The following is a 115,343-nucleotide window of genomic DNA, read 5'->3' as shown; positions in this document are numbered from 1 at the left end:
GCGCGTCCAGCGTTCGGTGGGTCGGTCGGTCATCTGGTCGAACTCGTTGCACAGCGACCACCACACGTTCGGGTAGGCGCCGAGCCGTGCCACCAGGTAGCGCAGGTAGGCGGCGTCCTGGGACTCGGTGAGCTCGTTCAGGCCGAACACGCCGCGATCGTAGGCGTCGAAGATCAGTACATCGGCCTCGATGCCGCGGCTACCCAGGTCCGCGACGAGGGAGTCGAGGCGGCGGAAGAACTCGATGTTCGGGCGGCTCACGTCCCAGCCGTCCGCTGTCTCCTCGAACGGCATCAGCTCGGGGACGTGCTCGACGTAGCCGCCGGCCTGCGGGAAGACCATGAAGCGGAGCTTGTTCAGGCCGGCCTCGCTGAGCGAGGCCACCGTCTCGGTGCGCAGCGGCTCGTCCTGATGGATCCAGTTGTAGACGGTGGCCCCCACCGGGCGGAACGGGGTGCCGTCCTCATGGGCGAAGTGGAAACGAGAGTTGACCCGCACGACTCCGTGGGCGGGGCGGGAGTTGTCGGATTCAGCGGGCTCAGCAGGCTCAGCGGTGAACTCGCCGGATCGGTCATCCAGCTCGGCAGCGTCACTGGTGGTGCGCCACGTCCAGGTTCCGGTGAGCGGGGGAGCGATGCGGGCGAGGTAGCGGCGCTCGCCGTCCCAGAAGCCCAGCACGGTCATGGACCGGCCGCCCTCGTGGGTGAACGTGGCCTGGAACGGCACGCGATCGGCGCGGATCGGCTGCTCCGGTCCGGTGAGCTCGATCTCGTGCGGCTGGTTCACGTGCGCTGTCTGCTGCGGCATACCCGACCTCCTCGTCGTCCCGCACATCGACGGGCTCTCGCTTGCCCGGGCGCTGCGTGCCAGGGCATGTGAAACGTGCTCAGTTGCGTCAGACCACCAATCTAGCGTCTACTACGATGAGAGTGAAACGTTTCGAAACGAAGGTGGTTCCCATGAGCGTCATTGTCGACGCCCCCACGATCGAACATCACCGCGAGCCCCTGGGCATCGGCGAGGCGAGCCCGCGGATCTCCTGGCGAGTCCGCTCCGCAGCGCCTGGGTGGCGGCAGGTCGGTTACCGGCTGCTCATGGCCCGCGGTGGCGACGAGCACGCCGTGGAGGTCGACTCGGCCGAGCAGATCCTCGTGCCGTGGCCGCTGGAACCCCTCTCGTCCCGGGAGGTCGCGACAGTCCGCGTGCAGGTCCGCGGTGAGGACGGGCACTGGTCGGACCCGTCTGAGCCGACGGTCCTGGAGGCCGGTCTGCTGGCCCCCGCGGACTGGCAGGCCCGGCCGGTCGGCGCCCGATCGCTGGAACCGCGCGATTCCGATTCCCGCCGCCCCTCGCTGGTGCGCCGGGAGTTCTCTCTCGACGGCGACATCGCCGGCGCCCGCCTGTACGCCAGTGCCCATGGGCTCTACGAGGCCGAGATCAACGGCGCCCGGGTCGGTACCGACACGCTCTCGCCGGGCTGGACCTCTTACAACACCCGGCTGCGGTACTACACCTACGACGTCACCGAGCTGGTGCACCCGGGCCAGAACGCCGTCGGGGCCTGGCTGGCGGACGGTTGGTACCGCGGGCGAATCGGCTGGTACGAGGGGTTCCGGAACGTCTTCGGGGAGGACCTGTCCTTCATCGGCCAGCTCGAGGTGACCTACACCGACGGGCGGGTCGAGACCATCGCGACCGACCGTAGCTGGCGCACCGCGCCGAGTCCGATCCTGCGCTCGGGCATCTACGACGGCGAGGATCACGACGCCCGGCTGGGACGGCCCGGCTGGTCGACGCCCGGGTTCGACGATGGCGCGTGGGAGCAGGTGGCCGTGCGTTACCGCGACCTCGCCACGCTGGTCGCCCCGACGGCGCCCCCGGTGCGCTGCACCGAAGAAATCAGGCCTGTTGAGGTGCTCACCTCCCCGGCCGGGAATCGCATCCTCGACTTCGGGCAGAACCTCGCCGGGCGGGTGCGGATCCGGGTGAGTGGCCCGGAGGGGACGACAGTGCGGCTGCGTACGGCCGAGGTGCTGCAGGAGGGTGAGCTGTACACGCGACCCTTGCGTTCGGCGCGCTCCACCGACCACTACACCCTGGCCGGGCGCGAGACCGAGCAGTGGGAGCCGCGGTTCACTTTTCACGGGTTCCGCTACGTGGAGGTGGACGGGTGGCCCGGCGATCTCGACGCCGATGTGGCCGACGGCGCCCTGGTGGCGCGGGTGCTGCACACCGATGCCGAGCGCACCGGCTGGTTCGAGTGCTCCGACGAGTTCGTGACCAAGCTGCACGAGAACATCGTCTGGGGGATGCGCTCCAACTTCGTCGACGTGCCCACCGACTGCCCCCAGCGCGACGAGCGCGCCGGGTGGACCGGGGACATCCAGGTGTTCGGGCCCACGGCCTCCTACCTGTACGACGTCTCCGGCATGCTCGCCGGCTGGCTGCGCGACGTCGAGGCTGATCAGCTCCCGGACGGCACTGTGCCCTGGTACGTGCCGGTGATCCCGGCGCACCGGATGTGGACCCCGATCCGCCCCGGTGCCGCCTGGGGAGATGTGGCCACGATGCTGCCGTGGACCCTGTACCAGCGCTTCGGCGACGCGGGGGTGCTCGAGACCCAGTACGGCAGCGCCAGCCGGTGGGTGGATCTGGTGGACCGGCTCGCCGGCGACGATCACCTGTGGGACGAGGGCTTCCAACTCGGCGACTGGCTCGACCCGGCCGCCCCACCGGACGATCCGGCCGATGCGCGCACCGACCGCTACCTGGTGGCGACCGCCTACTTCGCGCGGTCCTCGCGTTTGATGGCTCAGACCGCCGAGAGACTGGGCAAGGCGGAGGACGCCGCCCGCTACGGGCGGCTCGCGGACGCCGTCGCCGAGGCCTTCCGGGCCACCTACGTACTGGGCGACGGGCGGATGACCAGCGACGCCGTCACCGCCTATGCCCTGGGGCTGGAGTTCGACCTGCTCACGCCTGAGCAGCGGGAGGTCGCCGGGCGGCGGCTGGCCGAGCTGGTGCGCGAGGCCGGGCATCGGATCGCGACCGGGTTCGTTGGGACGCCGCTGGTGACCGATGCGTTGACCTCGGCCGGGGAGCTGGAGACCGCCTACGGACTGCTGCAGGAGCGGGAGTGCCCCAGCTGGCTGTATCAGGTGGAGCAGGGCGCGACCACGGTGTGGGAGCGGTGGGACTCGATGCTGCCCGACGGCACCGTGAACCCGGGGAAGATGACCTCGTTCAACCACTACGCCCTGGGCGCCGTGGCGGACTGGCTGCACCGGGTGGTGGCCGGGCTCGCTCCGGCTGAGCCTGGATATCGCCGGATCCGATTCGCCCCGCGGCCCGGTGGTGGGCTCACCCACGCCTCGGCGCGGCACCTCACCCCCTACGGCGAGGCCGCGATCTCGTGGCGGATCGCCCGGGGCGAACTCGTGGTCGACGTGACGGTACCCGTGGGTGCCGAGGCGATCCTGGAGCTGCCGGACTCGGAGCCGGAGCTACTCGGGCACGGGCGGCATCGCCGGATGCGGACCTGAACTGAGCGCGGCCCGCCCGGCGAAGGTGGCTTGAGTGTCGAATCTCGCGCTCTGAACGACACCCAGGCCACCGTCGCCGGGGCGAATCCGCAACGAAGACCTGGCGAATCCGCAACGGCGATCCGGCGAATCCGCAACCGTAGCCTGGCGAATCCGCAGAACCAACGCTAGCCTGATGCCTATGGCGCCCCATCTCGTCCATCGGAACGTGAGTGATCTCGCGGAAGAGACGCTTGCTGACACTCCGGTCACGGTGATCAGCGGAGCCCGGCAGGTCGGCAAGAGCACCTTGATGCAGCAACTCATCTCGGACAGAGATGCGCGGACGATCAACCTCGATCTCGCCGTGGACCGCGCAGCCGCTGAGCGGGACCCAGACGGGTTCGCGATGCAGTATCCGGACGGTCTGCTCGCCATCGACGAGATCCAGCGAGTCCCTGCGCTGCTCACGTCATTGAAGGCAGCGGTCGATCAGGACCGACGACCAGGCCGTTTCATCGTCACAGGTTCGGCTGATCTGCTGTCACTGCGAGGAGCGCAGGAATCGCTGGCAGGCCGGGCGCAGACCATTCCGCTCGAGGGCCTCAGTCGGGGGGAGGTGGCAGAGCGGGTCGAGGACTTCGCTGCGTATGCCTGGAGGCTACCGGCCGGGGTGCCCGCAGATCGACCCGCGTACACCCGCCGCGACTACCTGGAGATCGCGGCTGCCCCCGCATTCCCGGAACTCCGCGAGGCGTCCGCCCGTGCGCGCGGCCGCTGGTTGGAGAACTACGCCGATCGTGTGCTCTCGAAGGACACCACCGATGTCTCCGGGATCACGCATCTGGATCGGCTCGGACCGCTGCTCGACGTTCTCGCCGCCCGCAACGGCAGCGAGTTCGTCACAGCGCGAGCCGCGCGAGAGGTCGACATACCGGAACGTTCCGTGCCCGCCTACCTCCGGGCGATGCAATCGGTCTACCTGATCCGCGTAGTCCCGGGCTGGTCGAACAACCGAGCAACTCGCGCGGTGCGGACGCCGAAGGTGTATCTGAGCGACACTGGTCTTGCGGCCCATCTCGCCGGAGTCGACGTCGACGGCCTCGAGCGCGAGGTGTCCTCGACGTTGACCGGTGGATTCGTCGAGGGCTTCGTGGTCGGTGAGCTGGTGAAACAGCGTGCTTGGTCGCAGAAGTCCTACTCGCTGTCCCACTACCGTGACAACCACGGTCGTGAGGTCGACATCGTGCTCGAAGATCGTCGCCGCGAGGTGGTCGGCGTCGAGGTGAAGTCTGCTGCGACGGTCGGAGCGGGTGATTTCCGTGGTCTGGAACTTCTCCGCGACAAGGTGGGTGAGCGGTTCGTCGCCGGGGTGGTCCTGTATACGGGAACACGTGCCGTGCCCTTCGGTGACCGGCTCTGGGCGTTGCCGCTGGCCACCCTCTGGGAGCACTGAGCAGCGATCGCGAGGGTGGTGTGAGTGTCGAATCTCGCGCTCCGAGCGACACTGGGGCCGCCCTCGCCGCTCGGATGGCGCGGTCACTCCGCGGTCGCCAGATCCCGGTCGAGACGGATCTGCTCACCCGGCGCCAGAGCCAGGTCGCGTGTGCGCTCCCCGTAGCGCACCCGGGTGGTCGTGCCCGTGACCGACCGGATGGTGGCGGATTCGAGCGCCCCGCCGCGCCAGCGCAGGTCCACCTCGACGCCGCCGCGCCCGCGCAGGCCGGCAACCGAGCCGTCGGACCACTGGCCCGGCAGTGCCGGCAGCAGGTCGAACTCGTACACGCCGCCCTCATGTACGTGGCTCTGCAGCAGCATCTCGTTCACAGCGCTGGTCTGGCCGAGGTTGCCGTCGATCTGGAACATCGGGTTCGTCGGGGAGTGCCCGATGAACTTCGATCCGAGGTTGGGCTGCACCGCCTTCTGCAGGTGGAGGTCGAACACTCGTAGTGCCGCATCCCCGTCGCCGAGCCGGGCGTAGGCCATCGACTGGAACCCGCCCTCCCAGCTGCCCAGGCACGAGCCCTTGAGCGGATCTTCCTTCTCCTCCCACCAGCGCTCGGTGTCGAAGATCCGCCGCAACGCTGCCGCCAGCTCGGGCGTGCGGCGCGGGTGGATCTGCGCACTACACACCGCGCCCCAGCTGGAGAGTACCTCCGCCTTCATCGTGCGCCCCCAGTCCTCCAGGTACTCCTGCAGCTGCCCGGTGGTCGGGCTGATCTGCATCGGCGCCAGCCGCGGCAGGGCCGCCGCGATCTCCTCGCACACACCCGCTGCCTCGTCCTCCAGCTCTGCCCTCTCCTCCAGCAGCCGGGATGCGGTCAGAACATTCGTGAACAGCTCGCGCACCATCTGCGTCGTCGGCGTGGTGCCCATCGCCAGCGAGCCAGTGGTGCCATCCGGTGCCACCCAGATGTTCTCGAAGTTGATGTCCGGGGCCGTCACCAGCCAGCCGTGCTCCGGTTCCTCGACGAGCAGGTCCAGGTGGAAGGCCGCAGCGTCCCGAAGTGTCGGCCACGCGTGGCGAAGCTGATCGAGATCACCTGAGAACGCGTAGTGCTCCCACAGGTGCTGGCACAGCCAGGCGTTGCTGGCGACGAAGTTCGACCATTGTGGATTGCTGCCCACCGGCTGAGCGTAGCGCCAGACGTCGGTGCCCTGGTGCGAGACCCAGCCGCGGGCGCCGTAGTGGTCGCGCGCCACCCGCGCCCCGTTCTCACTCAACTCGCGCGTCAGTTCCAGTAGCGGCTCATGGCATTCGGCCAGATTCGCCGCCTCCACCGGCCAGTAGTTCATCTGGGCGTTGCAGTTGATTGTCCAATTTGACCCCCACGCCGGGTTGATCGAGGGGTTCCAGATTCCCTGCAGATTCGCCGGCTGACTGCCCGGCCGGGAGGTGGCGATGAGGATGTACCGCCCGAACTGGTAGTACAGCGCCGCCAGCCCCGGATCTTCACCGCTGCCCGCTACATACGCCGCCACGCGCTCGTCGGTCGGCAGCGCCTCCGCTTCCGAGCGTCCCAGGTCCAGCCGGACCCGGCCGAACAGGTTGGCATGATCACTCACGTGCTCGCCGTGCAGGGCTTCGTAGTCCCTCCCGACGGCGTCCCTCACGTCCGCCTCGACCAGCGCCTTCTCGTCCAGGCCGGCCTGGCTCGGACTCGCGTGCGGGCCGGCGTAGCTCGTGCGCGCGGCCACGATGAGTGTCACGGCGTCACACCCGTCGGCGATCACGACGTCAGCGTCCTCGCTGATCGCCACCGTGCCGCCCTCGGCGATGGCTGCGAGTCGCGCTTCCCATCGCATTCCCCGTTGTTCGGGGCCGTCGTCATACTCCGGCTCGCGGGTCTGCCCCGAGTAGTCGAACGCACGCATCGGGGCACGGCCGGACATCCGCAGCACCGGGCCATCCCTGCCGGCCACTGTGCCGGTCTCGTGCCGCAGCTGGCTGGACAGCGACGCCCGGAACGAAACCATCCCCGGGCGGTCCGCACTCAGCCGCACGACCAGCGCACCGGCCGGATGCGACGCGAAGACCTCCCGGCGGTAGGTGACGCCGTCATGGGTGAAGGTGACCTGCGCCGTCGCCGCAGAAAGATCGAGCTGGCGGCGATAGCCGCTCACCTCACCGAAGGGAAGGTCGAGCGTGAGCCGGCCCAGCGGCATGTACAGCCCCGTGCCGCCGATCCCGCCGAGGGCGTCTGCGGCGAGCTCCTGTGCGCGGGCGTACTCGCCGGCAAGCAGCAGTCGGCGCACCTCGGGCAGGGCGCCCGGTGCCTTCGGGTTGGGCTCGTACCCGGGCTCGCCGGTCCAGAGGGTGTCCTCGTTGAGGTCGATCACCTCCTGTTCCACGCCACCCCACACGCTGGCGCCGAGGTGGCCGTTGCCCAGCAGCAACGTCTCCTGCCAGGTTCGGGCAGGGGTGGTGTACCAGAGGGTGAGGTCGTCGTCCGGGGTGGTCACGATGTGCTCCGCTTTCTCACGGGATAGGAAGAGGTTCTCGCCAGGGTTGTCCTGGTGGGGATGGGAGTCGTGGGCCGGTCAGCCGAAGAACTCCCACTGCTGTCCGCCTTGAGCGAGGCGCTGGGCCTGCTCGGCCGAGCGCACCGGGTGCAGCAGGTACTGGGTGGTGGCGGGGTCGCCGAGTGGGATCTCCCACCCGATCTCCAGCCGGCGGGCGTGCAGCGGCTCGCCGATCGGCCGGTCCGAGCCGTCGAGAGGGGTGACCTGGATGTCGATCGGACCCTGCAGGTCGGTCAGCACCAGCCAGCCCGTCACGGGTTCGATCAGCGTCGGGCCCTCGCCCCAGGTCTCCCAGAGTGTGCGGCGGGCGTTCCACTGGGCGCCGGTGTTCTCGATGCGGGAGCACACCGTGAGAAGCAGCCGTTCACTGCGAGGGATCGGTTGATCATCCAGCGCGCTGAGGGTGATCGCGCAGAACTCGTTGACGACGTCGGCGCTCAGGTGGCGCGTGCTGCGCCCGTGGGCCTTCACGTGCCCGACCAGGGCCTGAGTGCGGTCGGTGTCGATCGTCACCAGGCCGCCGCGCTCGTCCTCGACGTACCAGCCGAGCTCGCCGGTGTCGGCGAGGTAGGGGCCGGGTTGCTCCGGTCCGTGGTCGGCGGTGGGCTCGCCGTCGAGGGAGGAGATCCGGAGCCCATGCCGCAACGCCGTCGAGACCGGGAATCCCGGCGTGAAGTAGGGGCGGGCCGATTCCGGCAGCCGCATGCTCTCCAGCACCTGTTCGGCCGAGTAGGAACGGCTGACGGTCTCCCGCGCGGGCTGCACGTCGGCCCGGGAGAAGATCAGCGCCCCGGCCGCCATCTGGATCATCTTCACCGGATCGAGCGTGATGTCGAAATTGTCGGCCACATGGGGCTGGTACTGACCCTGCAGCTTCGGCTCGAAGGTGTAGAAGAAGATGCCGTCCCAGTCCTGGAAGGCGGCATAGGCGGCGAGGACCGGGATCATCTCGGCCGCGGAAGAGTTCGGGTTCGGGTGATTGACCTCGCTCACCGTGAACGGCTTGCCGGCCACCGGGGAGCGGCTGAGCTTGACGATGGTGGAGTCCAGCGGGTCATCGACCATCGGAGTGTTGCGCGCGCCCCAGATCGCCGGGTGTTGCCAGTACACGTGACCGTCGACCACATCGAGCTCGGAGGTGCCGGCGATGATCGGCTGGTTCGGAATCCAGTAGGTGTGATCGGCACAGCCGACGATCACCGACTCGACGCCCAACTCGTCGGTGAGGTAGCGCTTCATGTCGAGGAAGAAGGTGCGTTCGACGGCGCCGTAGAACTCCCCCTCGGCGTGGAACAGCGACGTGGGTGCCTCGGCGAACTGCTCCACGCGCAGCCGCGGGATCACCTCACCTGCCGCGACCCCGGCGAGGTCTCGCAGCTCGGCCAGTTGGGCTTCCGAGCGGTTCTCGGCCAGCCACCCCTGATACATCGCATCGAGCTGGCGGGCGTAGAACGGCGGGAAGTCGAGCTGGATGTCCGGGCTGTCGGTGGTCCGTTCGCCCCGGAGCCAGTTGCGCATCCAGAACTCCTGCAGGGAGTTCTCGTTCACGATCTCCACGATCGCCACCGCGGGCTCGTGCGCGTACTCGTTGCCGGTGTAGGGGTTGTGGTGTGTGAGCAGGTCGCGGGCGTAGTCCTTCTGCAGCTCGATCAGGCGCTCGCCGATGAAGGTCATGCCCTTCCAGATCCTCACCGCCTCACCGTCGGGCACGTGGTCGCCGGCCTTGTAGGTGCGGCCGACGTTGAGGTTGAGGTTGGTGTAGATCCCGCGCTGTTTGAGCTCGGCGACGAAGAAGTCGAGCCGGTCCAGCTGTTCGGGGTCGAAGGACTGGGTGTGATCGGGCCCAGGGTCGATCAGCCCACTGGGCCGGGTGTCGGCCTCGTTCCGCCGGGGCAGATCCAGGAAGTGGAAGCGCACGCAGTTGATGCCGAATCGGGCCAGGGTGTCCGCCCAGACGGGCGCTTCGTCCTTGGGTGGCAGCAGCGTGGAGCCGCTGGTCCAGCCGGTGAGGTTCACACCCCAGATGCGCAGGCGCTCGCCGTCGGGGGTGACCAGGTGCCCGTCCTGGACCCGGATGAAACCGTCCCGCCCGGCCGGGGCGTCCAGCAGGAACGACAGATTGGCTGCGGACGGTTCGCGCTGGTGGTGGTCGATGACGAACGGGGCGAGGGGGATGTCGCTCATGCTCAACTCCGAACGTGAGAAGCGCGGGTGGGCCACCTCCTCAGCCGGCCCGCCCGCTCGTCCGGCCGGTGAGTGTTGCTCATATGACTGTCAGATCGATGCATGATTATGCAGCACTGACAGTGGTTCCACTTCAGGGTAGCTCGTCGGGGCAGTGTCGCAACGCATTTCAGTGATGTGGGCAGCGGACTAAGCGCACATTGCCGGGTGCGCACACCGATTTCAGCCGCGGCTCGGGTAGTGAGGAAGCTATCTCGATGCCGCGCTTGTGCCGGAGTGATTCTGGCCACGTTGAGACGAGCGCGCTCTTGGTCCGCGGCTATGCGGTTTCGTGAAGAAGCCACCGTGTGGACTGCCGGAGAATCTCGAGGTGCTCTTCAGAGTCGTAGGAGCGCACGTCGTGCCCAAGTGCGCTGTAGACCACACGTCCTTGCCGGTGCCCATGCTCTAGGGCCCAGAGCAAGGGATGCTGCACGCCGTCATGAACATGATGCGCGAGTACGTGGACGTCAGGTGAGTAGCGGAGAAAACTGTAGCGCTCATCCCAGACCGTGAAGTCAGGTGTCTCCTCGACGATGGGGTGCGTACCCGTGTGCACCACGACATCCGCCAGACCGTGTGGAGGATGCATGGACTGTCCGGCGACCCATCGTCCGCCCAGGCACTCCTCCCAGGCGTCCATACCGGGAAAGGAAGTGGCTGAGACGTGGACAGCCAACAAGGCGCCGCCCCGCGCGATGTGATCACGGAGCCCCAATGCTGCCGCGTCTCTCGCGCTGCTGGCTTCGGACTCTGCCGGCTTGCCGACATTGACGACGAGAAGGTCGACGCCGCGCAGGTCTGCCAATCCAGTCTCTACCTCCTCAGTGACCTCAACTCGGTGACCCTCCGTGTGGAGCAGCTGCTCCAGTCGCTTCGTGGTGTCCGGAAAGGCGTGGTAAGGGTCCGCGTATCGTCCCGCCCCCGAGAGCACTCGCACATCTGCCATGTCGCCTCCATTTGTTAGTGGGTCTAATAAACGCTACCGTGCTGACGTGCCGAACCGCGAACCATCGACGTCAGAAGGTCTTCGTCGGACCAACCTCGCGAAAGTGCTTCAGTTCATTCATCGCGATGGACCGACGTCTCGGGCGGACCTGACCGTGCGGAGTGGGCTGAGTCGACCCACAGTAGGACTTGTCCTGTCCACCCTCGCGTCGGCGGGGCTGGTGACTGTCGGCAAGGCCCGCCAGGGCTCTGGTGGTGGCCGCCCATCGCCCGTGGTCGAGCCGACAGATCAGCACCTGGTCGCGACCGTCTACGTCGACGTGACCGGTGTTGAGGTCGCGCTTTGTGGGCTTGGGGGACGAATCCTGGCAGTAGCGGCGACGAATTCGTCGGTGCGCGATCCCGAGTGGGTTGTGGGTGAGGCCGCGCGGCTACTCGATCGCCTCCTTGTCCCATTCAATGGGATAAGTCGGGTTCTGCGTGTGGTCGCGGTGGTGCCAGGCCGTGTGAAGAGCGATGAGGGGCTGGTGGTGAACGCCCCGCACCTTCAATGGCAGCGCGTCGCGCTGGCAACGGCGCTCGCCGAGGCAACTGGGCTGCCTTCCGAACTGGCGCACGATGGCCATGCAGGAGCACTCGCCGAGTGGCGCTGGGGCACCGGCCGGGAGACGAACGACCTCATCTACCTGTACGCCGGTCCAGGTGGCGTCGGTGCAGGCATCATCAGCGCGGGAAGCCTGCTGCGAGGTTCACATGAGTTGGCAGGGCGCCTCGCTCACGTTGCTGTCTCCGACGACGGGCCATTGTGCTACTGCGGAGCTCACGGTTGCTTGACGACCCACCTGTCCGCTGCGGCGCTCGATGCAGCCATCGGCGGCAACGGTGTGGAGCGGAGCGCAGCGAGCCTCGCCGAGAGGATGGCTGACCTCGGCGCTGACCATCCAGTGATGCAGCGCCTGGCCGCCCAACTCACGCGTGGCCTACGCACGGTCGTTGCGGTGTTTGACCCGGACGTCATCGTTCTTGCGGGCGCGTTGACCGGATTCCTTAACGTTGCGGGCACTCGAGTTGCTGGAGCGCTGGCCCACACGAACCTAGATGTGGCGCGAGACGCTGTCCGAGTCGTCGAACCGACGCTCGGTAGTCAGCAACTCCACATCGGCGCATCTGACATCGGGTTCGCCTCACTGCTGGAGGACCCTTCGCCAACGATCGCTACGGCGGATGGATCGTGAGTCGGCCACGTCTGTATGTACTGTCGCTCGGACTGCTGCTGACCCTGAGCACGTTGACAATCGATGTCTATCTTCCCGCCTTTCCTGAGATCGCAGCCGATCTGGGTGCAGATCCGGCGCAGGTACAGTTCACCTTCACGTCCGCGATGTGCGGCATGGTCGTCGGACAACTACTCGTCGGGTCGTGGAGCGATCAGGTAGGCAGACGCTTGCCGATCGTGCTGGCGATCGTGCTTCACGCGAGTGCCTCGGTGGTGTGCGCGGTGGCGCCGAACGTGGGCGTTCTCACTCTCGCCCGGTTCGCACAGGGTCTAGCATCGGCGGCTATCGGCACTGTTGCACTCGCGCAAGTCCGCGACCTCCACACGGGTGCACGGATGCTGCGGATGCTTGCAACGATGGCGCTTGTCTCCGGCGCGGCGATCGCAGCGGGGCCACTGCTCGGATCACTACTCCTGCAGGTCCTGAGCTGGCGCGGAGTCTTCGTGGCACTCGCAAGCTACGGATTGCTGCTCGGCACGATCGCCTATCTGGTCGTAGGCGAGACACTCCCGCTCGAGCGTCGCCAGAGGGGAGGTCTGCCGCAGCGTGCGCGACAGTTTCGGTTGTTCCTTCGAGACCGAATATTCGTCGGCCTCATCCTGGTAACGGGGTGTGCGTGGGCTGCGATGTACACCTACCTCGCGTCGTCCTCGTTCGTGTTTCAGAGTGTGTACCAACTGAGTGCCACGCAGTACGGCATCGTCTTTGCAAGCCATGCCCTACTGATGCTCGGTGGGACGCAACTCGGCGCGCGGCTCGTTTCCAGGGTTTCGATTCCTCACGTGGTCGTGATCTCCACCTCCGGTCTCACGCTGAGTACGGCCTCGATGCTCGTGGTGTCGCTCGCAGGCTCCGCGAACCTCATTGGCTTCCTGATCCCTTTGTGGGTGTTCACCTTCTTTCTTGGGCTCAACACTCCATGCATCCAGACACTCGCGTTGAGCCGCCATGCTGACTCCGCTGGTGCCGCCGCCGGATTGCTGAATGCCACGAGGCAGAGTCTGGGTGCGGTGAGTACCCCGCTGCCGGCAGCGCTGGGCTCAGTGGCGGTCAGCACGTTGGCCGTCGTGATGGTGGGTACGCAACTCCTCGGAGTCGCCATCCTGTGGTTGGTGGTCCGGCCGCTGCGGCTGCGGGGATGATCTGGGTAGCACCAGGGTGGCGTCGAGACGCGCTCTCGTGCCACCAGTTCGCCTAGCATTCAGGCGTGAGTTCACAGGACCGGCACCGCGGCTCGCCGACTATGGCCGACGTCGCCACCGCAGTTGGGGTCTCCAAGATGGCGGTGTCGCTGGCGATGAATGGCCGGCCCGGCGTCTCCGAAGCAACCCGCGAGCGGATCCGTCGTGCCGCTGCAGAGATGGGATGGGAGCCAGATCCGGCCGCCCGTGTCCTTGCCGGCGGACGCGCTGATTCGGTCGGCCTAGTACTCAGGCGCACTGTGGCCGACCTGGCGCTTGATACATTCTATATGCAACTTTTTGCCGCAGTCAGCGGCAGGCTCGGCGCGTCCGGCGCATCGTTGGCGCTGCACGTCGCTGCAGACGAAGCGAGTGAGGACTCGACCTATCGGTCGCTTGCGCGTCGCCGGAGTGTCGATGCCGTTCTGGTGACCGATGTCGCACTGGACGATCGCCGCTCCAGCCTGCTCGCCGAGCTCAAGATGCCCACCGTGGCACTCGGCGGGCCCGGAACGGCCTTCGCCACGCTTCATGCAGACGAACTTGGTCCGATCCGCCAGGTGGTCGAGCACCTGAAGGATCGTGGATTCGAGAGATTGATCCGGGTCGCCGGCGACTTCGACTTCAGTTACACCAGCACGCGTACAGAGGCCTTCCTTTCAACCGCGTCCGAATCGGGTGTCGACGCCGGTGTCGTGTCGTCGGCTGCTGGCGCCGAGGCGGGTCGCGGTGTCACGCGCGAGGTGCTTGAGGCGGAGCCGGGTCGGCTGGCCATTGTCTACGAAAACGACTTGCTCGCACTCGGTGGGGTCGAAGCGATCCGGATCGCTGGTCGGCGCATTCCCGACGACGTCGGTGTCGTGTCGTGGGACGGTTCTGCGCTGGCTGACGCGATCCGCCCCCGCCTGACAACCATCCGGCGCGACATCGGCGCACTCGGCTCCCGAGCAGCGGAGGAGTTGCTGCGAACCCCGAGCGCGCCTGGAAGCGGATTCCTGTTGGCTTCAGGGGAGGACTATTCCCGACCACAACTTGTCGTTGGCGAAACGACCTGACCCATCGCGCATTTACCGGTAAAGTTCTCGGCATGACGACTCCACCGGTAGCCAGCGCCTCACATACGACCGTCCTTGACCGCGGATGGGTCCTCGAGCTCACCGACCCCTCCGCCGGCACTGAGGTTCCGGATCGCGTCCGCGACGCGCTGCCGGTCGAGGCGGATACCCCCGGGACCGTGCACACCGATCTCCTACGGCATGGTCTGATCTGCGACCCCTACATCGATCGGAACGAACTCACTCTCGATTGGGTCGGTCGAACCTCGTGGTCGTACACGCGTGTACTGGAAGCGCCGGCCGAGTGGTTCGATGACGACACTCTGACGGCCGGGACCCGTGTGCAACTCGAGTTCGATGGGCTCGACACGGTGGCCACGGTCCTGCTGAACGGTATCGAGCTGGCGAAGACAGCCAACATGCATCGCCGGTGGATCATCGACGTCGCCCCGGCGCTACGTCCTGGTAACAACGAGCTCGTGGTCCGCTTCGACTCGGTTTGGGACTATGCGGCACGGGTTGCTCAGCAGGTCGGCGAACGCCCCAATGCGTACCCCACCCCATTCAACCTCGTCCGCAAGAACGCCTCGAACTTCGGTTGGGACTGGGGTCCGACGCTCGTCACCGCAGGAATCTGGCGCGAAGCTCGCGTGGTCCGGCACCAGCAGGTGTGGATCTCTCAGGTTCGACCCATCGTGAGAGTCAGCGGCGATACGGGTACTGTCGATCTCTCGGTCGACCTCGACTGGATCACATCCGAGCCGAGCCCGGTGCGGCTGGTGGGCGAGATCGCGGGGCAGACTGCCAGTCTCCTCGTGGAGCCCGACGACAAGAGCCGGACAGCGCGGGCGACTGTGCAGCTGACCGTGAAGAATCCGCGCCTGTGGTGGCCCGTCGACCTCGGAGACCAACCACTGTACCGAGCATCACTCACACTCGAAAGCGACGCTGGGCCACTCGACGACTGGTCCAGCGAGCTCGCGTTCCGAACGGTGGAGCTCCTGACGGAGGCCGATGACACAGGCACTGGCTTTGCTGTCGCGGTCAACGGCGTCACGGTGCCGGTGCGTGGCGCGAACTGGATTCCTGACGACTGCTTTCTGCCCAGGGTCACTCCGCAGCGATTGCGCCAGCGCCTGGATCAGGCCGTGGGTGCGAATCTGAACCTTCTGCGAGTCTGGGGTGGTGGCGTGTACGAGAGCGACGCCTTCTACACTGAGTGCGACGCCCGTGGCATCATGGTGTGGCAGGACTTCTTGTTCGCTTGCGCCGCCTACCCCGAGGAAGAGCCGCTGCGCAGCGAGGTGATCGCTGAAGCTGAGGACAACGTCGCCCGACTGATGGCTCACCCGAGCTTGATCCTGTGGAACGGAAACAACGAGAACATCTGGGGCTGGCACGACTGGGGCTGGCAGCCCAAGCTGGAAGACAGGACGTGGGGGCGCGGCTATTACCTGAGGGATCTACCGGCTGTTGTTGCTGAGGTCGACCCGACTCGCCCCTACTGGCCCGGTAGCCCGTACTCCGGGAGCGAAGGCATCCACCCCAATGATCCTGCGCACGGTTGCACGCACATCTGGGATGTCTGGAACAGCGCGAGCTGGCGTCACTACGCTAACTATGATGCACGATTCGTGTCGGAGTTCGGCTGGCAGGGCCCGCCGACCTGGGCGACCATGACCCAGTCCATCCGGGATGAGCCGTTGACTCCCGACTCGCCGGGAATGCTCCACCACCAGAAGGCGGAGGACGGCAACGGCAAACTGGAGCGCGGACTCAGGCCCCACCTCGATGTTCCGACGTCCATCGACGACTGGCACTGGGCCATGCAACTCAATCAGGCACATGCCATCCGATTCGGGATCGAGCATTTCCGATCCCGTCGTCCTCGGAACCAGGGGTACATCGTCTGGCAGTTGAACGACTGTTGGCCGGTCACCTCCTGGGCTGCGGTCGACGGCTATGGTCGTGCGAAGCCGCTATGGTTCGCGCTGCGCGCAGCCGGCGCCCCACGGCTTGTCACCGTGCACCCCCGGGACGCCGGGGCGGGGTACGAAGTGACCTGTGTGAACGACCTGGGATCTACGTGGCGCGAGTCTGTCACCGTGACAAGGCACCGATTCGACGGCACGGAGCTCGCGAGGATGGAAACGCGCTTGGTCGTCGATCGGTTTGGTGCCACGACTCTTCCCATACCCGCAGATGTCGCAGAGGCTGCAGACAAAACTGCGGAGATCCTCGTTGTCGAGACGGCAAGTGGGCTGAGAGCGACGCACCTGTACGCCGAACCGCGAGACCTTGCCTTGCCGCCGGTCGACGTCCTAGCCGCGACGATTCGTGAGAAGGACGATGTGATCGTGAGTGTGACCGCACGATCGCTCATCGTTGATCTGGTGATCTTCCCGGACCGTCTCCATCCTGACGCCACCGCCTCTGAAGCGTTGATCACGCTGCTGCCAGGGGAGCGCACCGAGGTGGTCGTCAGTGGACTACCGTCCGGGCTCGAGGGGTCATTGGGCAGGCGTCCCGTCCTGCGCGCTCTCAACGACCTGGTGTCCCTCAGCTAGCGGTTCGCCGTGAGGGCGGGCGTGCGTGACCTCTCCCGGGTCGATGCCGCCCGCCATCACCGTGGCGACGCGCTGGTGCGCGCCAGATCTCACGCGTCGTGCGTGTTCGAGTGCGAGATGTCTCGCCTCGGCTACCCGGCGGCCGCGAATCGCCTCGAGTAGGTCCCGATGGATTGCTACTGAGCCTGAATCGGGTAGTTCGCCGAGTGACAATTGGCCCCGGTAGGCGGAATTCACTGTTGAACCAAGCGCCGAGTCCATCGCCTCGAGGACGAAGCGAAGCATCTCATTACCTGAGGCCGCTACCAGAGCATGATGGAACTCGACGTTCGCCACGCGGAACCGTTGAAGGTCAGGCGCGGACTCCATCAGTTCGCAAGCGCGTTCTGCCATGCTGAGTGCTGCTTCGCGCGCGGCGGTGCGTGAGTTTGCCGCGAGCTCGGCCACATACACACCGAGATTGTCGTTCACACTCATCAGCTCGAGCAGACGTGCCGGGTCCCGACGGGTCATCGCTGAGAGATGGTCTCCGAGCAACTCGGGAGACGGCCGCTTCACCGTCGCTCGCCTGCCTCGTCCGAGGGAGATCAGGCCGCGACCCGCCAGGACCTTCATCGCCTCTCTGATCGTGGCCCGCGACACCGAGTACTCCGCAGCCAGGTCAGCTTCAGAAGGCAGGCGGTCGTCGAACTGGAGTTCGTCCGCGATTGCCTCGTGCAAGAGACGTACGACCTGATCTACCCGTGGTGGAGCACTCTCGTTCGGCATGTTCGCAGACTAGCAACTGACTGTGAACATCGTGATCATTTCGACAAAAGGTGTCCGACAGGTTGAGGCGGAGTGATTGGGTCGGAGCTGCGACGATCTGGCCCATATGGCCACAACATCCGACATCGCGAACCCCGCAAGGGGCGAAGGCTTGCAAAGAAGTACGACATCTTCTAGGTTGGCTGTCGAAGGTTTGGAGGAGCGATGCGCACCAAGTTGGCTGCGGGTGATGTTGAAGGAGCCGTTCGCGACACCGAGGATGGCAAGGTGCTGGCCCTCTTGGGTGTGCCCTATGGCGCACCCGAGGGTGATGGTCTTCGTTTTCGACGCGCACACCTCCATGAGGGCTGGGCGGGCACCCGGTCCGCCATGTCGCCTGGCGCAGTTTCGCCGCAAGATCCTGCACGCGTGGGTTCGGCGCGTGTTTCAGAGGTGGGCGCGCTGAACCTCAATGTGTGGCGCCCGGTCGGAGCGAGCGGGCCGCTTCCAGTACTGGTGTGGATCCATGGGGGCGCACACATGTACGGATCCAACGCGCATCCCTTGTGTGATGGCGGAAGACTGGCCGCAGCGCACGACATGATCGTGGTCGCACCGAACTACCGATTGGGTGCACTCGGTCATCTGCGACTCGACCATCTGCTCGGGGACGACTTTGCCGACGCCGGAAACTTGGCCCTGCACGACGTCATGCTCGCCCTGTCGTGGATTCACGCAAACGCGACAGCGCTGGGCGCCGACGATCAGCGCGTCACGATCATGGGTCAGTCCTCCGGCGGCGCCGTTGTCGACGCTTTGCTCTCGACCGAGACGGCCGGAAGCCTGTTCCGGGGAGTGATCGCACAGAGCTCTCTCGCTGAACGTGTCCACCTACCGCAAGAAGCCGCCGATGCTACTGCGCAGCTGCTGGATGAGTTGCGGTTGAACGATCGAGATGCCGGAGCTCTTCTCGCCCTGCCGGCAGAGGAGATCATCGCGGCACAGGTAGCCATCACCCACCGACGTCGCACCGAACGCCGACTCCCATGGATCCTCTTTCAGCCCATGGTCGACGGTCGGCTCCTGCCTTCAATTCCGCTCCGGGCGATCGCCGAGGGTGCTGGCTCAGAGGTCGATCTCCTGGCAGGTACCAACCTGAATGAGGGATCTGGAGAGGTCGATCTTCGCAGCACGGATGAGCACCTCGCCGGTCGCGAACTGGAGCGTCTGCTTCAGGAGCGGTACCCGGGCACCGAAGCCGGCACGTACAAGGCCGCGATGGGAGGGGCGGCCTCAGATGTCGTCGCCTTGGAGTCCCTTTACAGTGACTTGCTCTACCGTCAACCCACGAATCGTCTTCTGTCCGCGCGGAGGGCAGCAAGTGGAGCCGGACGAACCTATAGTTACCTGTTCCGCTGGAGTCGCCCCGATACGGACGCCTGGGCTCGTCGCGCGGGCCACTCGCTCGAGTTGCCCTTCATCTTTCGACACGTTGACGACTCCGAGGCTGCCGCGGCCGAGGTCGGGTCGAACCCCCCGCTGACCTTGATGCATTCGATGAGCAAGGCATGGGCCGGCTTTGTTCACGAAGGTCGTCCGACACTGCCGCGCGGCCGGCCGTGGCCAGAGTACGGAGAGGCGCGAAGAACCGCTGTGCTCGACGAAGAGATTGTCACGACCGAAGACCCGTTGGCAGGCCTACGAATCCTCGCGGAAGAGCACGAGCTCGCTCCGGTCGCTACCTAGACGTGTCGTATGTCGCACGTCCACTGAGCCCACCCCATAGAGAATGCAGGACCCTTCAAAGGAGAAGAACAGTGATTAGCAGCAACATCTCGCGCCGCAGCCTTCTCGGTGTCGGCCTGACTGCGGCCGGCGCAACCGCGTTTGGACTCACCGCTTGTGGGAGCAGCTCCGGAAATGGTGGGCCGAGTGGCAATGGTTCCGCCGCTGGGCCGGCCACCGTTCCGACGTACCGGGCCCAGCCGCTGGCGGATGCCGAAGCCATCAACAGTTCCATCCCGGGTATCCGGCCTGTGTACACGACGCGGCCGGCGGAGTACTGGCAGAGTGTTGAGCAGCCCCCGGGGTCCGGTGAGAGCGTGACGACCTTGCAGATGCTGTGGTTCGCCCCGCCGGACGCTCTGCCGGAGAACCCGGTGTGGCAGGAGCTCAACGAGCGCCTCAACGTCGACTTCCAGCCTGGGTACGCGTCGGGCGAGAACTATCAGCAGAAGATCGCCACGACGCTCGCCAGCGGTGACCTCCCGGACATCATGTTTCTGCAGGACGGCGAGCCTGCCGTCCAGCAGGCGATCACCGACGGCGCGTTCGCCGACCTGAGCGAAGTGCTGGGAGGCGACGGGGTCCTCGACTACCCGAACCTGGCCAACATCCCCACGCACTCGTGGAAGAACTCGATGAAGCAAGGGCGAATCCTCGGAGTCCCGAGGACCGACCCGACAATCACGAAGGCGACGGTGATGCGCCGCGATATTGCCGACGCCATCGGCCTGAGCGGGCAGCCAGCTGACGCCGCGGAGTTGCGTGAGGCGTTCTCCGAGGTCACCGCCTACGCCGAGGCGGAGGGCCTCGACCTGTGGCCCGTCGCCGGGCTCGGCACCTACGAGATCGAGTTGGCAGCCAGGTGGATGTTCCGGGTGGGAACCGACTGGCAGTTGGACGGCTCAGGCAAACTGGTCAACTTCGTCGAGACTGATGCTTACGCCGCAGCGATCGAGTGGCTGGCAGGAGTCTGGAGCGACGGGTCGTTCCATCCCGATGGCCTCGCCCTCGGAACTGGCGCGCAACGCAACAACGCCAAGCAACTCTTCATGGACGGCAAGACCTTCTTCGAGGCCGATGACGCCTCCTGGTTGGCCACCCAGGGGATGAACCAGGCTGAACTCACCGTCCAAGGCGCGCAGTGTGAGTTCCTCCTGGTGCCAGGTCACGACGGAGGCGAGATCGTCGTTCCGGCTGGCAACGGCTACTGGGGAATCTGTGGATTCCCGGCGTCGGTCTCCGACGACCCTGATCGGCTGCGGGAACTCCTCGGCGTCCTCGACTTCTGGGCGGCGCCATTCGGGACGAAGGAGAAACTGCTCCTCAGCATGGGTGTTGAAGGCTACAACTGGGAACGGGGAGCGGACGGCGAAATCGTTCCGATCGATGACGCGGCAGCGCAGACCAACCGTCAGGGATTGACGTGGCTCGGTGTCCAGGGACCCTCAGTCATCACCCTCGATGAAGACAACGGCCACCGTGCCGAGGGTTTGATGGCACAGATGGAACACGTGACCTCTGCCGCTGTCGACAGCCCTGTTCTGGGCCTGACGCCTCCGAGCGGCGCCTCGATGGGAGCGAGGCTGACCCAGATCCACGAGGACTGGCGCAACCAGATCGTCTCCGGTCGGTCACCCCTCGACGCGCTTGAGGACTGGCGACAGGAGTGGCGGAACGCCGGCGGCGACCAGATCCGGACCGAACTCGAAGAACTGCTCGCCGCGAATGACTGAGACTGTCACCGAGCGGACACAGACGAAGGTGCCGGAGCCGCAGTCCGACGGTCGCCGGCAGCCGCGTCGGCGGCGTAGGGCCGCGCTCCGCACCCGCATCTGGCGCGAGCGCCAGATGTATGTGTTCATCCTGCCCGGCCTTGCGTTCGTTCTTCTGTTCGCTTATGTTCCGCTCGCAGGTAACGTCGTCGCATTCCAGCAGTTCTCGCCGTTCCTCGGGATCGGCGGCTCGCCTTGGATCGGTCTTGAGAATTTCGCACGCATCTTCACCGACCCTGAGCTGGGCACCGCAATCGTCAACACGTTGCTGATCGCGCTCCTGCAGATCATCTTCACGTTTCCGGCGCCCATCGCGCTCGCCATCTTGCTGAACAGTCTCATCTCCAGCAAAATCAAGCGCTGGGTCCAGTCTGTCGTGTATCTTCCTCACTTCATCTCGTGGGTCATTGTCATTTCGATCTGGCAGCAGATCCTGGGCGGAGCGGGTCCGGTAGCGGCGCTTCTCGCTTCTCTCGGTTTCGAAGGCGTGAACATCATGTCCAATCCGGATACGTTCAAACTGCTCGTCACCGCCCAGGTGATGTGGAAGGATATCGGCTGGGGGACGATCATCTTCTTCGCGGCCATCTCGGCGATCCCGCAAGAACTCTATGAGGCATCTGCGATTGATGGTGCCCGGCCGATGCGGCAGATGTGGCACGTCACGTTGCCCGGGATGCTGCCCGTCATTTCCCTGCTTCTCGTTCTCACAGTCGGCAACGTTCTCACCGTCGGATTCGAGCAGTTGCTACTGCAGCAGCCGATTGTTGGGCGCGACGCCGCACAGGTGATCGACACCTTCGTCTATTTTCGAGGTGTGATCGGAGGCGACTGGGGCTTGGCGAGCGCAGCCGGTCTCGTGAAGGGCGTTCTCGGCACGGCGCTTGTGCTCGCCGCTAACAGACTTGCCAAACGCATGGGTACTGGAGGGGTCTACTGATGGCGGAGCTCGTGGCATCCGCGAGAAGCGAAGCATCCACTCGATCGCGAAGGCTGTCGCGTCGGCCGCTCTGGCTTGGCCGACCGTCCAGAGGAATGCAGGCAGTGAAGGCGGCGGTGATCTGCTCCATCGTCGTCGTGATGCTGTACCCATTCCTCTATATCATCTCGATGAGCTTCGCGTCTCGAAACTCGCAGATGCGTGGCTTCTGGCCAACTGATTTCTCTCTGGAGGCCTATCGCGCGATTCTTAGTGGAGACGTGGTCACCCGGGCAATGATGGTCTCCGTCCTTGTCACTGTGGTCGGCACGCTGCTGTCGCTCTTCCTCACCACCACGCTAGCGTACGGACTCTCCCGGACTCGCGCCGTACCAGGCTCCAAAGCAGTGCTACTGCTGGTGCTGTTCACAATGTTTTTCAGTGCCGGTATCATCCCCAACTACCTTCTGGTTCGGTCTCTTGGTCTACTAGATAGTCTCTGGGCGCTGATTCTGCCAGTAGCTCTGTCCGGCTTCAATATGGTTGTGGTTCGGAACTTCTTTATGGGGATACCGGACAGCTTGCTCGAGTCGGCGAGAATCGACGGAGCGAGCGACTTCAGGATCTTCGCGGGCATCGTGCTGCCTCTTTCGAAGCCCGTACTTGCTGTCATCGGGCTCTTCTACGCCGTGAACTATTGGAACAGTTACTTCACCGCCCTGATATATATCAATGATTCGTCGAAGTGGCCGATCCAGGTGGTATTGAATCAGTATGTGATTCAGGGATCGTCGCTTGCAAATCTCCAGAGCACCGACATTCCCGCGCCTCCGAGTCAGTCGGTGCAAATGGCGGTGGTGGTGTTGGCAACGCTGCCCATTCTGCTTGTGTATCCATTCATCCAGCGGCACTTCGCCAAAGGCATGCTGACCGGCGCCATCAAGGGGTGATCTGACGTAGTGAATGCCGAACGAGAAGTCATGCCTGGTCCTGCGACCCCGAGGGCGTTCGCACTCAGAGAGCTGGGCTCGACGGGCCTGAAGGTCACCGCTGTGACAGCCGGTACTGCTGGTTGGCAGGATCGCGCTGATGGCACGGGCCCCAGCGCCGAGCAGACCGCCGCGTTAGCCAGCTTGATTCTCTCCGGCGGCGGGGTGCGTGTACTGGACACATCCAACAACTACGGCTTCGGCGAGAGCGAGCGGCGCATTGGCGCCGCGCTGCGAACCCATCCCGACACAGAAACTGTGCTGGTACAGACCAAGGCAGATCGCGACTGGGTGAGTGGGACGTTTTCGTACGAGCGCATGCAAGAATCCGTCCGCGAGAGTTGTGAGCGCCTCGGGCTCGACCGAATACCCATGTGCTTTCTCCACGACCCTGAGAACGCGAGCTGGGGCGATATCACGCAACCTCAGGGTCCGCTCGCCGCGCTCCTGGAGATGCGTGATGCCGGCTCGATCGGCCACCTCGGCATCTCCGGCGGGCCCGCAGGTCTGCTCCGCCGGTACCTGGGCACGGGCCACTTCGAGGCGGTGATGACGCACAATCGCTACACGCTGGTGGATCGATCCGCGGATCTGTTGCTCGACGAGGCAGCAGCGGCGGGTGTCGGCGTGTACAACGCTGCGCCCTACGGCGGTGGTCTGCTCGCTGCGTGGCCCAGCCGGCGGAGGCGCTACGCATACGGTGATGCTGCGCCAGCATTGCTGGCGGCGGTCGACATCATTGGACAGCTACTTGAAGAGGCGGATGTTCCGATCGCTGCGGCGTCGCTGCAGTGGTCACTTCGTGACCCGCGAGTCACCTCCACGGTGGTCGGAATGCTCGGCGTCGAAGAGCATGAAAAGACGGTGCAGTTGGCCGACGTCGTGATCGAGGACCGGATCTGGGAAGAATTAGAGCAGGTCGAGTTGGACGACAGCACGTGGCAGGACCCTCCCGAGCGACGGTGACTTTGGTCTGGACAATGCTCGCAGACCCAGACTGATTAGATCTCGGATCCTGCAGGAAAGTGCCGATAAATAACGTGACAAGGACTCCGCATGAATAGCATCTCTGTACAGCTCTACTCTGTGCGCAATGAAATGGCCATCGATATCGCCGCCACGCTCCGCCGAGTTGCCGACATTGGGTATCGCTCGGCAGAGGCATACGGATTTGTGGATAGGGTTCACGAGTACCGCGAGGCGCGGCGGGTGTCAGGATTAAACATCTCCTCGGGCCATGCAAGTCTGTTGGAGGCGAGCGATCCTGTTGCGACTTTCGAAGCGGCCGAAGCCGTCGGTATCACCACTGTGATCGAGCCAGGGCTCGGCGGTGACAAGTGGGAGTCCCGGGAGTCCGTGGAGGGCTTGGCTGCTCGTCTCAATGAGCTTGCCGTGCGGGGAGCGGACTATGGTTTGAGGATCGGCTATCACAACCACTGGTGGGAGCTTGCTGAGATCGAGGGCACTCCCGCGCTGGAGATTTTCGCTGCTGCGCTCGATGAGCGGGTGATTCTCGAGGTCGACACGTACTGGGCCGAGGTGGGTGGCGTCTCCGCTGCGGCGCTGTTGGAGCGGCTCGGGTCGCGGGTCACGCACATTCATGTCAAGGACGGCCCGCTCACGCGTGACAACAAGGCGCAGTTGCCCGCGGGTGCCGGTCAGGCCCCGGTCGAGGCGATCCTGGCCGCAGCTCCGGAGGCGGTCCGCGTGGTGGAGTTCGACGACTACGACGGCGACGTCTTCGAGGGCATCGCTACCAGTCTGGGGTACCTGCAGAAGTGCGCGTGAACGGACTTGCTACCTCGGGTCAGCTGACCCGAGGTAGCCTCAGCCGTGACGCGCGCTGACCCCCGTTTGGGTTGGATACTGACACTCGGCCGTGAGGCTGGTCGCACGCCTTCTGATTCACCACGCGTGAGGGTTCGTTCTGGCCATCGCCAGCTGTTGAGGGCGCTGTCCTCGCGGCGATCTAGCCCGCCTGCACCCGCTCGGCGAGGCGCGAGATCCCCGGCCGCAGGCTCGTCAGCACCGGTACCGTGACCTGCGCCGCCTCGGCTGCCGAGGCCATCGAGGCCTGGGCGAGCACCACCACGTCACTCTCCGGCGCGTGACGCTCGATGGCTTCCGCCACCAGCTGGTCGTGGGTGGCGCGATCCCCGCCCGCGACGGCCTCGAACGCCCCCGGGATGACCTCGCTGGTCAGTTCCGGCTCGGTGCCGGCGATCCCGGCACGCTCGCGCAGCAGCGCGAGGGTCGGGTTGAGCGTCGTCGGGAGGGTCGCGAGCACGGTCACCCGGCCGCCGCCGGCTACGGCCTCATCCGCCATCGCCTCATCGATGCGCAACACCGGGATCCCCGCCTGCTCCGCCGTCGATGTCGCCAGGTGGGAGATCGAGGAGCACGTGAACATCAGCACGTCCGCCCCGGCAGACTTGGCGGCGGCGGCGAGGTCGGCGAGGCGTTCGGGCACGGAGTCCTGGCGGGCTGGATCGGCGAGGTCGGCGACGATCCGGTCGTCGAGGTAGTTGACTGTGCTCAGGCCGGGCAGCTGCTCGCCGACCAGTTCCATGACGGGCGGGATGACGACGGCGCCGGTGTGCAGGAAGGCGACTCGGGTGGCGGGCGTGGGTGTCGATGCGACGGCCGGTGCGTGCGGAGTGGAGGTCATGGTCCGATCTTCTCCTTTGAGTCGGTGAGAAAGCCAGGGCAACCGTTTTACCATGCATAATGATTCACGATTGCGAGAAGTTGCACCCTCAGGCTAGCCTGTCGGCAGAGTCGCAATCCAGTGATGACGCGAAAGGACAGCCAATGACGGCCACATCCCCCACCCGTGCGCATGCGCCCTGGACTCCTCTGGGGGCAGCCGGTGCGCGCTGGCGACGTGGCTTCTGGTCCGGTGTCGCGCGTCGGACCCGAGAGGTCACTGTCCCCAGCATGGAGGCCATGCTGCGCGATCCCGCTGTCAGCCCCGGCGTGCGGAACTTCCAGATCGCTGCGGGGCTGGAGGAGGGGGAGCACCAGGGCCCGCCGTTCATGGACGGTGACACCTACAAGTGGCTCGAGTCCGCCGTCGTGCAACTCGAACTCGCGTGGGACGACGAGCTCGCCACCCGCATCGAGGAGCTCGGCCGCCTCATCGCCTCGGTGCAGCGCGAAGACGGGTACCTGCACACCCCGACCGCCATCGCCGAGCGCCGGCAGCAGCAGGTCCAGGCCCTCGCCGACCGCTTCAACTTCGAGACCTACAACCTCGGCCACCTCATCACCGTGGCCGTCCGCCACCACGCCGTCACCGGCTCGACCACCCTCCTGGACGTCGCCGAGAAGGCCGCGGGCTTCCTGGAGATGCTGGCCACCGACAAGCCCACCGAACTGGCCAAGTCGGCGATCTGCCCCTCGCACTACATGGCCGTCATCGACCTCTACCGCGCTACCTCGAATCCCCGTTACCTGCGCCTCGCCGAGGCGTTCCTGCGGGTGCGCGACGAGTTCGACGAAGGCGGCGACGACAATCAGGACCGCATCCCCGTCCGCGAGCAGACAGTCGTCACCGGCCACGCGGTCCGGGCGAACTACCTCTATGCGGGCCTGAGCGACCTCGTCGCCGAGACCGGGGACGGCGAACTGCAGACGGTGCTGGAACGGCTGTGGAACGACGTGGTCGACACCAAGCTCTACCTGACCGGCGGCTGCGGCGCCCTCTACGACGGCGCCTCCCCGGACGGCTACCCCTGGCAGAAGGAGATCAGCCGGGTCCACCAGGCCTACGGCCGGGCCTATCAACTGCCCAACACGACGGCGCACAACGAGTCGTGCGCGCACATCGGCATGATCTTCTGGTCCGAGCGGATGCTGGCGCTGCGCCCCGAGGCGCGCTACGCCGACGTGATCGAGACCATCGCCTACAACGCCCTGCTCGCCAGCATCGGCCTCGACGGAGCCAGCTACTTCTACACCAACCCGCTGCGCCAGGTCCGCGACCTGCCCTTCCCGCTGCGCCGCGCCGGGGACACCGCGCTGCGTCCGACGCCGGAGCCGCCGCCCTCGGACGAACGACTGCGCCAGCCCTACCTCAGCTGCTTCTGCTGCCCCCCGAACATCGCCCGCACCCTCTCCGAGATGCACGAACGCATCGCCTCGGTCGGCCCGGACGGCCTGTACGTGCACCAATACGGAGGATCGGAGATCCGGGGCGAGCGCGACGCGGCTCGGGTGGTGCTGACCGAGAACTCCCAGTATCCCTGGGACGGCGCCATCACCTTCACCGTCACCGAGGCCGCTGGTGCCTTGCCGGTCCACCTACGCATCCCGGGCTGGGCGCGCGGGGCGAGGGCCGCCGTCAACGGGACCCCGCTCGAGGTGAGCGGACCCTCCAGCTACACGCGCATCGAGCGGGAGTGGCAGGCCGGGGACGAGATCACGCTCGACCTGCCGATGCCGGCCCGGATCGTGCGCGGGCACCGGCTGGCGGAGGAGATCACGAACCAGGTGGCCGTGCAGCGCGGCCCGGTCGTCTACTGCCTGGAGAGCCATGAGCTTCCCGACGGCGTCCGGCTCGAGCAGATCGCGTTGCCGCGCGGCGCCCAGCCCCACCCGGTGCAGATGACCATCGGAGCAGAGCAGGTGACCGCGCTGGAGACGGAGGTGGCGATCCTGCCGCCCGCCACCGACGGGCTCTACGGCGACGTCGACGAGACCCCGTTGCGGCGGGCGAGTGTGCGGCTGGTGCCCTACTACGCCTGGAGCAATCGCGGGCCGTCGGAGATGTCGGTCTGGCTGCCGGTGGTGTGGTGATGGGAGCCGACCATGTCGTGGCCACGTACCACGTCGAGACGTCCCTGCCGCTGGAACAGGCCGCCGAAGTGCTCGCCGGTGAGCAGTCCACCGGCACCTTCGTGCGCGTCGAACGTGAATCGGACTCGGTGCGCGCCCAGTTTGCCGCGCAGGTGGAGAGCCTGGACGAGCTGCCCCTCACCGGTGCCTCGCCCCTGCCCGGGACGGTCGGGGACACCGACGAACGGCGGCGGGCCCGGCTGAAGATCCGGTTCCCGCTGAGCAACTTCGGACCCTCGCTGCCGAACCTGATGGCAGCCGTGGCCGGGAACTTGTTCGAGATCAAGGAGCTCGCGGCGATCAAGCTGATCGACATCGACCTGCCGGATGCCTTCGCTGACCGCTATCCCGGACCGCAGTTCGGTGTGGCGGGCACGCGGCGGCTGATGTCGCGCCCCGAGGGGGCGATGCTCGGGACCATCGTCAAGCCCAGTATCGGCCTCACGCCCGACGAGCTCGCGGAGCTGGTGGGTGACCTCGCCGAGGGCGGGATCGACTTCATCAAGGACGACGAGCTGCAGGGCAACGGCCCGCACGCGCCGCTGGCCGAGCGCATCAAGGCCGTGATGCCGGTACTGAACCGTCACGCCGAGCGCACCGGGGTGAAGCCGATGTACGCCTTCAACATCACCGACGACATCGACCAGCTCGAACGCAACCACGACCTGGTCCTCGAGGCCGGCGGCACCTGCATCATGGTGTGCGTCGCGAACATCGGCCTCGCCGGGCTGGACTACATCCGCCGCCGCTCACAGCTGCCCATCCACGGCCATCGCGCCGGGTTCGGAGCCATCAGTCGCTCCGAGCAGGTCGGCATCGCGTTCCGGGCGTGGCAGAAGCTGGCCCGCATGAGCGGTGTGGACCACCTGCACACCAACGGCATCTCCAACAAGTTCTACGAGTCAGACGCCCAGGTGCTGGCGGCGATCTCCGCCGTCCAGGAGCCCCTGCTGAGCACCACCCCAGCGATTCCTGTGCTCTCCTCCGGGCAGTGGGGCGGGCTCGCGCACGCCACCTATGAAGCCGTGGGCAGCACGGACCTGCTCGTGCTCGCCGGTGGCGGGATTCATGGCCACCCTGACGGCGTCCGAGGCGGTGTGGACAGCATGCGCCAGGCGTGGGCCTCGGCGGCAGCAGGTGAGACCGTAGAGGATGCCTTGCGTAGCTCCGGAGCCCTGCGGCGGGCGGTCGAGCGGTTCGGTCCGGCGCGTGTCTAGCATGCGGCTGGGGTTTTACGGGGACGACTTCACCGGCAGCGTTGACGTGCTGCTGCAGGTGGCCCGGCGCGGGTGGACCGGGCGGTTGTTCACCCGGCTGCCGGACAGGGAGACCTTGCGGGCGGCCGCCCAGGGGTGCGACGCCGTCGGGGTCGCCGGGATTGCCAGGTCACTATCCACCGAGCAGCTCGAGGCCGAGGTGCGGCCGGTGCTGACGGCGCTGGCGAGCCTGGACCCGCAGGTGCTGCAGTACAAGGCCTGCTCGACGGCGGATTCTTCGCCGCACGTGGGGAGCCTGGGCCGGGCGCTGGAGATCGGGCGTGCGGTGGTGGGCCAGCAGACAGCGCGGGGCGAGCAGCCGGTGCCGATGCTCTTCGCCCAGCCCGACTTCGGGCGGTACACCGCGTTCGGGCACCACTTCGCCCGGGAGGGCGAGACCGTCTATCGGCTTGACCGGCAGCCGACGATGTCCAGCCATCCGGTGACGCCGATGGATGAGTCCGACCTGGCCGTTCATCTGGGGCGGCAGACAGAACTCGGTATCGGGTCGCTGCCGTTCACGGCCTACAGCTCCGTGGCGGATGTGACGCAGCAGATCAGGGAGTCCGATGTAGCGGGTCTGGTGCTGGATGCGCTCGGGGAGCAGCACCTGCGCCTGCTCGGCCAGGCCCTGCTGGATCTGGGGGGCTTCGCGATCGGCTCCGGAGGGCTCTCCCACGCACTGGCTGCGGCCGAGCCGGGGCAGGCGGGCCCGGTACCGATGGCCACACCCGCCCGGGGGCCGGTGCTGGCGGTCTCGGGGAGCCGGTCGGCGCAGACGCGACGGCAGATCGACGCCGCTGCCCGGGCGGGGTGGATGACCGCACCGCTGGTCGTGGGCAGATCTGGCAGTGGTGAGCACAGCACGGCGGAACACAGCACGGCTGAGCACAGCGCGAGTGAGCACAGCCTCCGGGAGCGGGTACTCGCGGCGCTCGCGGCCGGGCAGAGCGTCGCGCTGAGCTCCGACGACGCCGATACCTCTGGATTGGCCGCGCAGGAGGTGCTGCCCGCCTTGGCGAGCGCTGCGGCGGGGATGGTCGAGGCTGCGGTGAGGGCCGGCGTCGGGCGGGCGATCGTGTGCGGGGGTGACACCTCCAGCCGGGTGACCACACTCCTGGGAGTGGAGTCACTCTCGATCGCCGCGAACCCGACCGGGAACGTGGTGCTACTGCGCGCGCATGCGGCTGACCCGGCGGTGGACGGGCTCGAGTTGCTGCTCAAGGGCGGCCAGGTCGGGGACGTCGACCTGTTCGAGACGATCCGGGGCCTCGGCGACTGAGGGTGAAGACTGGGTGGTCCGGCCCCGGCTCCGCGGGCCGAATACTCGACCCTTGAGCGGCCAGGGTGTACAACTTTCGGCCCCTTCTCGGTTCCTGGGCGCACAGGTCCGCCCCGGGACCGGCTGGATGATGAGCGCAGCCCGCAGCGAGAGGTCCGGTCGATCAGCTGTGCGCGGTCCCGTACCCCGGGGCACCGGTGATCGCGGCAATGAGGTCGGCCTGCCGCACCGAGGACCCCGCGAAGCTGCCGTTGTTCCGGCCGTGCCGGAGCACCTCGATGCGGTCGCAGGTGGCCCCGATGTCGGTGAGGTTGTGACTGATGAAGACCACGCCGAGCCCGAGATCACGCAGGCGTTCGATGAGCGTCAGGACTTCGGCCGTCTGCGCGACCGACAGGGACGCCGTCGGCTCATCGAGGACGACGAGGCGGGGCTCGCCGATGAGGGTCCGGGCGATCGCCACCGCTTGCCGTTGACCGCCGGAGAGCTGGTGTAAGGGGGTGTGGATCGAGGGGATCTGTGCGCGAAGGTCCCGCAGCACCGAGCGGGTGAGCTGTGCCATCCGGCCCTCATGCAGGAATCCGGTGGCGTTGAGCTCGCGGCCCAGGAAGAGATTCGCACTCACGTCCAGGTTCTCGCACAGGGCGAGATCTTGGAACACCGTCGCGATCCCTAACCGATGCGCGGCCGAGGGGGAGCCGATGGTGACGCCGGCACCGTCGATCTCGATCAGGCCGGCAGTTGGCTGCAACGCACCGGCGATGATCTTCGCGAGCGTGGACTTGCCGGCGGCGTTGTCGCCGATCAGTCCAACCACCTCCCGTGGGCGTACCTCGAAGGTCACATCCACGAGCGCCTCGACGGCGCCGAATCGTTTGGTGATGCCGTGCATGGAGAGCACCGGCCCGGTGGTCGTGTCGCTGGTATCGATCGGAGATGTCATCAGCGTTCTCTCTGCATTCGCACATCGGTGGACTGCAACGCGTGGACCAGCGCGCCCATCACCTCGGCCTCGGTGCCGAGGAGGGCGGGCTGGACTTCCATCGGAGCCACCTGGTTGGGCAGGGTGTGGTCGCGCAGGGTCTCACGCAGCGGGGCCAGGAAGACCTCTCCGCACTCGCTCAGCTCCCCGCCGACGGTGACGATCTGTGGGTTGACGGTCTGGCACACGCCCGAGACCACCAGGCCGACGGCCCGCCCAGCGTCCGCAACGACCCGTGCACACCCCGGATCGCCGTCGATCGCCCGGGCGATCACGTCACGCAATGTCAGCGACCCGTGGCTGACCTGGAGCGAGGCGAGGAGGGCATCGGCTCCGACGACGGTGTCCAGGCACCCCCGGCGACCGCAGCGGCAGATCTGACCGAGTGGATCGACCTGCACGTGCCCGATCTCCCCGGCGGTACCGGCATATCCGCGGTGCAGGCGTCCGCCGAGCATGATGCCCGCACCCGCAGTGAACGAGGATCTCACGTAGAGACTGTCGGCGTAGGGCCGGGCTGCCCCGAGCGTGGCCTCGGCGAGCGCGCCGAGGTTCGCAGCGTTCTCCACGTGCACGGGCCGGCCGAGCCGCTTGGCGAGGACGTTACCCACATGCTCACCGTCCCATCCGCGCATGATCCCGCGTACCGAGATCATCCCGGTGGAGGCCTCCACCGGTGCGGGGAGGCCGACCCCCAGGCCGGCCAGTTCGGTGAGGTCGGTCCCGAGAATCTCGAGCATGTCGACCACGAGGAGCGCGATCCGGTCGAGCACGGTGTCCAACGGGTGGTCCGGCGGCAGCGGCATGGTGCGTTCTGCCAGCACCTCGTGGGCGAAGTCGCCGAGCAGAACCTGCAGCCCGCGGTGACCGACGACGATCCCCGCGGCGATCCCGGTGCTGCGGGCGAGCGTCACCATGGTCGCGCGCCGCCCACTGCGGGCGGTGGGCCGGGTATCGACCACCCCGGTCTGGGTGAGCTCCTTGACGATGGTCGAGACCGTAGCCGCGGACAGGCCCGTGGCATCGGCGAGCTCGACCTGGGTCAGCCCGCCGAACTGCTTGACGGCGTCCACGATGAGGGCAGTGTTGGCCTCGCGCAGCGCCGATTGCGATCCCGCCGGCCATCGGCTCACGGCGCGAGTCTATCGATGATGACAGCGCACCCCGCCGCACCGGTTGTGGCCGGTGCGGCGGGGCGCCGTGCACGTTGCGGATGGGCGGACGGCATCAGCGAGCCGTGCTTGCCCGCTTCTTGTTGTAGACGTCGAAGGCGACCGCCAACAGCAGTACGAGGCCCTTGACCACCTGCTGTACCGATTGGTCGACGCCCATCAGCTGCATCCCGTTGCTCATCACGGCCATGATCAGGCCACCGACGATCGCGCCCGTGACGCGGCCGACACCGCCGGTGACCGCTGCGCCGCCGATGAAGCATGCGGCGATCGCGTCGAGTTCGAACATCTCTCCCGCCGAGGGTTGAGCACCGTTCATCCGGGCTGAGTACACCACACCGGCGACGGCGGCCAGGAAGCCCATGTTGACGAAGATCCAGAAGTTGACCTTCTTCACCTTCACACCGGACAGCTGGGCAGCATGGAGGTTGCCACCGATGGCGTACACGTGCCGTCCGAAGACGGAGCGTTGGGTGATGAGGCTGTAGGCAATGATGAGGATCGCGAGCAGGATCAGTACGTTCGGCAGTCCCCGGCTGTGCGCCAGCTGCCAGGCGAACCACATCACGACCGCTGCCACCAGCACGATCTTCGCGACGAAGAACGGCAGTGCCTCCACTGCTTGCTGGTAGCGCAGCTTCGCCAGGCGGGAACGCCACTGCAGCACGGCGAATCCGACGACGCCGAACGCGAAGATCAACAACGTGAAGACGTCGAATCCCATCCCGCCGAGCAATCCGTTCTGGAACCCGTTGGCTATCTGATAGTACGGCCCGCCGAACGGCGAGAGGGAGATACTCTCCAGCACGATCCAGGTCAAGCCGCGGAACAGCAGCATCCCGGCGAGTGTGACGATGAAAGCGGGAATCCCGACGTAGGCGACCCAGAACCCCTGCCAGACTCCGGCGAGCAGACCGACGACGAGGGCGGCGATCACTCCCACCCACCAGGGCTGTCCACCTTTGATGACCAGCACGGCCGCCACCGACCCGGTCAGTGCCACCAACGACCCGACCGACAGGTCGATGTGACCGCCGATGATCACGATCACCATCCCGATTGCCAGGATGAGGATGTAGGAGTACTGCAACACGATGTTCGTGATGTTCCCGGGGGAGAGGAACGTCGGATTGAGTAGGCTGAACAGCGCGACGATGGCCACGAACGCCACCACGATGCCGCTCTGGCGCATGTTCCGGGACGCGAGCTCCCAGATGTTGGCGATCCCGGTCATGAGACCAGCTCCTTCTCCGTGGTCATCAGGTGCATGAGGTTCTCCTGGGTGGCCTCGGCGATCGGTACCTCACCGGTGATCCGGCCGAAGGCGAGGGTATAGATGCGGTCGCAGATGCCCAGCAGTTCGGGCAGCTCGGAGGAGATGACGATGACCGCCTTCCCCGCTGCGACCATCCGGTTGATGATGGTGTAGATCTCGTACTTGGCGCCGACGTCGATCCCCCGGGTGGGTTCGTCGAGGATCAGCACATCCGGATCGGTGTAGATCCATTTGCTGAGGACGACCTTCTGCTGGTTCCCGCCGGAGAGCTGCCCGACGACGGAGAGCACGCTGGGCGCCTTGATGTTCAGGTCCGCGCGGTACTTCTCAGCCACCTCGAGTTCCTCATTGCCGTTCACCCACCCTCGGGAGGACAACTGGCGCAGGCCGGCGGCAGAGATGTTCTTGCGGACGTCCTGGATCAGGTTGAGCCCGTACACCTTGCGATCTTCCGTCGCATACGCGATACCGTGCCGGATCGCCTCGGGGACGCTCGCCGTCGAGACGGGCCTGCCGTGCATGTACGCCTGCCCGCTGACGTCCCGCCCGTACGAGCGGCCGAAGATGCTCATGGCAAGCTCGGTGCGTCCGGCACCCATGAGGCCCGCGATACCGACCACCTCTCCGGCCCGGACGCTGAGGCTGGCGTCGTCGACGACGATCCGGCCGGTCTGGGTGGGGTGGTGGACTGTCCAGTTCTCCACACGGAACACCTCATCACCGATGGCGTGGTCACGCTCGGGGAAGCGATGGGAGAGGTCGCGGCCGACCATCCCGCGGATGATGCGTTCCTGGGTGGCGCCGGTTTCAGACATGTCGATCGTCTCGATCGTGCGACCGTCCCGGATGATCGTGGTGCGTTCGGCGATCTCCTCCACCTCGTTCAGCTTGTGGGAGATGATGATCGAGGTGATGCCGCGCTCCTGGAGGGTGCGCAGCAGGTGCAGCAGGTGTTCGGAATCATTGTCGTTGAGTGCGGCGGTGGGTTCGTCGAGGATGAGGATCCGCACGTTCTTCGACAACGCTTTGGCGATCTCGATCAACTGCTGCTTCCCGACGCCGAGGGCCGAGATCGGCGTGGTCGGATTCTCGTGCAGACCGACCTGCGCGAGAAGTTCCGCTGCCTCGGAGTTCGCACGGTTCCAGTCCACCAGGCCGAGTGGCCCACGCCGTTCGTTGCCGAGGAAGATGTTCTCGGCCACGCTCAGGTGGGGGATCAGCGCGAGCTCCTGGTGGATGATGACGATGCCACGGGCCTCGCTGTCGTTGATCGAGCCGAAGGCGACTGATTCGCCGTCGAGGACGATCTCGCCGTCGTAGCTGCCATGGGGGTAGACACCGGAGAGAACCTTCATCAGGGTCGACTTGCCCGCGCCGTTCTCACCGCAGATGGCGTGGATCTCTCCGGCCGCGACGGTCAAGGAGACCTGTTGCAACGCCTTGACGCCGGGAAAGGCCTTGGTGATCTCCCGCATCTCGAGGATGGGTTGAGTCATGGGATGCTCCTGCTCGCATGCCCGGGGTGCGCCGCGAGGGCGACGCACCCCGGGGAGTGGATTACTCGGCGACGCCTGCGGCGACCTCGTCGGCCGTCCAGTAGCCGGAGTCGACCAGGAGCGAGGTGATGTTGCCCGCGTAGACGATGTCCGACTCGAGCAGGTACGAGGGCACGACGAGGACCCCGTTGTCGTAGGTCTCGGTGTCGTTGGCCTCCGGCTCCTCACCCGCGAGGTAGGCCTCGGCGGCCGTCACAGCCTGGTCGGCCAGCTTGCGTGTGTCCTTGAAGATGGTCGCGAACTGCACGCCCTGGTCGATCAGCGCCACGGAGGCGATCTCGGCGTCCTGGCCGGAGACCACGGGTAGTCCCTCCTCGAGGGTCGGCCCCATGCCTGCGTTCTGCAGGGCCGTGATGATGCCCCGCGAGAGGCCGTCGTAGGGGGACAGGACGCCGTGCAGCTCGGTGCCGTCGGAGTAGGTGGAGGTCAGCAGGTCCTCCATCCGCCGCTGTGCGGTCTCCTGCTGCCAGCGCAGTGTGGCAGCCTGCTCGATGTCTGTCTGGCCCGAGGGAACGGTCAGAGTGCCGTCGTCGATGTAGGGCTGGAGCGTCTCGATCGCACCTTCCCAGAAGAAGTGCGCGTTGTTGTCGTCGAGGGAGCCGGCGAAGAGCTCGATGTTGAACGGGCCGGTGGCCTCGCCTTCGCTGCCGTCCTCGGTCAGCAAGCCCAGCCCGACGAGCAGGGACGTCGCTTGCTGGACGCCCACCTGGTAGTTGTCGAAGGTCACGTAGAAGTCGACGTTCTCGCTGTCGCGGATCAGCCGGTCGTAGGAGACGACCGGGATGTTCGCAGCGGCCGCGGCCTCGAGCTGACTGGTCAGGGCGGTGCCGTCGATGGCGGCGATCACGAGCAGGTCTGCCCCGCTGGTGATCATCTGATCGATCTGCTGCGCCTGGGTGGGGATGTCGTCGTTCCCGAACTGGAGATCGACGTCGTATCCGAGGTCGGTCAGACCCGCCTCGACGGCTTCGCCGTCGGCGATCCACCGCTCTGACGTCTGGGTGGGCATGGCGACCCCGACCAGGACCTCTTCGGGCGCCTCGGTGTCGCCACCGCCGCCACCGCCGCCGTCGTCTTCTCCGCTGCCGGCTCCTCCTCCGGCACAGGCTGAGAGGGCGAGTAGCCCCGCCGTGCCGAGTGCCGCGAGTCCGTACTTGCGCATGTGGGCTCCTTCGCTCCATGAACTGCAGTGCTTGGCCGGTCAACGAGCTGGCTGGCTCGCCCGGCGTGGGTGGCTCGGATTCCTTCACGTCGATGTGGTCCCCGAGCACCCATACGGTGCTTGAGTTCGAGACTTGAAGTCAAGCCTTCTGAGCGAATCTCAGGTCACGATATGGTCACGGGGCCTGGTTGTGATGGGGGAAGCTCTCCGCAAACGCCTGATTATCAAGGGATAGCCGGTCGTTGGACCGGAGCGATCCCGGGATGGGTCGATCCCGGTGGGTCGGTTTCCGGGGTCGCTGACGTGAGGCGAACCGGCAGTCTTCGACACGTATGACTTCGTGTCACGAACTCAATACGTGCCCAGTGCCCGGCCGGGGCGCGATGCGGGAAGCCCCGTCCATGGGCCAAAAGTTCGGCCCTTGAGCGGCCAGGGTGTACAACTTTCGGCCCCTTCGTGGCGCCTCGATCGCGAACCTGTCCACAAAGTGAGACGCTGACTGCGTGCCGCTCTCACGCGGCCCAGCGGCGATCCCGCTGCTCGTCATCGTCGTCGAGCTTTGGAGGTTTCCTACAACTCTCGCCCCCTGCTGTTCGTCCGGCTCCACTCGTTGTGACCTACGGTTGCGTAGCCTACGCTGGCGTAAGTTGTGCGAGGACGGCCACCACACGAAGGAGTTCGCCTGTGTTCACACCCGGCGCAGACGGGGTCAACGCCCCAGTCGGAGAGACGGATGACGACCTCATCCAACTGCTCACCCCCGACGGTGAGCGTGTGCATCACCAGAGCTACTCGCCCCGGGTCGATCACCTGGACCGAGTCGCCCTCGAAGGCCTGTACCGCGACATGGTGCTGGTGCGCCGGTTCGACACCGAAGCCACCTCGCTCCAGCGCCACGGCGAGCTGGGGCTGTGGCCCCCCAGCCTCGGCCAGGAGGCCGCCCAGATCGGCTCCGGCCGGGCCATGGCGCCGCGCGACTACGCCTTCCCCTCCTATCGCGAGCTCGGCGTGGTGTGGACCCGCGGCGTCGACCTGCGCTCCACCCTCCACCTGTTCCGCGGGGAAGACCATGGCGGCTGGGATCCCAACGAGCACAACTGCCACCTCTACACCCTCGTCATCGGCTCTCACGCACTTCATGCGACCGGATACGCCATGGGCGTCCAGCGCGACGGAGACGTCGGCACCGGCGACCCCGGACGCGATCGCGCCGTCGTGGCCTACTTCGGCGACGGCGCCACCGCCCAGGGCGATATCAGCGAGGCGCTGACCTTCGCCTCCGTCAACGACGCCCCCGTGGTCTTCTTCTGCCAGAACAACCACTGGGCGATCTCCGAACCGACGCAGCGCCAGAGCCGCGTCCCGCTGTACCACCGCGGCCGCGGTTTCGGGGTCCCCTCGGTGCGCGTGGACGGCAATGACGTCCTCGCCAGCTACGCTGTCACCGCCGAAGCTCTCGAACGCGCCAGATCCGGGGGCGGCCCCACCTTCATCGAGGCCGTCACCTACCGGATGGGCGCCCACACCACCTCCGACGACCCCACGCGTTACCGCACCCGGGCGGATGAGGAGGCCTGGCGCCGGCGCGACCCCATCGACAGGCTGCGCATCCTGCTCGAGCGCGAGGGGACGCCGCCGGAGTTCTTCACCGGCCTCGAGAACGAAGCCGAAGAGTTCGGCGCCGAGATCCGCGATTACTGCCACGCCATCCCCGCTCCGCCCATCGAGCGGATCTTCGAGGACGTCTACGCCACCGAACAGGCACAGATCAGCAGCGATCGGGCGTGGTTGACCGAGTACCTTGCCGGCTTCGAGGAGGCGGCCTCATGAACGAGCAGAGCGTGAGCAGCCAGGAGCAGGGCACCCAGCGCATCACCCTCGGCAAGGCGATCAACCTCGGCCTGCGGCGCGCCATGGAACGCGACCCGAAGGTGCTCCTCATGGGTGAGGACATCGGGCCCCTCGGGGGCGTCTTCCGGGTCACCGATGGGCTGCAGAAGGACTTCGGTTCGGACCGGGTGGTCGACACCCCGCTCGCCGAGTCCGGCATCGTCGGCACCGCGATCGGGTTGGCACTGGCCGGCTACCGGCCCGTGTGCGAGATCCAGTTCGACGGCTTCATCTTCCCCGCCTACGACCAGATCACCACCCAGTTGGCCAAGATGCACTACCGCTCGCGCGGCAAGTCCCAGGTTCCCGTGGTCATCCGCGTGCCCTACGGCGGCGGTATCGGTGCGGTCGAGCACCACTCGGAATCCCCCGAGGCGCTCTTCGCGCACACCGCTGGGCTCCGGGTGATCACCCCCGCCACCCCCGCCGACGCGTTCACCATGATCCAGCAGGCGATCGCTTCCCCGGACCCGGTGCTGTTCTTCGAACCGAAGGCGCGCTACTGGGACAAGGCGGACGTCGACGTCACGGCCGCCGACCAGGTGCTCGACGCCCCCGGGGACGTCCGTGCCGTCGTGGCCCGCGCCGGGACCGACGTCACTATCGCCGCGTACGGCCCCTCGGTCACCACCGCGCTGCGCGCCGCCACTGCCGCGGAGAGCGAGGGCACCAGTATCGAGGTGATCGACCTGCGCTCGATCTCCCCGATCGATATCCCCGCCGTGGCGGAGTCGGTGCGTAAGACCGGGCGGCTCGTGGTCGTGCATGAGGCACCGACGTTCCTCGGCGCGGGCGCTGAGATCGCCGCCCGGATCAGTGAGGAGTGCTTCTACCATTTGGAGGCGCCGGTGCTGCGCGTGGGCGGGTTCCACACGCCGTACCCGGTCTCCAAGCTCGAGGAGGAGTATCTTCCGAACCTGGACCGGGTGCTCCACGCCGTCGACTCGGTGCTGCAACACTGAGCGAGCGCCCGCAGACCGAGGAGACGAGACCACACCATGCCGCAGTACGTGCAGTTCCGCCTTCCCGACGTCGGTGAGGGCCTCACCGAGGCCGATATCGTCGCCTGGCAGGTTGCCGTCGGGGACACCGTCACGGTGAACCAGAACATCGTCGAGATCGAGACGGCGAAGAGCCTGGTCGAGCTGCCCAGCCCCTACGCCGGGGTGGTCACCGAGCTCCTGGCCGAGGTCGGCGACACCGTGGAGGTCGGCACCCCGATCATCACCGTCGATACCGATCCCGGTGGCCAGGCCCCCGACGGCGGAGCCTCCGATTCCTCGGAGTTCACCCAGGCTACGGGTGAGCAGGCGCCCGACGGCGCAGCCTCCGACGCTGCTGTCTCACCTTCTGCCACGGGTGAGCAGGCGCCCGCTGGGGAAGCGGACGAGACCAGCGGTGGCGTGCTCGTGGGCTATGGCACCAAGTCCGCGTCGCCGACCCGGCGACCCAGGAAGAGCGCTGCCGCTGCGCCGGAGGACGGCGCGACGTCGTCAGCCGGAGCGCCGCCGACTGCTGGTGCTGCCGCTGCGCCGGCCTCGCCTGCCCAGCCACGCACCGCACCGGGCGCACCTGCGCCTGCGCAAGCTCCGCCGTCGGGGGCCTCCGAGCGCTCGGTGCACGTGCTGGCCAAGCCGCCGGTGCGTAAGCTCGCCAAGGATCTGGGCCTCGACCTGAATCGCGTGCCGGGCACCGGGCCCGGCGGCATCATCACCCGCGCCGACGTGCTCTCGGCCGCCGAGCGGTCCGCACCGGAGAACTACGTCAAGCACCGTGACGATGACCGGCCCTGGCTCGATGGCGGCACGGTCTCCGCCAACGGGCGTCAGACGCGCGTGCCGGTGCGCAGTGTGCGGGCACGGACGGCGGAGGCGATGGTGGCCTCGGCGTTCACCGCGCCGCACGTGACCGTCTTCGTGACCGTGGACGTGACCAAGACGATGCGTCTGGTGGAGCGGCTCAAGGGTGATCGCGACTTCGCCGACGTGCGCGTGACCCCGCTGCTGATCGCGGCCAAGGCGCTCGTGCTCGCGATCCGCCAGCACCCGATGATCAGTGCCGCGTGGGACGACGAGACGCAGGAGATCGTCTACAAGCACTACATCAACCTCGGTATCGCGGCGGCGACGCCTCGGGGGCTGATCGTGCCCAACATCAAGGATGCGCACCGGCTCTCGCTGCACGAGCTCGCGGTGGAGATCGCGAACCTGACCACCACCGCGCGGGCAGGCAAGACGCAGCCTGCCGACATGGCCGACGGCACCGTGACGGTGACGAATGTGGGCATCTTTGGGATCGACACCGGAACCCCGATCCTGAACCCGGGGGAGTCGGCGATCCTGGCGCTCGGGGCGATCGATCAGCGGCCGTGGGTGCACAAGGGCAAGATCAAGCCGCGCTGGGTGACTCAACTGGCGCTTTCCGTGGACCACCGGCTCGTGGACGGTGAGCTCGCCTCCCGGGTGCTGCATGATGTGGCGCGGGTGATGGAGGAGCCGAGTCAGGGTCTGGTCTGGGGGTAGGGCGCCGCACCTGCCCTATGCGGGCCGGTTGGAGGCGCGCAGCCGGGAACCAGCGCCGGTCGCGCTACGCCCGCACGAGAAGGTCGCCGACGTCGCACTGCAGGGCGTCGCAGATCGCGGCAAGTGTGGAGTAGCGGATCGCCTTCGCCCGGTCGTTCTTGAGCACCGAGAGGTTCACGAGGCTCACCCCGACGTTCTCTGACAGTTGCGTGAGGGTCATCCCGCGTTCGGCGAGTAACTCGTCGAGACGGCAGTGGATGAGCGTCGGCTCGGTCTCGTCGGCGCGGCGGGGCGTCATACCAGCCCCTCCGTGTCCTTCTGCATGCGCTCACCGATCCAGAGGACCTGGGCGATGACGCCGAGCGCGAGGCCCCATCCGAGCCAGCCAAGTGTGGACGAGACCATCAGCGCGAGCAGGCCCTCGCTCGTGTCGGTCGCGATGGCGTTCTCGCCCAGCCCGGCGACAACCTCGGCGCGGGTGATGCCTTGCAGGAGGTCACCGAATGCGCCTCCTGCCAGGACAGCGACGGCCGCCAGCATGACGGCGATCGTGGCGGATCGGACGAACGGGCGACCGGTCGCGGTGCGCCATGCCAGCCAGGAGACGGCACCGGCCACGACGAGCACCATCAGCTGGTGCAGGGAGCCGCTCACGAAGTAGAGCAGCCGGACGACGCCACCTGGCTCGACGACGGTCAGCGTGACCGTGGTGTAGTGGGAGTCGATCACACCAGCGGCGTCTGCCAGGAAGTCAGGAGAGGATCCGTTCTCGACCTCGAAGCCCGAGATCAGCAGGTTCGTGGAGCCGAAGGCCTCGACGGCGAGTAGGACCGTCATCACCACCGATCCGACGGCGACGATCGCCGCCGCTATGGCGACGGCTGTCAGGGCGAAGCGGTCCCCTCGGTCGGGCACGCGTTGCTCGGACATCGGCTCACTCCTTATCGTTGTTCGTTAATATCGACATTCGATAACTTAGGCGATGTCATCGCCTGGCGCAAGTGTCCGTCTCTGGTCGTTTCGTCATCGCTTCCGGCGCACTCAGACGCCGGGCGACGCGCTCTTGCGCTCGCCAACTTAACCGGATAAGTTACTGATCACCACAACGATGTCTGGAGAGCAAGGATGCGAGCATTGCGAGCGTGGATGGTAGGCGGCGTGACTGCCGCACTGGTGATGTCGGGCCTTGTCGTCGGCAGCGACCTCGGCGCCGCTCCGGCTTACGCCGACGATGAACCGGTGATCGTTGATCCCGGGTTCGAGTCGGCCGAGTGGGACCCGACGACGCAGCACAACCATGCGCAGTTCGTCACGCCAGGTGCCGATGGCACGGGAACCGCCGTGCAGGTTGGCTTCAACTTCGAGGGTGACTCACTCGCGCCGGAGGGGACCGCGCTGCCCATCCGAGGTGGTGGCCCCGTCCGCGGCATGGTGAACAAGACCGTCAGCAACATCCAGCCGCAGACCGTGTACGAGGTCTCGATCACGGTCAAGGGCCGGCAGATGCGCTACGGAGCCTTCGACACCGAGGCCTCGCTCTACTATCGCGGGCTCGCCACGGGGGACTCCGCCCGTGGGTACAGCAATGGGGTCGCCACCCCCGGCAACGGAACCGAATGGCAGACGACGACCTTTCAGGTGACCACCGGTCCGCGCACCACCGAACTCAACCTCTACTGCTTCAGCACCAGTATGGACAGCGCCGGCTACTGCGACGACTTCTCGATCACGCGTATCGGACCCGTGGCCGCGCCGGTCGAGGCGCCCGAACCGTGGGCCGAGATGCCCGTGATGGAGAACGGCTTCCCGGTGACGATCCCCGCGGTGCAGTCGTTCGAGGCGGCGGAGGGCGCTTTCGCCGGACCGATCGACCGGGTGATCGTCGCCGAGGAGCACCGCGACGCCATCGCCGACGAGGCGCATCTCGGCGCCGCCAACATGGCCGAGGCCGGTGTGGCGCCGGACGTCGAGCTCTCCTACGGTGACGCCGGCGACCTCGCTGCTGGCGGTGTGTTCATCGAGCTGGGCGACGTCCCGATCCCGGACGACGCCCCCGTCAACGCCCGCGACCTGATGCAGGACGCGTACCGGATCGAGATCACCCCCGAGGGTGTGAGCATCACAGCCGGCGGCGAACCGGGGGTGTTGTACGCACTCTCCACCCTGACCCAGGCGACGCGCAGTGCCGCGACCGGCGACGCCGGCCTCCCCGCGGGTACCGTCCTGAACTGGACCGATCAGGAGTTCCGCGCACTGCAGATCGACTCGGGCCGCCGCTACTACTCGATCGACTGGCTCAAGCAGCAGATCAAGGACCTGGCCTACACCAACCTCAACACGCTGGTGCTGCGCATCAAGGACAACGAGGGGCTGCGTGTGGAGAGTGAGGTCTTCCCCGAGTTGGTGGACGACCTTCCGGACGGCGGTCACTGGACCCGCGAGGAGGTGCAGGACCTCGTGGCGTTCGCCCAGCGGTTCCATGTGCGTGTGATCCCCGAGTACGACATGCCCGCGCACTCGGCGCTCGACGCCAAGATCTTCACCGAGCCCGGGTACATGCTCGGCGAGGAGTCGTACAACTACGGCCGCGCCGATATCCGTGAACGGCTGGCCGATGTCGCCGTCGAGATGGGCGAACTGTTCGGCAGCGGGTACATCCACCTCGGTGGGGACGAGTTCATGTCGATGAATGCCCACGATGAGCCGGTCGAGTGGATCCGCGAGGAGACGGGGGATCCGTCTGCGACGCCCCGCGACGCCTACATCGCCTTCTTCAACGAGGTGAACGAGGCGGTATCCGAGGCCGGGATGCGCACCATGATGTGGAACGACATGCTCGACGGTTCCAACGCCGTCGTCGACATCGACCCGAGTATCACGATCATCTACTGGGCGCAGATCTACGGCTCGCTCAGTGTCAACGAGCTGCTCGCCGAGGGACACCTGACGATCGGATCCTCCTCCGACCGTTACCACGACCTCTGGCCGGCCACGGAGCGGGCCGATCAGACCGGCGGTGAGAGCAGTATGGGTGAGTTCATCAACCGCCCCCTGCCCGAGTACTCGTGGAACGCTTATCCGAGCCCGTTCCTCTTCTCGGGCGGATTCGGTCCGCCTCAGACTGTCGACGTGCAGTACCGCGACCAGGTGCGAGGTCAGTTCTTCCCGGTCTGGGACGACGCTCACGGGTGGGCGCCCGAACCCGTGCTCACCCAGACGCTCCTGCCACGGCTGCGGCTGTTCGCGCAGGACACCTGGAACTCGGAGCGGCCGGTGGACACGTTCGCCGACTTCGACCAGCACTTGCGGTTTCAGGGGCACGCCTCCTACTTCGGTGCCGAGCAGGTCTGGGAGGTCCCCGAAGCGACCGACGTCCCCACGTGGAGCCTCGAGGTCACCAGCGACCCTGACCCCGGGAGCGAGGTAGGCTTCGGTGACACACCCACGTGGTCGATCACCGCCACCGCAGGTGAGTCGAGGCTCGATTCCGCACGAGTCAGGATCGATCTCGAGGACGTGCTCGACGACATCGCGGCGACGCGTCTGCCGGTCGCCGATACGGGAAATGTGGCACTCGTCCCCGGAGCGGTCATCTGGGATATCGGCCTCCAGGCAGGTCGGAGCGCGTCTATCGTCATCAGCGCACCGCTGTCCGACCGCACGTTGGTGCCGCGCGGCGACCGTGACTTGACCGTCACCGTGACCGGCGAGGCTGCAGATGCCGAGCTCACCGCCTGCGTGGGCTGCGCGGACCTGGACGCACTGCACATCGTTGCGGATGAGCCACCCGTCACTGGCGACCCGGACGATCCGCCCTACTCGGGCGGCAGTGAGGAGACCTCGAGCGCGCCGGAAACCGATGGGACGCCGGACTCCTCAGACTCGCCGGGAACCACCGATGGCGTGCCGGATTCCTCGAACCCGGACGATGACCTCGCCAACACCGGGGCCAGCAACGCGAGATGGATCGCGCTCATCGCGGCGGCGCTCATCGCGCTCGGTGGACTGGTCCTGCTTCGCCGTCGCCGCGCGGTTCGCTTCACGACCTAACGCGTCAAGCACTGGGTCGGATGGACGGAGGACTTCCCCCGAGCGCCGTCCATCCGACCCGGGACTGTCAGCGTGCAGTCAGCGAGCCCCGGATGATGAGCTCGGGCGCGACCCCCTCGAAACTGGTGGGGGACCGGCGCGCACGCTGGTCGAGCAGCGCGCTCGCCACCACCGAACCGAGGTCGAACGGGTCGCGCCGCAGGGCCGCCAGCTGCGGGTCGGTGATCTCGCAGAGCGGAGTGTCCTCCCACGAGACGATGCCGACGTCCTGCGGAATCCGGGCGCCCGCCGCGCGAGCTGCGGTGAGCGCGCCGAGGGCGAGCTGATCGCTATCTGCGATGACCGCCGTCGGCCGCTCCTCGGAGTCGAGCAGATCGGCCATGGCAGCGGCGCCTTGTTCACGGCTGTAGTCGGTGTAGTGGGTGGCGAGTGCGGAGAGTCCATGGGCGCCGAGGGCGTCCTGCATGGCCTGCACGCGGCGTTCGGTGTGGCGTAGCGAAGGCAGCCCGCTGATCAGGCCGATCTGCTCGTGCCCGAGTTCGACGAGAGTGTTGACGAGCCCGGTCATGGGTGCGATGTCATCGGTCCACACCTCGGCAAACGGGCCATCGCCGGATCCGCGGTCGCCGACGATGACGGCGGGCAGCCCGAGCGCATCGAGCAGCGGGAGCCGAGGATCCCTGACGTGCAGGTCGACCACGATGACGGCGTCGACCCGTTCCTGCGCCACCCATCGGCGGTACACGGCGCATTCAGCCTCGAGTGTGTCGACAAGCTGAAACGTGAGCGTGAGGTCGCGCGGCGACAAGACTGCCTGGATGCCCGCGATGAATCGCAGGTAGAAGTTGTCGAACGCCAGCGTGGTGGCATCGCGTGCGAGCACCAGTCCGATCGACCCGGTGCCCTGCCCCGAGAGCGCGCGGGCGGCCATGCTCGCGGCCCAGCCCCGCTCGCCGGCGGCGGCCAGGACCCGCTGCCGAGTCTCCTCGCTGACCCCAGGCTTGTCGTTGAGCGCGAACGAGACGGCAGCCTTGGAGACGCCGAGCTCGGTGGCGAGCTGTTGGATCGTGACCCGCGCACGCCGTCCGTTGCTGGAGTGCTCATCGGTGGCCACGCCGGTCAGCGTAACGTGGAGGGACGGCGTCAGGCGCGCTGCTGTGGCGGCACGTACAGGTTCTCTCGTGGGATGGCCTGCCCGGTCGCGGTGTCCACGACCCTCACCCCGAGTGAGTCCCGGACGATCTGGAGGTCGGAGCCTACCTCCAGATCCCAGATGCCGATGAGCGCCGGCTCGATCGCACAGACCTGATTGAAGTCGCTGATCTTCCAGTTCGCGGGGTCGGAGAGGTAGTCGCTGGTATCGATGTGGCTCATGATCCGCCAGCCGTTGTCGGCGCCGGCCTGCGAGGGCTTGCGCAGCATCCAGCGCACCACACCGGCGCCGCTGAGCACGTTCGTGGTGGCGAGGCAGGCGCCCGCGTCCGGGATGAACTGCGGATAGTCAGCCGGTGCGCCGCTGGGAGTATCAGGCATGTCAGGCTCCTCGCCGTGCGTCATGGTCGAGCATCAATCGATGAGGGAGCGGGCGGTTCTCCGCCGCCTTCTCGATGAGCTCGCGGATCGTGTGCGTCGTGGTGGCGCGAGCGTCGAGGTCCAGATCCGGCCGGTCGAAGAACGCCTCATACATTGGGATCCGGTCCTCGTCGGAGAGGGTGCTGAGCCGGTAGAGCATCCCGAGTGGTGCGCCCTCGCGTGAGTCGAGCTTGTTGATCGGCGCTCCGCCTTCCAGCAGCCGGCGTAGCAAGGGGCCCTCCAACCCAGGATCGTGCGCGCGCTGACCCAGCAGCACGTGGAGCAGGCTCACACCTGAGCTGGAGACCACCGCAGCGTCGGCACCGTCATCGAGCAACCGGTTCGCGATGGCGGCGCGCGCGTGCGGATCCTTGTTGGCGAGAGCCCCGAAGAGCACGGTCTGCCCGGTACTTGCACTCGTGAACTTCGGAGTCACTCCCGGGTCATAGTCGGCGAGGAAGGACTCGAGGGTCGCGCGTTTGGCGCTCAGAATCGGATCGGCCACGTCCCACCTCTCGATCGTGTGCTCACACTTCGTCTCATCCTTCCACAGCGCCTATTCGTCCATGTGTGACTGGTTCCGGCCAGGATCCTCGGCGAAATAGTGGTCGGGATCGCGATACTCGGCCAGGAACTCGTCCTTGCTGATCTCCCCGTTGAGGTAGCGATCGCGCAGGTCGCTGTACTTGGCGTCCGGCCGGTGCCCCATGTCCCACACGCCCCGCCGGTTCTGCCCCGGCTCCCAGGTGACCAGATCCCAGCTGTCGTCCGTGCGCTGAACCCACACCTGGTTCTCGCCTGGGGGATCCAGTGGAGTGCCCTCCTGGTCCACCAGGTTGCCACTCTCGGCGTCGGTGACCTGCTGGTCGTGGGTGTCCTGCCAGACCGTCTCGACCTGCCCCTCGTCGTACTTCGGGCGATCGTTGGCGTACGGGAGCCGGTTGCCCTCGGCGTCGTAACCGTAGGAGCCTGGCGGACCCGTCTCGGGCAGATCCGTCTTGCGAACGGTCTCAGCCATGTCGCCGTCGGTCTCGTTGATCCGGTTGTTGTCGTCTCGGATCTTCTGCGCCTGGTCGCGCTGGCGATCCCGCAGGGCTCGCTTGATGCGCTGGAAGCCGCTCTCGATCGCCTCGAGGATCTCCTGCGCGTTGCGTGTCAGTGCGGACATGGGTGTCTCCTCAGGACGCGAAGATCGGCAGGCCCATGACCTGCGAGATGAAGGTGTCGATGCGTTCCTCCTGCTCGGCCCCGCAGTCGTCGATCGCCTGCGCGAGCTGCTCCATCAGGTCATAGCTGGCGTCGAAGGAGGACGTCTCGCTGCCGGAGGAGGTGATCGGTGCTGCGACGACGGCCTCCGCGAGCCCGGCCGCGGTGTCGGTGAGTGGTTCGATCACGAGCGTCAGGATCTGGCCCAGCAGTTGTTCCATCGCGAGGTCGGTGGCGATGTCCAGCGCCTTCTTCCGGGCGGCGATGATCGCGGCGTTCGCCGCCACGCTCGCGCCGAGGGTCACCACGGCGCTCGCCGCTGCGGCCGCGAGTTGTGCTGCGGTGATGGTGAGTTCGGCGATCACCTTCACCTTGAGGGCGAGGACGGCGTCGGCGAAGATGTCGATACCGTCCGCCACGGTGGGCATCAGGTCGAGCATCTGGTCCATGTTCTGGGTGCGGTTGTCGGTCCAGGCGTCGATATAGGCCGTGGCCGTCTTGGAGGTGAACGCCTCGGCCAGCTCGACGTTGATCGTGTTGTCGAGATCATCGAGAGTGCCCTGGAGGTCATCCCTCAGCCCGCGCATCAGCACCGCGGCTTCACGGATCGCGTCCTCGTCCAGGTTCGGCCATTCGTAGCCGAGCAGGTCGAGTACGTAGTCCAGCTCGCCGGGAATGGTCATCCCCATGGTGTTCTCCGCCTCTCGTCTCGCGCTCAACTTAGAGCGAGACGAGAGGCGGGGGAATGGGGAGTACTCACCACCCCCGGGGACCGCTTAGAAGAAGGTCGTCGTGTACGGCTGGTCCACGAGGTCGGCCATCGCGGCGAAGCGCCCGACGGCGTCCGGTGCCCCGGTCAGGCGACCTGCCGCTGCCAGCACGGTCACCGGGGCCGTGCCCAAGCACAGGGTGGCGAGCGTCTCGGCCGTCACCGTGATCTCGGGCTGCTCCTCGGTCCGGGTGACGACGGCGCGGCCGTCGTTGCTCTCGATGGCGTAGGTGCCGCTGGCGTGGCCCTGCGGATCCTCGACGGACAGGACGAGGCGACCGTCCGCCGTCCATGGGCGTGCCTGGAGCACACGCTCCACATCGAGCACGCGGACCCAGATGAACTCACGGTCGGCGCTGATGGTGAGGGCGTTGAGATCGGTCAGTGCCCAGGGCAGCGGGTCGGCGGGATCGGCGAACCGCCAGATCACGCGGTTGGAGAGGTCGATGTGAGCGAGGAAGTCCCACAGCGCGAGCTGAGCAGTGGGATTCAAGGCCAGCATCTCGTTCACCTTGATCGCGGGCTTGTCGCGGTCGCTGCCGTCGAACTCGTAGAGCACGAAGCCGTCCACGGAACCGGCTGCGTCCAGGTGCACGGCGCCGCGGAGCTTCTTCGCCGGTCCACCTTCGGAGAAGTCGAACGCGCCCGTGTGCATGACCTCGTAGAAGGTGGGGCGTTCGATCGACCCGCGCCTGGTGCGATGGAACGTCTCGAAGACGCTGCTGATGTGCGGCCAGGCATCGGCGGGTTCGATCAACTCCATGCGACCTGGATCGGTGAACGAGCGCAGCCCGAACCGCGGGCCCGTCTCGAGCTCGAACGTGCGCACGAGCGTGGCCGGGCCGAATCCCCAGCGCCCGTAGATCGTCGCCTCGGAGACAGTCAGTGCCGAGAGTGCAGCTCCGCTGGTCGCAGCGTCGGAGAGGTCGGCCTCCATCAGCGTGCGCACCAGTCCGCGGCGACGGTGCGCCGGGCTCGCCGTGACGTCGCTGATCATGCGTACACGGAGCAGGTCATGACCGGCGTTGATCGTCTTGTCGAAACTGATGAACGTGGCCACGGGCGCTTGTCCGGCGCCGAACTCCCCGTCCGGTAGCCACGCACCCCGGCAGACCGCGCCGTCGGCGCGGGCGCTGGTGACCATGTGCTGGATCTGCTCCGGGGCGGGCCGAGGCTCATGGAAGGCCCGGGCCACGGAGCCGAACCACGCGTTGCGGCGGGCAACGGATTCAGCAGAGTCGTCGTGCAGGTTCAGGGTGTCGAAGACGTAGTCCACACCAGGACTCTATGCGGTCGGCGCAACCTGAAATTGCTCGTCGATTTGGTCACGCCGATCCGCCAGATCGACGAGCGATTTTCCTGGTGGTTGTGGCGAGGCACCAGATCGACGAGCGATTTCCTGGTGGTGGGCGTGGGGAGGCGCCAGATCGACGAGCGATTTCGTGGTGGGAGAGGCTCGGCTACCAGTTCTGCCCGGAACCGTTACCCCCGCCGGATTGCTGCTCGGAGGCCTCGCGTGATTCCTGCGCCTCCTGGTTGCGGCTCTCCAACTCTTCCTGCCGCGGGTCCGCCGACTCGGTCGGTGACGGGCTCTCCCCGCCGGATTCGCCCTCGCTGGGTGACTCGGACTCGCCGCCGGACTCACCCTCGCTGGGTGACTCCGACTCCCCGCCGGACTCACCCTCACTGGGGGACTCGGACTCCCCGCCGGACTCACCCTCGCTCGGCGACTCGCTCGGGTCGCCCTCCTGCCCGTCCTGTCCCTGCTGCTCCTGCTCCTGTTGCTGCTGCTCGCTCTGCTCCTGCGACTCCTGCTGCCGTTCCTCGGCCTCCTGCGCTTCCTCGCTGCCGTTGCCGCCGGACTCGCCGCAGTCGGAGAGGATCGTCTGCGCCTGCTCGTAGTAGTCGGTGGCCGTGGCGAAGTCGGAGGCGATCGAGGCCTCGTCCCCCAGACCTTCCAGCGCCAGCGAATAGTTGGTTCGCACCTTGCACTCGTCCTCACCGCGCGGCTCACCCTGCGGCGCCTGCGGTACCAGGCCGAGCGCGACCTCCAGCTGGACGGTGGCGTTGAAGAAGTCGCCGCTGGCGTAGATGGCCGTTCCCTGATTGAAGTGTGCCTTCCACGGCTGCACCACGTTGAAGAACTCCAGCGATTCGAACCGATCGGTGGCCGTGACGTAGTTGGCGTTGTCGTAGGCGCTCGTTCCGGCCAGGTTGATCACCGTCGCGCTCAACAGCTTCAGCGCCGCCAGGAGTGCGATGGCCACCACCGGGGCGGACCACAGCAGCATCAGCTTGCGGCGGCGCGCCAGCCGCTCGTGGAACTGGGCATCGCGGATCTCCTCGGTGGTGCGGAACTCACCGGGTGGGGGCAGCAGGTCCGTGCTCATCACCGGCCTCCGTTCCCGGCGCCCGCGGGCACCGCTGCACGATCGTCAGCATCGTCATCGGCAGTGCCGAAGTCATCGTCGTCGCGTGGACGTTTGCGCCCCGCCCGGGGGACTTCCCTGGTCAGGTCCCAGGCTTCCCAGGCGAGCAGCAGTGCCAGCACGATCGCGAACGGCCAGTAGACGTCCTCGTAGGTGGTCAGATCGCGCCGGCCGTCCGCAGCGATCTCCTCCACGTCCACGCCGGCCACCAACGGCTCCACCGGGTCCGGCGTGATGCGGTGGTTGTACTCCACGCCCAGCTGGTCGGCCACCGTGCGTAGGGCGGTCTCGTCGATGCGGGAGACGGCTGGTTGCCCGGTGTCATCGGTGATGTACGGAGCGTCGGACCCGAACCCGGTGCCGGAGGACCCGTCGTAGGAACGCATGTTCCCGCCGTCCGGGGTCCCGTATCCCAGCACGGCTCCACCGTCCACGAGGGGTTCGAGCCCGGCGAAGGACTCGAAGCCGCCACCCGCCTGCGAGTCCGAGCCGTCGGTGTTCTCACCGTCGGAGAACAGGAACACCAGGCGCACGTTCTCCGGGTTCCGCTCCGCCGCGGCGGCCAGGGTCTCGCTCAGGGCCGCGAGCGGCCGGTCGATCGCCGACCCGGCCGAGTACGCCGTGATCTCCTGCGTCACCGTGTCCGCCCACGCGCGCACCGCACGCGAGTCCGTCGTCAGCGGGAGCTGGGAGGTGGTCTGGGAGTCGAAGGCCAGGATGCTGTAGCGGGCGGCCGGCATCGCCTGGGTGAGCGCGACCATGTCCTGCTGAACTCCGACCAGGCGAGCCTGGTCGCCGTCGTAGTCCTCGGCGGCCATGGACCCGGTCCGGTCCACCACGAAGTACATCTCGACGTTGGTGATCAGGGACTCCTCCATCGTGCGCGGCACACTCGGCGTCAACGCGATCACCAGGGCGGTGAGCACGATGGCGCCACGGCGCCACCAGTCCCGGCGCCGCTGCCCATGCGAGGTGCGGATCTTCCACACGGCCAGCACCAGCAGTGGAACGAAGACCAGCAGTGTCAGCCACAGGGGCCACATCATCCGCAGTGTCATGAGCGCAACCTCCACACGGCGAGGAGGTACAGGGCCAGTAGCCCCATCAGCCAGGCGAAGTACGTCTCCGGGGTGTCGGTGATGATCACGTCCGCATCGGCGTCCAGCTCGGCCGCCTGCTGAGCCGAGATCTGGTCGACGATCCCGGAGACCGCGTCCGGATCGTCACTGGCGTAGAACAACCCGCCATGGTCCTCGACGGCATCGCGGTACTCCTTTTCCTGCGCTGCCGAGTCTGCGGTCACTGCCCCGGCATAGAAACCGTGCAGGGTGATGTCGCGCTCAGCCACCAGGTCAGCGGCTTCCGGCAGCGTGTACAGCGGTTCGCCGAACACCTCGTTGTCGGTGGCGAGGATGATCGAGCGCGATCGTTCTTCGTCCTCCAGGTCGAAGGCCAGGGCACAGGTGGCCAGCCCGTCACCGACCAGGGAGGACGCGTCCTGCCCGAGGCCCTCGGTCCCCGCGAGGAATGCCAGCAGCCGGTCCAGCGCCTCGGCGTCGTAGGAGAAGTCGTCGAGGGAGTCCACGTCGAAGTCGAGAGCCTCGGCCGCTTCGGTCAGCTGCTCCTCGACCAGCGCGTAGTCGTCGGTGAGCGGGAACACCGTGCGTGAGGTGGAGTTGAAGATCGACAGTGCGATCCGCTCGCCGTGGAAGCTCGGCAGTAGCTCCAGGAACCGCTGCACGATCTCGGTGTCGTACTCGACCATCGACCCCGAGACGTCCAGGCACAGCACGATGTCCCGGGTGGCGAGCTCATCCGAGCGCACCTCCCGGTCGACTGGGCGCGATACCAGGAAGCCTGCGGCGATCGAGGCCCCGAAGAGGACGACCACCAGGCACGACAGCAGTACCCGGTACTGCGAGATTCGTGACTTGAACGACGGCAGCGCCGTCAGATAGCCGGCGTTGGCCACCCACGCCACCCGGCGTCGCTCCTGCTTGGCGGCCCGTGCGAACCAGCCCAGGACCAACGCCGCGATCACGACGGCCACGACCACCCAGATCGCCCACGGGTGCATCAGCATGCTGGTCACCATTCGCGCACCACCGCCCTCGCGCTGTCGGTGGCGGACAACGCCTCGGCGTCGGAGTCGATCGCGAACGCCGGCTCCTCGTACTCGCTCAGCAGTGCCACCAGCCGGTCGGTGCCCTCCAGCCGGGCGATCTCCCGGACGGTCAGCGAGGAGGTGTCCATCCGCATCCGCCCGTTGGCGAACTCACGCAGGATGTGGTTCAGATCCAGGTGCAGCGTGCGCAGGTCGGACTCGCCTTCGCGGTAGCGGGCCTCGGCCGCGTCGACCTGCTCGAGCATCGTGGTGCGCAGGGTGGCGTACCGGTCCCGCGCACCCTCGTCCTCTTCATAGGGGCGCTTGCGGGTGTTGTAGAAGACGAACCAGAACCACGCGCCGATGAGCGCGAGCAGCACGATGCCGACGATCCACACCCAGGCGGAGTAGGCGGCCGGGGCGACCGGGTCGTTGATCGGTGCGGCCACGAGTGCCGCCGACGGCACGGCGAGGACGTCATCGGCGAACACGGCGTTGCCTCCTCAGCAGGTCGATCAGCGCGTCGATCAGCGTCTCCTCGCTGTCGGCCGTGACCCCTTCCACACCCTGACGGCGCAGCATCGCCGCGACGTCGGCCCGTCGCCGCTCCACCGCGGTCCGGGCCTCCTCGGCCAGTGTCTTGTGCGAGCGCATGTACTCGGGGATGTCGAGAGGCTGGTCCACATCGTCGATCGGCCGGTCCCCGAATGTGGTGGGAAGGGCGTCGGCCACCTGGATCACCATCACCTCGTGCCGCGTGCGCAGGCGCTTCAGGCCGAGCTCGTGCTCCGGCTGCGGCCGTGCCTCATCGGTGATGAGTACCACCAGCGACCGGCGGTTGAACCAGGTCAGGATCCGGTCCATCACCCGGTTCAGGTCGCTCGGCCCGGCATCGAGGGTGAGCATCGCCTCCACCCGCCGCAGCATCATCTCCATGTGCTCGGTGCCGCCCCGGGCGGGGACCTGGACGATCCGTTCCGCATCGCCGGCCACCAGCGCCACCGTGTCGCCACGCCCGCGGGCCAGGTAGCAGACGATCTCGGATGCGAAGGTGGCGATCTCGGCCTTGCTGCCGCCGTCGGGTGCGGCTGCGGCCATGTTCCGGCCGGTGTCCACCGCCAGCACCATTGCCAGGTTGGAGTCGCGCACGAACCGGCGGATCACGGGCTCGCCGTAGGAGGCGCTCGCCTTCCAGTCGATATCGGAGACGTCGTCTCCCATCCGGTACTCGGCCATCTCGTCGAAGTCCTGGCCGTGCCCGGAATAGATGGAGCGGTGGCGCCCCTCCAGCAGTCCGGCGGCGCGCCGCACCGTGGGCAGGTCGAGCCGTGCTCGGACCTTCGCCAGACGGGACGTCGAGACCACGCGGAACTCTCCTTGATGGTGGGGCGGCGCCTCGGGCGCCTGTGTCAGGGTCGGCTCATGGTCGGTGCATGGGCAGCTCGCGACCGGCTAGGGGCTCGGCACCGCAGCGAAGACAGCGTCGATGAGCGACTCCGGTGCCACGTTGTTGGCGAGGGCGTCGTAGGTGCGCACGATGCGGTGCCGCAGCACTGAGTGGCGCAGCGCCTTGACGTCGTCGGGCACCACGTAGGCGCGGCCCGCCTGCAGGGCCAGCGCCTGCGCGATCTGCATCAGCGCGATCCCACCACGGGGGCTGGCGCCGACACGCACGTGCTGGTTCAGGTTCGGCAGCGGCCTTGGGCCGCCACCGCGCGTGGTGTTGATGATTGCGACGATGTACTGCTTGATCGAGGTGTCCACATACACCTGCCCGACCAGGCGTTGCAGGAACTCGACGTCCTGGATCGAGATGGGCTGCGCCGTCAGCGGGGCGCTCATCCGGCCGGACTGGATCATCTCCAGGATGTCCACCTCCTCGTCCGGGGCCGGGTAGGTGAGCACCTCCTTCATGAGGAAGCGGTCCATCTGCGCCTCGGGGAGGACGTAGGTTCCCTCCTCCTCGATCGGGTTCTGGGTGGCCATCACCATGAATGGCTTCGGCAGCTTGAAGATCTCGCCACCGATGGAGGTCTGCTTCTCCTGCATCGCCTCCAGCATCGCCGACTGCGTCTTGGCGGAGGAGCGGTTGATCTCGTCCAGCAGCACCATGTTCGCGTGCACCGGGCCGAGCTGGGTGGAGAACTCACCCGTGGCGTAGTTGTAGATCTGGGTGCCGACGATGTCGTTCGGCATCAGGTCCGGGGTGCACTGGATGCGGTGGAAGGTGCCCGAGACCGAGTCGGCCAGGGTCTGCGCCGCGGTCGTCTTCGCCAGGCCGGGAACCGACTCCAGCAGCACGTGCCCGCCGGCAAGCATGCAGCTCACCAGCGCGGTGCGCAGCCCGTGCTGGCCGACGATGCGCTGATCGAACACCCGGGCCACATGGCCGAGCCGCTCGGACGCGCGTTGGATGTCGTCGTAGGAGATCGTCGCCGTCGGCGGCGCCAGGTGGGGGGCAACGGGACTGGACATGAGCTCCGGCTCTGTACGAGGACGTGGGTCGCGGCCGATTATGCCAGCCGGGGCTGACGTCGTCGGGGTGGCCTGAGGGGAGGAGTCCCCATGACCCGGCTGCGGGCCACGTCCCGGCCGAGTCGTCGGTGGTCGATGAGTGCGCCGCGTAGGCTCACGGTGTGTCCGTCTCGCCCTCCGCTCATGCCGTTCAGCGAGCCCCGCGGGCCGCCTGGGCGTTGCTCCCGACGGCGATGCTTGCCGCCCTGTTCGGCCTTGCCTTCTCCGGGGCTGCTGGCCCGACCGAGCTCGCCGACGCCGGCCCGCTCGTGCGCTGGAGCCGGCCACTGATCTCCGTGACCTGGCAGCTCGCCGCCTCGGTCACCATCGGCGGGCTGATGCTGCTGCTGTTCGTGCTCAGCCCCCCGGCAGATGGACGGGGTGGGGTCGCTGGGCCAGAGGTGGCGCCGGGGCACAACCGCACGAACAATCCGAACCGTCCGTCTCGGGGGAACCGGCCGAGAGGAGCGGGTGAAGCGTGGCCGATCGCCACCCGCGCGGTGATGATCGCCGGCCCGGTCTGGGCGGCCTGTCTGGTGATCGACCTCGTGCTCGGCTACGCCACCGTCGCCGGTCGTCCCATCGGTGGGGCCGGGTTCGGTGACGAGCTCGCCTTCTATCTCACCGAGATCTCCACCGGCCGGGCCGCGCTGGTGGCCGCGGTACTCGCGGCGATCATGTCGGTGGCGTGCGTCGCGGTGGCCGGCTACGGCACCGCCGCGATCGCTGCGGTGCTGGCGGTCGCCGTCCTGATCCCGATCGCCACCTCGGGTCACGCCTCCGGTAGCGCCTACCACGAGCTCGGCATGTCCGGCATGTTCGGGCACCTACTGTTCGCGGCGATCTGGGTGGGTGGCCTGGTGGTGCTGTGCCTGAGTGCGCCGCGTCTGGGGCGTGACCTGGCCGGCGCCGCGGCCCGGTACTCGAGGATCGCCCTGTGGTGCTTCCTCGGCGTCGGAGTCTCGGGCGCCGCCAACGCCTGGCTTCGGCTCGGTGGCTGGGAAGGTTTCCTCGGCACCTACGGTGCGCTGCTCGCGGTCAAGATCGTGATCTTCTGCGCCCTCGGCGGGATCGGGCTGCTGCACCGGGTGCGGACGATCCGTACCCTGGAACCTCGGCCCGACGGCGGAACGCCGAAGGCGTTCTGGCGGTTGGCGGCCGTCGAGGTACTGGTGATGGGCGCCGTCATGGGGGTGGCGGTGGCCCTGGCGGACACCGGGCCACCAGTTCCGCAGGAGGCGCAGGAGAATCTCAGCCCCGCCGAGGAGCTCTCGCAGCAGCCTGTGCCGGCGCCGCCGACGTTCGAACGATGGTTCACCCAGGGCGTTCCGGACCTGCTGTTCGCGTGCCTTGCCGCGGTGCTCGCCGTCGTCTATGTGATGTGGGTCGTGCGGCTGCACCGGCGCGGCGACCGGTGGCCGCTCGGGCGCACCGTCGTCTGGCTGGTGGGAGCGGCCGGCTTCGCGTGGATCACCTTCGGCGGGCCGGCCGTGTACGGGCGGATCTTGTTCAGCGCGCACATGGTCCAGCACATGACCCTGGTGATGGTGCTGCCGATCCTGTTCACCCTCGGCGCCCCGGTCACGCTCGCTCTCCGTGCCCTCCCGGCTCGTACCGACGGCACCCGGGGCCCGCGGGAGTGGTTGCTAGCGATCGTTCACTCGCGCTGGGCGCGCTTCGCCTCCCACCCGGTGATCGCCGCCGTGAACTTCGCCGGCTCGATGATCCTGTTCTACTTCACACCGCTGTTCGAGCTCGCGCTGACCACGCATATCGGGCACGTCGCGATGGTCGTGCACTTCAGCCTCGCCGGGTATGTCTTCGTCAACGTGCTCATCGGGATCGACCCCGGCCCGCGGCGCCCGATCTACCCGCTGCGGCTGGTGCTGCTGTTCGCCACCATGGCGTTCCATGCCTTCTTCGGGATCGCAATCATCTCGATGAACACGCTCTTGGCGGCCGACTACTTCGGCGCCCTCGGGCTGCCGTGGGGTGTGGACGCCCTCGCTGATCAGGAGACCGGCGGCGAGATCACCTGGGGGATCGGCGAGGTGCCCTCGCTGGCGCTCGCGATCGGGGTGGCGGTGCAGTGGGCGCGTAGTGACACGCGGGAGGCCCGGCGCCGGGACCGCAAGGCCGACCGGGACGACGATGCCGAGTTGGCGGCCTACAACGCGATGATGCAGCGGATGGCGAAGGGCGAGGGGCGTCGGGACTGAGTGCGCGGCTCAGCGGTGTGGCCGGAGGTGAGGCGAGCGCTCGGTGAGCCGCGATATGTCGACCCAGTCATACGCAGTCGATGTGTCTACTACGCGTCGCGCCGCGGCAGCACCCATCCTGGTCGTGGGAAGTGGCAGGTGTACCCGTTCGGGTAGTGCTGCAGGTAGTCCTGGTGCTCGGCCTCGGCCTCCCAGAACGCACCCGCGGACTCGATCGTTGTCACGGCCGGCCCGGGCCACAGGCCCGAGGCGTCGACGTCGGCGATGGTCTCCCGCGCCGTCCTTTCCTGCTCCGGGCCGAGCGGGAAAATCGCCGACCGGTAACTCGTGCCGACGTCGTTGCCTTGCCGGTTCAGGGTGCTGGGGTCGTGGATCTGGAAGAAGAACGCGAGGATGTCGCGGTAGCTGGTCTGCTCCGGGTCGAACACGATCTCCACCGCTTCCGCATGCCCGGGGTGATGGCGGTAAGTGGCGTGGTCGTTGGAACCGCCGGTGTAGCCGACCCGGGTGCTGAGCACCCCCGGTTGGGCGCGGATCAGATCCTGCATCCCCCAGAAGCAGCCCCCTGCGAGTACCGCCGTCTCGGTGCCGGGGGTGCGGGTGATCGTGCCGGTGTCAGTCATGTGTGCCTCCTGCTGGACGTCCTACCCGCTCAACTCCGCACGCTCCCGCAATGTTCCGCGCGCGCTCGCATTCGAATCCCGCTAGCGTGCTCGAATCCCGTTCCGTGCCGCTCGACCGGGACTCGAACGCCGGACCGGGATTCCAACGCGGGTTCGAGTGCGACCAGGGTGCTCAGCCGAGCGTGACTGTGCCCCGCGGGGTCCGCAGCTCGGCCGTGATCCGTAGCCGCTCACCCGTGCTCACCTGCACCAGCCCGACGGCGTCCACGGCAGTCAGGGCCGCGCGCACCACCTCGGGCTCGGGGTGCTCCAGGCGCAGACCGGTCAGCTCCACTGAAGGCAGGTCGGCGGACGGGTGCGGGGTGGTGCCCCAGTCGATGAGGAACGGGATCGCGCCGCCCAGGCCCCCCTCGGGTGGGGTCAAGCGCCACGCCAGCAGGTCGCCGTCGGCGGTGCGGCGGCTCATCGGGGCCACCGGGCCGGGGTCGTAACCATCGGCCTGGGACGAGGTGACCAGCGCCTCGATGTTGCGACCGGCCCCGCCGAGGTTCACCGCCCAGCCGACCATCGTCGGCGTGCTGACCTCATCGACCCGCAACGGGCGCGGGCGCGCCGGCTCCGGCTGGTCCGGGTCCGGCCCGAGCAGCTCCAGGTAGCGACCCTCGCCCAAGCCGAGCAGCGCGTTCGCGGTGCCGCGCCCCTCGTGGCGGCCGCCGTCGACGGGTTCGACGCCGGTCAGGTCGGCGACCTCTCGCACGAGTGCCTGCAGGTCCGGCCCGGCGTACACCAGGTGATCGATCACAGTCATGATCGCCAGACTATCGACGTGGGTCATTGACCGGTGGCACTCACCGGCCGGCTCCCCAGCCGACGGCCACGTTGTCCCGTGACCGGAGCGACACAGATACGTGGATTGCGGCACGATGCTGCCGCAGACCTGCGCGGCCGTGTCGCTCCCGTCGCGGGCGCGGTCTCGGACGCCGTGGGGTGCGGCGCGCCGGCCGTGAGAAAGTGACATCAGCACGGCGCCGCGCCCCCTCAGCGCAGCGCCACCGGAACGAGGAGGAACTGTGATGCCCGAGGCGCCCAGCCAGCCCGAGACCATGCGCGCGGCACTCATCGTCGAGCGCGGCGGACCGGAAGGCCGCGTCGTCGGGGAGCACCCGGTGCCCGGGGTCGGCGCCGGCGATGTACTCGTCCGGGTGCGCGCCTGCTCGCTGAACCACCTGGACGTCTTCGTTCGCAAGGGCGTGGCCGGTCAGCACCTGCCGCTGCCGCACATCTCCGGCGGCGATATCGCGGGCGAGATCGCCGCCCTCGGCTCCGGGGTCACCGACATCCAAATCGGCCAGCGCATCCTCATCGACCCGCTCGTCGGCGGCAAGGCCCTCGGGGAGGACATGCAGGGCGGGCTGGCCGAATATGCCGCCGTCCCGGCCACCAACATCATCCCGCTGCCCGACGACGTCGACTTCGCCCGGGCCGCTGCCCTCCCCATCGCCTACGGCACCGCCCGCCGCCAGCTCATCACCCGCGGCGGCCTACAGGCCGGGGAGACCGTGGCCATCCTCGGCGCCGCAGGAGGCCTGGGCACCGGTGCGGTGTTGATCGCCAAGGCCGTCGGCGCCACCGTGATCGCCTGTGCCAGCTCGGCCGAGAAGCGCGAGCGTCTCACCGAGCTCGGGGCCGACATCGTGATCGACTCCAGCGCGGAGGACTGGGGCGCGCAGATCTGGAAGGCCACGGGCAAGCAGGGCGTGGACCTCATGGTCGACAACACCGGCGCCGCCACCTGGCAGTCCTCCATCCGCGCCACGAAGGTCGGCGGGCGCGTGGTCACGTGCGGCGCGACCAGCGGCTACGAGGTCACCCAGTTCCAGCCGTATGTGTGGGTGCGCGAGCTCGACATCCGCGGCAGCAACGGCTGGCGCCGGGAGGACCTCGAAGCCCTCCTGGCGATGGTGGCCTCGGGCGACCTGGAGCCGGTGATCGACCGCACGTTCCCCTTGGATCAGATCCGCGAGGCCGAGCAGTTGCTGGAGGACCGGGCTGTGATCGGCAAGGTGGTGATCACCCTGTGACGCAGGGCGAGGCCCCCGGCAGCGCCGCAGGCACTCCACACGATTCAGGCACGCACGGCGATGGGCCCCACCTCGCTGACAATCTCGCCGTCCGCCTCCTTGCCGGCGCCGCTGACCACCCCGGCCGCCCCGCGATCCTGCAGGGGTCGGAGGTGGTCACCTACCGTCAGCTCACGACGGCGGTCCGCACCACCGCAGCGACCTTGCGTGGCCTCGGGGTCGGGCCGGGCGACCGGGTGGCGCTATTGTTCGGCAACGATCACCGATTCGTCGAGGCGCTGCTCGCCACGATCTGGATCGGTGCGGTCGCCGTTCCCCTCAACACCCGCGCCGGGCGCGCCTCGCTCGAGCATGTGATGGCCGACGCCGAACCCCGGGTGCTCCTCACTCACGACCCGCTGGCCGAGCGAGCGACCGAGCTCGCGGCACCAGCCGAGGTGCCCACGCTCCAGGCAACCACGGACGGGTGGCGCGAAGCCGACGGGACGCAGGCTCCGCCGTCGGGGGCTGACGGACCGCAGCCCGTGCGGCCCGGGGACATCTGCCTGCAGCCCTACACCTCCGGATCCACCGGCAACCCGAAGGGGTGCCTGCTCACGCACGCCGGGCAGACGTGGAACGCGAGCACCGTGGCGCGGGTGTGGGAGCTCGCGGGCGACGACCGCGGCCTGATCACCGCACCGCTCTATCACAAGAACGCGATGATCTGCGTGGTCAAGCCGCTGCTGCTGGTGGGCGGCACGATCGTGATCGGGCGCCGACCGGACCCGGCCGGCATCCCCGTGGAGGTGGCCGAGCACCGCTGTACGTACACCACCGGGGTGCCGGCGACCTACGAGATGCTGCTGGGGAGTGGCGAGCACCTCCGGCACGACCTGAGCTCGCTGCGGTTCGTGATCTGCGGGTCGGCGCCGCTCTCGGATGCGCTCGGGCAGCGGTTCGCCGCGGGGCTCGGGGTGCCGGTGATCGAGGCGTACGGGCTCACCGAGGGTGGGCCGCAGGTGCTGATGAATCCGCGCACCGATTCGCCGCGTTACGGGCGGGCCGGGCTGCCGCTGCCGGGGTGCGAGGTGCGGGTGCTCGATCCCGATCTCCCGACGGCGCAGCTCGCCCAGGCCCGTGATCTTCCTGTGGGCGAGGTGGGGGAGCTCTGGGTGCGTAACCCCGGCGTGACCGCCGGGTACCACCGGTTGCCGGAGGTGACGGCGGAGCGGATCTCCGACGGGTGGCTGCGCACGGGTGACCTGGCCGCTGCGGATGCTGACGGGTACCTGCGGGTGCTGGGCCGCGCGGACGACATGATGAATGTGGGCGGGGAAAACGTGTACCCACTGGAGGTGGAGAAGCTGCTGCGCACGATGCCCGGAGCGGGGCAGGCAGCGGTGGTGCCGATCCCGCACGAGCGTAAGGGGCAGGTGCCGGCGGCGTTCGTGGTGGCCGAGGGGCTGACCGAGGACGAGGTGAAGCAGTACGCGCTCACCCATGGGGCGGCGCACGCGCACCCGCGGCGGGTGTGGTTCCTCGATGAGCTGCCGCTGGGTGGGACCGGGAAGGTGGACTACGCCCGGTTGAGTGCGCTGGCCCAGGAGAACGTGCAGGGCGGGGCGCAGGAGAACGTGCCGCAGAACGTGCAGACGGAGGAGAGCACATGACCGAGACATCCCTGGTGGATAGCGAGACCGTCGAGCGACTGCTCACCACCCCTGCCTATCACCGGTGGCTCGGGCTGGAGCTGGTGCGCGCGGCGCCGGGGGAGGTGGAGATCGCGATGGACTGCCGCGACGAGCTGACCGCCGACGTCGACGGCAGCTACGTGCACGGCGGCATCCTCGCCACGCTGCTGGATGTGGCCGGGGATTTCGCGCTGGTGACCGAGCTCGGCGTCGGGCTGCCCACGATCGACCTGCGGGTGGACTACCTGCGCCCGGCACGGCCGGGGGACCGGCTGCTGGCGACCGGCACCGTGGTGCGGCGCGGGCGCTCGCTCGGGGTGGCCGATGCGGTGGTCACCAACGGCGACGGGAAGAAGCTAGCCGTGGCGCGAGGGTTGTACAGCACGGCGGTCGCCCCGTCCTGAAATCACTCGTCGATGTGGCTGGCCGGGGCGGGCGATGCCCGGGGATGAGGGCGCCAGATCGACGATTGATTCCTGGAGCGGCCCGCCAGATCGACGTGTGATTCCTGGGTGGGCTAGCGGCCGATGAGGTCGGCGCCGCCGTCGACCGGGAGCACGGTGCCGGTGATCCAGGCGGCGTCTTCGGAGAGCAGGAACGCGACGGCGGCCGCGACGTCCTCCGGGCGCCCCACTCGGCCGAGGGGGTACTCAGTGCTCCGGGTGGCGATCAGGGTGGAGTAGGCGTCGGGGTCCAGGCCGCCGCTCACCCAGATGCCGGTGTCGACCAGCGAGGGGCGCACCACGTTCACCCGCACCGGCGCCAGCTCCAGAGCGAGGGCACGGCTGAAGGACTCCACGCCGCCCTTCGCGGCCGCGTACGCGCTCACCGAGCCCTGCGGGTTGGCCGCGATCGAGGAACTCAGGGTGACGATGGCGCCCTGAGGGGCCCGCAACGCCGGGGCGAAGGCGCGGCAGGCGTTCATCGTCCCGAGCAGGTTGACGGCGATCTGTCGCTCTGCCTGTCCGGCTGAGGTCTCGATGAGGTCGCCTCGGGTGACGGTCCCGGCGCACGTGACCACGGCGTCCACCCGGCCCTGCTCCGACAGTACCCGCGCGGCGACGGTAGCGACGCCGTCGGCATCGGCCACGTCCACCTCGTGCTGGACGTCCGGCACCCAGTCCGACTCGGGGTCGGCCGCCTGACGGGACAGGCTCACCACCTGGTACCCGGAGCGGTGTAGGCGCTCACCGACGGCCCGGCCGATGCCAGCCGAGCCGCCGGTGATGACGACGACAGGTTGTTCCGCGGGGGGTGAGGTCACGGTGTGCCGGTTTCCTATCGACAGCGGGGATGGTTTCGCCGGTGGGCAGGACACGACGGTACCCCAGGACGAAACGAGCCGGCCGGCCGGGCATCCTGCCTGCTGAGGATTGCCCGGCCGGCCGGCTCAGGAGGTCACGACGGCTGGTTCGTGTTCCCGCAGGAGACCACGATGCAGGCCATCCGATCGAAGGCGGGGACGTCCACTCGCACACCGTCCGCGGTTGCGACGACGTCGAGGTCTTCGCCGCTGACCGCATCAGTTGCTGCGAGGGCGTTCACGTTCGGCATGTCGCGCAGATGGACCGAGAGACCTTCGGCGGGTGGAGCTGCGGGGTTGATCGTGCCGTCTCCCCAGCGTTTGGCATAGCCCGAGTCCTGAACCCAACTGAAGTCGTTGGTGATCGCGATCGTGTACGTGTGTGCCTGACGTTCGTAGGCAACGCCGTACCGTCCGGCTGGGCCACCCACGACTTGAACGGTTGCCGAACCGGTGTGGGGCGCGAGCGCGGTGCGCAGCGATGCGGCCGCAAGCGGGTTCCCGGCTTCGGTGCTCCACTCCCACGACGGGTCCATCGTAATGACCGCGCCCCCACCGGCAGTGAAGTCGTCCACCGCCGCTTGTTCTGCACCCGTGAGCTCGGTGGGGTTCGGCAGGATGAGTACCTGATACCCGTCCAGCTCGTTCTCAGCGAGCTGATGGTCATTCACGATCCCGATGGGCAACCCGTCCTCTGTCACGGTCTGGTACACACCGATCGTCGGCCAGATGACCTCTTCCCACGCAGCGCGGAAGTCTCCCTCACGTGCATTGCGGATCCGTTCGCTGTAGTGCACGGCGGCCCAGCGGACTGGCCTGGTACCCGCCAGGCGCGGCGAGATCGCGGTGCCGAGCTCGAACGCCGCCTCCAAGCCGGCGAGCGGGGTCTTCAGTCCGTCCGGCCAGGCCGGCGGGTCCTCGCCGATCAGGGTCGTACCTTCTTGCGTGTCCATGCTGGCGATGCCGCCGAAAGTGGTGACGGAAGCGGCGAATCCCTCCGCGTGGTCTTCGTTCGGCAAGCCTGTCACCCAGATCAGCGGAGGGCGACCGTCCGAGGAGTCCCGCATCACTGAGAAGCTCAGTGCCTGGCGGACATGGTGCGCGGGTTGCAGCAGGTCGGGGTAGTCCAGGAAGACGTTGTAGCTGTAGTTGTGCTTCCAGGCGGTGTCGAACTCGTTCTTCGCCGAGTCAGCGACTCGAGCGAGTCGCGTGGTCATTCCCCGCCTCGTCATCCCCGGCAGCTCGGTCGCGCTGATGATGAAGACGATCTCCGGATAGTCGGCTTTAACGTCGTCCATCCAGTACTGGAACGTGTCCTCGATCCGGCGTGCCCGGAAGTCGAGATAGGCGAGGTAGGACGGGTCGTTCCAGGTCTCGGGCGGCCAGGTGGGCCACGATGACGGGTCGCCTGGGGGGACGGGCGCTGGAGTGCTTGTCTCGGATTCCCAGTCAAGTGCAAGCGTCGACCCCCAGGCACCCACCTGGGGGAGGTGGTTCTCGTCGAAAAAGAACCCGTCGGCCCCCATCGCGGCGAGCTCACGTAGTCGGGTCAGCACGACGTCGCCGTACGGACCGGTGATGTCGAGGTGGGTACCTCTCCCGTGTTCGAGCGGGTCGCCGTCGGGCGTGCGGCAGATGTAGGAGGGTTCGTTGTCCCGGTACCAGGCCTCCGACATGTGCCAGTAGTACGCGATGACCCGCATGCCGAGGCTATGCGCATAGTCGATGTACTCCTGCGGAATGTTCCGTCCCGCCTCGACCTCCACGCCCCTGATGATGCGGTCGTGGTCCGAGAGGGGGTTGCCGTCCGGCCCGAGTGGGAGTGCCGTGGGCCACCAGGGCTGCTCGTCGCCGAATTTGGCGTGACGTGTGAACGCGCCGGCCCCCAGCTGCTGGAAGCGCTCGGCAGCGTCGGAGAACTGGGGAGTGTCGTGATAGCGGTCGATCATCAGGCGCGTGTGCCCCTGGACGCGGTTCGCGTCGTACCAGAACGGGACGCCGCGCCCGGTTCCGCTGCCCGACGTGGCGTGCGGTGGTGTGCGTGCGCCCGGTGCTGCGATCGCAGGTGTCGGCACGAGGAACCAGCCGGCCGTGGCGGCACCCAGGCCGAGAACGGTACGCCGGGCGGGGCCGGTGGGTGAGCCCGCCTCACGGTCGATCGGTGTGTTCGTGGTCATGGCCGCTGAACCTCCTTGTTGCGGGTGAGCATCTGCCTCCGGACTCACGGGGGACGTGAGTGGACCGCGCTGGCTCCTGCCGTGCGGAACGGCGTTCCTGGCGACCCAATGGATAGGGTCTATCGCCCAGTCATCTCGAACGCTGTCGGCTCTGACGCTGATAATCATGCCAGATGTGAGCATGACAGGCAACAGTAGATGCTATTCAAGCGCAAACCGGCTTCCTATAGATAGCATTAATGCTGCAGCTGGAGTGCTTCCCACAGTCCCGCCGGGACTGGTGCGTGCACGGCTGCGACATTGCTCGCGACTTGCTCGGCGCTGTTGCAGCCCACTGTGACGGTCGCGACCGGTCCGAACCTGAGCGGGAACTGGAGTGCAACCGCCACGAGGTCCGTGCCATAGCAGTGGCAGAGATCCTGGATGCGCCGCGCTCGGTGGAGCACGGCATCGGGTGCGGGCGCGTAGTCGTAGGTCACGGGCTCATCCGAGCCGAGCGTGGCGAGGACTCCCGAGTTGAACACGCCTGCCGCAGCAATGCCGACGCCACGATCGGAGCACGCCGGCACCAGGTCGTCGGTGGCCGAGCTGTCCAGCAAGGTGAGGCGACCCGCGATCATGACCACGTCCATGTCGGTCTCGCGGACGAACCGGGTGAGCAGTGCCGACTGGTTCATGCCTGCGCCGATGGCGCGCACCACTCCTTGAGCGCGGAGCTCTTCCAGTGCCGGGTAGGCGTCATCCAGGGCCTCCGCGGCGTGGTCATCCGGGTCGTGGAGGTACACGACGTCCACGCGATCCATCCCGAGTCGCTCGAGGCTCTCCTCGAGCGAGCGCCGCACACCGTCCCGGCTGAAGTCCCAGACGCGTTCGTGTGTGGCGGGCACATCGTGGAGGTGATCGCGGCTGGGCATGCCGTCAACTGAACGCGGTTCCAGCAGGCGTCCGACCTTCGTCGATATGATGAAGGAGCCACGCGGTCGCCCGCGCAGAGACTGCCCGAGCCGTCGCTCCGACAGGCCGAGCCCGTAGTGGGGTGCCGTGTCGAAGTATCGGAGACCGTGGTCCCACGCCGATTCGACGATCGATGCGGCGCTCTCATCGCTCAAGTGTCGATGGAGATTGCCCAGTTGAGCGCAACCGAGTGAGAGCGGAATCTGACCGGACGTGGTCACCGAGCCGCTGAACAGGGACATCCGCTCCGGGGGTGTCACGCCGGTTGCGGCTGGTCCAGGCGGCTCATGCTCTCTTCCATCAGCCATCGATGCTGCTCGGGAGGCTCGACGCGTTCAGCCCAGACCCGGAGCACCTCGAGATCGCGTGCGCTCTCCGCACAGAGACGCTGAACGGTCTCCGGGTCCCAGTCGTGGAGAAGGTCCATGCGTAGTTCGGCGACGATCGTCGCGTAGTCGGGGTGCTGGCCAAGATCGACCTGCTCGTGTGGATCGGACTCCAGATCGAAGAGCTGCTCCGGCTGATCGGCGTAGTAGCAGAACTTCCAACGATCGCGCCGGAGCATCCGGTGGGTGCGACCGCTCGTGGTCACGTACTCGGAGAATGCCCGGTCTTCCCATGCGCTGGAGTTCGCGGTGTTCTCCGTCAGGATCGGGATCATAGAACGCGCGGAACTGTTCGGCAGGGCAGGTGCACCCGCAGCGTCCAGGAGAGTTGCCGTCAGATCCGTTCCGGACGCCACCCGGTCGCAGGTCGTGCCGGCCGGCAGGTGGCCCGGCCAGGACACGATGCCGGGGATGCGAACGGACTCCTCGAAGAACGTCTGCTTCCACCAGAGTCCGTGCTCTCCCAAGTGATCCCCGTGGTCCGAGAGATAGATGACGAAGGTGTCCTCAGCCAGGTCGTTCCGGTCAAGCGCGTCGAGGATCCGTCCGATCATGGCGTCCATGCGATACACCAAGGCGTAGTACGCGGTTCTGGCGCGGCTGGACTCGTCGGCGGTGACGTCGTCGATTCCCGTCTCTGCTCGCCACCCCGCGTGGTATGGGTGCTCGGACACAGACGGGTACCGGGGTGGGGGCACTGCGCCGTCAAACAAGTCGTAGTCCTCCCGGTTGGCCACATAGGGCTGGTGCGGGAGCATGAGGCCGATGGAGAGGGCGAACGGTGTGCTGTCGCCGGCGGTTCGTGCCCTTCCGATCTCATCCAGCCTGGTCACCGCGTGCTCAGTGACGTCTTCGTCGTGAAACTCGTACGGGTTCGAACCGGCTCCGGTCTTGCTGAGACTGACCCGAAGCGGGTCATTCGTTCCGTGGAGGCTGCCGCGAGCGGGTTCTGGGCCCCCTGGGTGGTTGGGCGAGTGGTCTCCGACTGCCCGCTCGGCGTAGCCAAGCAGCTGGTCGCGTCCGCGGGAGTGGAGGCGACCGACGAGCTCGGGGCGGTATCCGGCGGCTCCCAGAGCGTGCGGCCAGGTGGCATGGGCGCCGCTGAGGATGTTCTCGTTCGTCCAGACCTGGTTCTCATACGGCTCGCGACCGGTCAGGAGTGACATGCGGGATGGGGTGCAGATCGGTGACGGGCAGTACAGATTCGTCAGGCGCACGCCGCGGTCCGCTAACCGATCCAGGTGGGGTGTGCGGGCGACAGGGTCTCCACTGCATCCCATGACCGACGCTGCATGCTGATCGGACAGGATATAGAGGAGGTTCGGGCGCTTCGACGACACGGTGCTCACTCTCCGATGGGTTCGCGCGGCTCGTGCAGGAGCCTCTTCTGTACTTGCTGCCGGTACTGATCCAGTGCCATGTCGACGTGGTGGCCCATCGCTGCGCCGGCCTCGTCGGCGTCACCATCCGATATGGCTGCGGCGATGCGTGCATGCTCGCCCGCGCCACGACGGATCACATCGCCTGCCTCACCTTCGAAGCCGACCGTCATGACTCGCCGCTTCAGCGCCGAGAGGTTCTCGATGAGTGAGCAGAAGAACATGTTGTGCGAGCCCTGCGCGATCGCCAGATGGAGTTGCTCGTCGGCTGCGATGTAGGCGTCGAACGCTCCCTCGGCGGCCGCGTCGACCGTGGCCTGGGCAGCATCCCGGATCTGCTTGAGCTCTGAAGGGTTGGAGCGTTTCGCCGCTTGCGCAGCTGCCTCGACCTCGAGTGTCCGCCTCGCCTCGTAGAGCATCTCGACGTGGTCGAGGTTCTGCAGCAGCAGCGGTTCCCATGTGCCCGGAGTGAGGGTGGTAGTGGGGTTGGCGACGAAAATGCCGGCCCCCTTGCGCGTGACAACCTGACCGCGGGCCGAGAGCAGCTTGATCGCCTCGCGCGCCACGGTGTGGCTCACCTCGAGGCGGGAGGCGAGGTCCTTCTCGGTGGGGAGTCGGTCGCCTGGTGCGTGTCCCTCACGGTCGATCAGGGCGAGGATTCGCTCCGCCGCGATCTCGTAGCCCGGCCGGTAGGTCTGTGCGCGGCTTCCCTTGTTCGACGCGCCAGCCTTCTTGGTGTTCTTCTCCACGTCGCCTCCTAGCAAGTAGATGGTAACTATACATGGCTCGTTGGCTGATCGCTAGCCCGATCGGCCGGCGTGATGCGAACCAGTATCCGTCGGTCGTAGGGAACCCTTGGGCGAGCGGTTGACCGCTCAACAGCAACAATGGAGAGTCGATCCGGTCGATCGGCAGGCTGCGTTGCTGATCGCCTGGTGAAGCGGTTCCTGAGCAATGAAGTGCATACATGGTGGTTGACCGACCTGGCCGATATGAATATGGTTGGTATTCATTCGCGGCCCGCAGTGGTGCTTCAGGTCATTGCGCGCGACGGTCGCTGAAGTCGATGAGGACGCTGCACAGCACGCACCGAAGGAGCGAGAGATGGCTGCAGGGAGAACGCGGACCGGACGGTTCGATCACGCAACAGGACGTCGCCGGGGGAGGCCCTGGGTCGTGCTCGGTATCGGCGCGGCGCTGGCTCTGGCCGCATGTGTCCCGGGCCAGGGCGAAGGTACGGAGGATCCCGCCACCGAGACGGCGTCGCAGGCTGAAGGTCCCGCCGAGTTGGTCATCTGGACCGATCCGAACCGTCAGGTTGGGTTCGAGATGTACCAGGACGAGAACCCGGAGGTCGATCTCCAGATCGAGACGTTGCCTGATGACATCGAGTCGCGGCTCCAGTTGGCCAACCAGGCCGGCGAGGGATGGCCGGACATGATCGTAGTGAAGACGCAGCAGATGGCGGCCTTCGCCGACGCGCCGTATGAGTTCTCGGCGGACATCTCGCCGTACGTGCCGGAGGATCTGCTCGGCGAGTTCTCGCCGGCCATCCTCGACCTATGCACGGACGGGGACGCCCTCTATTGCATCAACAACGACCTCTCGCCTCTGGTGCTCTGGTATGACAAGGACCTGATGGAGGAGTTCGGGTACGAGTTGCCGACCACGTGGGAAGAGTTCGAGGCGCTGGGGCTGCAGCTGGCGGAAGAGCACCCTGGGTACATCATGGGCCACATCGCCACCATGCAGTACCTGCCGGTCTCGCGGTGCCCGATGGCGCAGGTGGTGGGCGATATGAGCCTGCAGGTCGATCTGGAGGATCCGAACTGCACGCGTGTGTTCGAGATGATCGACAACATGCTCGCCGCCGGGGCACTCTCGCCCATGTCGCCCAATGACCCGGAGTTCATCGCCGACTACGCCGCGAACCGGCACCTGCTGATGTCGGTCCAGCCACTGCACCGCGGTCAGTACGGATTCATCAACGCCTACGAATGGCCTGAGGGGTCTGTGGGTATCGCTCCTCCGTTGCGCTGGGAGGACGAGGACGAGGTGCACAACTACTACGGCGGCGGTGTTGCCTATGCCGTCTCGCGGCACAGCGAGCACCTGGAGGCAGCCGCCGAGCTCGCGGCCTGGATGGCCACCGGCCCCTATCAGACGGCGCCGGAGACGCCGACCTTCCCCGCCTACCGGCCCGCGCAGGACAACTGGATCGAGAACCACACCGACATGTTCTATGTCGAAGACGGGGAACTGGGCGACGTTGTCGAGGCGTCGGAGTCGCAGCTGTCCCCCTACTGGGACGAGCTGAACGTTGGATCCATCCGCTCCAGTTACGCCCAAGCGGTCGAACCGGGTCTGCGACAGGGTGAGTCCATCTTCGACCTGGTCCCCGCGTGGCAAGAGCTCATCGTGAACGAGGCGCAGGCGGCCGGCTGGACCGTCGAGGAAGGATGATCGCCGCGATGATCAACCACTACCCAGGCGTGAGCGCATGAGTGCTCCCACTGCGGTACGCCCCCCGCGGAGCCGGTCGGTGCCCACCGACCGGCCCTCGGGCCGGTCCGTGACGCGTGGACAGGCAACTGCCGGGTATGTGCTGTCCAGCCTGTATGTGCTGTTGTTCGTCGCCTTCGCGTTCCTGCCGGCGGTGTATGCGGTCTACCTTGCGTTCGTCCGGCCCGGAGGAGGGTTCGCCGGGATCGGAAACTTCATCACCGTGGCCACCGACTTCCGGTATGTGGCGACGTTCAAGAACCTTGGGGTGTACGCCCTGGTGTTCCTGGTGCCGACGTTGGTGATCTCAATCGGGCTGGCCCTCTTGCTGCACGGGCGCAGGACCGGTGTGGCGTCGACGTTCCGGGTGCTGTACTACCTGCCGCACTCGGTGATCGGTGTCGCTGCCGTGCTGCTGTGGCTGTTCCTGCTGACCCCGCGGGTCTCGCCGATCGGCGGGTTGCTGGAGTCGCTGGGGATGGAGCAGTTCTACGACGTGGTCCGGCCGGGCAACCCGGCGAGTCTGGCGGTGCTGTTCGCGATCATTGCCGTGTGGACCTCGGGGCAGGGCATCTTGCTGATGTTCGCCGCGCTGTCGTCTGTTCCTCAGGAGGTGGAGGAAGCGGCATCCATTGACGGTGCTAACGCGTGGCAGATGGTCTGGCACATCAAGTTGCCCCTGCTGCGCAAGTGGGTCGCGTACCTGCTGATCACGAGCGTGGCCGCGTCCACGCAGTTGTTCGCCGAGCCGCAGCTGATGTCAGCGGTGACGAACGGTGCGGTGGGGACCAACTTCTCGCCGCTGCAACTGGCCTACACGTTCGCCTACCAGTACGGCAACTTCCCAGCGTCAGCGGCGTTGTCGATCCAGCTGCTCCTGCTCGGCCTGGGCGGGGCCGTGCTCGTGGTGAAGAAGACCGGGATGTTCCGGGTGGAGGTCTAGATATGCGTGATATGCGAATCGATCGCACGATCCTGTCTGCTTCGGCGGCCCGCACATTCGCCTGGATCGGCCTGCTGCTCTGGGCAGCTTTCGCGATCCTGCCGATGCTCTGGCTGGTCCTGGCGGCAACGAAATCAGGTGCCGCACTGGCGACCGAGCACCCCTTCGCGTTCGGTTCCTTCGCGCGGGTCGGGGAGTCGTGGGAGCACCTGGCCGAGTTCAACGACGGCGTCTTGTACCGGTGGTTGGGGAACACCGTGATCCTGACGGGCGCGCAGATGGTGCTGACGCTCGTGGCGACCGTTCCCGCTGGGTATGCGCTCGGCGCGTGCACCTTCCGGATGCGCAAGCCGATCCTCATGGCCACCCTCGGTCTGATTCTGCTGCCCGGCGGTGCGCTCGTGCTGCCGCAGTTCCTGGAGATGGTGGCGCTAGGACTGGTTGGAACCAGGTGGGCCGTCATTCTTCCAGGGGCGGTTTTCCCGCTCGGGCTCTACCTGACCTTTATCTACTTCTCCAGCACGATCGGTCGCGATGTCTATGACGCGGCCCGGATCGACGGATGCAGCGAGTGGAAGGTCTTCCTGAAGGTGGCGATGCCGCTTGCGGCACCGATCGCCGCGTTGGTGACCTTCTTCTCCTTCACCCGGAACTGGGGCGAGTTCCTGCTGCCGTACATCATGCTCTCGAGTGATGACTTCCCGTTGCCGGTCGGGCTCGCGCTCCTGGCCTCGGTGGCACCCGAACTCAATCCGAACTCCATCGTGCAGTCCGACATCGGTATCCCAGAGGTCGTGCTTGCCACGTTGCTGACCATGCTTCCGGTGCTGCTGGTCCTGATCTTCGCCCAGCGGATCGTTCTGCGGGGGGCCACCATCATGGGTGGGGCGCTCAAGGGATGACCGCCTCGCTGCGTGAGTTTGAGGATCAGAACGTTCGATCCACCAGAGAGGACGCGATGGAGAAGACCGACCACGGACTGCGGCCCCGCCGAACCGGGGGTCCGGCCATCTACCTGGCGGGTGACTCGACCGTCGCTTCGCGTCCTATCCACGAGAAGCCGTCGTTTGGGTGGGGAAGTCACCTGGGTGCTGAGTTGAACGCTCTTGTGACTGCTCGCCGCGTGCAGCGGGGGCTGCCGCCGCTGACGGTGCCGGTGTGCAATTTCGCGCAGGGAGGCGCTAGTACGGAGTCGTTCCGGGAGAGCGGCCTGTGGGGTGAGTTGTTGGGTTTGGTGCGCGGGGGTGATGTCGTGCTTATCCAGTTCGGTCATAACGACGCCAAGCACGAGCACCTGGGTGCGGGCGGTCAGTACCGCACGAACCTCATCCGCTTCGTGGACGAGGTCGAGGCTGCGGGAGCCACGCCGGTCCTGTGCACGTCGGTGGCGCGACGCGTGTGGGATGGCGCGACCCTGACCGACACCCACGGGCGGTACCCGCAGGTGGTCCGCGAGCTGGCTACGGAACGGTCCCTGTCACTGATCGACCTGCACGCGATGACCCACGAGCTGTACGAACGGCTGGGTCCGGAGGGGTCGGTCGATTACTTCACCCACCGCGCACCCAGCACCCAGTTCCCCGACGGCCTGCAGGACGATAGCCACTCCTCCTTCCTCGGTGCCCGGACGATTGGTGAGTACGTGGCCGACGCCATTGTCGATCTGGTGCTGGCCGCCGCGGACGCTTCGAGTGATGCCACAGAATCTGACACGGGCGGCAGCACGCGGCGCGTCGATCCGATCACCGGATCGACGATCCGTCAGTTGACCCACGGCCGGGCTCACTCGGTACACGGGTACTACGACCTGCCACCGTGGTCGCGTGCGGACGGGCGGATCGCTTTCAGCCGTCACCGTGGCAGCAGTGATGGCGAGATCTGTGTCATGGGGCCGGACGGATCGGATCTGACAGTGGTGGCCAGATCGGCGGCCATGACGGCCAATGATGGTGCGATGCCGCAGTGGTCGGCCGACGGCGCGCGGTTGTACTTCCGGGACGTCGACGAACGCGGCCCGCTCGTTTCGACGGTCGATATGGCAACCGGTGCACTCGAGTCCACACCGGGCGACCTGCGGATGATGCGCCCCGGTCACGATGAACTCGTCTACTTCACCGATCGTGCCCGCCGCGACGACGAAAGCGTCCGGCGCTCCAAGACCACGAGCGGCGTCGTCATCCGTTCCTTCACCGATGCTGGCGAGCGGACTGTCGCCACGGTCCAGGACGCGCTGGACCTCCATCCTCGGCGTGCAGAGATCGCGGACTGGCACCTGTACATCAAGCACACCAAGTGGTCTCGTGACGGTCAGCGGTTGATGTTCGTCTTCACGAACGAGAAGTTCTACGACACGAAGTTCGCCGAGCTTCCGCGGGTGAAGGACCTCTACTCGGTGAATGCTGACGGCAGCGACCTACGCAGGCTCGGTGAGTTCGGGAACCACCCGAGCTGGCATCCGGACGGACGACGTCTTCTCGCGAACGCGGCATTCGGTGACCGCCCCGGCTACAGCCTGGTCCTGATCGACACCCTCACCGGGGACCGTGAGCTGGCCGCCGATGCGATCGGCGGCCACGGCCACCCATCCTTCTCCCCGGACGGGCGATGGATCGTGGTCGACCATGTCATCAACAGTGAGGGCATCGCCACCCTCAACCTGATCGACACGACCGACCACTCCATCCGCCAGCTGGTCGAAGTCGCCGTCACCGATCACTCTCACCGGGGCACACACCTGCACCCGGTTTGGTCCCACGACTCACGCAGCGTCCTGTTCGCCAGCGACGCCTCCGGCTACTCCCAGCTCTGCGTCGTGGACATCTGAGAAGCCGTGGACATCTGAGACCTGGAGGATCCCCATGCCAGAGCACCCCGCGCTCGGTCGCACCATCTATGCCAACCCGCTGCGGTCGCCGTCGGACGTGGACGGATTCCGGATGGAGGGAGACGGCGTGGTGACATTCCCGCAAGGGCGGATGCGGCTCGAGAGCACGAGGCCGGTCGAGGACGGGCAGGCCGCCAATCTCGTGTTTTGGTGTCCGGAGGTTCTCCCCGATCGGGTGGCGATCCGGTGGAAGTTCTGGCCGATCCGCGAACCGGGCCTGGCGATCATGTTCTTCGCCGCCACGGGAATGGGCGGTGAGAACGTCCACGACGACGCCCTGGCCCGGCGCACCGGTGAGTACCCGCAATACCACAGCAGTGACCTGCGCACCTTGCACGTGTCCTACTTCCGCCGCAAGCAGCCCCACGAACGGGCCTTCCACACCTGCAACCTGCGCAAGAGCCCGGGCTTCCACCTCGTGACGCAAGGCGGTGACCCGATCCCCGACGTAGCCGACGCCGACCCGCCCTACACCATCACCGTGATCAAAGACGGGCCCCACGTGGAGTTCTGGATCAACGCGCTGCGCTGCTTCACCTGGACCGACGACGCCACCACCGGGGAGGTGTTGGCCGGCGGCCAGATCGGATTCCGGCAAATGGCACCCCTGATCGGCGAGTACACCGACCTCGAGGTAGCGCTCCTCGAAGAGGCAGCACACGACGAGGAGATCGCGAGATGACGGCAGCTGCAGAGACGCCGGCGGCGCGCCGCCCGCACGTCCTCCTCGTCACCGTCGACCAGTGGCCCGGGCACCTGTTGCAGTCGGCTGGTCATCCCGTCGTGCAGACGCCCACCCTCGACGAGCTGGCCGCGACCGGGATCCGCTACACCCGCGCCTACAGCGAGACGCCGGTGTGCGTTCCCGCGCGCCGAGGGCTGATGACCGGGACCACGGCCCGCACCCACGGCGTGAGGTGGAACGAACCGGAAGCGCCCATGCCGGACCTGGCGACCCTCGCCTCAACGTTCCGTGACCACGGCTACCAGACCTACGCCGTCGGGAAACTCCATGTGCACCCGCAACGGGACCGCATCGGGTTCGACGACGTCCTGCTCACCGAAGAAGGTCGGACCCAGTGGGGCGTGGTCGACGACTACGAGGCTGCGCTGACCGACGCTGGGTTCCACGGTCAGGCCTTCACGCACGGGATGGGCAATAACCAGTACCTCTCCCGCGCGTGGCACCTGCCGGAACGGTTGCATGTGACGAACTGGGCCACGGAGCAGATGGCGCGCCAGATCAAGCGCCGGGACCCCACCCGGCCCGGATTCTTCTACCTCTCCTACACGCACCCGCACCCGCCGCTGGTCCCACCCGCGGAATACCTCGATCTCTACCGTCGCCGGGAGATGGACCCACCGGTCCACGGGCAGTGGGCGGATGATCCGGACGCAGCGCCCTGGCCGGTGCGCGAACGGCAACGCTCGGCACCACCGGAAGCTCTGCGCGAGGACGCCCGGCGGGCGTTCTACGCCCTATGCACCCACATCGATCACCAACTACGTGTGGTCATCGGCACGTTGCGTGAGGAAGGCATGCTCGAGGACACGGTGATCCTGTTCACCTCAGACCACGGCGAGATGCTCGGCGACCACGGCACCTGGGCCAAGTCACTCTTCTACGAAGGCGCCGCGCGGGTGCCGATGATCCTCACCGGTCCCGTCGGGGACGACCGCGTGTCACCCGGCCAGGTGGACCAGCGACTATGCGGGCTCCAAGACGTCATGCCCACGCTCCTCGACCTGGCCGGCATCGACCCACCCGCTGGGCTCGACGGCCGCTCCGTGGTCACCGGGGCGCAGCGTGGGCACTTCACGGGCGCCGTCGGAGCCGGGGTGAAGGCCACCTGCATGGCCCGCGACGACCGGTACAAACTCATCTACTACCCCCACGGAAACCAACGGCAGCTGTTCGACCTGGATGTCGATCCGGCCGAACTCGACGACCTGGCTTCCTCGCCCGACCACCAGGACGTCCTCGAGCGGCTCTCGAACGTCTTGGTCTCGGAGCTGGGCGTAGAAGCCGAAGAGTGGACGCGCGAGGGGAAGTGGATCGGAAACCCGGGTCGCGCCGACAGCGGCGGCAGTGCCGGCCCCGATGCTCCACCAACGCGCGGTCTGTCCGGCCAACGCGGCCTGCACTAACCCCAGTGCTCAACGAACAACGGAGGTACAGATGACACGACGACGCTATGCCGTGGCAGGGACGGGCAACAGGGCGCGGATGTACCTGGGCGCCCTGGCGGGAGAGCATCGCGCAGACGGTGAGCTGGTCGCCCTGTGCGAACCGAACCCGACACGGGCGGCCCACTACAGCACGCTCCACGAGTTCTCGGTTCCCCGCTACGACCCGGACGACCTCGAGCAGCTGATCGCCGACCATCAGGTCGACCGCGTCGTCGTCACCTCGCCCGATCACACCCATGCCGACATGGTCAGCCGGGCGTTGCGAGCCGGTGCGGACGTCGTCGTCGAGAAGCCCCTGACGACAACGGCGGCCGGGATCGCCGAGATCACTGACGCCGTTCAGGAGACGGGGCGGGATCTGGTGACTACCTTCAATTACCGCTACGCACCGCGCAACAGTGAGTTGCGCCGGGTGCTTGCCGCCGGTGAGATCGGGCAGGTGCTTTCGGTGCACTTCGAGTGGGTCCTGGACACGTCTCACGGCGCCGACTACTTCCGCAGGTGGCATCGGGAGAAGGCGAGGTCCGGCGGGCTCCTCGTGCACAAGTCATCCCACCACTTCGACCTGGTGAACTGGTGGATCGGTGCGGTGCCCGTTCGTGTCTACGCGGCCGGTGGTTTGATGTTCTATGGGCCTGACGGCGCTGGTGCTTCGGGTGCGGGGCCGCGCCCCGATCGTGGCTCTTCGGGGGCGGCCAACGACCCCTGGTCCCTCGACCTGCGCAGCGACCCGCGCCTGCAGGCGCTCTACCTCGACGCCGAGCACCACGACGGCTACCGCAGGGACCAGGACCCCTTCGCGCCGGGTATCACCATCGAAGACGACCTCGCCGTGATGGTGCACTACGACTCCGGTGCCATGCTGACCTACTCCCTGACGGCGCACGGGCCCTGGGAGGGGTACCGGGTCGTGGTGAACGGGTCAGCGGGCCGTGCCGAACTCGATGTGGTTGAGCGGTCCTACGTGCCGCTCGAGACCGGTGGGCGGGTGGTGGATCCGTCCGCGACCGAGGTGGATGAGATCGACGGGGTGCGACCGGTGGGAGGGCGGCTGGTGGTGCAGCGTCACTGGGAGCGTGCGCGGGAGGTTGAGATTCCCCGTGGCACGGGCGGGCACGGTGGAGGTGACGCGATCCTGCTGCAGGATGTGTTCCGACCTGGGCAGCGGCCCGACCCTCTGGGGCAGCGAGCAGGAGCGCTCGACGGCGTCCGTGCGGTTGCCGTAGGTATCGCCGGCAACCGATCGCTCGAGACGGGAGACGCCGTCCGGATCGGTGATCTCGGGGTCGAGCTACAGTGAGGATCAGGAGAACCAGGCGTCACCAGGACATCACCTGGCCTGCTGAGATGGAGTGGCGCCTCGAGAGTTCCGACGAGACCCTCGATCCGATCGGTGACCTGCGACCGTTCTACCGCGAGGGACGCTTGGTCGGACTGCACAACTCAGAGCTGAGCGTGCATGCTGAGGCCGAGGTCGATGGCTCGGTCCGTGTGCGGCTCGGAAGGCACGGTTCGCCGGAGAGTGACATCGCCCGTCGGGTGCTGCGCGCGGGCCGGGATCGCGGGACCAGCGAACTCAGTGACGACGGCTCCCAGGTGAGCATCGCCGTCGGGGGAACGGTCCTCCACCTCGGCTACCCCGACCTGAGCATGGCCGTGACCCGCCGCTACACCGGCGAGTGCGTGACCCACTCGACCACGGTGGCGCGGGATCCGGACAGCGGTGCCGTCCGTCTGGTCTTCACTCGCCGCCCTGAGCGTCCCGTCTTGGGGCTCGGCGGACGGATCAGCGACCCGGACAAGTCGGGCACGGCCTCGGACATGCTCGCGGTGAAGGCCTACCATCAACGCGGTGACTACGGCGGCTTTCCGATTCCCGCCTTCTGCTCACCCGGAGCGTTCGCGGCAGTGCTGCTCAATCCATACCCGCACGTGTACGTCGATCTCGGGCAGGAGAACCCACTCGAGTGGTCGCTCGACATCCCGGACGGCCCGGTAGACCTCGTGATGAGTGCGGGGAAGGGTCCCCAGGAGTGGATTACGCTGCTGCACGCGTTGACGGGGCGTCCACCCGTGCCGCGACCGCAATGGTTCGGGGCCTGGTTCTCGTGGGCGGGGGAGGCGTCCGCAGACGACTATCGCGCCTGGGTGGAGCAGTTCGCGGTCCAGGAGATTCCCTTGGACGTGCTTGCCCTCGATCTGCACTGGCGCGCCGGAACGTTCTTCAAGGACGAGGAGAGCGGTGACGGGGCGAATCTGGAATGGGACCAACAGCGTTACGGGACGTCCGCGGGTCTAGTCACCGACCTGCAGGAGCGGCAGATCGATCTCGTTCTGCACGTCAACACGAGGATGTACAGCGGTGAGGTGGCGGCTGAGGGGAGATCTCGCGGCTACCTGCGCGACGGTACGCACGAGCAGTGGGTCGCCGACCTGGGCAATCCTGAGGCTGAGGAATGGGCCTGGCGCCAGTATGCGCAACGAGTATCCGACGGCGCCGCAGGGTGGTGGATCGACAACAGCGAACGAGTCGAAGGGAAGCTCCCCAGTGGTGTTCCGTCCCGTAACTTCTACAGCAGCATGTGGAATCAGGACCTGACCACTCGCACCCGTCGCCTCACTGGCCAACCCAGCTACACGCTGACGCGGGGCGGATGGCTCGGGGACCAGACGGTGGCGATCCCGTGGCCGGGGGACACTTCCGCCGGGGTGAGCCGGGTGCGCGAAGACCTCAACTTCGTCATGAACACTGCGATGACCGGTTTCCCCTTCTCCTCCGTGGACCTCGGCGGATTCACCGAACACGCTTCCTCGGGCCTGGGGCTCATCGACAGCGACGAGAACGTGATTCGCCGCATCGCCCACGGGTTCCTCTTCGTCCCGGTACCGCGCCTGCACAGCAGCGTTCGGACGGACCCCAAGCTGCCGTGGCGCTATCGTGAACCCGTCTCGGAGCTGCTGCTCACGTTCATGCGGCTCCGGCACCGCCTCGCGCCCACCTTCTACTCCGCGGCGATCGACGCCGTCGAGCGTGCCGTTCCCATGGTCCGGCCGCTGATCTTCGACTATCCCGACGACGACCGCGTTGCGTCGGTATGGGATCAGGTGCTGGTCGGGCGCTCGCTGCTCGTTGCTCCGGTGGCCGACGAGGGCTGGCAGGAGCGCAGTGTGTACCTCCCACCGGGCATCTGGCACGACTTCTGGTCTGGCGCGATGTATGCGGGTGGTCGCTCTTACGTCGTCGACGCGCCCCTGTATCGGCCGGAGGGCCTGCCGATCTTTGTTCGTGACGGCGCTGTACTCGGTTACCGGCAGAGCGGACGGCCCCGGGAGGGCTGGACCGATCTCACGCTGGCCCCGTATGTCAGTGGATCGGAGGTTGGCGCGGATCCTTTGGTGTTCGGCGACGGCCAGGACGGTCGGCTGTCGGTCGGTCTCGACGCTCGCGGGACGATCGCCCTGGAGGCACAGGGAGCGGACTTTACCGTCGCGGCCGTTGCCCCGGAGGCTGCACGGGACGGGTGTCCGCCTGGACCTCGGACTGTGGTCGCGGACGGCGCGACGGTTCACCTCGAACCGCGGGTAGAACCCAGGTCCGGGTAGTCGGCCGGAGGCGAAGGCGGACGGTCTACGCCAAGTTGTATACCCGTTCCGCCACGCCCCCTTCGACGCTGTCCCGCTCCGCGACGCTGAGACCATCCAGCAGGCCACGATAGGCATCCAGCACCCGGTCGTAGCTTCCGGCGACAAGGCAGACGGGCCAGTCCGAGCCGAGCATCACCCGTCCTGGCCCGAAGACCTCCAGGACCAATTCGACGGCCGGGCGAAGGTCGTTGATCGTCCACCGGGCATGGTCCGCCTCGGTGACCAGTCCCGAGACCTTGCAGGTGACGTTGTCGGTTACGGCGAGGTCGATGATCGCCTCGCGCCACCGGGTGAGGTCGCCACCGCGCAACGGCGGCTTGGCCGCATGGTTGATGACCAACGGCAGGTCAGGGTGCGCCTGCGCAACCGCTGTGGCCGCAGGAAGGTGGCGTTCGTCGGCGAGGACGTCGAACGCCAACCCGCGCCGAGCCAGTTCACGCAGTCCGGACCGGACATCGTCGCGTCCGAGCCAGTTCAGGTCAGCTTCGCGGGGGAGTGGATGACGGATTCCGCGAAGGAAGCTCCCACCCGGGCCGGACTGGAGGACATCGAGGTCTTCCGCCACACGTCCTGAGGTCAGATCAACCCACCCCACCACGGCGGCGACGACCGGGCTGGTGGCGGCTGTGGAGAGGAACTCGACCGTCTCTCCGGCATCCGTGAGTGTCTGAACCAGTACGCTGGCGCCGATCCGGTGCCGGTCGGCGAGGGCCTCGAACTGTGCCGCCGTGAAGGGGGTGAGCAGAAGGTCGTCTCCCCGAGCCCTCAGCCACGGGTACTGCCGACGGCGTGGATCCCACAGATGGTGATGGGCGTCGACCTTCAGCATTGCCTTCCGGTCGACACCCATCGTGCCATTGTGCCTGGGGCGTGCACGGTTACGCCCCGGTCCACCTCAGATTCTCGCCGGATCAGTCTCGAACAGCTCGAAGTGCCGCTCGATGTGCTCCTTCGACGGCGGCTTCGTGAGGTAGCTGCCTCCGACCAGCAGGATCACACCGACGATCGCGGCCGGGATCGCGGGGTGCCAGCCACCGAGCGAGATCGGCAGCCAGCCCTGGTTCAGGCTGAGGAAGATCAGCTCGGAGACCACCATCGAGGCGACTGCCGCGGGTGCCGTGGCCCGGCGCCAGTACAGGCCCGCCAGCAGCGTCGGGAAGATCAGGAATACCGCCGGCCAGGTGATCGAGACGATGATGCTGATGATGCTGCTCGGCCCGAAGAACGCGACCAGCAGGCCACCGGCCACCAGGACTGGCAGCAGGGCGCGTGCGGTGGTGGTGAGCGTCTTGTTCTCCTGCTCGGGGCTGACCTTGCCCCGGCGGCGACGTGCCGGGTTCACGTACTCCTTCGCCACGATCGAGCTCAGGGTCAGCACGATCGAGTTCGCGGTGGAGCCGGTGGCCGCGATGATCGCGAGGATGGCCACCAGCAGCAACCACTGCGGGAGCACCTCCATGATCATCGCCGGGTAGATCGCCTCCGGTGCCGGATCGCCTGGGCGGGTGACCACCCCGACCATCGCGATGTAGAACAGGCAGAAGTAGATGATCGCCGTACCCACCGGCAGCGAGATCGCCATGAACTTGAGCGTCGAGTGGCTGCGGGCCGCCATCCACCGCTGCTGCAACTGCGGCATCGTGAAGTGAGCGGCTGCGAAGATCACCAGCACCGAGATCAGGTACGGCAGACCGAACAGGCCGTCGGCTCCCGGGTTGGACAGCAGTGCGGACTGGCCCTGCTCCTCGACCATGTCGAGCAGGTTGCCGAGGCCGTCAGTGTGGGTGGCGACCAGGATGATCGCTGCGATCGCGAGCAGCACGTACATGAGCCCGCCCTGGATCACATCGGTCCAGACCACGGAGCGGAAACCACCACTCATCACATACAGGGTGACCACCACGGCGAGGAAGACCGCACCGGCCCAGTAGGGGATACCCCCACTGGTGACGGCCTCCAGGGTGAGGCCGCTGCCGCGGAACTGGGCACCCATGTAGGGCACGAGCGCGGCGATCATGATCACGCCCGCCACGAGACCTACCCACCGTGAGCGGTAGCGGTCGGTGAGGTACTCGGTCACGTTCACGATGCCGTACTTGCGGGCGACCACCCAGATGCGGGTGCCGGCGAAGTACAGAATCGGGCCGACGGCCGCGGTGGTGGCCACCTGAATCCAGGCGCCGATGCCGCTGGTGTAGAACTGGCCGGTGATCCCGAAGTAGCTGAAAGCACTGAACAACGTGGCGGTGACCGTGAAGAATGCCGGGATGTTGCTCAGCTTCCGGCTGCCGAGCACGAAGTCCTCGAGCGTGTTGGTCGAGCCCCGGTGCCCGAGGTAGCCCAGGAAGACCAGCAACCCGGCGAAGACCGCGAGCGCGATCCACATGGTGGTGGCAGACATCAGCGCTCCTCCCCGTTTGCGTCGTTCTGCTGCGCGGCGAGAGCCTCAGCGCGGCGTGCGACAGCGGCGTAGGGGTCCCACCGGTAGGCGATCCAGGCGACATACCCGACGAACAGCGCGGTCCAGATGATCCAGAAGAACAGTGGTGCCGGGATCACGCCACCGATGATGGGGGTCGGGGTGTGCTGCGGCCACGGGTAGACCATGAGGGCGGCGAGCAGCACCCCCAGCACGATCGCGACCACACCGGTGGCCCGGGAGCGTTGCGTCTGCGACATGGGGCAGCTTCCTTCCGCGGCGCCGGGCCGCCTCTGCAGGAATCGTCCGGCCGGTCAGCGCAGTGTGTGCCTGTCTGCGCAGGGAGCGGTCGGGTCGGTCGCCGATCACTGTACGCCCGTGCTGCGAACCAGAGCATGCGGGAGGTGAGGGAGGACCACATGGCGGGATACGCCGTCGGGGGCATGCGCTCCCAGCGGCGCGACTACCTACGCGGCCGCGTTGATCAGGTCACGTACGCCCCGCAGCCACACGGCCGCTTCGCCCACCTGGGAGGGGTACTCGGCGTGACCGGCGCTGAGCACCTGCAGCCGGGCGGCGTCACCGGTGGCCGACCGCGCCGCGTTGTGCACCGCGAACTGCCCGGCCGGAGGAACCGCCGGGTCCCACAGCGCGCACGCCATCAGGGTGGGGATCTGCAATCGGGTGGCGGCCGTGGCAGCGTCGAAGTAGCGCAGCACCTCGCGTGCCTGCGGGTGGTCCTTCACGTACTCGGTCACCCGCGCACCACTTCCGGTGCACTGCTGGGCCAGCCGCAGGTCGTACTGCCCGAAGCTCGGGACGTTCAACGCCGCGGCGACGAACCGCTCATCCCACGGGAGTGCGAGCGCGCCCTGCCCGCCGCCGAAGCTGCCACCGACGAACACCAACGGCAGCTCCCGCTCCAGCAGCTGGTGCAGTGCTGTCGCGGCGCACCACACGTCGGCCGCGCAACCGCGCAGCACGTAGGTGTCGACCGACTCGATCCCGTCGATGACGTGCCCGTCCTCAGGCCGGAGCACTTCGGGCATGAGGCTCATCGTGGGGAGTCCGCGGGCCACAGGGAAGATCGCGGCCGCATCTGCCGGCAGCGCTGTCAGATCGGGCTCGGCACGGCCCCCGTAGCCGTGGCTGATCACCACGCCGATGCGGGCGGGCCCGTGGGGGAGGGCCACCCAGCCGCCCAGGCGCAGACCGTCCAGGGTCGTCAGGTCGACGTGGTGCACCTCGTGGTGGCGGCCGGTCATCGGGTCCGGCGTCATCCACGGCTGCGGGTCCACGGTGCGGGCATCGGTGTAGACCTGCTGCCAGAAGTCGTCGAAGCCCGCAGGCGCTGCTGGTGGCTGCACCTGTAGCAACGCGTCGAGGTCATAGCCGTGTGTGGCGTCGAACGGTGCGTCGGGGAACCACGCCTGGAACGGCGGCACTGTCAACTGGTGCTCCTTGATCGATGAACCCGGAACACACTACTGAACATCTGAACGGGTTCGGCGCCGGCTCTGCCGTCAACGCAGCGGCGGTGTGCTCTCACGGACGACCACATGGCCCTCGATCACTGAGACCTGCGGCTCCGGCGACCGCGGTCCCAGTCCCATACGCAGCGCCTCGTCGGCCGCGCTCTCCCACGGCAGGTGCACTGTGGTCAGCGCCGGGGTCACGTCCCGCAGAGCCTTGATGTCGTCGAAGCCGGCGACCGCGATGCGGGGTGCGGTCTCTCCCCTGTCCCGCAGGAACGTCAGCACGCCGAGCGCCATCGCATCGTTGACGGCGAAGATCGCGTCGACCTCGATCGGCCGGCGGAGGAGTTCACCGGTCAAGGCGTAAGCAGCATCCCGGTCGAACTGGCCGATCAGTACCCGGTCGGCCGGCAGGGTGATCCCGGCGGCAGCCAAGCCATCGATGAATCCCTCGGTGCGCTCGCGCTGGGTGAGGCCGTGTTTGAGGCCGGAGATCACGGCGAAGTCGCGGTAGCCGAGCTCCACCAGCGTGGCCGCCATGTCTCGGCCACCCTGGCGGTTCGCGTACGCGACCGTGTCGAAGGGGAGCCCCTTCTGGGTGATGAGGACGACGCGACCCCCCTCGTCCTCGTACCGCTGCAACGCGTCGACGAGATCGGGGATCGTGGCGTCGTCGGCCATCCGCCCACCGGCGAGCATGAGGAGCTCGGGCCGGTTGCCGCGGGCCATGTTGACCGCTTCGACCAGGTCGGCCGGTTCGGTGCCGGCGGAGATCAGCGTGAACGGCAGCCCTCGTCGCTGGGCCGCCGCAACCACGCCGGCGGTGACCGGGTTGGCATAGTCGTCCGGCATGCCGCTGGCCAGGAGCGTCACGCCGCGCCCGCGTCCGCGCGCGACGGTCTGGGCTGCGAGGTTGGCCGTGTAGCCCAGTTGCTTAGCCGCATCGAGGACCCGTTGCCGGTTGGCCTCGCGGACACCGCGATGACCGCCGTTGAGCACCCGCGATGCTGTCGCCGGAGACACGCCCGCTAGTTCGGCGACGTCGGCGAGGCGTGCTGCACGCGCGAGCGGTGGCTCCTCCGCCATGGTCCTCCTGCCCTTGGGTCCTGAGGATCGATCGTATCCACGTCGCACTCCGGTGACGTCTGAACCTCTCATCGCGGTACCGGTAGTCTCGCGCGCTGTTGTGCCGCCGCGGTGAGATGGTCAGCGACGGCGGCGCCCATCCGGCGTAGTTCGGTCCCCACCGACCCGGCCATATGCGGGGTGAGCAGCACGTTGGGGAGGTCGTAGAGCGGAGACTGCGCAGGTAGCGGTTCGGGGTCGGTGACGTCGAGGATCGCCTGAATCCGGCCGCTGACCAGTTCGGCCTCCAGAGCGCCGGCGTCGATGATCGATCCGCGAGAGGTGTTGATGAGCGTTGCGCCGTCGCGCAGCAGCGACAGCTCCCGGGAGCCGATCATCCGGTGCGTCTCCGGCAGTACCGGGGCGTGCACGGTGACCACGTCGGACGATGTCAGCAAGGTGTCCAGATCGACGTGCACCACCCCGGGTGGAAGGCCTGCCCGGGCGCTCGGATGCGGGTCGTACAGGAGTGTGCGCAAACCCGGGAAGCCCTCAAGGTGGTCGATCACCAGACGGCCGATCCGGGAAGCACTGATGACGCCGACACTGCGGTCGAAGTTCCCGGCCGAGGGGAACTCCTCCTCCCGGTCGACGACGGCGCGCCGGCGCCGGTAGAGCTGCTGAGCGCGGAACGTCTCCTTGTTGGCCAGCAGGATCATCGCGAGGGTGTACTCCGCTACCGGCACGGCGTTGGCATCACCCACGTCGAAGACCGTCAGGTCCCCGCATCCGTCGGGAAGCAGGTGATCGGTGCCCCCGCCGGCGTGCACCACCAGGCGCAGCCGCGGTGCGCGGGCGAGGATGTCCGCGGTGAGTGGCGCGGTATCCCAGCCCGTCACGAGTGCTTCTGCCTGCGCGAGGGTCTGGTCGGAGGCCGGGGACCGCAGGTCGTGCAGGATGTCACCGACCCGCCGTCCCTGGACGTCGCGCAGGACGTCCAGGGACGTGCCGAAGAGTCGTTCGGTCAGCCTGGCCGAGCCGACGGCGAGGGCATAGTCGATCACAGAGTTCCTTCACGAACGAGGCCGGCGAGGGGCCGTGCGGGGATGAACGGGGTGAGGGCGGGCTGGCCGCTACTGGCCGGCGAGGTAGGCGTCGGCCTGCCGGTTCAGTTCTTCCTGCACGGTGGCGAGGCCGGCCTGCTCGACGGCATGCTTGAGGTTGTCGAGGCCTTCGTCCACGTCGACCGCGCCGGCCCACAACGGGTTGCCGTACTCGCCGATCGCTGCGGTGATCTGTGCGTGTTCGGTCTCGATCGCGCTCAGGTCGGGGATGAACCCGGCGAACGGGTCCTGGGTGAAGTTGTTGTAGTCCTTGGACCACTCGAACCACGCCTGTTCCGACTCGCTCATGCGTGAGTACCGGCGCTCCAGTGGGATCCGCCAGCTGAGGGCATAGCCGGGGAAGTTCGCGTAGTCGCTGGTCGGCTCGTACGCGTCCTCGCCCACGGGAGTCCAGTCGGTGCCTTCGATGCCGTACTGGAGCAGGTCGTGGTTCTCCTGGATCGATACCCAGTCCAAGAGTGCCATAGCGGCCTCGGCGTCGGCCGCCGCCGCATTGACTACCACCAGGTTGTCGGCCTGGAAGGTCTGGTTCGGGCGGGCGTCCATACCGTCGGCGAACGGCAGCAGTGTCACCAGGCTGGCGCCGGGCACGGCCGCCTCGAGCTGGCTCAGGTGTGCGGAGGTGTTCGCTCCGTCGGTGATGGCCCAGGTGGTGGCAGCGCCACCGGACTTGAACAGCGCCCCGGCCGTGGCGGAGTCGACATTGAGCCGGTCGGCGTTGATGATGCCGTCCTCGTAGTAGCGGCGGGCACGGCGTAGCGCATCGACGTAGGGCTGGTACTCCCAGAATGGCACCGCGTCCGTGACGCCGCTGCTCGCGGCATCGCGGGAGGGGACGAACAGCAGGGAGTCGCTGGAGAAGTACAGCGGGATCATCGACGGCGATTCCCACCCTTCGGCGAACATCGTCCCGGTGGGAGCGCCGAGCACGTCGAAGACCGAGTTGTTCTTGACGTAGCCGACGATTCCCTCGCCGGCGTGTACGTCGTACCAGAACTGCTCCAACTGGTCGAAGCTGGTGATCTCGCCGCCGGCGTAGCGGTCGATGAGGTCGCCGCGGGCGACGTAGCAGTGGATCCGGGCGGCGCTGTTGACGGCCGGGACGCCGTAGACGTTCCCGTCGCTCCACCGGTTGGCGTCGAACGCGCTCTCGTCGACCGCAGCGGTGAGGTTGCCGTAGTCCCCGCTCGCGAGCAGATCGTCCATCGGCTGCAGCGACCCGCCCTCGATCAGCTGGGCGATGTTGAGCCAGCGGGCAGAGAGCGACGTCTGGAAATCCTCACCGGCGGTGAACTTCAGCAGTGACTGGTTGGCGAAGTTGCTCCAGTTGATGAACTGGGGCTCGATCTCGAACCCGAGGTCGGCGCGCAGTTTCTCGTTCACTGCGTCACGGACCCGGGTCCAGTCCGTGGGTGTGTCCCCGGGGAGGAGCAAGGAGTAGGTCGAGCTCCCCGAGCCATTGCCGTTGCCGGAACCGTTGCCACAGGCGGCGATTCCGACGGCGGTCATGGCCGCTCCGGTACCGGCGAGGAACGACCGGCGGGAGAAGGTGTGGTGGGCAGACATCATGTTCCCTTCGTTGGGTGTGATCTGTGCAGGTGGGCCGCGTCAGCCCTTGGTGGCGCCGAGGGTGAGGCCCTTGACGAAGTACCGCTGGGCGAACGGGTAGGCGAGCAGGATCGGGCCGATCGTGATGACCGTCATCGCGAGTCGCATCTGGTAGACGGGTGCCGCGCTCGTGGTGCCGAGCTCGGCGGCGTTGGTGACGGAGGAGATGAGATTCTGGAGCACCAGCTGCAGCGGGAACTTCTCCGGCTGGCTGAGGAACAGCAGCGCGTGGAACCACTCGTTCCAGAAGGTCACGGCGTAGAACAGGGCGATCACGGCGATCACCGGCTTCGACAGCGGCAGCACCACCTGGAAGAAGATCCGCAGCTCACCGGCGCCGTCGATCCGGGCCGCGTCGAGGATCTCCTGCGGCGTCGCGCGGAAGAAGCTCACCTGCACGAACACTAGGAACGGGGCGATCACCAGCGGCAGGATCACCGCGAACCATGAGTTCTGCAGCTGGAGAACCTGAGTGATGAGGATGTACATGGGCACCAGGCCGCCGTTGAACAGCATCGGGATGTAGGCGAAGACGGCCAGCGGGCGGCTGACGCGCGGAAGGCCGCGGGCGATGACCCACGCGATCCCGGAGGTGGCCGCCACCGCGATGGCTGTTCCGATGCCGGTGATGAAGATGGTGGCGCCGTAGGAGAGCCAGACCCGGGTGCCCTGGAACAGGGTGGTGTAGGCGTCCAGGGAGAAGGGGGTGGGCCAGAAGGAGTATCCGCGCTGGGAGAGTGCGCTCTCCGCCGTCAGAGATCCGGCCACCACCATCCAGAACGGGATGGCGCAGACCAGGCCGAAGCAGATCACGCCCGCGTAGCTGGCGATGGTGAATGGCTCCAGACGGCGGCTCTTGCGCCGAGAAGGGGGCCTCACCCTGGTCACGGGTGCTGTGCGTTCAACGGTGGCAGTCACAGGATCGATGTCTCCTTGGCGTAGCGGCGCTGCACCATCGTGGCGATGACCACGAGCACGAAGCCGACGACGGACTGGACGAGTCCGATCGCCGCCGTGACCCCGAAGTCGCCGCGGGTGCGCAACGCGCGGAAGACGTAGGTGTCGATCACGTCGGTGGTCGGGAATAGGGTGCCGTTGTCGCCGACGATCGCGTAGATGGTGGCGAAGTCGCCGTAGAAGATCCGGCCGACACCGAGCACGAGGAGGATGGCCGCGGTCGGTTTGAGCAACGGCGTGGTGATCCGCCAGGCCATCTGGGCCCGGCTCGCACCGTCGATCTCACCGGCCTCGTAGACCTCCTCCGGGATGGCGGTGATAGCGGCGAGAAAGATCACGCTCATGTATCCGCCGAGTTGCCACACCTTGACGAGAGTGAGGATCCACGGCCACGGCCCCGGTTCGGTGTACCAGGTCACCGAGGGTATGCCGAAGAGTCCGGCGGCGTCGTTGATGAGGCCGCCGCGCCCACCCGGCCCTGCCAGGAAGGCCTGCAGGAAGATGCTGACCACGATCGGCGAGACGAAATAGGGCACGAAGATCACCGACTGGAAGAACCGTTTGGTGACCTTGCCCCGGATCTCGTTCAGCATCAGCGCCAACATCACGCCGACCGCGAGCGTGGCGCTGAGGAACAGCACGTTCAGCAGCAGCGTGTTGCGCATAATGCGCGTCGCGTCGCCCGAGGTGAAGAAGAACCGGAAGTTCTCCAGTCCTGCCCAGGGTGAGGCGAAGACCCCGTCGGCGACGTTGAAGTCCTGGAACGCGACGACCAGGCCCGCCATCGGACCGTAGGCGAACACCAGCAGCAGGATCACTGCAGGAGCCGCGAGGATCACCAGACCGTAGTCCCGGCGTTGTCGCGGGTTCCTGGCCGGGCGAGAACTCGGTGACTGCCGGGCTGCTGCCCTGGGTGTGGTCTGCGGTGGCGCGGTCATCAGATCGCCCGAAGGTCGATGCGTGCCAGCGGCGCGGGGAGTGCCGGGAGCGTCACGGGATCTCTTCTCCGTCGAAGGGTGGTCGCTGTCTCGGGGGAGACGCTATGGCCGTTGGTGAAAGATGTCAAGAAAGAATGAAAGCGCATGCCGTTCGGGGTGTCGGCGCATGATGGCGACGGCATCAGGTGCGTGTGTCTCGATACGGGTGCGTTCACAGGGTCTGGCGGGCTCACGTGGTGTTATTGGTGAATGCGCTTTCAGTGGATGGGATGGTCGCGATGCGATCGCTGACCCAGTCGCGAGCACCTGGTCGCACGGGGGTGCACGTGGACGCCGGCTCTGTGCGACCACGTTCTCGGGTTGCCAGGCGCCGAGGAGTGCGTCCGCCCGTGGGAGGCATCTCCACCGAGTACCACCCCAGGTCGGCTGGTGAGCGGCGTGGCACGATCGTCGCGCTGCACGGGCTGAGGGAGAGTGCCGACACACTGCACCGGCTCGCGACGAACTGGGCTGCCCACGGCTGGGACGTGGTGGTGCCAGACCTGCGCGGACACGGTCGCTCGCCCCGATGGGACCCGGCCGACCCACTGCATCCTGGTGACCGTCTGCTCGCCGACGTCAGGGACGCCGTCGGACCATACCTGGCCCGGGCGGGGCGCGACGACGAAGTGGTGTTCTACGGGCACTCCGCGGGCGGGGCGATCGCCGCAGCCGCGGCCGAGCAGGCCGCCGTGGTGCACGGGGTACTGCTCGAGGATCCGTTCTGGCGGCTTCCGGTGACTGCATTCCAGGACCGGTTCGTGGCCGCACGAGCGGCGCGTGAGTTGCTCGCGTATCAAACGTGGGGGCAACAGCGGCTGGAGGCCCACGGTACGTCTTCCCACCCTGGATGGCAGGCGTGGGAGGTGCGGCAATGGGCGCGCGCCCAGCGCCAGGCCGACGCCCTGCTCGTGCGCAACGGTCACGTCATCCCGACGGCGCCGTGGCCGGACACCGTCACTGCAATCGCCGCATCTGCGCCGGTGCTGGTGGTGACCGGTACAGCCCCCGATGTCGGGATGACGCCCGACCATCGGCGCGTTCTGTCCGATCGCGGCGCCGAGGTGGTGGCGATCGCGGGAGCCGGGCACTTCGTGCGGCGGGACAACCCTGTGGCCTTTGCGCGCACGACCGATGCATGGCTCGAACAGATCCGGACAGTGCCCGGTGTGCGGTCCGGTGCTGGTGCTCGCGGCCGGCCGGAGAGGGTGTCGTGGTGATTGTTCTCGCCACTGTCGGTTCGGCGTGATACGAACGTCTCGTGAACACCACCACCGACACCTCCGGGGCTGAGGCAACCCCTCCGGCCACCCCGTTCCACGACCTCGACTCCTACATCGCCCTCCCGCGTGTGGGCGGGCTGACGCTCTCACCGGACGGTGAGAGCATCGTCGTCGGTGTCTCCACCCTGAGCTCCGATGCCACCAAGTATCTGACCGCACTGTGGGAAGTTGATCCGGAGGGTGTCCAGCCGGCGCGGCGCCTGACGCACGGACTCACCGGAGAGAGCGGAGCCGCTTTCACCTCCGACGGCGACCTGTTGTTCGTCGCCAAGCGCCCCACGGAGGGCGCATCCGAGGACAAGGTCACGCCGGCGCTATGGCTGCTTCCGGCCGCCGGCGGGGAGGCCCGGCAGGTGGCGACCCGCCCCGGTGGCGTCTCCGGAGTGCGGGCCGCCCGTACCGCCGGCACGGTGGTCGTCACTGCCGATGCCATGCCCTCGGCCGCCGATGACGAGTCCGAGCAGGCCATCTGGGACGCGCGCTCGGAGAACAAGGTGTCCGCGATCCTGCACAGCGATTACCCCGTGCGGTACTGGGATCACGATCTCGGCCCCGCCGCTCCCCGGTACTTCGCCGGCGAGGCGAGCACTCAGGACGAGATCGAGCTGCGCGACCTGACCCCCGACGCCGGGAAGTACCTCATCGAGGCTGAGGCCGATCTCGCCCCGGATGGCTCCGCCGTCGTGAGCACGTGGCGGGTGCCCATGGGCAGGGGTGCCGTACGCACCCAGCTCGTTCGCATCGACGTGGCCGATGGCGGGCGCACCGTGCTGGTGGACGACTCGGAGGCAGAGTTCCTGACGCCCCGCATCAGCCCGGACGGGCAACTCGTCGCCTACGGCCGCGAGACGATCACCACTCCCGAGCGTGCGCCCGAGGTGAGTCTGTGGGTGTGCGGGATCGACGGGTCGGCGCCGCGCCGGATCGCCGCGGAGTGGGACCGCTGGCCGGGGGAACCGGTGTGGCTGCCGGATTCGTCCGGGCTGCTGATGGCCACCGATGACGGCGGCCGCTCGCCCGTCTTTCACGTCACCCTGGAGGGTGTGGTCACCCAGGTGACTGACGACGACGCCGCGTACACCAGTGTGGTTGCCGCACCGGACGGCGGGACCGCCTACGCACTGCGGTCCTCCTACGAGTTCCCGGCCGAGGTGGTGCGCATCGATCTGGATTCCGGGGACGTGACAGCGCTGCGCGGTCCGGTGCCGCGGCCGGTGCTGCCCGGAACGCTGCGCGAGGTGGAGGCGACGGCCGAGGACGGCACGCGCGTCCGGTCCTGGTTGGCGCTGCCGGACGCGGCGAGCGAGGACGAGCCTGCTCCACTGCTGTTGTGGATCCACGGTGGCCCGCTCGGGTCCTGGAACGCATGGAGCTGGCGGTGGTGCCCGTGGCTGCTGGTCGCGCAGGGCTATGCCGTGCTGTTGCCGGACCCGGCCCTGAGCACCGGGTATGGGCAGGACTTCATCCAGCGTGGGTGGGGTGCCTGGGGTCAGGCGCCGTTCACCGACCTCATGGCTGCGACCGACGCTGCCGAGGCATTGCCGGAGATCGATCAGACCCGCACAGCCGCCATGGGTGGCTCGTTCGGTGGATACATGGCCAACTGGGTTGCCGGACACACCGACCGGTTCGACGCGATCGTCACGCACGCCAGCCTGTGGGGCTTGGACGCCTTTGGTGGCACCACCGATGCGGCGTTCTACTGGACCCGCGAGATGACGCCGGAAATGGCGGAGCAGAACTCCCCCCACCGCGCCGTCGCCGATATCCGCACCCCCATGCTGGTGATCCACGGAGACAAGGACTACCGGGTGCCGATCGGTGAGGGGCTGCGGCTCTGGTACGACCTGCTCAGCTCCTCCGGACTGCCCGCCGGTGAGGACGGCTCCACCGTCCACCGGTTCCTGTACTTCCCGGACGAGAACCACTGGATCCTTACCCCGCAGCACGCGAAGATCTGGTACCAGGTGGTCTCGGCGTTCCTGGCTGAGCATGTGCTGGGGCAGGCGGCGCCGGAGCTGCCAGAGTTGCTCGGGTAGGAGCGCTGGTCGAGGCCGGCCGGCCCGTCAGCGGGCCAGGTACACGGTGTTGCTCGACTCACCACCGGTGAGCGGGTTGGCGAACGTGACCACCTCGGCCGCGGTGGAGCCGAACACCTGCGCGAGCACGGCCTCGAACTGGGGATCGGGTGGGTCATCCGACCACAGCGCGAACACCCCTCCCGCGGTGAGGTGACGCTGCATCTGCCGCAGTCCCGCCGGGGTGTAGAAATCGGCATGACTCGGGTGCAGCACATGGCGCGGGGTGTGGTCCACATCGAGCAGGATCGCGTCGTAGGTGGTCCCGGGCTCGGTGGTGACAAGCTGGAAGAAGTCGCGCAGCACCAGGCGGCTGCGGGGATCGTCGGCGAGGCCGGCGGTCTCGGGTAACAGGCCGCGGCGGTGCCAGTCGATCACCGGTTCGGCCACGTCCATCACCGTCAGGTCCGCCACGCGTGGATCAGCCAGCGCTGTGTGCGCGGTGTAGCCGAGACCGAGACCGCCCACCAGTACCCGTGCGCCGTCACGGTCGAGCGCGTCGAGGGCGAGAGTGGCGAGTGCCTTCTCGGCGACCGTGAACAGGCTCGACATCAGGTACTCCTCGCCCAGGCGCACCTCGTACACGTCGGTCTTCGCCGTGAGGTCGTAGCGCCGTCGGAGGCTGATCTCACCGACCGGAGTCTGTTGGAAGTCGAGCTCTTCGAAACGGGCTGCCATCAGGCAGTCCTACCACGCGAGGGAGCAGGTCACGTGTGCTGCGGGCGAGCCGTGCGGTGGGCCGCCATGGTCAGTGCCGCTCCAAGGAGCAGCAGGAGTGCGGCGCCGGTGAGCGGGGTGCCGACACCTGCGCCAGTTTCTGGAAGTTCGGGGGCGCTTGGTTCGGGGTTCGCCGGTGCGGGGGTGCTCGGGGTGACCTCCACGGTGACAGTGTCGGTGAGGTTGCCGACGGTCGCCGTGATCCGGTGGGGGCTCGCCTCGGGAAAGGTGACCGTGAGGCCGTCGACGATGTCACTGGACTGGTCGCTGGTCAGCGTGACGGCGTCGTTCTCGATGTCCACCCGGTTGCCGTAGGCGTCGGTTCCATCTACGGCGAACGTGAGGGATCCACCCTCGCGGATCTCGAGGCCATCCGGTGCGCGCAGGTCGATCGCGGCCAGTGGTGCAGCGGTGACGTCCACGGTGGCTGTGGTGGCGATCTCGGGGTCGGAGTCCACTGTGGCGGTGATGGTGTGGGCACCGACGGTGGTGAAAGTGACGGTGTTGCCGTCGACCTCGGCTCCCGTGTTGGTGCCGGGGGCGATGGTGGTGGTGTCAGTCAGGTCGCCGAGGTCGTTGCCGAAGCGGTCGGTCCCGTTGACCGTGTAGGTCACCGACTCTCCCGCGACGATCTGCTCCGCCGACGGCGAGACCTCGATCGCATCCACCGGTCCAGCGGTGATCTCGATGTCGTGGTCGGCCGGTACAGCTGAGGCGAGATAGGCGCCGTCGGTGGATCCGAGGTAGGTGGCACTGACAGCGATGGTGCTGCCTGCGGTGGTGGGGAGCCCGTCGACTGTGGTGGTGGCCTCTCCCTCGTCGTTGACGTTGACGTCGATCGGATCCTGGCCGTCGATGGTGAAGCGCACCGTGCCGCTGAACGCGACACCGGGCTGGTCTTCACCAGCGGCGTCGACGCTCGCGCTGACCTCCACCTCGGCGTCGGTGGCGGCGATCGAGTCAGGAGCCTCTAGGCTCACCTCGGTGTCTACGGCCGACCGCAGCAGCACGGTGTGCCCGTAGCCAGCCGCCACGTCGGTGTAGACCATCCCCTCTGGTAACTCCGGCACGTCCGTTCGCCCGAAGTTGTCGCTGCCGAAGGCCACGGCCTCGCCGTCTGAGCGCAGCAGCACGGTATGGAGGCCACCACCGGCGACGTCGGTGTAGGTCGTCCCGGGTGGCAGGTCCGGCACGTCGGTCCGTCCCTGGGTGCTGGCGCCGAAGGCTTCGACGTTCCCGTCTGAGCGCAGCAGCACCGAATGCCAGCCGCCGGCGGTGGCGGCGGTGTAGACCACGCCCTCCGGCAGCTCCGGTACCTCCGTCTGGCCGTGGCGGTCCTCGCCGAAGGCCACGGCCTCGCCGTCTGAGCGCAGCAGCACTGTGTGGTTGACGCCGGCGGCGACGCTGGTGTAGGTCACCCCGGGTGGTAGATCCGGTACCTCGGTCTTTCCGGCGGCGCTGTGGCCGAAGGCTTCGACGTTCCCGTCTGAGCGCAGCAGCAACGTCTGTCCCCAGCCCGCGGCGGCGTCGGTGTAGACCACGCCCTCTGGCAGCTCCGGTACCTCCGTCTGCCCGTAGCTGTTGCTGCCGAAGGCCACGGCCTCGCCGTCTGAGCGCAGCAGCACCGTGTGGTCGGTGCCGCCGGCGACGTCGGTGTAGGTCACCCCGGGCGGCAGGTCCGGTACCTCCGTCTGTCCGGACCCGCTAGACCCGAAGGCCAACACCTGGCCGTCTGAGCGCAGCAGCACCGTGTGGTTCTCTCCGGCGGCGAGGGCGGTGTAGGTCGCCCCGGGCGGCAGGTCCGGTACCTCCGTCTGTCCGGACCCGCTAGACCCGAAGGCAATGGCGGAACCGCCCGGGACCACCGGCTCGTCGGCCGATGCCGGAGCACCCGCCACTCCGGTCGCCAGCGCACCCGCGACCACGGCTCCCACGACACCCCTGCGCATCCACGTCACGGCATCGAACATAGCGGACGAAAAGTCCGTTTAACAATACTGGGGTCAGGGCCTCATCCGGTTGCGGTGCGCCATCCGGGTGAGTTCGGTCATCGAGACCGGTCCTGCCGGGAGGCCCGGCCGGGGTTCGCCCTGAGGCCGGAGCGCATCGAGGACGAGCACGCGCATCCGGGGGATCACGACCGAGCGCTCCGGTTCTCGCACCCACACCAGATCCGCGAGCATCCCGGCCAGCGACGCGATATCGGTAGCGGCGACGTCGTCGCGGATCCTGCCCGCCGCCTTGGCCTCCTCGACCGCGTGCGCGACCACCCCCGCGGTCGGGCTGACCCGCACCTCGTCGGGAAAGAGACGGTGCACCCTGGCCCCGACCGTCCGGGCGACCGGAACATCGAGGGAGAACTGCACCGTCTGGTCGATGAAGGCGACGACGCGTTCGTACGCGCCCTCGATACTGAGGAGTGCCTGGCCCGCCTCATCGACGCGTTCCTGGAGCCGGTGATACAGGCCGAGGAGAAGGTCCTCGCGGGTGGGGAAGTGGCGGTAAACCGTCCCGATCCCCAGGGACAGGTCCTCGGCAAGACGGTGCAGGCTCACGTCGAGACCCTCCGCGGCGAACACATGCTCGGCATGGTCGAGAATGCGGTCGCGATTGGCCAATGCGTCTTTGCGGGGGCGTCGGCGTGGAGCGGAACTAGTCACGTGGCGCAGTATGCCCGCCCGCGGAGTCGCTCGCGCTCAGTTGAGATCATCGAGCGCCACCTGGCTGCCGGTCACCTCGAGCCTGACCTCGTCGCCGATCACCTCGGCAGAGGTGAGGGTGAGCGCATCCGGAAGGGCGTCAGCCGGCACCTGGAGCGAGCCGAGATCCCCGAGCAGGTCGCCCGGGATCGCGTCGGCATCGACCTCCAGCCCGCCGAGGGAGAAGGTCTGCGGCTCGAGCTGGAGCTCGCCGTCGGAGACCACCGGCTGCAGGGTCGCCTCCAGGGGAACGCCCAGTACGGTCGCGCTCGCGACCAGGTCACCGCCGGTGATCTCGATTGTGACCCCCTCGGGTACGCGGCCCGAGGCCGCCACCGCAGCCTGAACGGTCGTTCCCGGCACGGTGGCGCTCACCGTGAGTTCCTCCACGGTTCGCGGCTCACCCACATCCACCCCTTGGGCGAGGACCTCCACATTGGCGACGTCCAGGCCCTCGTACCGGATGCCGTCGGCCGACAGCTCCACCGTGCTCAGAGAGCCGGTGATCACCTGCGGAAGGAACAGCGCCCCTGCGATCGAGACCTCAAGGTGCTCGGCGTCGGGGAAGGCGGTGCTCAATTCGGTACGGACCCGATCCTCAGCCTGCGCCACCGCCCACCGGTCCAGCGCGTAGGCGCCACCGACCAGGACCAGGAGAAGCGCCAGCGTGCCGATCGCGGCCTTGCCCGAACGTGACATGGCGGTCACGATAACCGGCTCACCTGGGACTCCCGGAATCACTCGTCGATATGGCTGCCGCGAACCGCCAGATCGACGTCGGATTCCGGGGTGTGAACCGCCAGATCGACGTCGGATTTCTCGGGCGTGGGATGCGCGGGCCGAAAATCCGTGGCGCTCGCACCACACCGCTGCCTACCCTCACGGCCATGGGTATGTACATGGTGATGGTGCGTCGTGTCCGGGAACGGGCGGCGCTGGGGGTCGCACCGGCTGAAGGGCTCCTGGGCTGATCGGATCATCCGCGGTGCCGGGCTCCGTGGCGGTGAACTCGTCCTCGATCTGGGCGCGGGAACCGGGGCGCTGACCCGACCCCTCGCCAGGCATGCCGGTCGCGTGATTGCGGTTGAGTTGCACTCCGGCCGGGTGAGCGGGCTGACGGCTGCGTTAGGGTCGTCCGACGCCGTCACTGTGGTGCAGGCGGACCTGCTCGAGGTGCCACTACCGCGGCGCCCGTTCCGGGTGGTAGCGAACCCGCCGTACGCGATCGGGGCCGCCCTCGTGCGCCGGATCACCGCGCGGCACTCGGCACTGACCCGGGCCGACCTGGTGCTGCCGCGGTGGATGGCGCGCCGGTACGCCGCCTCCCCGCCGCACGGCTTCACAGCCGAGTTGGGCGCGCATGTGCCCGCAGCCGCGTTCGTGCCGCCACCGCGCAGCGACTCGGCCGTGCTGGTGCTGCGTCGGGTACGAAAACGACGGTGATACTGCCAACCAGGTGCGTATACGGACCTGGTTGGCAGTATGACCGTCGATTTCATCCGGCGATCGGCCGGACCGACTCCGGATCCACGCTGATCCACACCGATCGCGCCTGCGCCAGCATGCGGTCACCCTGCAGCAGCGCTGTGCCCGCCTGGTGCTTGCGCCCCTGGGAGGAGATCGGCCACGCGAGCACCACCAACTCGGACCCGGGCTCGGGCAGCTCATCGACCTGGACGGTCATCGTGCCGAGCACCACCGGCCGCCCGGCCACCCCCAGCGCCCACCCGCTCGGGCAATCGATCGCGGCCCACACGATCTCCGGCGTCACCTCGCGTGGCACCCAGGCCGCGGCGTACACCCCCTCGCGCACCACGCCGGTGCGTAGGCACAACGCCTCGCTCGGATCACGCTCGATGCCGCACGAGAAGCAGGTGGGGAAGGGGTGATCCACCAGACCGGCGTAGGAGTCGCCGGCCGCCTCCGCCTCCGTGAATCGCACCGGCCCGGGGACATCCTCCGTCCCCACCGGGGGCGCGACCCGAGCAGAGGCGACCTTCACCTGCCCATGCAGGGCGGTCAGCTCCCCCGAGCCAGGATCGGTCCTCACCTGCATGGGAGTGTCCAGCGGCGGGGGAGAGAACAGCCGGACGGAAGCTGCGCCGTCGTGATCGGGCAGCAGTGCGGCCAGGTGCCCACTGGTCCAGCCACCGTTGCCGGAGTGAGGCGGACCGTTGAACTGGGAGGGAACCACGATGTCCATCGATCCACGGTACGCCGGTGACGTCACTCCAGCGCTGCGATCCGGCCGGCGATGAACTGCCGCTCCACCTCGTTCGCCGTCAGCTCGCCGGCTCGGCGCCATGCCGCGGCCGCCTCCCTGGCGCGTCCGAGGCGGGTGAGCAGATCGGCACGTGTGGCCTGCAGCAGGTAGTAGCCGTCCAGGTCGAGATCCTCGACGGCGGACAACGCCTCCGCAGGTCCACGCACCTCGGCCAGGGCTACTGCCCGGTTGAGGGCGACCACGGGGGAGGGTGCCAGCGTGAGGAGTTGGTCGTAGAGGGCGAGGATCTGGTGCCAGTCAGTCGCCCCGGCGGTGGCGGCGTCGCTGTGAACGGCAGCGATGGCAGCCTGCACCTGGTAGGAACCCGGGCGGTTGCGCTGGAGACACCAGCGCACCCATGCCTGACCTTCGTCGATCAGGTCGGCGTCCCACCGGGATCGGTCCTGCTCTGCGAGCGGAACGAGTGCTCCGCCGGGGTCGGTGCGCGCCGGCTGGCGGGACTCGGTGAGCAGCAGCAGCGCGAGCAGACCGACCGCCTCCTCCTCGTCGGGCATCAACGCGACGAGGAGCCGGGCGAGCCGGATCGCCTCCGCGCACAGGTCGGTGCGCACGAGTTCGGCACCGGTGCTCGGCGCGTAGCCCTGGGTGAAGATCAGATAGATCACGGCGAGCACGGAGGAGAGCCTGTCCGGCAGGTCGTGGTCTGCCGGCCGCCGGTAGGGGATGCCTGCACTGGCGATCTTCTTCTTCGCCCGCACGATGCGTTGGGCGATCGTGGGCTCCGGTACGAGGAATGCCCGCGCCACTTCGGGTGTGGTCAAGCCGCCCAGAGTGCGCAGGGTGAGGGCCACCTGCGCCTCGGGGGCGAGCGCCGGGTGGCAGCAGGTGAAGATCAGGCGCAACTGGTCATCGGCCACCGGTCCCACCTCCTCGGGCTCGGGCGGAGGGTGCACCAGCACCGCCTCCGCATGCTTCTGTTCGCGCTTCGCCTCGCGGCGCAGGCGGTCGATCGCGCGGTGCCGGGCCGTGACCACGATCCAGGCGCCCGGGTTGGGCGGGATGCGATCCGCCCACGCGGTCAGGGCCGCGGTGAACGCCTCCTGCACCACGTCCTCTGCGAGGGAGAGGTCGCCCAGCACACGGGTCAGCGTGGCCACGCACCTGCCGTACTCCTCGCGGTAGACGCGGGCCACCCCGGCCTCGTGCGCTGTGCCAGTCTCGTGCTCGGCTCTCGTCACTGGCTCACTCGGACTGGAACGGCCGCACTTCGACCGGCCCCATGCAGGCGGCGGACGCGTCCTGCGCGAGTGCGAGAGCCGCGTCCAGGTCCTCGACCTCGACCACCCAGAAACCGCCGATCTGCTCGCGGGTCTCGGCGAGCGGGGCGTCTGTCACCAGCCCCTTTCCTTTGCTGTTGTCCACCGTGGTGGCCGAGCTGGGGGCTTCGAGGCCGCCACCGAAGACCCACTGCCCGGCCTCGGTGATACGCGTGTTGAAGGCGTCCACCTGGGCGAACGCCTGCTGCATGGTGGCGTCGTCGGGGTAGGTCGGCTGGTCGTAGTCGTGCCACACGGAGAGCAGGTACTGCGTCATCGTCGAACTCCTTGATCGTGAGGCGGGCCCGGTGCCCGCCTCTCATCCTCTCCACGAACGAGGACGAGGGAAATCGACACTCGGCGACAGAATGATCTCGGAGGATAGTGCTGACCATGGTGCGCCCTGGCCGGAGACGCCCGGGTGTGGTTGCCTGATCGGCATGCCACGCGCGTCGCAGATGCCCCGCACACGGGTACGCCGTGGCCTTCGCGCGCTCGGCATCGCGATCCAGGTGGTGGCCGCGCTCTGGATCGTCCTGTTCATCGTCGTCGGCTTCGAGGTTGCCGGAGAGTGGGACCTGGCCTCGATAGTGGGTGTCATCGCCGTTGCCGGCATCGGGGTGCTCGGGGTGTGGCTCGCCCGCCGCCTCACACGCTGGGCATCCGACACCTTGCAGCAGACGATGCGGGCCGACGTGCAGGCTCTGCCGAACTGGGACGGGACACCGTACGGGATCGAGGAGCGAGACGGACGATTTCAGGTGCGCACCAGCGTGACGGCGGTCGTGGCTGGGTGCGTGCTCACCCTGGGCTTCGCGGCTGCGGGGGTGGCGTCCTTGCCTGACGAGTACGGGATGCGCTCGCTGATCAGCTTCAGCGGCTTCGCCCTGCTCAGCCTCCTCTTCGTGGTGATCTTCGCGGGCGTGCGCTATGTGATCGACACCGACGGGATCGAGGTCCGGCGGCCGTGGCCGCGGTGCTGGGCATGGGACGACGTGCCGATCATCCGGTCCGTGCGCGTGCGGCGCGGCTCCGACTACGTCCAGCTCACCGGGCCAGGTGGGCGCCGGCCCCGGCTGATCCTGCCGGTGGCCGTGCTGGAGGTGAGCGCTGTGGACCTGGTGCGCTTCATCCGCAGTCAGCGGGGATTCTGATGTCCCGGTCCTGTCGGCCCGCGTGGTGCCAGTGCCCGTGGACTGGCGCGATCGGGCGCGACCTGGTGACATGCGTTCATGCCTGCCGCACGTGACCTGCCCCGTACCCGCCGCCTGCGTAGTGTGCGGGTGCTGGTGCTCATGGCGGCCATCGGGGCCGTGATCGTTGGCCTCGCCGTGATCCGTGCGCTGCTCGATGACTGGCGCTCGAACTGGGTGGCCGCGGTCATCGTCGCGGCGGTGGCGTTCGCGATCATGGCGGTCGCGTTCCGCGGCGCACGCGCGCTCGGTGAACGCGCTCGGGTCGTTGAGCAGGAGGAACGTGCTGCCCTGGGCGAGTCGCAGGACCCCCTGCCCTACGGGATCGCTGAGCGGGACGGGCTGTACGTGGTGCGCGGTCGGCGCGCGGTCGCCGTGGTGCTGGGGGGCATGGGTGGGTTCTTCGCCCTGATCGGCGTGTTCGTGTGGTCCGCTGTGGAGGAGGACCGGTGGGTCGCGCTCGGCACCATCGCCGGGTGCGGGGTGGTGCTGGCCGCCATGGGACTGCTGGTCGGCAGCGCCCGGGTAGTGCTGGATCCCGAGGGAATCGAGCGTCGATACGGGACCATTCGCCGCGCCTCTTGGGCCGAGGTTCCGACGATCGTGACCTCTGACGCCCGCCGCGTGGAGTTGCGCGGCAACGACCGAAAGATCGTCATCCCGACCATGGGGCTCGACGTGGACCGCAGTGACCTGATCCGCACCATCCGCCGGGTCCGTGGGTTCTGACGTCGTTGGGCCGCGAGCGGGTGGTCGCTACCTGGACGAAAGACCGTCGTAGGGTTCCCAGGTGACTGCATCGGAGAGCCCGCGCCTGCCCCGCGTCCGCGCCAGCGAGCTGACCGGCCGCGGTTGGTTGAACACCGGCGGCCGCGACCTCACTCTCGCGGACCTGCGCGGCAAGATCGTGCTGCTGGACTTCTGGACCTTCTGCTGCATCAACTGCCTGCACGTCCTCGACGAACTGCGGGATCTGGAGCACAGGTACGCCGATGAGCTCGTGATCGTCGGAGTGCATTCGCCGAAGTTCACCCACGAGGCGGAGCCGGATGCGCTCGCCGCCGCGGTCGAACGCTACGGCGTGGCCCACCCGGTGCTCGACGACGCGGATATGACCACCTGGACGGCCTACACCGCGCGAGCCTGGCCCACACTCGTGGTGATCGATCCCGAGGGATACGTCGTGGCCCAGCTCGCCGGTGAGGGGCACGCGCCCAGCCTCGCGGCGCTGATCGAGGATCTGATCACCGAGCACGAGACGAAGGGCACGCTGCACCGAGGCGACGGCCCCTATGTGTCGCCGGAGCCGCCGTCGACGACCCTGCGTTTCCCTGCCAAGGCGATCGAGTTGACCGGCGGCACCCTGCTCGTGGCCGACGCCGGTCACCACAGCCTCGCTGAGCTCGCCCCCGACGGCGAGACCCTGGTGCGCAGGATCGGCTCCGGTGAACGTGGGGCCACCGACGGGGCCCCGGACGAGGCCTCCTTCAACGAACCGAATGGCCTGTGCCTGGTGCCGCCGGAGCTGCGGCGCTCCCTCGGCTACGACGTGGTGGTCGCCGACACCGTGAACCACCTGCTGCGCGGGGTGCGGCTGGACGATGGGCACGTGAGCACCGTGGCCGGGTCGGGCCGGCCCTACCGGGTGGGGGCGCCGGACAACACCGCCCCGGAGGCTCCCGGCCCGCTCGGTCAGAACCTTTCCTCCCCGTGGGACGTGGCCTGGGTGCCGCGGATGGGTGGCTTCCTGGTGGCGATGGCCGGCACCCACGCTCTGTGGGAGTTCGACGGCGAACAGGGCCACATCTGGCACGTGGCCGGCACGATGAACGAGGGTCTCGTGGACGGCGAGCTCACCCAGGCGTGGTTCGCTCAGCCCTCCGGGCTGGCCGTGGGGGAGCCCGGCCAAGTCTGGCTCGCCGACGCGGAGACCTCGGCACTGCGGCTGGTGCACATGACAGGCGGATTCGAGGGAGAGGTGAGCACCGCCGTCGGGCAGGGGTTGTTCGAGTTCGGTCACCGAGACGGCACAGCCGGTACTGCCGGAACTGAACCCTTGCTGCAGCACCCGCTCGGGGTGTGCCTCCTGCCGGACGGCAGCGTCGCTGTCGCCGACACCTACAACGGCGCGGTGCGCCGCTACGACCCGATCACGCGTGAGGTCACCACGCTCGCCACCGGCCTCGCCGAGCCCTCCGATGTGCTTGTGGCAGGCGGGCGTCTGCTCGTCGTGGAGTCCACCGCGCATCGCCTCACCGCCGTGCAGATCGGGCACGAGCTCACCCACGACGGCGCAGCTCACCACGTGCAGCGTCCGGTCGCAGAGGTGGGGGAGCAGGTGGAGCTACGGGTGCTCTTCACCCCGGCGCCCGGCACGAAACTGGACGACCGGTTCGGCCCAGCGACGCAGCTGAGCGTCTCGGCGACCCCGCCCTCCCTGCTCGCCTGGGGCCACGGCGAGGAGACGGACCTCCGCCGGACACTGCACCTCACCGAAGGGCAGGGGGTGCTGCACGTGAGCGCTCGTGCGGCTGCGTGCGACGCGGACCCTGCGGTGGAGTTCCCGGCGTGCCACCTGGCGCAGCAGGACTGGGGGATCCCGGTGCGGGTGGCCGCAGGTGGTGAGGCGGAGTTGACGCTGCCACTGTTCGGCTGAGCGGCTACTCCTGCCGCGCCGCAGGGCTGCGGTCGGCTGTCAGGCGGCCGGTGGGAATCGCTTCCCCAGGTCGGTGAAGACCGCCTCGTTGAATGCGAACGCCTCACGCGCTTCGGTCACGAGGCGCTCGCGGCCGGCGTCGTCGAGGGGGAGGGCGTCGAGCGCCTCGCGATAGGAGGCCTTGAACGGAGGGATCTTCTCGATCTGGTCGAAGGTATAGAAGCTCAGCCCCGTGGTCAGGCCGTAGTGGCGCTGCATCATTGTCCTGATGACCTGGCCGCCGGAGAGGTCGCCGAGGTAGCGGGTGTAGGCGTGGGCGGCGTAACCGGGCAGATTGTTGATCGCGTCCATGCGTTCGGTGTAACGGCGGGTGGCCGGTTCGATCTCGGGGACCGCGCCCGTGAGATCGGTGAGATCGGCGAGATCGCGGTGCAGGGCTGACGAGCGGGCCAGCTCGGGGCGCACCAGTGCCGCAGCGCCGGGCTGGTCCTCGACGCGCTTGCCCAGGCGCTCCAGCGAGGCGTAGATGGCGCGGTGCTGCCTCACGAGCGCGGTGAACGCAGTGAGCGAGAGGTGACCGGCCATCAGGTGGGTGACGAACCCGGTGGACTCTGCACGGGAGTGTGCCTCGCTCGTGGCCTCCCGCACGAGAGTGCTGATCGGGAGTTGCGTCGAGGTGATCGACATGGGGCCTCGTTCTGACAGAGTGTCGTGACAATGTGTCATCACACTAGGTGAGGTCAGCCTCAACTGGCAAGCGTTTCTCGATGTTAGCGAAACGGTGGCGTTGCGAAAAGGTGGCGGTGTGCGGGTCGCCGGACGCCATGAGGGGCGCGGGGTTGTGTGGCGGGACGTGCGCGGTGCGACGTGAGACGTGCCAGAGCGCGACGCCTGAAAGGTGCGTGGATGCTCAGGCGGGCGTGAGAGCCGTCTCGCGCATCCCGACGGCCCGCAGCACGAAGTGCTCGGTGGCCTCGATGGCGCGGCTCCGTTCGGGTTCGGCATCGGGAAAGGTGCGCCCGGACAGGCAGGAGTTGATCAGCGGGACGACTGCCTCGACGTCCTGATCGGGCAGTCGTCCGGCGGCGATCCCGGCGCGCAGGATCCCGGCCAGCAGCTCGGCGACCTGCCACACGTGCTCGCGCAGGCGGGCCTGGGTGCTCCCGGAGACGACGGAGCGTAGATCCGGGCCGGACGTGACGTGGTAGACGGTCTTGAGGTTGATCTGCTCGCGCACGTAGACCCGCAGTTGCTGCTCGGGATCGTCCACGTTCTGCAGCGACACCCGCAGGTCGGCGACGAACTTGGCCGTCTCGTGCTCGATGAAGCTCAGTAGCAACGCTTCCTTGTCGGGGAAATGGTTGTAGACCGAGGTTCGTCCGACCCCGGCCGCTGCGGCGATGTCGGCCAGGCTGACCGTGTCGAAGCCGGATTCGGTCATCAGGCGCGAGAGCGCGTCGAAGAGCTGGGTCCGGACGTGCTCGCGGTGCTCAGCGAGCGTGGAGCCGATGATCTTGGGCACGGCGACATCATCGCATTTCGTGACAGATGCCGCGAATCAGTCGGAAAATTTGTTCCCTCGACCGATAGTGCGCACGGCGTGGACCACCGGGAGGTCCGGTTCGAGCCATGGCACGTCGAACGGATCCTCGAGCGGCAGCCACCGCAGCACGTCATGGTCGGCGAGCGGTTCCGGCGTGCCGTCGGTGATCCGGGCGAACCAGATCCGCATGGAATGGCCATGCAGGATGGGCCAGTCGCCGCCGGACGGGCCAGGGATCCGATCGCCGAGCTCGACCGAGATGCCGAGCTCTTCGTCCAGCTCGCGACGCAGGGCGGCGATGTCATCCTCGCCCTCCTCGACCTTGCCCCCGGCGAACTCCCACTGACCCGCCAGCGACTTCGGTGCGCTGCGGCGCGCGGCAAGCAACTGGGCAGGGCGATCGAGGTCGTCCACGATCGCCGCGGCGACGACGAGTCGGGAGTGGGCGGCGGCAGTCACACCGCGATCGTATCGGCGCACCTGCATGCTCGCGGTCCCTGGTTGTCCACAGCGCTTGTCCACAGGTGTGTGTACGCCGGGCATCCGTGCAGGTCACGGCTGTGGACCGCGGGCAGGGAGGTGGCCAACGAGGTGAACGACGTGCGAACGGGTGACGGGAGCGCATGTGATCGCGCCGATTGTGGCCGGAGTTCGCGGTCGAACTGTTCACCGAGTGTTTCGCACACGCCTGGCTGGAGAGGAAGGGGGTCGGCGCATGGGGCTGAGTGGGTCGGTTGCCGATGTGGACGCGGGCGGTTGTCCACAGATTTCCTCCACAGGTCTGTGCACAGATCGCGTCCTTGCAGGTCACGCTGTGGACATCGCTGTGTACCGCGAGCGGGGCCAAAACTCGTCCTCCCAGCCCCTTGCGCTGAGATGTGACGCGGACTACACATGACTCATCGAGTTCACCGACTCGGTCGCAGAAGGTGGGACGGACGTCCTGACGGATGCGGGTCCGATATCCACGTGCGCCGCGGGGGAAACCTGGGCGGTCGACCGGGGAAGACGGACCGGCAGCCTGAGGGTCACGATCCGCTGGACGCGACCGGACCGCTCGGCAGGCGACTGCGGGGCGGGCGGCGTGAAATCGGACCGCACCGAACGGATTCCGGGAGGGGCGAGCCGAGATCACAACCGCGAGGTTCCAGGGAGTGATCCCGGGGAGTGTGAGAGCGGCGGACCGGGAGACCGGCCGGCGCAGGAGTTCCCCGGACGGACTTGGAATCGCGCGGAGCGCGAACCAGGGACGCTTGGGACGTGCAAGCGCAGGGATGTGAGGAGTTCGCTCCACACGCTCCGCGTCGTGCCACCTACGGGACGCTGCAGGACGGCACACCCGGCCGACGGACTCGAGTCCACCCGGGATCCCACCGATGATCGCTGCGGCTTCAGGTTGCGGCGAGGCGTGCAGACGCCGATCGGATGGCCCTGGACGGATCCTCTCCTGGATCGTGCCGCCACCCCTCCGGTGGCGCAGGCGGTCGACTGAACCGTCGAGAACCTCAGGGGATGAGCAAGGCCCCTCGGACGCCTATTCCGAGGGGCCTTCGCTCTGCCTACTCCCATCATGGCGGCACGTCCGGACAGGATCGGACCAGACACACCGCTTGTCGGTGATCGTTCGTGTGATGTTCACCCCACCCGGTCGGCGAGCCGGCGAGCCAGCGGACCGCGAGCCTGCCACCCTGTCCGGTTCGTCCGGCGGACGGTTACGCTGGAGCGGTGATCGAGTTGAAGACTCCCGCCGAGATCGAGGCGATGCGTCCCGCCGGTGCGTTCGTGGGCCGGGTGCTGAATGCGCTCGCAGACGCGGCCGATGTCGGCGTGTCCCTGAACGAGCTGGACGCCCTCGCCCACCGGATGATCCGGGAGGAGGGTGCGACGTCCTGTTACATCGACTACCACCCGTCGTTCGGGGCGAGCCCGTTCGGGAAGGTGCTGTGCACCTCAGTCAACGACGCCGTGCTGCACGGGCTGCCCAACGACTACCGGCTCAAGGACGGCGACCTGCTCTCGGTCGACTTCGCGGTCAGCGTCAACGGATGGGTGGGGGATTCCGCGCGGAGCCTGATCGTCGGAACTCCGCGCGAGGAGGACCAGCGGATCATCCGGGCCACCGAGGAGGCGCTCGCAGCCGCCATCGACGTGGCGACCGTGGGGAACAAGATCGGCGACATCTCTGCTGCGATCGGTGAGGTTGCCGCCTCCTACGGCTACCCGGTGAACACCGACTTCGGTGGCCACGGTGTGGGCCGGGAGATGCACGGTGCCCCGCACGTCCCCAACACCGGCCGCCCCGGGCGCGGGCTTGCGCTGCGGCCCGGTCTGGTGATCGCGATCGAGCCATGGTTCATGCTCGGTACCGACGAGATCTACACGGATCCGGACGGCTGGACCCTTCGTTCGAAGGATGGTTCCCGTGGCGCGCACTCCGAGCACACCGTGGCGATCACCCCGGACGGGCCGCTGGTGCTCACCGCCCGCGACTGAGCCCGGCTGAAGCTGACTGTCGCTGACTTGCCCAGGCTGACCTGACTGTCCGGCGTGTCGTCAGCGGCGAATCTCCCTTGTCAGTGTCAGTGGGCGGTGCAAGCGTAGGGCGCATGCCACTCACCGACCTGCCCGACCATGTCTCACCTTTCGCTTTCGTTCCCGGAACGCCCGAGTACGACGGCGGAGCTCACCTCTTCCGTGCGCCCGCCACACCTGAGGTGGTCCTCCGGCCCCGCACCACCGAGGAGGTGGCCGCCGCCGTGCGTGTGTGCGTCTCGGCAGGGCTGCGGATCCAGGTTCGCTCGGGTGGGCACGGGAGCGCGCCCTGCCCTGACGGTGCCCTGATCGACCTGAGCGGGCTGGACGGCGTCACCGTGACCGGTTCAACGGCGGAGATCGGTGTCGGTGCTGTGTGGGCGGATGTGGCTGCGGCGCTTGCCCCGCACGGGTTGGTGGTCACCTCCGGGGACACCGGCTCGGTGGGTGTGGGTGGACTCGTCCTCGGTGGCGGCATCGGGTGGCTGGTGCGCACTCACGGCCTGACGATCGACTCCCTCCGTGGGATCGAGCTGGTCACGGCCGCCGGTCAGATCCGCATGGTCGACGCCCAGGAAGATCCCGAGCTGTTCTGGGCGCTGCGCGGCGGGGGTGGCAACTTCGGCGTCGTCACCCGGCTCTGGATCGAGGCAGCGCCCGCTCCGGACCTCGTGCGGGTCGAGCTCGGATATGAGCCGTCCGCCACTCGCTCGCTGATGGAGGCGTGGTGGCAGGTGATGGCCCAGGCGCCTGACACCGTCAACTCGACCCTCGCCGTCATGCCGGATATCAGCCCCCAGTTCCCGGCCGGCGGGCTGGTCGACCTGGTGCTCGAGGGCACCGTGGGTGAGGCGAGGGAGGTCGTCGCGCCGCTGCTCGCCGTCGACGGTCTGCGCTCGGAGCGCATCGAACCCTGCCGCTACGCCGACCTACTCGGCCCGACGCCACCCGAGGACATTCCCGTCACCTTCGTGGGGGGCAATCGCCTGCTGCCGGAGCTGACGAGCGAGGCACTCGATCGCCTGGCCGCCCTGGCCGCGGGCGATGCGCCGACGATGCTCATGCTGCGCGGGCTCGGTGGCGCCTTCGGCCGGGTCGGCGGCGAGGAGACTGCCTTCGCACACCGGGACGCGCGGGTGCTCGCGGTCGCGAACGCGCTGCTGCCGGCGGACGCGCCGGAGGAGGTGATCGCTGCTGCGCGCGAGGCACAGGCAGGCGTGTTCGGTCACGGCACCGGGATCTACGGCAACTTCTCTCTCGACCGGGGCCCGGAGGTTACCGCGGCGATGTATCCGCCGGCCACCCTCGAGCGGCTGCGGACGGTGAAGGCGCGGGTGGATCCGGACGGGATCTTCGCGGCGGCGCACGCGCTGTACTGAGCGGTTGTCGGGCGTGGGGCTGCCACGCTTCCACGCCCGTCCTGTGAAGACTCACGACTTAGGGAGATCGAGGCCTAACGGCGATGTATTGACGAACTGAGTTTTGATGGCTAACTTGTGGGTACTTCTCGTCGCGCATCCAACGTAAGCGGTTACGTTCAGGCGGAGCGACGTTCACACTCAGCACCGATCAAAGGAGACACGGGCTCACATGCGCGCAGACGCGAAACACTTCCGTCCAAATCGTCGAAACTTCCTGGCGCTGGGTGCGGCGACTGCCGCGGCGCCGATGCTTGGGGCCTGCGACGGCGGGGGATCGCCCTCGCTGGAATCGCTCACTTTCTGGGACATGGTGTGGGGAACAGGGGCGCCGTACACCGAGGTGGCGGAGACCATCGCAGCCGAGTACGACCCGGGGGATCTCCATCCGGTCCAATATCAATCCATCCCGTGGGCAAACTGGTACCAGACCTTCACCTCAGCGGTGGCCTCGGGCACCGGCCCGGCGGTCAGCACGGGCGCGTCATTCCAGCCGTTCTTCTTCCTGGAGCAGGGCACGGTCGCGCCGGCGGACGGAGCTATCGACCTCCTTGAGGCGGATGGGAAGGCCGACTTCCTACCGGGAATCCTCGACGCGATGAACACCGATCAGGGCTACGCGGGAATCCCGTGGGGCCTGGACCTGCGCGTCTTCTGGTACCGCGAGTCGATTCTGCAGGATGCAGGTCTGGAACCACCCACGACCTGGCCGGAACTCTTGGAAGTGGGCAAGCAACTCCGCGAGATCGACGTCGTCGGCCTTGGGCTCGCCGCCGGCAGTGACACCACGGATGCACAGAAGACGATCGTGTCACTGATGATCAGCAATGGTGGCGGACTGTTCAACGAGAACGCTGAGCCAGACGTGACCAGCGAAGCCAACATCGAGACGCTGGAGTTCGTGCTCGAACTCGTGCGCGAGGGAATCATCGACCCGCGCAGTGTCAGCTACAACTCGGACAATCTCGACTCGGACTGGGGGAGTGGGCGAGTGGGGATGGGTTTCCATCAGACGGGCCTCGATCGCGTACTGAGCGGCGAGGCCGCCGAAGACGTGCGGGTCGCGAGTCCGCTCGTGAGTCCGAACGGGCTGACCGGGTCCCTGTACTACATCAACGCGATCATGCTCTACACGGATACACCGGACACGGCTTCAGGTGAGCAGTTCGCGGCTTGGTATGCGGCCCAGACGGACAAGTTCTGGACCGATGGCGTCATGATCGACCTGCCGGTGACTGAGCGGGTGGCCGCGCTGCCTGAGATCACCGAGAACCCCAACGTGGTCAAGTCGATCGAGGAGTGGCAGCCGGTTGGGAAGACGATTGCGGCGCAGTCACCCCAGGCCTTCGGTGCTCTGAACTCGGTGGATGGGGGGCGTGCGATGGCCTCCTTCGTCCAGCGGGTCGTACAGGGTGAGAGTGAGGCGCTTCCGCTGTTGGAGACTCTTCAGGCGGATATCGAAGAGTTGATGGGCTGACAGGCTCTGGTCGCTGGGAAGCAAGCATGACGATGACAGTCCGCACTACGAACGCCACGCGCCGTGCCCTGACATTCACAGCCCTGGCTGCACCGGCATTGGTGCTGATGGCGGTGGTGAACGCGTATCCCGTCTTCTATGCCGCGGTGCAGTCCGTACACCAAGGCAATCTGATCCAGCAAGGGCCATTCGTCGGTCTGGAGAACTATGGAACCGTCCTAACCGACCCCGACTTCTGGAACGCCGCGCGATTCACCGCCATCTTCACTGTCGCAGGAGTATTGGGAAGCTGGGTCGTCGGGTATGCACTGGGGCTGGTCTTCCGGCGCTACTTCGTTGGTCGAGCGGCTCTTAAGGTTCTGCTGCTTTTGCCATGGATCGTGCCCGTGGTTGTGACGACGATGAGCTGGAACTGGTTGGTTGCCACCTCCAGCAGCCCGTTGCCTGTGCTGTTCGAGGCCGTGGGGCTCGAGGATGTGCTCTTCCTGGCGGACCCCACTCTTGCGGCGGTGATCGTGTGCCTGTTCAAGATCTGGATCAGCTTCCCATTCATGTTCGTGATGATGTCAGCCGCGCTCGAAGGAATCGATCCCACGGTGTACGAGGCGGCAACGTTGGACGGTGCGGGCAGGTGGACAGTCTTGACTGCCATCACGCTGCCACTCACCGCACGATCGGTCTACATCAGCTGGGTTCTGATGTCCATGTTCACCATCAACGACTTTCCGACGATCTTCCTGCTCACCGGCGGTGGTCCGGTTGACGCCACGACCACTCTGGTGGTGCTGGCCTATGACCGTGTGTTCCAGGCGTTCCAGCCGGGTACCGGGGTCGCCATCGCGTTCGTGATGACGGCGGCCCTCATTGCCATCTCGCTGGCTCTCTTCCGCAGCATCCGGAGGGTGCACTGACCATGACCGCACAGAAGTCCGTCACCCCCGAGCGCCTAGTGCCCGATGAACGTCCCGCACCGCGACTGCATGTGACCGTTCTGGTGAGCGTCTTCGCTGCCTTGTGCCTGTTCCCGATCGGTGTGGTGTTCTACCTCAGCCTGCGACCGCTCGTCTCGTCGTCCACGACGGGGCTGACGTTGGAGTCGTATGCCTTTGTGCTGGGTGATACTGGTGTCCTTACCTGGTTGCAGAACAGTTTGCTGGCAACCCTCACCGCCACTGCGATCTCGGTTCTCGTTGCTGCGCCGGCCGGCTACGTCATATCTCGTGGCCGCTCACGCGCCGTCTCGGCATTCTCCTTGGGAATCTTCGTTGTGCAGTCCTTGCCGGTGATCATCTTCGTGATTCCGCTCTTCATCGTCTTCACGCAGTTCCGGATGGTTGATTCGTTGGTGGGGATCACATTCATCTACGTATCGATGTCCGTCACCGTGGCGACGTGGATGATGGCGGCGTACTTCGACAGTATCCCTGTCTCGCTCGAAGAGGCCGCATGGATGGACGGCTGCTCGATATTTGGAAGCTTCTTCCGAGTCGTTCTCCGCAATTCGTTGCCCGGTATTCTGTCAACGGCTATCTACGCATTTTTGCTCGCCTGGAATGACTATCTGATCGCATTGGTGTTCCTGCGATCATCGTCGAACTTCACGCTGCCGATCGGATTGCAGACCTTCTTTCAGCAGAACGCCACGGATTGGGGTCCGGTCATGGCGGCCGCCGTGTTGATGATGCTTCCGCCGATAGTCGTTTTCGCGCTTTTGAACCGCTACTTCAGCCTGGGCGGGATCGGAGGATCGCTTGCCGGCCAGTGACGTCGAGCTGCTCACCGAGCACATGCTGCAGACTGTGATCGCTGCGGACCGGCTGGACCCGGAGGGGCGCGCGACCATCCGCAGCCTGATCTTGTCGTATCTGAGCGATGTGGCCGCCGAGCGTGGATCGAGCGCACTTCCTGACCTGAGTACTCTGCACGACGAGGGCAGCCGCATGGCGCTGGTCGCGCTGGCGGCCGACGCCGTGTATCGGCGAGGGTTGAGCGCGCCAGTCGTCGGCCCTGAGCTGAGGCCTCTGGCTGATCGTTGGCGTCCCGCGCCTCTCGCGTCCGACCCGTTCGAAGAGATCGAGCGTGTGCGTGCCGCGTGTCGCGCGGTGCCGGCGCTCGACTCCTTCTACGACGTGGTGATCGTGGGGTCGGGAGCTGGCGGTGGAACCGCAGCGCGTGAGTTCGCCACGGCTGGATGGCGGGTGCTCCTGGTGGAACGTGGGGGCCTTCCTGGGAGTGCTGAGTTGATGGGCGATCATGCGCGTTCGCCCCGTGCCTCGGCGGGCTTATATAGCTTCGCAGGGCCAAGTTCGACGACCTCAGAGCAGCGCATGGTCCCGGCGCGGGACGGTACGGAGCAGGTGCGCGCGAACGATCCCCGATGGGGGAACAATGCCATGACGCTGGGTGGCGGAACTCGCCTCTATGGTGCACAAGCATGGCGTTTCACCGCGGAGGACTTCGCGATGGCGAGCACCTATGGCGTTCCCGACGGCAGTGCGCTGCGTGATTGGCCCATCGGCACGGAGGAGCTCGACCCGTACTACGACGAGATCGAGGCGACGCTCGGCCTAGCCGGAGCGGGTGCGGTGCCCAGCGGTTCCAGGGCCGAGTGGCGGCTGCCGGCGCTGTCGGAGTCTCACATCGGGCGGCTACTGCAGAAGGGAGCCGCCCGACTGCGGTGGCCGACGACGCCGGTTCCTCTGCTGATCAACTCTCGTCCTCACGCCGGTCGACCCGCATGCATCCGATGTTCGCAGTGCGTGGGGTTCGAGTGCCCTGTGAACGCACGAGCAGGCACGCACAACACGATGATTCCTGAGGCTGCTGGAACAGGAAACCTGACCATTGCGCTCCACGCGCAAGTCACGCGCGTACTGCTGGACAGGACAGGCAAGCGGGCATCCGGAGTTCGCGTGAGTGCGAGTGGTCCGGGTGGCCCTAGCACGCGCACTATCGGCGCAGACGCCATCGTGCTGGGTGCCGGGGCGATCGAGACCGCGCGGCTGTTGCTCGACTCGGCACAGGAGGGGGCACCTCGAGGGTTGGGAAACGATAGCGACAATGTCGGACGGCACCTGCAGGGCCACCTCTACGGCGGAGCAACTGCGCTGTTCGAGGATCCAGTGGTGGATCTGGTCGGGCCGGGCCCCGATGTTGCTCTCACGCATACGCGCCATCACAACCCAGGCATCGTTGGCGGCGGCATGCTGGCCAACGAGTTCGTACCGACGCCCGCGAACACCGTCAGGTACCTCCTGGACACCGGACTGGCTGAACCAGGTTCCAGGATCGCCTCGCGCGAGATGGAGTCGGCGATGGTTCGCATGGCCCGCGTGATGGGTCCCGTCCAGGAGGTCACCACCGCCTCGGCACGGGTGCGTATCGATCGGTCACGCGTCGACGTACACGGTCGGTCCCTCGTGGAGCTGAGTGGTTCGCTGCACACCGAGGACTACCGAGTGCAGGAACGGCTGGCCGACACCGCGGTCGAGTGGCTGACGGCCGCCGGCGCGATGCGGGTGCTTCCGATGCGTGCCACCTCGGTGAGAGCACCGTCACCCAGTGTCGGCCAACATCAGGCCGGTACCTGCCGGATGGGAGATGATCCGCGGCATTCGGTCACCGATCCGATGGGGCGGCTGTGGGACTGCGAGAACGTGCTCATCGTGGACGGATCGACGCACGTCACCAACGGTGGTGTGAATCCGGTGCTGACGATTCTGGCGAACAGTCTGCGCATCTCGCGAACGTTCGCCCGAGCGTCAACCTGAACGCACGCACCGCGCGTGGTGAGCGTTGCGCCTACCATCGGCACATGCGATGGCGTTCACGAACCGGTCGGAGCGCAAGTCTGACCCGGCGCAAGCGCGGGCGGCTATGAGTAGGAACAGCTCGAGTACGAGAGCGGGCGAGGGGCGACCTCGCGGCCGCCGTCCGACCATCGAGGACATCGCTCGTGAAGCCGGCGTCAGCAAGGCCACTGTCTCGCGTTCCTTGTCGGGCGAGCCCGGCGTGTCCACCGAGCGGCGCAAGGCGATC

The 115,343-nt window shown here is 67.4% G+C and carries 95 protein-coding genes and 1 pseudogene (2 of these 96 running past the window's edge); 44 read left to right on the top strand and 52 right to left on the bottom strand.

Annotation, left to right across the window (positions count from 1 at the left end; translation table 11 throughout):
* A protein-coding gene (locus FV560_RS00960; protein ID WP_159618379.1) for an apiosidase-like domain-containing protein crosses the window boundary here: on the bottom strand, positions 1–807 show its 5' portion. Its footprint begins 744 nt before the window's first position; only the first 807 of its 1,551 coding nucleotides appear in the window; it begins with the start codon at positions 805–807; its stop codon lies off the left edge, out of view.
* Between the two features lie 152 nt (positions 808–959).
* Between FV560_RS00960 and FV560_RS00955 the strand changes: the two genes are divergently transcribed.
* Positions 960–3,542: a glycoside hydrolase family 78 protein gene (locus FV560_RS00955; protein ID WP_159618377.1), complete on the top strand. Its 2,583-nt coding sequence runs from the start codon at positions 960–962 to the stop codon at positions 3,540–3,542.
* A gap of 181 nt (positions 3,543–3,723) precedes the next feature.
* Positions 3,724–4,977, top strand: a complete 1,254-nt coding sequence (locus FV560_RS00950; protein ID WP_159618375.1) for an ATP-binding protein — start codon at positions 3,724–3,726, stop codon at positions 4,975–4,977.
* A gap of 83 nt (positions 4,978–5,060) precedes the next feature.
* Here FV560_RS00950 and FV560_RS00945 read toward each other — a convergent pair whose 3' ends face one another.
* The 3 genes from FV560_RS00945 to FV560_RS00935 form a co-directional block, all read right to left on the bottom strand.
* Positions 5,061–7,484, bottom strand: coding sequence for a glycoside hydrolase family 95 protein (locus FV560_RS00945; RefSeq protein WP_159618373.1), 2,424 nt, complete (start codon positions 7,482–7,484; stop codon positions 5,061–5,063).
* Between the two features lie 78 nt (positions 7,485–7,562).
* Positions 7,563–9,728 (bottom strand): glycoside hydrolase family 5 protein, encoded by a 2,166-nt coding sequence (locus FV560_RS00940; RefSeq protein WP_159618371.1) that lies wholly within the window; start codon positions 9,726–9,728, stop codon positions 7,563–7,565.
* A gap of 319 nt (positions 9,729–10,047) precedes the next feature.
* The gene (locus FV560_RS00935) at positions 10,048–10,716 is read right to left on the bottom strand and encodes a ThuA domain-containing protein (RefSeq protein WP_159618369.1); all 669 of its coding nucleotides are present in this window, start codon (positions 10,714–10,716) and stop codon (positions 10,048–10,050) included.
* Between FV560_RS00935 and FV560_RS00930 the strand changes: the two genes are divergently transcribed.
* The 4 genes from FV560_RS00930 to FV560_RS00915 all read left to right on the top strand — a co-directional run bounded on the left by FV560_RS00930 (position 10,715) and on the right by FV560_RS00915 (position 16,795).
* Complete coding sequence (locus FV560_RS00930; RefSeq protein ID WP_235019845.1) at positions 10,715–11,950, top strand: ROK family transcriptional regulator; 1,236 nt, start codon at positions 10,715–10,717, stop codon at positions 11,948–11,950. The two genes, FV560_RS00935 and FV560_RS00930, sit on opposite strands and share 2 nt — an antisense overlap.
* On the top strand, positions 11,947–13,134 hold the full coding sequence (locus tag FV560_RS00925) for a Bcr/CflA family efflux MFS transporter (protein WP_159618365.1): 1,188 nt from the start codon (positions 11,947–11,949) through the stop codon (positions 13,132–13,134). Before FV560_RS00930 ends, FV560_RS00925 begins: the two co-directional genes overlap by 4 nt.
* 65 nt (positions 13,135–13,199) lie before the next feature.
* Positions 13,200–14,228, top strand: coding sequence for a LacI family DNA-binding transcriptional regulator (locus FV560_RS00920; protein ID WP_159618363.1), 1,029 nt, complete (start codon positions 13,200–13,202; stop codon positions 14,226–14,228).
* 32 nt (positions 14,229–14,260) lie between these two features.
* Positions 14,261–16,795: a glycoside hydrolase family 2 protein gene (locus FV560_RS00915; protein ID WP_159618361.1), complete on the top strand. Its 2,535-nt coding sequence runs from the start codon at positions 14,261–14,263 to the stop codon at positions 16,793–16,795.
* Here FV560_RS00915 and FV560_RS20210 read toward each other — a convergent pair.
* Together FV560_RS20210 and FV560_RS20630 are read right to left on the bottom strand one after the other, a co-directional pair.
* The gene (locus tag FV560_RS20210) at positions 16,739–17,272 is read right to left on the bottom strand and encodes a FadR/GntR family transcriptional regulator (protein ID WP_235019844.1); all 534 of its coding nucleotides are present in this window, start codon (positions 17,270–17,272) and stop codon (positions 16,739–16,741) included. The genes FV560_RS00915 and FV560_RS20210 overlap by 57 nt on opposite strands.
* Positions 17,273–17,362: 90 nt before the next feature.
* A pseudogene (locus FV560_RS20630) lies at positions 17,363–17,563 on the bottom strand (winged helix-turn-helix domain-containing protein); the annotation flags it as partial.
* A gap of 204 nt (positions 17,564–17,767) precedes the next feature.
* Between FV560_RS20630 and FV560_RS00905 the strand changes: the two are divergent.
* From FV560_RS00905 to FV560_RS00880, 6 genes are all read left to right on the top strand, one after another.
* Positions 17,768–19,288 (top strand): carboxylesterase/lipase family protein, encoded by a 1,521-nt coding sequence (locus tag FV560_RS00905; protein ID WP_159618357.1) that lies wholly within the window; start codon positions 17,768–17,770, stop codon positions 19,286–19,288.
* Positions 19,289–19,359: 71 nt separating this feature from the next.
* Positions 19,360–21,060 carry an extracellular solute-binding protein gene (locus FV560_RS00900; protein WP_159618355.1) on the top strand — a complete coding sequence of 567 codons (1,701 nt, stop codon included), beginning with the start codon at positions 19,360–19,362 and terminating at the stop codon, positions 21,058–21,060.
* On the top strand, positions 21,053–22,039 hold the full coding sequence (locus FV560_RS00895; RefSeq protein WP_159618353.1) for an ABC transporter permease: 987 nt from the start codon (positions 21,053–21,055) through the stop codon (positions 22,037–22,039). Before FV560_RS00900 ends, FV560_RS00895 begins: the two co-directional genes overlap by 8 nt.
* 95 nt (positions 22,040–22,134) lie before the next feature.
* Positions 22,135–22,968 (top strand): carbohydrate ABC transporter permease, encoded by an 834-nt coding sequence (locus FV560_RS00890; RefSeq protein ID WP_235019843.1) that lies wholly within the window; start codon positions 22,135–22,137, stop codon positions 22,966–22,968.
* A gap of 30 nt (positions 22,969–22,998) precedes the next feature.
* A complete protein-coding gene (locus FV560_RS00885; RefSeq protein WP_159618349.1) occupies positions 22,999–23,973 on the top strand; it encodes an aldo/keto reductase in 975 nt (324 codons plus the stop codon).
* 90 nt (positions 23,974–24,063) lie between these two features.
* A complete protein-coding gene (locus FV560_RS00880; RefSeq protein WP_159618347.1) occupies positions 24,064–24,795 on the top strand; it encodes a sugar phosphate isomerase/epimerase family protein in 732 nt (243 codons plus the stop codon).
* Between the two features lie 181 nt (positions 24,796–24,976).
* Here FV560_RS00880 and FV560_RS00875 read toward each other — a convergent pair whose 3' ends face one another.
* The gene (locus FV560_RS00875; protein WP_159618345.1) at positions 24,977–25,675 is read right to left on the bottom strand and encodes an aspartate/glutamate racemase family protein; all 699 of its coding nucleotides are present in this window, start codon (positions 25,673–25,675) and stop codon (positions 24,977–24,979) included.
* Positions 25,676–25,818: 143 nt separating this feature from the next.
* On the opposite strand from FV560_RS00875, the gene FV560_RS00870 reads away from it, so the two are divergent.
* From FV560_RS00870 to FV560_RS00860, 3 genes are read left to right on the top strand one after another with little or no spacing between them, the layout of a single operon-like run.
* On the top strand, positions 25,819–27,804 hold the full coding sequence (locus FV560_RS00870) for a glycoside hydrolase family 127 protein (RefSeq protein WP_159618343.1): 1,986 nt from the start codon (positions 25,819–25,821) through the stop codon (positions 27,802–27,804).
* Positions 27,804–29,060: a ribulose-bisphosphate carboxylase large subunit family protein gene (locus FV560_RS00865; protein ID WP_159618341.1), complete on the top strand. Its 1,257-nt coding sequence runs from the start codon at positions 27,804–27,806 to the stop codon at positions 29,058–29,060. Before FV560_RS00870 ends, FV560_RS00865 begins: the two co-directional genes overlap by 1 nt.
* Before the next feature lies 1 nt (position 29,061).
* Positions 29,062–30,381 carry a four-carbon acid sugar kinase family protein gene (locus FV560_RS00860; RefSeq protein WP_235019897.1) on the top strand — a complete coding sequence of 440 codons (1,320 nt, stop codon included), beginning with the start codon at positions 29,062–29,064 and terminating at the stop codon, positions 30,379–30,381.
* Between the two features lie 163 nt (positions 30,382–30,544).
* On the opposite strand, the gene FV560_RS00855 is transcribed toward FV560_RS00860, so the two are convergent.
* The 5 genes from FV560_RS00855 to chvE all read right to left on the bottom strand — a co-directional run bounded on the left by FV560_RS00855 (position 30,545) and on the right by chvE (position 36,529).
* Positions 30,545–31,324 (bottom strand): ATP-binding cassette domain-containing protein, encoded by a 780-nt coding sequence (locus FV560_RS00855; RefSeq protein WP_159618337.1) that lies wholly within the window; start codon positions 31,322–31,324, stop codon positions 30,545–30,547.
* Positions 31,324–32,496, bottom strand: coding sequence for an ROK family transcriptional regulator (locus tag FV560_RS00850; protein WP_159618335.1), 1,173 nt, complete (start codon positions 32,494–32,496; stop codon positions 31,324–31,326). Before FV560_RS00850 ends, FV560_RS00855 begins: the two co-directional genes overlap by 1 nt.
* Positions 32,497–32,590: 94 nt before the next feature.
* Entirely contained in the window at positions 32,591–33,769 is a 1,179-nt protein-coding gene (mmsB, locus tag FV560_RS00845) for a multiple monosaccharide ABC transporter permease (protein ID WP_159618333.1), read from the bottom strand.
* Positions 33,766–35,307, bottom strand: a complete 1,542-nt coding sequence (gene mmsA / locus FV560_RS00840; RefSeq protein ID WP_159618331.1) for a multiple monosaccharide ABC transporter ATP-binding protein — start codon at positions 35,305–35,307, stop codon at positions 33,766–33,768. The genes mmsB and mmsA overlap by 4 nt, the downstream gene beginning before the upstream one ends.
* Positions 35,308–35,368: 61 nt before the next feature.
* Positions 35,369–36,529: a multiple monosaccharide ABC transporter substrate-binding protein gene (gene chvE / locus FV560_RS00835; RefSeq protein WP_159618329.1), complete on the bottom strand. Its 1,161-nt coding sequence runs from the start codon at positions 36,527–36,529 to the stop codon at positions 35,369–35,371.
* Between the two features lie 684 nt (positions 36,530–37,213).
* Here chvE and pdhA point away from each other — a divergent pair.
* From pdhA to FV560_RS00820, 3 genes are read left to right on the top strand one after another with little or no spacing between them, the layout of a single operon-like run.
* A complete protein-coding gene (gene pdhA, locus FV560_RS00830) occupies positions 37,214–38,359 on the top strand; it encodes a pyruvate dehydrogenase (acetyl-transferring) E1 component subunit alpha (RefSeq protein ID WP_200837465.1) in 1,146 nt (381 codons plus the stop codon).
* Positions 38,356–39,381 carry an alpha-ketoacid dehydrogenase subunit beta gene (locus tag FV560_RS00825; RefSeq protein ID WP_159618325.1) on the top strand — a complete coding sequence of 342 codons (1,026 nt, stop codon included), beginning with the start codon at positions 38,356–38,358 and terminating at the stop codon, positions 39,379–39,381. Before pdhA ends, FV560_RS00825 begins: the two co-directional genes overlap by 4 nt.
* A gap of 36 nt (positions 39,382–39,417) precedes the next feature.
* Positions 39,418–40,941: a dihydrolipoamide acetyltransferase family protein gene (locus FV560_RS00820; RefSeq protein ID WP_159618323.1), complete on the top strand. Its 1,524-nt coding sequence runs from the start codon at positions 39,418–39,420 to the stop codon at positions 40,939–40,941.
* A 64-nt stretch (positions 40,942–41,005) separates the two neighbouring features.
* Here the strand turns inward: FV560_RS00820 and FV560_RS00815 are convergent, their stop codons facing one another.
* The gene (locus FV560_RS00815; protein WP_159618321.1) at positions 41,006–41,239 is read right to left on the bottom strand and encodes a helix-turn-helix domain-containing protein; all 234 of its coding nucleotides are present in this window, start codon (positions 41,237–41,239) and stop codon (positions 41,006–41,008) included.
* Complete coding sequence (locus FV560_RS00810; protein WP_159618319.1) at positions 41,236–41,871, bottom strand: hypothetical protein; 636 nt, start codon at positions 41,869–41,871, stop codon at positions 41,236–41,238. The genes FV560_RS00815 and FV560_RS00810 overlap by 4 nt, the downstream gene beginning before the upstream one ends.
* A gap of 228 nt (positions 41,872–42,099) precedes the next feature.
* Between FV560_RS00810 and FV560_RS00805 the strand changes: the two genes are divergently transcribed.
* Positions 42,100–44,991, top strand: coding sequence for a family 20 glycosylhydrolase (locus FV560_RS00805; protein ID WP_159618317.1), 2,892 nt, complete (start codon positions 42,100–42,102; stop codon positions 44,989–44,991).
* Between the two features lie 67 nt (positions 44,992–45,058).
* Here the strand turns inward: FV560_RS00805 and FV560_RS00800 are convergent, their stop codons facing one another.
* The 12 genes from FV560_RS00800 to FV560_RS00745 all read right to left on the bottom strand — a co-directional run bounded on the left by FV560_RS00800 (position 45,059) and on the right by FV560_RS00745 (position 55,546).
* Positions 45,059–46,105, bottom strand: a complete 1,047-nt coding sequence (locus FV560_RS00800; protein WP_159618315.1) for a LacI family DNA-binding transcriptional regulator — start codon at positions 46,103–46,105, stop codon at positions 45,059–45,061.
* 29 nt (positions 46,106–46,134) lie between these two features.
* Positions 46,135–46,524, bottom strand: a complete 390-nt coding sequence (locus FV560_RS00795; protein WP_159618313.1) for a DUF2185 domain-containing protein — start codon at positions 46,522–46,524, stop codon at positions 46,135–46,137.
* Position 46,525: 1 nt separating this feature from the next.
* Positions 46,526–47,068 (bottom strand): hypothetical protein, encoded by a 543-nt coding sequence (locus tag FV560_RS00790; RefSeq protein ID WP_159618311.1) that lies wholly within the window; start codon positions 47,066–47,068, stop codon positions 46,526–46,528.
* Positions 47,069–47,119: 51 nt separating this feature from the next.
* A complete protein-coding gene (locus FV560_RS00785; protein ID WP_159618309.1) occupies positions 47,120–47,731 on the bottom strand; it encodes an HNH/ENDO VII family nuclease in 612 nt (203 codons plus the stop codon).
* A 10-nt stretch (positions 47,732–47,741) separates the two neighbouring features.
* On the bottom strand, positions 47,742–48,458 hold the full coding sequence (locus tag FV560_RS00780) for a WXG100 family type VII secretion target (protein ID WP_159618307.1): 717 nt from the start codon (positions 48,456–48,458) through the stop codon (positions 47,742–47,744).
* An 87-nt stretch (positions 48,459–48,545) separates the two neighbouring features.
* On the bottom strand, positions 48,546–49,814 hold the full coding sequence (locus FV560_RS00775; RefSeq protein WP_159618305.1) for a GNAT family N-acetyltransferase: 1,269 nt from the start codon (positions 49,812–49,814) through the stop codon (positions 48,546–48,548).
* A gap of 184 nt (positions 49,815–49,998) precedes the next feature.
* A complete protein-coding gene (locus FV560_RS00770; RefSeq protein ID WP_159618303.1) occupies positions 49,999–50,928 on the bottom strand; it encodes a hypothetical protein in 930 nt (309 codons plus the stop codon).
* Positions 50,928–52,025 carry a vWA domain-containing protein gene (locus FV560_RS00765; protein WP_159618301.1) on the bottom strand — a complete coding sequence of 366 codons (1,098 nt, stop codon included), beginning with the start codon at positions 52,023–52,025 and terminating at the stop codon, positions 50,928–50,930. Before FV560_RS00765 ends, FV560_RS00770 begins: the two co-directional genes overlap by 1 nt.
* Complete coding sequence (locus FV560_RS00760; RefSeq protein WP_159618298.1) at positions 52,022–53,050, bottom strand: vWA domain-containing protein; 1,029 nt, start codon at positions 53,048–53,050, stop codon at positions 52,022–52,024. The genes FV560_RS00765 and FV560_RS00760 overlap by 4 nt, the downstream gene beginning before the upstream one ends.
* 5 nt (positions 53,051–53,055) lie before the next feature.
* Positions 53,056–53,562 (bottom strand): hypothetical protein, encoded by a 507-nt coding sequence (locus tag FV560_RS00755; RefSeq protein WP_159618296.1) that lies wholly within the window; start codon positions 53,560–53,562, stop codon positions 53,056–53,058.
* Positions 53,549–54,436 (bottom strand): DUF58 domain-containing protein, encoded by an 888-nt coding sequence (locus FV560_RS00750; RefSeq protein ID WP_159618294.1) that lies wholly within the window; start codon positions 54,434–54,436, stop codon positions 53,549–53,551. Before FV560_RS00750 ends, FV560_RS00755 begins: the two co-directional genes overlap by 14 nt.
* Positions 54,437–54,523: 87 nt before the next feature.
* The gene (locus tag FV560_RS00745) at positions 54,524–55,546 is read right to left on the bottom strand and encodes an AAA family ATPase (protein WP_159618292.1); all 1,023 of its coding nucleotides are present in this window, start codon (positions 55,544–55,546) and stop codon (positions 54,524–54,526) included.
* Positions 55,547–55,707: 161 nt separating this feature from the next.
* Between FV560_RS00745 and FV560_RS00740 the strand changes: the two genes are divergently transcribed.
* The gene (locus tag FV560_RS00740) at positions 55,708–57,804 is read left to right on the top strand and encodes a bifunctional copper resistance protein CopD/cytochrome c oxidase assembly protein (protein ID WP_235019842.1); all 2,097 of its coding nucleotides are present in this window, start codon (positions 55,708–55,710) and stop codon (positions 57,802–57,804) included.
* A gap of 89 nt (positions 57,805–57,893) precedes the next feature.
* Here the strand turns inward: FV560_RS00740 and msrA are convergent, their stop codons facing one another.
* Together msrA and FV560_RS00730 are read right to left on the bottom strand one after the other, a co-directional pair.
* On the bottom strand, positions 57,894–58,427 hold the full coding sequence (gene msrA / locus FV560_RS00735; RefSeq protein ID WP_159618290.1) for a peptide-methionine (S)-S-oxide reductase MsrA: 534 nt from the start codon (positions 58,425–58,427) through the stop codon (positions 57,894–57,896).
* A 172-nt stretch (positions 58,428–58,599) separates the two neighbouring features.
* Positions 58,600–59,235, bottom strand: a complete 636-nt coding sequence (locus FV560_RS00730; protein ID WP_159618288.1) for a VOC family protein — start codon at positions 59,233–59,235, stop codon at positions 58,600–58,602.
* 265 nt (positions 59,236–59,500) lie between these two features.
* Here FV560_RS00730 and FV560_RS00725 point away from each other — a divergent pair, with 265 nt between their 5' ends.
* From FV560_RS00725 to FV560_RS00715, 3 genes are read left to right on the top strand one after another with little or no spacing between them, the layout of a single operon-like run.
* Positions 59,501–60,508: a zinc-binding dehydrogenase gene (locus tag FV560_RS00725; RefSeq protein ID WP_200837464.1), complete on the top strand. Its 1,008-nt coding sequence runs from the start codon at positions 59,501–59,503 to the stop codon at positions 60,506–60,508.
* Positions 60,505–62,160 carry a class I adenylate-forming enzyme family protein gene (locus tag FV560_RS00720; protein ID WP_159618286.1) on the top strand — a complete coding sequence of 552 codons (1,656 nt, stop codon included), beginning with the start codon at positions 60,505–60,507 and terminating at the stop codon, positions 62,158–62,160. The genes FV560_RS00725 and FV560_RS00720 overlap by 4 nt, the downstream gene beginning before the upstream one ends.
* The gene (locus FV560_RS00715) at positions 62,157–62,585 is read left to right on the top strand and encodes a PaaI family thioesterase (RefSeq protein WP_159618284.1); all 429 of its coding nucleotides are present in this window, start codon (positions 62,157–62,159) and stop codon (positions 62,583–62,585) included. Before FV560_RS00720 ends, FV560_RS00715 begins: the two co-directional genes overlap by 4 nt.
* Before the next feature lie 113 nt (positions 62,586–62,698).
* On the opposite strand, the gene FV560_RS00710 is transcribed toward FV560_RS00715, so the two are convergent.
* The 5 genes from FV560_RS00710 to FV560_RS00690 form a co-directional block, all read right to left on the bottom strand.
* On the bottom strand, positions 62,699–63,445 hold the full coding sequence (locus tag FV560_RS00710; RefSeq protein WP_159618282.1) for an SDR family NAD(P)-dependent oxidoreductase: 747 nt from the start codon (positions 63,443–63,445) through the stop codon (positions 62,699–62,701).
* 134 nt (positions 63,446–63,579) lie between these two features.
* Complete coding sequence (locus tag FV560_RS00705; RefSeq protein WP_159618280.1) at positions 63,580–65,661, bottom strand: type 1 glutamine amidotransferase family protein; 2,082 nt, start codon at positions 65,659–65,661, stop codon at positions 63,580–63,582.
* A 236-nt stretch (positions 65,662–65,897) separates the two neighbouring features.
* The gene (locus FV560_RS00700) at positions 65,898–66,857 is read right to left on the bottom strand and encodes an aldo/keto reductase (protein ID WP_159618278.1); all 960 of its coding nucleotides are present in this window, start codon (positions 66,855–66,857) and stop codon (positions 65,898–65,900) included.
* Between the two features lie 14 nt (positions 66,858–66,871).
* Positions 66,872–68,341 (bottom strand): sulfatase family protein, encoded by a 1,470-nt coding sequence (locus FV560_RS00695; protein ID WP_159618276.1) that lies wholly within the window; start codon positions 68,339–68,341, stop codon positions 66,872–66,874.
* Positions 68,342–68,346: 5 nt separating this feature from the next.
* Complete coding sequence (locus tag FV560_RS00690) at positions 68,347–69,129, bottom strand: FadR/GntR family transcriptional regulator (protein WP_159618274.1); 783 nt, start codon at positions 69,127–69,129, stop codon at positions 68,347–68,349.
* A 355-nt stretch (positions 69,130–69,484) separates the two neighbouring features.
* Here FV560_RS00690 and FV560_RS00685 point away from each other — a divergent pair, with 355 nt between their 5' ends.
* From FV560_RS00685 to FV560_RS00650, 8 genes are read left to right on the top strand one after another with little or no spacing between them, the layout of a single operon-like run.
* Positions 69,485–70,843 (top strand): ABC transporter substrate-binding protein, encoded by a 1,359-nt coding sequence (locus FV560_RS00685; protein ID WP_159618272.1) that lies wholly within the window; start codon positions 69,485–69,487, stop codon positions 70,841–70,843.
* Between the two features lie 37 nt (positions 70,844–70,880).
* Complete coding sequence (locus FV560_RS00680) at positions 70,881–71,825, top strand: carbohydrate ABC transporter permease (RefSeq protein WP_159618270.1); 945 nt, start codon at positions 70,881–70,883, stop codon at positions 71,823–71,825.
* 2 nt (positions 71,826–71,827) lie between these two features.
* The gene (locus FV560_RS00675; RefSeq protein WP_159618268.1) at positions 71,828–72,727 is read left to right on the top strand and encodes a carbohydrate ABC transporter permease; all 900 of its coding nucleotides are present in this window, start codon (positions 71,828–71,830) and stop codon (positions 72,725–72,727) included.
* Positions 72,724–74,649, top strand: a complete 1,926-nt coding sequence (locus FV560_RS00670; RefSeq protein WP_338049685.1) for a GDSL-type esterase/lipase family protein — start codon at positions 72,724–72,726, stop codon at positions 74,647–74,649. Before FV560_RS00675 ends, FV560_RS00670 begins: the two co-directional genes overlap by 4 nt.
* 34 nt (positions 74,650–74,683) lie before the next feature.
* Positions 74,684–75,391, top strand: coding sequence for a DUF1961 family protein (locus FV560_RS00665; RefSeq protein ID WP_159618264.1), 708 nt, complete (start codon positions 74,684–74,686; stop codon positions 75,389–75,391).
* Positions 75,388–76,857, top strand: coding sequence for a sulfatase-like hydrolase/transferase (locus tag FV560_RS00660; protein WP_159618262.1), 1,470 nt, complete (start codon positions 75,388–75,390; stop codon positions 76,855–76,857). Before FV560_RS00665 ends, FV560_RS00660 begins: the two co-directional genes overlap by 4 nt.
* Before the next feature lie 31 nt (positions 76,858–76,888).
* The gene (locus FV560_RS00655; RefSeq protein WP_159618260.1) at positions 76,889–78,199 is read left to right on the top strand and encodes a Gfo/Idh/MocA family protein; all 1,311 of its coding nucleotides are present in this window, start codon (positions 76,889–76,891) and stop codon (positions 78,197–78,199) included.
* A 47-nt stretch (positions 78,200–78,246) separates the two neighbouring features.
* Complete coding sequence (locus FV560_RS00650; protein ID WP_159618258.1) at positions 78,247–80,502, top strand: glycoside hydrolase family 31 protein; 2,256 nt, start codon at positions 78,247–78,249, stop codon at positions 80,500–80,502.
* Between the two features lie 25 nt (positions 80,503–80,527).
* Here the strand turns inward: FV560_RS00650 and FV560_RS00645 are convergent, their stop codons facing one another.
* From FV560_RS00645 to FV560_RS00605, 9 genes are all read right to left on the bottom strand, one after another.
* Positions 80,528–81,394: an amidohydrolase family protein gene (locus FV560_RS00645; RefSeq protein WP_200837463.1), complete on the bottom strand. Its 867-nt coding sequence runs from the start codon at positions 81,392–81,394 to the stop codon at positions 80,528–80,530.
* A 45-nt stretch (positions 81,395–81,439) separates the two neighbouring features.
* The gene (locus tag FV560_RS00640; protein WP_159618256.1) at positions 81,440–82,945 is read right to left on the bottom strand and encodes a sodium:solute symporter family protein; all 1,506 of its coding nucleotides are present in this window, start codon (positions 82,943–82,945) and stop codon (positions 81,440–81,442) included.
* Positions 82,945–83,223: a hypothetical protein gene (locus FV560_RS00635; protein WP_159618254.1), complete on the bottom strand. Its 279-nt coding sequence runs from the start codon at positions 83,221–83,223 to the stop codon at positions 82,945–82,947. Before FV560_RS00635 ends, FV560_RS00640 begins: the two co-directional genes overlap by 1 nt.
* 207 nt (positions 83,224–83,430) lie before the next feature.
* Positions 83,431–84,408, bottom strand: coding sequence for an acetylxylan esterase (locus FV560_RS00630; protein WP_235019895.1), 978 nt, complete (start codon positions 84,406–84,408; stop codon positions 83,431–83,433).
* 78 nt (positions 84,409–84,486) lie between these two features.
* A complete protein-coding gene (locus FV560_RS00625; protein ID WP_159618250.1) occupies positions 84,487–85,524 on the bottom strand; it encodes a LacI family DNA-binding transcriptional regulator in 1,038 nt (345 codons plus the stop codon).
* 68 nt (positions 85,525–85,592) lie between these two features.
* Positions 85,593–86,567: a hydroxyacid dehydrogenase gene (locus FV560_RS00620; RefSeq protein ID WP_159618248.1), complete on the bottom strand. Its 975-nt coding sequence runs from the start codon at positions 86,565–86,567 to the stop codon at positions 85,593–85,595.
* A gap of 69 nt (positions 86,568–86,636) precedes the next feature.
* Entirely contained in the window at positions 86,637–88,196 is a 1,560-nt protein-coding gene (locus tag FV560_RS00615; protein ID WP_235019840.1) for an ABC transporter substrate-binding protein, read from the bottom strand.
* Positions 88,197–88,235: 39 nt separating this feature from the next.
* Positions 88,236–89,153: a carbohydrate ABC transporter permease gene (locus tag FV560_RS00610; RefSeq protein WP_159618244.1), complete on the bottom strand. Its 918-nt coding sequence runs from the start codon at positions 89,151–89,153 to the stop codon at positions 88,236–88,238.
* A complete protein-coding gene (locus FV560_RS00605) occupies positions 89,150–90,130 on the bottom strand; it encodes an ABC transporter permease (RefSeq protein WP_159618242.1) in 981 nt (326 codons plus the stop codon). Before FV560_RS00605 ends, FV560_RS00610 begins: the two co-directional genes overlap by 4 nt.
* 389 nt (positions 90,131–90,519) lie before the next feature.
* On the opposite strand from FV560_RS00605, the gene FV560_RS00600 reads away from it, so the two are divergent.
* Both FV560_RS00600 and FV560_RS00595 read left to right on the top strand, forming a co-directional pair.
* Positions 90,520–91,389, top strand: coding sequence for an alpha/beta fold hydrolase (locus FV560_RS00600; protein WP_159618240.1), 870 nt, complete (start codon positions 90,520–90,522; stop codon positions 91,387–91,389).
* A 41-nt stretch (positions 91,390–91,430) separates the two neighbouring features.
* Positions 91,431–93,491: a S9 family peptidase gene (locus tag FV560_RS00595; protein WP_159618238.1), complete on the top strand. Its 2,061-nt coding sequence runs from the start codon at positions 91,431–91,433 to the stop codon at positions 93,489–93,491.
* Positions 93,492–93,518: 27 nt separating this feature from the next.
* Here the strand turns inward: FV560_RS00595 and FV560_RS00590 are convergent, their stop codons facing one another.
* The 4 genes from FV560_RS00590 to FV560_RS00575 are packed head-to-tail and all read right to left on the bottom strand — an operon-like array spanning position 93,519 to position 97,645.
* Complete coding sequence (locus tag FV560_RS00590) at positions 93,519–94,208, bottom strand: spermidine synthase (RefSeq protein WP_200837462.1); 690 nt, start codon at positions 94,206–94,208, stop codon at positions 93,519–93,521.
* A 29-nt stretch (positions 94,209–94,237) separates the two neighbouring features.
* Positions 94,238–96,196, bottom strand: a complete 1,959-nt coding sequence (locus FV560_RS00585; protein WP_235019894.1) for an RCC1 domain-containing protein — start codon at positions 96,194–96,196, stop codon at positions 94,238–94,240.
* Between the two features lie 54 nt (positions 96,197–96,250).
* A complete protein-coding gene (locus tag FV560_RS00580; protein ID WP_159618234.1) occupies positions 96,251–96,907 on the bottom strand; it encodes a TetR/AcrR family transcriptional regulator in 657 nt (218 codons plus the stop codon).
* 36 nt (positions 96,908–96,943) lie between these two features.
* Positions 96,944–97,645 carry an LmeA family phospholipid-binding protein gene (locus FV560_RS00575; RefSeq protein ID WP_159618232.1) on the bottom strand — a complete coding sequence of 234 codons (702 nt, stop codon included), beginning with the start codon at positions 97,643–97,645 and terminating at the stop codon, positions 96,944–96,946.
* A gap of 216 nt (positions 97,646–97,861) precedes the next feature.
* On the opposite strand from FV560_RS00575, the gene FV560_RS00570 reads away from it, so the two are divergent.
* Entirely contained in the window at positions 97,862–98,389 is a 528-nt protein-coding gene (locus tag FV560_RS00570; RefSeq protein WP_159618230.1) for a 23S rRNA (adenine(2058)-N(6))-methyltransferase Erm(C), read from the top strand.
* Between the two features lie 52 nt (positions 98,390–98,441).
* Here the strand turns inward: FV560_RS00570 and FV560_RS00565 are convergent, their stop codons facing one another.
* The 3 genes from FV560_RS00565 to FV560_RS00555 are packed head-to-tail and all read right to left on the bottom strand — an operon-like array spanning position 98,442 to position 100,763.
* Positions 98,442–99,149, bottom strand: coding sequence for a hypothetical protein (locus FV560_RS00565; RefSeq protein WP_159618228.1), 708 nt, complete (start codon positions 99,147–99,149; stop codon positions 98,442–98,444).
* 23 nt (positions 99,150–99,172) lie between these two features.
* Complete coding sequence (locus FV560_RS00560; RefSeq protein WP_159618226.1) at positions 99,173–100,408, bottom strand: RNA polymerase sigma factor; 1,236 nt, start codon at positions 100,406–100,408, stop codon at positions 99,173–99,175.
* A gap of 4 nt (positions 100,409–100,412) precedes the next feature.
* Positions 100,413–100,763: a YciI family protein gene (locus tag FV560_RS00555; RefSeq protein WP_159618224.1), complete on the bottom strand. Its 351-nt coding sequence runs from the start codon at positions 100,761–100,763 to the stop codon at positions 100,413–100,415.
* A 163-nt stretch (positions 100,764–100,926) separates the two neighbouring features.
* On the opposite strand from FV560_RS00555, the gene FV560_RS00550 reads away from it, so the two are divergent.
* The 3 genes from FV560_RS00550 (at position 100,927) to FV560_RS00540 (ending at position 104,335) form a co-directional block, all read left to right on the top strand.
* Positions 100,927–101,640 (top strand): hypothetical protein, encoded by a 714-nt coding sequence (locus FV560_RS00550; RefSeq protein WP_159618223.1) that lies wholly within the window; start codon positions 100,927–100,929, stop codon positions 101,638–101,640.
* 78 nt (positions 101,641–101,718) lie between these two features.
* A complete protein-coding gene (locus FV560_RS00545; protein WP_159618221.1) occupies positions 101,719–102,408 on the top strand; it encodes a hypothetical protein in 690 nt (229 codons plus the stop codon).
* A gap of 61 nt (positions 102,409–102,469) precedes the next feature.
* Positions 102,470–104,335, top strand: coding sequence for an NHL domain-containing thioredoxin family protein (locus FV560_RS00540; protein ID WP_159618219.1), 1,866 nt, complete (start codon positions 102,470–102,472; stop codon positions 104,333–104,335).
* 39 nt (positions 104,336–104,374) lie between these two features.
* Here FV560_RS00540 and FV560_RS00535 read toward each other — a convergent pair whose 3' ends face one another.
* The 3 genes from FV560_RS00535 to FV560_RS00525 all read right to left on the bottom strand — a co-directional run bounded on the left by FV560_RS00535 (position 104,375) and on the right by FV560_RS00525 (position 106,337).
* Entirely contained in the window at positions 104,375–105,022 is a 648-nt protein-coding gene (locus FV560_RS00535) for a biliverdin-producing heme oxygenase (RefSeq protein ID WP_159618217.1), read from the bottom strand.
* 223 nt (positions 105,023–105,245) lie between these two features.
* Positions 105,246–105,857, bottom strand: a complete 612-nt coding sequence (locus FV560_RS00530; protein ID WP_159618215.1) for a TetR/AcrR family transcriptional regulator — start codon at positions 105,855–105,857, stop codon at positions 105,246–105,248.
* A 36-nt stretch (positions 105,858–105,893) separates the two neighbouring features.
* A complete protein-coding gene (locus FV560_RS00525; RefSeq protein WP_235019839.1) occupies positions 105,894–106,337 on the bottom strand; it encodes a (deoxy)nucleoside triphosphate pyrophosphohydrolase in 444 nt (147 codons plus the stop codon).
* Between the two features lie 1,266 nt (positions 106,338–107,603).
* Here FV560_RS00525 and map point away from each other — a divergent pair.
* The 7 genes from map to FV560_RS00490 all read left to right on the top strand — a co-directional run.
* Entirely contained in the window at positions 107,604–108,371 is a 768-nt protein-coding gene (map, locus tag FV560_RS00520; RefSeq protein ID WP_159618211.1) for a type I methionyl aminopeptidase, read from the top strand.
* Between the two features lie 113 nt (positions 108,372–108,484).
* On the top strand, positions 108,485–109,789 hold the full coding sequence (locus tag FV560_RS00515; protein WP_159618209.1) for an FAD-binding oxidoreductase: 1,305 nt from the start codon (positions 108,485–108,487) through the stop codon (positions 109,787–109,789).
* A 211-nt stretch (positions 109,790–110,000) separates the two neighbouring features.
* Complete coding sequence (locus FV560_RS00510; RefSeq protein WP_159619295.1) at positions 110,001–111,305, top strand: ABC transporter substrate-binding protein; 1,305 nt, start codon at positions 110,001–110,003, stop codon at positions 111,303–111,305.
* A 26-nt stretch (positions 111,306–111,331) separates the two neighbouring features.
* Positions 111,332–112,216, top strand: coding sequence for a carbohydrate ABC transporter permease (locus FV560_RS00505; protein ID WP_159618207.1), 885 nt, complete (start codon positions 111,332–111,334; stop codon positions 112,214–112,216).
* Between the two features lie 2 nt (positions 112,217–112,218).
* Positions 112,219–113,070: a carbohydrate ABC transporter permease gene (locus tag FV560_RS00500; RefSeq protein ID WP_159618205.1), complete on the top strand. Its 852-nt coding sequence runs from the start codon at positions 112,219–112,221 to the stop codon at positions 113,068–113,070.
* Positions 113,057–115,075 (top strand): GMC family oxidoreductase N-terminal domain-containing protein, encoded by a 2,019-nt coding sequence (locus tag FV560_RS00495; RefSeq protein ID WP_159618203.1) that lies wholly within the window; start codon positions 113,057–113,059, stop codon positions 115,073–115,075. Before FV560_RS00500 ends, FV560_RS00495 begins: the two co-directional genes overlap by 14 nt.
* A 49-nt stretch (positions 115,076–115,124) precedes the next feature.
* A protein-coding gene (locus FV560_RS00490) for a LacI family DNA-binding transcriptional regulator (protein ID WP_159618201.1) crosses the window boundary here: on the top strand, positions 115,125–115,343 show its start. 942 nt of this gene lie beyond the right edge of the window; only the first 219 of its 1,161 coding nucleotides appear in the window; the start codon lies at positions 115,125–115,127; the stop codon falls past the right edge of the window.

Source organism: Ruania rhizosphaerae, from assembly GCF_009805705.1.
GTDB lineage: Bacteria > Actinomycetota > Actinomycetes > Actinomycetales > Beutenbergiaceae > Ruania > Ruania rhizosphaerae.
Note: the sequence above shows the minus strand (reverse complement) of the source record. Positions and strands in the feature narration are given on the sequence as shown.

Bases quoted from the DNA above. Each gene is read 5' to 3' on its own strand.
- FV560_RS00655 (WP_159618260.1), top strand. From the start codon at position 76,889: ATGACACGACGACGCTATGCCGTGGCAGGGACGGGCAACAGGGCGCGG.
- FV560_RS00955 (WP_159618377.1), top strand. From the start codon at position 960: ATGAGCGTCATTGTCGACGCCCCCACGATCGAACATCACCGCGAGCCC.
- FV560_RS00780 (WP_159618307.1), bottom strand. From the start codon at position 48,458: ATGGGGATGACCATTCCCGGCGAGCTGGACTACGTACTCGACCTGCTC.
- FV560_RS00860 (WP_235019897.1), top strand. From the start codon at position 29,062: ATGCGGCTGGGGTTTTACGGGGACGACTTCACCGGCAGCGTTGACGTG.
- FV560_RS00950 (WP_159618375.1), top strand. From the start codon at position 3,724: ATGGCGCCCCATCTCGTCCATCGGAACGTGAGTGATCTCGCGGAAGAG.
- FV560_RS00795 (WP_159618313.1), bottom strand. From the start codon at position 46,524: ATGCCTGATACTCCCAGCGGCGCACCGGCTGACTATCCGCAGTTCATC.
- FV560_RS00940 (WP_159618371.1), bottom strand. From the start codon at position 9,728: ATGAGCGACATCCCCCTCGCCCCGTTCGTCATCGACCACCACCAGCGC.
- FV560_RS00565 (WP_159618228.1), bottom strand. From the start codon at position 99,149: ATGGACATCGTGGTTCCCTCCCAGTTCAACGGTCCGCCTCACTCCGGC.
- FV560_RS00645 (WP_200837463.1), bottom strand. From the start codon at position 81,394: ATGGGTGTCGACCGGAAGGCAATGCTGAAGGTCGACGCCCATCACCAT.
- FV560_RS00935 (WP_159618369.1), bottom strand. From the start codon at position 10,716: ATGGCAGATGTGCGAGTGCTCTCGGGGGCGGGACGATACGCGGACCCT.
- FV560_RS00650 (WP_159618258.1), top strand. From the start codon at position 78,247: ATGGAGTGGCGCCTCGAGAGTTCCGACGAGACCCTCGATCCGATCGGT.
- FV560_RS00810 (WP_159618319.1), bottom strand. From the start codon at position 41,871: ATGTCCGAGCAACGCGTGCCCGACCGAGGGGACCGCTTCGCCCTGACA.
- FV560_RS00550 (WP_159618223.1), top strand. From the start codon at position 100,927: ATGCCACGCGCGTCGCAGATGCCCCGCACACGGGTACGCCGTGGCCTT.
- FV560_RS00820 (WP_159618323.1), top strand. From the start codon at position 39,418: ATGCCGCAGTACGTGCAGTTCCGCCTTCCCGACGTCGGTGAGGGCCTC.
- FV560_RS00675 (WP_159618268.1), top strand. From the start codon at position 71,828: ATGCGTGATATGCGAATCGATCGCACGATCCTGTCTGCTTCGGCGGCC.
- FV560_RS00895 (WP_159618353.1), top strand. From the start codon at position 21,053: ATGACTGAGACTGTCACCGAGCGGACACAGACGAAGGTGCCGGAGCCG.
- FV560_RS00685 (WP_159618272.1), top strand. From the start codon at position 69,485: ATGGCTGCAGGGAGAACGCGGACCGGACGGTTCGATCACGCAACAGGA.
- FV560_RS00545 (WP_159618221.1), top strand. From the start codon at position 101,719: ATGCCTGCCGCACGTGACCTGCCCCGTACCCGCCGCCTGCGTAGTGTG.
- FV560_RS00875 (WP_159618345.1), bottom strand. From the start codon at position 25,675: ATGACCTCCACTCCGCACGCACCGGCCGTCGCATCGACACCCACGCCC.
- FV560_RS00825 (WP_159618325.1), top strand. From the start codon at position 38,356: ATGAACGAGCAGAGCGTGAGCAGCCAGGAGCAGGGCACCCAGCGCATC.
- FV560_RS00635 (WP_159618254.1), bottom strand. From the start codon at position 83,223: ATGTCGCAGACGCAACGCTCCCGGGCCACCGGTGTGGTCGCGATCGTG.
- FV560_RS00765 (WP_159618301.1), bottom strand. From the start codon at position 52,025: ATGACACTGCGGATGATGTGGCCCCTGTGGCTGACACTGCTGGTCTTC.
- FV560_RS00700 (WP_159618278.1), bottom strand. From the start codon at position 66,857: ATGTCCCTGTTCAGCGGCTCGGTGACCACGTCCGGTCAGATTCCGCTC.
- FV560_RS00815 (WP_159618321.1), bottom strand. From the start codon at position 41,239: ATGACGCCCCGCCGCGCCGACGAGACCGAGCCGACGCTCATCCACTGC.
- FV560_RS00500 (WP_159618205.1), top strand. From the start codon at position 112,219: ATGACCGCACAGAAGTCCGTCACCCCCGAGCGCCTAGTGCCCGATGAA.
- FV560_RS00625 (WP_159618250.1), bottom strand. From the start codon at position 85,524: ATGGCGGAGGAGCCACCGCTCGCGCGTGCAGCACGCCTCGCCGACGTC.
- FV560_RS00890 (WP_235019843.1), top strand. From the start codon at position 22,135: ATGCAGGCAGTGAAGGCGGCGGTGATCTGCTCCATCGTCGTCGTGATG.
- chvE (WP_159618329.1), bottom strand. From the start codon at position 36,529: ATGCGCAAGTACGGACTCGCGGCACTCGGCACGGCGGGGCTACTCGCC.
- FV560_RS00510 (WP_159619295.1), top strand. From the start codon at position 110,001: ATGCGCGCAGACGCGAAACACTTCCGTCCAAATCGTCGAAACTTCCTG.
- FV560_RS00760 (WP_159618298.1), bottom strand. From the start codon at position 53,050: ATGCTGATGCACCCGTGGGCGATCTGGGTGGTCGTGGCCGTCGTGATC.
- FV560_RS20210 (WP_235019844.1), bottom strand. From the start codon at position 17,272: ATGAGTGTGAACGACAATCTCGGTGTGTATGTGGCCGAGCTCGCGGCA.
- FV560_RS00930 (WP_235019845.1), top strand. From the start codon at position 10,715: ATGTCGCCTCCATTTGTTAGTGGGTCTAATAAACGCTACCGTGCTGAC.
- FV560_RS00915 (WP_159618361.1), top strand. From the start codon at position 14,261: ATGACGACTCCACCGGTAGCCAGCGCCTCACATACGACCGTCCTTGAC.
- FV560_RS00870 (WP_159618343.1), top strand. From the start codon at position 25,819: ATGACGGCCACATCCCCCACCCGTGCGCATGCGCCCTGGACTCCTCTG.
- FV560_RS00670 (WP_338049685.1), top strand. From the start codon at position 72,724: ATGACCGCCTCGCTGCGTGAGTTTGAGGATCAGAACGTTCGATCCACC.
- FV560_RS00515 (WP_159618209.1), top strand. From the start codon at position 108,485: ATGCCACTCACCGACCTGCCCGACCATGTCTCACCTTTCGCTTTCGTT.
- FV560_RS00585 (WP_235019894.1), bottom strand. From the start codon at position 96,196: ATGCGCAGGGGTGTCGTGGGAGCCGTGGTCGCGGGTGCGCTGGCGACC.
- FV560_RS00855 (WP_159618337.1), bottom strand. From the start codon at position 31,324: ATGACATCTCCGATCGATACCAGCGACACGACCACCGGGCCGGTGCTC.
- mmsB (WP_159618333.1), bottom strand. From the start codon at position 33,769: ATGACCGGGATCGCCAACATCTGGGAGCTCGCGTCCCGGAACATGCGC.
- mmsA (WP_159618331.1), bottom strand. From the start codon at position 35,307: ATGACTCAACCCATCCTCGAGATGCGGGAGATCACCAAGGCCTTTCCC.
- FV560_RS00770 (WP_159618303.1), bottom strand. From the start codon at position 50,928: ATGAGCACGGACCTGCTGCCCCCACCCGGTGAGTTCCGCACCACCGAG.
- FV560_RS00745 (WP_159618292.1), bottom strand. From the start codon at position 55,546: ATGTCCAGTCCCGTTGCCCCCCACCTGGCGCCGCCGACGGCGACGATC.
- FV560_RS00605 (WP_159618242.1), bottom strand. From the start codon at position 90,130: ATGACCGCGCCACCGCAGACCACACCCAGGGCAGCAGCCCGGCAGTCA.
- FV560_RS00715 (WP_159618284.1), top strand. From the start codon at position 62,157: ATGACCGAGACATCCCTGGTGGATAGCGAGACCGTCGAGCGACTGCTC.
- FV560_RS00660 (WP_159618262.1), top strand. From the start codon at position 75,388: ATGACGGCAGCTGCAGAGACGCCGGCGGCGCGCCGCCCGCACGTCCTC.
- FV560_RS00885 (WP_159618349.1), top strand. From the start codon at position 22,999: ATGCCTGGTCCTGCGACCCCGAGGGCGTTCGCACTCAGAGAGCTGGGC.
- FV560_RS00680 (WP_159618270.1), top strand. From the start codon at position 70,881: ATGAGTGCTCCCACTGCGGTACGCCCCCCGCGGAGCCGGTCGGTGCCC.
- msrA (WP_159618290.1), bottom strand. From the start codon at position 58,427: ATGACTGACACCGGCACGATCACCCGCACCCCCGGCACCGAGACGGCG.
- FV560_RS00730 (WP_159618288.1), bottom strand. From the start codon at position 59,235: ATGACTGTGATCGATCACCTGGTGTACGCCGGGCCGGACCTGCAGGCA.
- FV560_RS00615 (WP_235019840.1), bottom strand. From the start codon at position 88,196: ATGATGTCTGCCCACCACACCTTCTCCCGCCGGTCGTTCCTCGCCGGT.
- FV560_RS00880 (WP_159618347.1), top strand. From the start codon at position 24,064: ATGAATAGCATCTCTGTACAGCTCTACTCTGTGCGCAATGAAATGGCC.
- FV560_RS00725 (WP_200837464.1), top strand. From the start codon at position 59,501: ATGCCCGAGGCGCCCAGCCAGCCCGAGACCATGCGCGCGGCACTCATC.
- FV560_RS00505 (WP_159618207.1), top strand. From the start codon at position 111,332: ATGACGATGACAGTCCGCACTACGAACGCCACGCGCCGTGCCCTGACA.
- FV560_RS00705 (WP_159618280.1), bottom strand. From the start codon at position 65,661: ATGACCACGAACACACCGATCGACCGTGAGGCGGGCTCACCCACCGGC.
- FV560_RS00590 (WP_200837462.1), bottom strand. From the start codon at position 94,208: ATGGCAGCCCGTTTCGAAGAGCTCGACTTCCAACAGACTCCGGTCGGT.
- FV560_RS00555 (WP_159618224.1), bottom strand. From the start codon at position 100,763: ATGACGCAGTACCTGCTCTCCGTGTGGCACGACTACGACCAGCCGACC.
- FV560_RS00640 (WP_159618256.1), bottom strand. From the start codon at position 82,945: ATGTCTGCCACCACCATGTGGATCGCGCTCGCGGTCTTCGCCGGGTTG.
- FV560_RS00905 (WP_159618357.1), top strand. From the start codon at position 17,768: ATGCGCACCAAGTTGGCTGCGGGTGATGTTGAAGGAGCCGTTCGCGAC.
- FV560_RS00535 (WP_159618217.1), bottom strand. From the start codon at position 105,022: ATGTCGATCACCTCGACGCAACTCCCGATCAGCACTCTCGTGCGGGAG.
- FV560_RS00865 (WP_159618341.1), top strand. From the start codon at position 27,804: ATGGGAGCCGACCATGTCGTGGCCACGTACCACGTCGAGACGTCCCTG.
- FV560_RS00575 (WP_159618232.1), bottom strand. From the start codon at position 97,645: ATGTCACGTTCGGGCAAGGCCGCGATCGGCACGCTGGCGCTTCTCCTG.
- FV560_RS00785 (WP_159618309.1), bottom strand. From the start codon at position 47,731: ATGTCCGCACTGACACGCAACGCGCAGGAGATCCTCGAGGCGATCGAG.
- FV560_RS00665 (WP_159618264.1), top strand. From the start codon at position 74,684: ATGCCAGAGCACCCCGCGCTCGGTCGCACCATCTATGCCAACCCGCTG.